This is a genomic window from Nocardia sp. NPDC019219 (assembly GCF_040632645.1).
Classification (GTDB): domain Bacteria; phylum Actinomycetota; class Actinomycetes; order Mycobacteriales; family Mycobacteriaceae; genus Nocardia; species Nocardia sputorum.
This window is the reverse complement of the sequence record NZ_JBEYCG010000003.1, coordinates 1-113,515: the sequence shown is the minus strand read 5'-3', so window position 1 is coordinate 113,515 and position 113,515 is coordinate 1. Positions and strand designations below refer to the sequence as shown.

Annotated in this window: 101 protein-coding genes, 4 tRNA genes and 2 pseudogenes (1 of these 107 cut by a window edge); 49 read left to right on the top strand and 58 right to left on the bottom strand. The window is 68.8% G+C overall.

What is annotated here, in order from left to right; all coding sequences use genetic code 11:
- The 4 genes in view from ABZ552_RS07995 to ABZ552_RS07980 are tightly spaced (at most 24 nt apart) and all read right to left on the bottom strand, a layout consistent with a single transcriptional unit that may run on beyond the window.
- Positions 1-197: the start of a hypothetical protein gene (locus ABZ552_RS07995; RefSeq protein WP_357436125.1), read on the bottom strand. Its footprint begins 244 nt before the window's first position; only the first 197 of its 441 coding nucleotides appear in the window; the start codon lies at positions 195-197; its stop codon lies beyond the left edge, outside the window.
- Positions 198-221: 24 nt separating this feature from the next.
- A complete protein-coding gene (locus ABZ552_RS07990) occupies positions 222-431 on the bottom strand; it encodes a hypothetical protein (protein WP_357436123.1) in 210 nt (69 codons plus the stop codon).
- Between the two features lie 5 nt (positions 432-436).
- Positions 437-928 carry a DNA-directed RNA polymerase subunit beta gene (locus ABZ552_RS07985; RefSeq protein WP_357436121.1) on the bottom strand — a complete coding sequence of 164 codons (492 nt, stop codon included), beginning with the start codon at positions 926-928 and terminating at the stop codon, positions 437-439.
- Entirely contained in the window at positions 921-1,220 is a 300-nt protein-coding gene (locus ABZ552_RS07980) for a hypothetical protein (RefSeq protein WP_357436119.1), read from the bottom strand. The genes ABZ552_RS07985 and ABZ552_RS07980 overlap by 8 nt, the downstream gene beginning before the upstream one ends.
- Positions 1,221-1,437: 217 nt before the next feature.
- Here ABZ552_RS07980 and ABZ552_RS07975 point away from each other — a divergent pair, with 217 nt between their 5' ends.
- Positions 1,438-2,643: a helix-turn-helix transcriptional regulator gene (locus tag ABZ552_RS07975; RefSeq protein ID WP_357436117.1), complete on the top strand. Its 1,206-nt coding sequence runs from the start codon at positions 1,438-1,440 to the stop codon at positions 2,641-2,643.
- Positions 2,644-2,648: 5 nt separating this feature from the next.
- On the opposite strand, the gene ABZ552_RS07970 is transcribed toward ABZ552_RS07975, so the two are convergent.
- A complete protein-coding gene (locus ABZ552_RS07970) occupies positions 2,649-2,963 on the bottom strand; it encodes an antibiotic biosynthesis monooxygenase (RefSeq protein WP_357436115.1) in 315 nt (104 codons plus the stop codon).
- Positions 2,964-3,212: 249 nt separating this feature from the next.
- Here ABZ552_RS07970 and ABZ552_RS07965 point away from each other — a divergent pair, with 249 nt between their 5' ends.
- Positions 3,213-4,085, top strand: coding sequence for a polysaccharide deacetylase family protein (locus ABZ552_RS07965; protein WP_357436113.1), 873 nt, complete (start codon positions 3,213-3,215; stop codon positions 4,083-4,085).
- Between the two features lie 17 nt (positions 4,086-4,102).
- On the opposite strand, the gene ABZ552_RS07960 is transcribed toward ABZ552_RS07965, so the two are convergent.
- Positions 4,103-4,741: a hypothetical protein gene (locus ABZ552_RS07960; RefSeq protein WP_281877315.1), complete on the bottom strand. Its 639-nt coding sequence runs from the start codon at positions 4,739-4,741 to the stop codon at positions 4,103-4,105.
- Between the two features lie 64 nt (positions 4,742-4,805).
- On the opposite strand from ABZ552_RS07960, the gene serC reads away from it, so the two are divergent.
- The 3 genes from serC (at position 4,806) to ABZ552_RS07945 (ending at position 8,199) form a co-directional block, all read left to right on the top strand.
- Positions 4,806-5,930, top strand: a complete 1,125-nt coding sequence (gene serC / locus ABZ552_RS07955; RefSeq protein ID WP_281917177.1) for a phosphoserine transaminase — start codon at positions 4,806-4,808, stop codon at positions 5,928-5,930.
- A gap of 212 nt (positions 5,931-6,142) precedes the next feature.
- Positions 6,143-7,174: a septation protein SepH gene (sepH, locus tag ABZ552_RS07950; RefSeq protein ID WP_357436111.1), complete on the top strand. Its 1,032-nt coding sequence runs from the start codon at positions 6,143-6,145 to the stop codon at positions 7,172-7,174.
- A gap of 281 nt (positions 7,175-7,455) precedes the next feature.
- The gene (locus ABZ552_RS07945; protein WP_281877311.1) at positions 7,456-8,199 is read left to right on the top strand and encodes a hypothetical protein; all 744 of its coding nucleotides are present in this window, start codon (positions 7,456-7,458) and stop codon (positions 8,197-8,199) included.
- A 16-nt stretch (positions 8,200-8,215) separates the two neighbouring features.
- Here ABZ552_RS07945 and ABZ552_RS07940 read toward each other — a convergent pair whose 3' ends face one another.
- Complete coding sequence (locus ABZ552_RS07940; protein ID WP_281877309.1) at positions 8,216-8,515, bottom strand: DUF2537 domain-containing protein; 300 nt, start codon at positions 8,513-8,515, stop codon at positions 8,216-8,218.
- Between the two features lie 144 nt (positions 8,516-8,659).
- Positions 8,660-9,463: an RNA methyltransferase gene (locus ABZ552_RS07935; RefSeq protein ID WP_281917175.1), complete on the bottom strand. Its 804-nt coding sequence runs from the start codon at positions 9,461-9,463 to the stop codon at positions 8,660-8,662.
- Positions 9,464-9,575: 112 nt separating this feature from the next.
- Here ABZ552_RS07935 and ABZ552_RS07930 point away from each other — a divergent pair, with 112 nt between their 5' ends.
- The 3 genes from ABZ552_RS07930 (at position 9,576) to ABZ552_RS07920 (ending at position 11,648) form a co-directional block, all read left to right on the top strand.
- A complete protein-coding gene (locus ABZ552_RS07930; RefSeq protein ID WP_281917174.1) occupies positions 9,576-10,781 on the top strand; it encodes a GNAT family N-acetyltransferase in 1,206 nt (401 codons plus the stop codon).
- Between the two features lie 39 nt (positions 10,782-10,820).
- Positions 10,821-11,222, top strand: coding sequence for a YccF domain-containing protein (locus ABZ552_RS07925; protein WP_281877305.1), 402 nt, complete (start codon positions 10,821-10,823; stop codon positions 11,220-11,222).
- A gap of 186 nt (positions 11,223-11,408) precedes the next feature.
- Positions 11,409-11,648 (top strand): hypothetical protein, encoded by a 240-nt coding sequence (locus ABZ552_RS07920; protein ID WP_281877304.1) that lies wholly within the window; start codon positions 11,409-11,411, stop codon positions 11,646-11,648.
- A 33-nt stretch (positions 11,649-11,681) separates the two neighbouring features.
- On the opposite strand, the gene ABZ552_RS07915 is transcribed toward ABZ552_RS07920, so the two are convergent.
- Entirely contained in the window at positions 11,682-12,119 is a 438-nt protein-coding gene (locus ABZ552_RS07915; protein WP_067795985.1) for a MarR family transcriptional regulator, read from the bottom strand.
- Positions 12,120-12,234: 115 nt separating this feature from the next.
- Between ABZ552_RS07915 and ABZ552_RS07910 the strand changes: the two genes are divergently transcribed.
- Positions 12,235-12,474, top strand: coding sequence for a DUF2530 domain-containing protein (locus tag ABZ552_RS07910; RefSeq protein WP_159843316.1), 240 nt, complete (start codon positions 12,235-12,237; stop codon positions 12,472-12,474).
- A gap of 10 nt (positions 12,475-12,484) precedes the next feature.
- On the opposite strand, the gene ABZ552_RS07905 is transcribed toward ABZ552_RS07910, so the two are convergent.
- Complete coding sequence (locus tag ABZ552_RS07905; RefSeq protein ID WP_357436107.1) at positions 12,485-14,545, bottom strand: neutral/alkaline ceramidase; 2,061 nt, start codon at positions 14,543-14,545, stop codon at positions 12,485-12,487.
- Between the two features lie 126 nt (positions 14,546-14,671).
- Here ABZ552_RS07905 and ABZ552_RS07900 point away from each other — a divergent pair, with 126 nt between their 5' ends.
- Positions 14,672-15,289, top strand: a complete 618-nt coding sequence (locus tag ABZ552_RS07900; protein ID WP_236566987.1) for a TetR/AcrR family transcriptional regulator — start codon at positions 14,672-14,674, stop codon at positions 15,287-15,289.
- A 6-nt stretch (positions 15,290-15,295) separates the two neighbouring features.
- Here the strand turns inward: ABZ552_RS07900 and ABZ552_RS07895 are convergent, their stop codons facing one another.
- Entirely contained in the window at positions 15,296-18,382 is a 3,087-nt protein-coding gene (locus ABZ552_RS07895; protein WP_357436357.1) for an ATP-binding protein, read from the bottom strand.
- Positions 18,383-19,533: 1,151 nt separating this feature from the next.
- A pseudogene (locus tag ABZ552_RS07890) lies at positions 19,534-20,268 on the bottom strand (DUF3027 domain-containing protein); the annotation flags it as partial.
- A gap of 17 nt (positions 20,269-20,285) precedes the next feature.
- On the opposite strand from ABZ552_RS07890, the gene ABZ552_RS07885 reads away from it, so the two are divergent.
- The 3 genes from ABZ552_RS07885 to ABZ552_RS07875 all read left to right on the top strand — a co-directional run bounded on the left by ABZ552_RS07885 (position 20,286) and on the right by ABZ552_RS07875 (position 23,642).
- Positions 20,286-21,059 carry a glutaminyl-peptide cyclotransferase gene (locus tag ABZ552_RS07885; RefSeq protein ID WP_357436104.1) on the top strand — a complete coding sequence of 258 codons (774 nt, stop codon included), beginning with the start codon at positions 20,286-20,288 and terminating at the stop codon, positions 21,057-21,059.
- Between the two features lie 91 nt (positions 21,060-21,150).
- Positions 21,151-23,064, top strand: a complete 1,914-nt coding sequence (locus ABZ552_RS07880) for an MFS transporter (protein WP_281877300.1) — start codon at positions 21,151-21,153, stop codon at positions 23,062-23,064.
- Entirely contained in the window at positions 23,061-23,642 is a 582-nt protein-coding gene (locus ABZ552_RS07875) for a DUF2771 domain-containing protein (RefSeq protein WP_281877299.1), read from the top strand. Before ABZ552_RS07880 ends, ABZ552_RS07875 begins: the two co-directional genes overlap by 4 nt.
- A 424-nt stretch (positions 23,643-24,066) precedes the next feature.
- Here the strand turns inward: ABZ552_RS07875 and ABZ552_RS07870 are convergent, their stop codons facing one another.
- Positions 24,067-24,486 carry a cold-shock protein gene (locus ABZ552_RS07870; RefSeq protein WP_063023190.1) on the bottom strand — a complete coding sequence of 140 codons (420 nt, stop codon included), beginning with the start codon at positions 24,484-24,486 and terminating at the stop codon, positions 24,067-24,069.
- Positions 24,487-24,674: 188 nt separating this feature from the next.
- Here ABZ552_RS07870 and ABZ552_RS07865 point away from each other — a divergent pair, with 188 nt between their 5' ends.
- Together ABZ552_RS07865 and ABZ552_RS07860 are read left to right on the top strand one after the other, a co-directional pair.
- Positions 24,675-24,917, top strand: a complete 243-nt coding sequence (locus tag ABZ552_RS07865) for a hypothetical protein (protein WP_281877298.1) — start codon at positions 24,675-24,677, stop codon at positions 24,915-24,917.
- A 408-nt stretch (positions 24,918-25,325) separates the two neighbouring features.
- Complete coding sequence (locus ABZ552_RS07860) at positions 25,326-25,952, top strand: resuscitation-promoting factor Rpf1 domain-containing protein (protein ID WP_281877297.1); 627 nt, start codon at positions 25,326-25,328, stop codon at positions 25,950-25,952.
- An 83-nt stretch (positions 25,953-26,035) separates the two neighbouring features.
- Here the strand turns inward: ABZ552_RS07860 and ABZ552_RS07855 are convergent, their stop codons facing one another.
- Positions 26,036-26,224 (bottom strand): hypothetical protein, encoded by a 189-nt coding sequence (locus ABZ552_RS07855; protein WP_039795086.1) that lies wholly within the window; start codon positions 26,222-26,224, stop codon positions 26,036-26,038.
- Between the two features lie 110 nt (positions 26,225-26,334).
- On the opposite strand from ABZ552_RS07855, the gene ABZ552_RS07850 reads away from it, so the two are divergent.
- The gene (locus tag ABZ552_RS07850; RefSeq protein WP_281877296.1) at positions 26,335-28,629 is read left to right on the top strand and encodes a helicase-associated domain-containing protein; all 2,295 of its coding nucleotides are present in this window, start codon (positions 26,335-26,337) and stop codon (positions 28,627-28,629) included.
- Here ABZ552_RS07850 and ABZ552_RS07845 read toward each other — a convergent pair whose 3' ends face one another.
- On the bottom strand, positions 28,630-29,160 hold the full coding sequence (locus ABZ552_RS07845; RefSeq protein ID WP_281877295.1) for a hypothetical protein: 531 nt from the start codon (positions 29,158-29,160) through the stop codon (positions 28,630-28,632). It abuts the gene before it with no gap.
- A 296-nt stretch (positions 29,161-29,456) separates the two neighbouring features.
- Here ABZ552_RS07845 and ABZ552_RS07840 point away from each other — a divergent pair, with 296 nt between their 5' ends.
- Positions 29,457-30,287 (top strand): hypothetical protein, encoded by an 831-nt coding sequence (locus ABZ552_RS07840; RefSeq protein WP_281877294.1) that lies wholly within the window; start codon positions 29,457-29,459, stop codon positions 30,285-30,287.
- A 4-nt stretch (positions 30,288-30,291) separates the two neighbouring features.
- Here ABZ552_RS07840 and ABZ552_RS07835 read toward each other — a convergent pair whose 3' ends face one another.
- From ABZ552_RS07835 to ABZ552_RS07815, 5 genes are all read right to left on the bottom strand, one after another.
- Positions 30,292-31,701 (bottom strand): M1 family metallopeptidase, encoded by a 1,410-nt coding sequence (locus tag ABZ552_RS07835; protein ID WP_281877293.1) that lies wholly within the window; start codon positions 31,699-31,701, stop codon positions 30,292-30,294.
- 73 nt (positions 31,702-31,774) lie between these two features.
- Positions 31,775-32,413: a LysE family translocator gene (locus ABZ552_RS07830; protein WP_281877292.1), complete on the bottom strand. Its 639-nt coding sequence runs from the start codon at positions 32,411-32,413 to the stop codon at positions 31,775-31,777.
- Positions 32,414-32,466: 53 nt separating this feature from the next.
- Positions 32,467-33,135, bottom strand: a complete 669-nt coding sequence (locus tag ABZ552_RS07825; RefSeq protein WP_281877291.1) for a DUF3239 domain-containing protein — start codon at positions 33,133-33,135, stop codon at positions 32,467-32,469.
- Between the two features lie 41 nt (positions 33,136-33,176).
- Positions 33,177-34,835 (bottom strand): DNA repair helicase XPB, encoded by a 1,659-nt coding sequence (locus ABZ552_RS07820; protein ID WP_281877290.1) that lies wholly within the window; start codon positions 34,833-34,835, stop codon positions 33,177-33,179.
- A 147-nt stretch (positions 34,836-34,982) separates the two neighbouring features.
- The gene (locus tag ABZ552_RS07815) at positions 34,983-37,097 is read right to left on the bottom strand and encodes an acyltransferase family protein (RefSeq protein WP_357436355.1); all 2,115 of its coding nucleotides are present in this window, start codon (positions 37,095-37,097) and stop codon (positions 34,983-34,985) included.
- Positions 37,098-37,452: 355 nt separating this feature from the next.
- Here ABZ552_RS07815 and ABZ552_RS07810 point away from each other — a divergent pair, with 355 nt between their 5' ends.
- The 4 genes from ABZ552_RS07810 (at position 37,453) to ABZ552_RS07795 (ending at position 40,203) form a co-directional block, all read left to right on the top strand.
- On the top strand, positions 37,453-37,713 hold the full coding sequence (locus tag ABZ552_RS07810; RefSeq protein ID WP_357436099.1) for a hypothetical protein: 261 nt from the start codon (positions 37,453-37,455) through the stop codon (positions 37,711-37,713).
- On the top strand, positions 37,710-38,921 hold the full coding sequence (locus ABZ552_RS07805; RefSeq protein WP_357436097.1) for a hypothetical protein: 1,212 nt from the start codon (positions 37,710-37,712) through the stop codon (positions 38,919-38,921). Before ABZ552_RS07810 ends, ABZ552_RS07805 begins: the two co-directional genes overlap by 4 nt.
- A 3-nt stretch (positions 38,922-38,924) precedes the next feature.
- Positions 38,925-39,461: a hypothetical protein gene (locus tag ABZ552_RS07800; RefSeq protein ID WP_357436095.1), complete on the top strand. Its 537-nt coding sequence runs from the start codon at positions 38,925-38,927 to the stop codon at positions 39,459-39,461.
- Positions 39,462-39,558: 97 nt separating this feature from the next.
- Positions 39,559-40,203 (top strand): LysE family translocator, encoded by a 645-nt coding sequence (locus ABZ552_RS07795; RefSeq protein WP_281877284.1) that lies wholly within the window; start codon positions 39,559-39,561, stop codon positions 40,201-40,203.
- An 11-nt stretch (positions 40,204-40,214) separates the two neighbouring features.
- Here the strand turns inward: ABZ552_RS07795 and ABZ552_RS07790 are convergent, their stop codons facing one another.
- The 3 genes from ABZ552_RS07790 to ABZ552_RS07780 form a co-directional block, all read right to left on the bottom strand.
- Entirely contained in the window at positions 40,215-40,769 is a 555-nt protein-coding gene (locus ABZ552_RS07790; protein ID WP_357436093.1) for a dihydrofolate reductase family protein, read from the bottom strand.
- Between the two features lie 50 nt (positions 40,770-40,819).
- Positions 40,820-41,986, bottom strand: coding sequence for a pyridoxal phosphate-dependent aminotransferase (locus tag ABZ552_RS07785; RefSeq protein ID WP_357436091.1), 1,167 nt, complete (start codon positions 41,984-41,986; stop codon positions 40,820-40,822).
- Positions 41,987-42,051: 65 nt separating this feature from the next.
- Positions 42,052-42,963, bottom strand: a complete 912-nt coding sequence (locus ABZ552_RS07780) for a sigma-70 family RNA polymerase sigma factor (RefSeq protein WP_357436089.1) — start codon at positions 42,961-42,963, stop codon at positions 42,052-42,054.
- Positions 42,964-43,063: 100 nt separating this feature from the next.
- Between ABZ552_RS07780 and ABZ552_RS07775 the strand changes: the two genes are divergently transcribed.
- Together ABZ552_RS07775 and ABZ552_RS07770 are read left to right on the top strand one after the other, a co-directional pair.
- Positions 43,064-43,684, top strand: a complete 621-nt coding sequence (locus ABZ552_RS07775) for a GNAT family N-acetyltransferase (RefSeq protein WP_281917162.1) — start codon at positions 43,064-43,066, stop codon at positions 43,682-43,684.
- Entirely contained in the window at positions 43,681-44,220 is a 540-nt protein-coding gene (locus ABZ552_RS07770) for a class I SAM-dependent methyltransferase (RefSeq protein WP_357436087.1), read from the top strand. Before ABZ552_RS07775 ends, ABZ552_RS07770 begins: the two co-directional genes overlap by 4 nt.
- Here the strand turns inward: ABZ552_RS07770 and ABZ552_RS07765 are convergent.
- From ABZ552_RS07765 to ABZ552_RS07755, 3 genes are all read right to left on the bottom strand, one after another.
- Complete coding sequence (locus ABZ552_RS07765; protein ID WP_357436085.1) at positions 44,197-45,309, bottom strand: 3-deoxy-7-phosphoheptulonate synthase; 1,113 nt, start codon at positions 45,307-45,309, stop codon at positions 44,197-44,199. The two genes, ABZ552_RS07770 and ABZ552_RS07765, sit on opposite strands and share 24 nt — an antisense overlap.
- 449 nt (positions 45,310-45,758) lie before the next feature.
- Complete coding sequence (locus ABZ552_RS07760) at positions 45,759-46,229, bottom strand: carboxymuconolactone decarboxylase family protein (protein ID WP_281877276.1); 471 nt, start codon at positions 46,227-46,229, stop codon at positions 45,759-45,761.
- A 95-nt stretch (positions 46,230-46,324) separates the two neighbouring features.
- A complete protein-coding gene (locus ABZ552_RS07755; RefSeq protein WP_357436083.1) occupies positions 46,325-47,203 on the bottom strand; it encodes an oxidoreductase in 879 nt (292 codons plus the stop codon).
- A gap of 134 nt (positions 47,204-47,337) precedes the next feature.
- Between ABZ552_RS07755 and ABZ552_RS07750 the strand changes: the two genes are divergently transcribed.
- Positions 47,338-48,957, top strand: a complete 1,620-nt coding sequence (locus tag ABZ552_RS07750; RefSeq protein WP_357436081.1) for an AMP-binding protein — start codon at positions 47,338-47,340, stop codon at positions 48,955-48,957.
- A 58-nt stretch (positions 48,958-49,015) separates the two neighbouring features.
- Here ABZ552_RS07750 and nbtS read toward each other — a convergent pair whose 3' ends face one another.
- Positions 49,016-50,326 (bottom strand): nocobactin biosynthesis salicylate synthase NbtS, encoded by a 1,311-nt coding sequence (gene nbtS, locus ABZ552_RS07745; protein WP_281877272.1) that lies wholly within the window; start codon positions 50,324-50,326, stop codon positions 49,016-49,018.
- A gap of 198 nt (positions 50,327-50,524) precedes the next feature.
- Here nbtS and ABZ552_RS07740 point away from each other — a divergent pair, with 198 nt between their 5' ends.
- Together ABZ552_RS07740 and ABZ552_RS07735 are read left to right on the top strand one after the other, a co-directional pair.
- On the top strand, positions 50,525-52,993 hold the full coding sequence (locus ABZ552_RS07740; RefSeq protein WP_281877271.1) for a glycerol-3-phosphate 1-O-acyltransferase: 2,469 nt from the start codon (positions 50,525-50,527) through the stop codon (positions 52,991-52,993).
- A gap of 39 nt (positions 52,994-53,032) precedes the next feature.
- Positions 53,033-54,445, top strand: coding sequence for a 1-acylglycerol-3-phosphate O-acyltransferase (locus tag ABZ552_RS07735; protein ID WP_357436079.1), 1,413 nt, complete (start codon positions 53,033-53,035; stop codon positions 54,443-54,445).
- Positions 54,446-54,750: 305 nt separating this feature from the next.
- Here ABZ552_RS07735 and ABZ552_RS07730 read toward each other — a convergent pair whose 3' ends face one another.
- From ABZ552_RS07730 to ABZ552_RS07695, 8 genes are all read right to left on the bottom strand, one after another.
- A complete protein-coding gene (locus tag ABZ552_RS07730; protein WP_357436077.1) occupies positions 54,751-55,470 on the bottom strand; it encodes a polyprenol monophosphomannose synthase in 720 nt (239 codons plus the stop codon).
- Between the two features lie 210 nt (positions 55,471-55,680).
- Positions 55,681-55,863, bottom strand: a complete 183-nt coding sequence (locus ABZ552_RS07725; protein WP_195085694.1) for a hypothetical protein — start codon at positions 55,861-55,863, stop codon at positions 55,681-55,683.
- Between the two features lie 82 nt (positions 55,864-55,945).
- A complete protein-coding gene (locus ABZ552_RS07720) occupies positions 55,946-56,626 on the bottom strand; it encodes a GAP family protein (protein WP_357436075.1) in 681 nt (226 codons plus the stop codon).
- A gap of 648 nt (positions 56,627-57,274) precedes the next feature.
- Positions 57,275-57,348 (bottom strand) — tRNA-Phe (locus ABZ552_RS07715).
- 58 nt (positions 57,349-57,406) lie between these two features.
- Positions 57,407-57,480 (bottom strand) — tRNA-Asp (locus tag ABZ552_RS07710).
- A gap of 29 nt (positions 57,481-57,509) precedes the next feature.
- Positions 57,510-57,582 (bottom strand) — tRNA-Glu (locus ABZ552_RS07705).
- A gap of 94 nt (positions 57,583-57,676) precedes the next feature.
- Positions 57,677-58,342, bottom strand: coding sequence for a TetR/AcrR family transcriptional regulator (locus ABZ552_RS07700; protein WP_159843254.1), 666 nt, complete (start codon positions 58,340-58,342; stop codon positions 57,677-57,679).
- Between the two features lie 33 nt (positions 58,343-58,375).
- Positions 58,376-58,639, bottom strand: a complete 264-nt coding sequence (locus ABZ552_RS07695) for a hypothetical protein (protein ID WP_281877267.1) — start codon at positions 58,637-58,639, stop codon at positions 58,376-58,378.
- Positions 58,640-59,196: 557 nt separating this feature from the next.
- Here ABZ552_RS07695 and ABZ552_RS07690 point away from each other — a divergent pair.
- The 9 genes from ABZ552_RS07690 (at position 59,197) to ABZ552_RS07650 (ending at position 70,688) form a co-directional block, all read left to right on the top strand.
- A tRNA-Lys gene (locus ABZ552_RS07690) sits at positions 59,197-59,269 on the top strand.
- Between the two features lie 504 nt (positions 59,270-59,773).
- Positions 59,774-60,253, top strand: coding sequence for a hypothetical protein (locus ABZ552_RS07685; RefSeq protein WP_281877236.1), 480 nt, complete (start codon positions 59,774-59,776; stop codon positions 60,251-60,253).
- Between the two features lie 71 nt (positions 60,254-60,324).
- Positions 60,325-62,706 carry an FxSxx-COOH system tetratricopeptide repeat protein gene (gene fxsT, locus ABZ552_RS07680; RefSeq protein ID WP_357436073.1) on the top strand — a complete coding sequence of 794 codons (2,382 nt, stop codon included), beginning with the start codon at positions 60,325-60,327 and terminating at the stop codon, positions 62,704-62,706.
- Between the two features lie 486 nt (positions 62,707-63,192).
- Positions 63,193-64,164 (top strand): acyl-ACP desaturase, encoded by a 972-nt coding sequence (locus ABZ552_RS07675; RefSeq protein WP_281877234.1) that lies wholly within the window; start codon positions 63,193-63,195, stop codon positions 64,162-64,164.
- 148 nt (positions 64,165-64,312) lie between these two features.
- Complete coding sequence (gene dusB, locus ABZ552_RS07670) at positions 64,313-65,455, top strand: tRNA dihydrouridine synthase DusB (RefSeq protein WP_357436353.1); 1,143 nt, start codon at positions 64,313-64,315, stop codon at positions 65,453-65,455.
- A 698-nt stretch (positions 65,456-66,153) separates the two neighbouring features.
- Positions 66,154-67,908, top strand: coding sequence for an LCP family protein (locus ABZ552_RS07665; protein WP_357436071.1), 1,755 nt, complete (start codon positions 66,154-66,156; stop codon positions 67,906-67,908).
- 190 nt (positions 67,909-68,098) lie between these two features.
- Complete coding sequence (gene phoU, locus ABZ552_RS07660) at positions 68,099-68,761, top strand: phosphate signaling complex protein PhoU (RefSeq protein WP_067795247.1); 663 nt, start codon at positions 68,099-68,101, stop codon at positions 68,759-68,761.
- 119 nt (positions 68,762-68,880) lie between these two features.
- Positions 68,881-69,174 (top strand): hypothetical protein, encoded by a 294-nt coding sequence (locus tag ABZ552_RS07655; protein ID WP_281877231.1) that lies wholly within the window; start codon positions 68,881-68,883, stop codon positions 69,172-69,174.
- Between the two features lie 32 nt (positions 69,175-69,206).
- Positions 69,207-70,688, top strand: a complete 1,482-nt coding sequence (locus ABZ552_RS07650; protein WP_357436069.1) for a hypothetical protein — start codon at positions 69,207-69,209, stop codon at positions 70,686-70,688.
- 99 nt (positions 70,689-70,787) lie between these two features.
- On the opposite strand, the gene pstB is transcribed toward ABZ552_RS07650, so the two are convergent.
- The 6 genes from pstB to ABZ552_RS07620 all read right to left on the bottom strand — a co-directional run bounded on the left by pstB (position 70,788) and on the right by ABZ552_RS07620 (position 76,715).
- Positions 70,788-71,564, bottom strand: coding sequence for a phosphate ABC transporter ATP-binding protein PstB (pstB, locus tag ABZ552_RS07645; protein ID WP_063023261.1), 777 nt, complete (start codon positions 71,562-71,564; stop codon positions 70,788-70,790).
- Between the two features lie 20 nt (positions 71,565-71,584).
- Positions 71,585-72,487, bottom strand: coding sequence for a phosphate ABC transporter permease PstA (gene pstA / locus ABZ552_RS07640; protein ID WP_281877225.1), 903 nt, complete (start codon positions 72,485-72,487; stop codon positions 71,585-71,587).
- Positions 72,487-73,458, bottom strand: a complete 972-nt coding sequence (pstC, locus tag ABZ552_RS07635; protein ID WP_281877224.1) for a phosphate ABC transporter permease subunit PstC — start codon at positions 73,456-73,458, stop codon at positions 72,487-72,489. Before pstC ends, pstA begins: the two co-directional genes overlap by 1 nt.
- 91 nt (positions 73,459-73,549) lie before the next feature.
- Positions 73,550-74,662, bottom strand: a complete 1,113-nt coding sequence (pstS, locus tag ABZ552_RS07630) for a phosphate ABC transporter substrate-binding protein PstS (protein WP_281877222.1) — start codon at positions 74,660-74,662, stop codon at positions 73,550-73,552.
- Positions 74,663-74,903: 241 nt separating this feature from the next.
- Positions 74,904-75,824, bottom strand: a complete 921-nt coding sequence (mshD, locus tag ABZ552_RS07625; protein WP_357436065.1) for a mycothiol synthase — start codon at positions 75,822-75,824, stop codon at positions 74,904-74,906.
- Between the two features lie 126 nt (positions 75,825-75,950).
- Positions 75,951-76,715 (bottom strand): response regulator transcription factor, encoded by a 765-nt coding sequence (locus ABZ552_RS07620; protein ID WP_281877219.1) that lies wholly within the window; start codon positions 76,713-76,715, stop codon positions 75,951-75,953.
- 294 nt (positions 76,716-77,009) lie between these two features.
- Between ABZ552_RS07620 and ABZ552_RS07615 the strand changes: the two genes are divergently transcribed.
- From ABZ552_RS07615 to ABZ552_RS07590, 6 genes are all read left to right on the top strand, one after another.
- Positions 77,010-77,810: an LmeA family phospholipid-binding protein gene (locus tag ABZ552_RS07615; RefSeq protein WP_281877218.1), complete on the top strand. Its 801-nt coding sequence runs from the start codon at positions 77,010-77,012 to the stop codon at positions 77,808-77,810.
- Positions 77,807-78,250: a thioredoxin family protein gene (locus ABZ552_RS07610; RefSeq protein WP_281917153.1), complete on the top strand. Its 444-nt coding sequence runs from the start codon at positions 77,807-77,809 to the stop codon at positions 78,248-78,250. Before ABZ552_RS07615 ends, ABZ552_RS07610 begins: the two co-directional genes overlap by 4 nt.
- A 287-nt stretch (positions 78,251-78,537) precedes the next feature.
- Positions 78,538-79,032 carry a DUF4395 domain-containing protein gene (locus tag ABZ552_RS07605; protein WP_281877215.1) on the top strand — a complete coding sequence of 165 codons (495 nt, stop codon included), beginning with the start codon at positions 78,538-78,540 and terminating at the stop codon, positions 79,030-79,032.
- A gap of 29 nt (positions 79,033-79,061) precedes the next feature.
- The gene (locus ABZ552_RS07600) at positions 79,062-79,895 is read left to right on the top strand and encodes a sulfurtransferase (protein ID WP_159842241.1); all 834 of its coding nucleotides are present in this window, start codon (positions 79,062-79,064) and stop codon (positions 79,893-79,895) included.
- 5 nt (positions 79,896-79,900) lie between these two features.
- The gene (locus tag ABZ552_RS07595; protein ID WP_159842239.1) at positions 79,901-80,206 is read left to right on the top strand and encodes a DUF1416 domain-containing protein; all 306 of its coding nucleotides are present in this window, start codon (positions 79,901-79,903) and stop codon (positions 80,204-80,206) included.
- Positions 80,207-80,395: 189 nt separating this feature from the next.
- Entirely contained in the window at positions 80,396-81,103 is a 708-nt protein-coding gene (locus ABZ552_RS07590) for an FABP family protein (protein ID WP_281877214.1), read from the top strand.
- Between the two features lie 531 nt (positions 81,104-81,634).
- Here the strand turns inward: ABZ552_RS07590 and cydC are convergent.
- From cydC to ABZ552_RS07565, 5 genes are all read right to left on the bottom strand, one after another.
- Entirely contained in the window at positions 81,635-83,320 is a 1,686-nt protein-coding gene (gene cydC / locus ABZ552_RS07585; RefSeq protein WP_357436351.1) for a thiol reductant ABC exporter subunit CydC, read from the bottom strand.
- 310 nt (positions 83,321-83,630) lie between these two features.
- Positions 83,631-85,697, bottom strand: a complete 2,067-nt coding sequence (locus ABZ552_RS07580; protein ID WP_357436061.1) for an ATP-binding cassette domain-containing protein — start codon at positions 85,695-85,697, stop codon at positions 83,631-83,633.
- Between the two features lie 4 nt (positions 85,698-85,701).
- Positions 85,702-86,733, bottom strand: coding sequence for a cytochrome d ubiquinol oxidase subunit II (gene cydB, locus ABZ552_RS07575; protein WP_357436059.1), 1,032 nt, complete (start codon positions 86,731-86,733; stop codon positions 85,702-85,704).
- Positions 86,734-86,742: 9 nt separating this feature from the next.
- Positions 86,743-88,236, bottom strand: coding sequence for a cytochrome ubiquinol oxidase subunit I (locus ABZ552_RS07570; protein ID WP_357436057.1), 1,494 nt, complete (start codon positions 88,234-88,236; stop codon positions 86,743-86,745).
- A gap of 194 nt (positions 88,237-88,430) precedes the next feature.
- Positions 88,431-89,351 (bottom strand): aminodeoxychorismate lyase, encoded by a 921-nt coding sequence (locus ABZ552_RS07565; RefSeq protein ID WP_281877207.1) that lies wholly within the window; start codon positions 89,349-89,351, stop codon positions 88,431-88,433.
- A 182-nt stretch (positions 89,352-89,533) separates the two neighbouring features.
- Here ABZ552_RS07565 and ABZ552_RS07560 point away from each other — a divergent pair, with 182 nt between their 5' ends.
- From ABZ552_RS07560 to ABZ552_RS07545, 4 genes are all read left to right on the top strand, one after another.
- A complete protein-coding gene (locus ABZ552_RS07560) occupies positions 89,534-90,649 on the top strand; it encodes a folate-binding protein (RefSeq protein WP_281917149.1) in 1,116 nt (371 codons plus the stop codon).
- Positions 90,650-90,750: 101 nt separating this feature from the next.
- The gene (locus tag ABZ552_RS07555; protein ID WP_281917148.1) at positions 90,751-91,458 is read left to right on the top strand and encodes an MOSC domain-containing protein; all 708 of its coding nucleotides are present in this window, start codon (positions 90,751-90,753) and stop codon (positions 91,456-91,458) included.
- Positions 91,455-92,402 (top strand): asparaginase, encoded by a 948-nt coding sequence (locus tag ABZ552_RS07550; RefSeq protein ID WP_281877204.1) that lies wholly within the window; start codon positions 91,455-91,457, stop codon positions 92,400-92,402. The genes ABZ552_RS07555 and ABZ552_RS07550 overlap by 4 nt, the downstream gene beginning before the upstream one ends.
- A 175-nt stretch (positions 92,403-92,577) precedes the next feature.
- Positions 92,578-92,787, top strand: coding sequence for a DUF3073 domain-containing protein (locus ABZ552_RS07545; RefSeq protein WP_063053670.1), 210 nt, complete (start codon positions 92,578-92,580; stop codon positions 92,785-92,787).
- Between the two features lie 148 nt (positions 92,788-92,935).
- Here ABZ552_RS07545 and purM read toward each other — a convergent pair whose 3' ends face one another.
- From purM to purF, 6 genes are all read right to left on the bottom strand, one after another.
- On the bottom strand, positions 92,936-94,012 hold the full coding sequence (purM, locus tag ABZ552_RS07540; RefSeq protein ID WP_159842220.1) for a phosphoribosylformylglycinamidine cyclo-ligase: 1,077 nt from the start codon (positions 94,010-94,012) through the stop codon (positions 92,936-92,938).
- A gap of 130 nt (positions 94,013-94,142) precedes the next feature.
- Positions 94,143-95,831: an ABC transporter ATP-binding protein gene (locus ABZ552_RS07535; RefSeq protein WP_281917147.1), complete on the bottom strand. Its 1,689-nt coding sequence runs from the start codon at positions 95,829-95,831 to the stop codon at positions 94,143-94,145.
- Positions 95,824-96,750, bottom strand: a complete 927-nt coding sequence (locus tag ABZ552_RS07530; RefSeq protein ID WP_357436350.1) for an ABC transporter permease — start codon at positions 96,748-96,750, stop codon at positions 95,824-95,826. Before ABZ552_RS07530 ends, ABZ552_RS07535 begins: the two co-directional genes overlap by 8 nt.
- A gap of 83 nt (positions 96,751-96,833) precedes the next feature.
- On the bottom strand, positions 96,834-97,844 hold the full coding sequence (locus ABZ552_RS07525) for an ABC transporter permease (protein WP_357436348.1): 1,011 nt from the start codon (positions 97,842-97,844) through the stop codon (positions 96,834-96,836).
- 116 nt (positions 97,845-97,960) lie between these two features.
- Entirely contained in the window at positions 97,961-99,571 is a 1,611-nt protein-coding gene (locus ABZ552_RS07520) for an ABC transporter substrate-binding protein (RefSeq protein WP_357436053.1), read from the bottom strand.
- Positions 99,572-99,945: 374 nt separating this feature from the next.
- Complete coding sequence (gene purF / locus ABZ552_RS07515) at positions 99,946-101,538, bottom strand: amidophosphoribosyltransferase (protein ID WP_281877200.1); 1,593 nt, start codon at positions 101,536-101,538, stop codon at positions 99,946-99,948.
- 216 nt (positions 101,539-101,754) lie between these two features.
- On the opposite strand from purF, the gene ABZ552_RS07510 reads away from it, so the two are divergent.
- Positions 101,755-103,023 carry an ABC transporter permease gene (locus tag ABZ552_RS07510; RefSeq protein WP_281880721.1) on the top strand — a complete coding sequence of 423 codons (1,269 nt, stop codon included), beginning with the start codon at positions 101,755-101,757 and terminating at the stop codon, positions 103,021-103,023.
- Positions 103,024-103,051: 28 nt separating this feature from the next.
- Here ABZ552_RS07510 and ABZ552_RS07505 read toward each other — a convergent pair whose 3' ends face one another.
- From ABZ552_RS07505 to ABZ552_RS07495, 3 genes and pseudogenes are all read right to left on the bottom strand, one after another.
- Positions 103,052-103,411 (bottom strand): sterol carrier family protein, encoded by a 360-nt coding sequence (locus ABZ552_RS07505; protein ID WP_281880720.1) that lies wholly within the window; start codon positions 103,409-103,411, stop codon positions 103,052-103,054.
- 132 nt (positions 103,412-103,543) lie between these two features.
- Positions 103,544-103,804 (bottom strand): annotated as a pseudogene (locus tag ABZ552_RS07500) (CPBP family intramembrane glutamic endopeptidase); the annotation flags it as partial.
- A 311-nt stretch (positions 103,805-104,115) separates the two neighbouring features.
- Positions 104,116-105,849: an alpha/beta hydrolase gene (locus tag ABZ552_RS07495; protein WP_281877199.1), complete on the bottom strand. Its 1,734-nt coding sequence runs from the start codon at positions 105,847-105,849 to the stop codon at positions 104,116-104,118.
- A 163-nt stretch (positions 105,850-106,012) separates the two neighbouring features.
- On the opposite strand from ABZ552_RS07495, the gene ABZ552_RS07490 reads away from it, so the two are divergent.
- Positions 106,013-106,303 (top strand): YiaA/YiaB family inner membrane protein, encoded by a 291-nt coding sequence (locus ABZ552_RS07490; RefSeq protein ID WP_281877198.1) that lies wholly within the window; start codon positions 106,013-106,015, stop codon positions 106,301-106,303.
- Between the two features lie 61 nt (positions 106,304-106,364).
- Here the strand turns inward: ABZ552_RS07490 and purL are convergent, their stop codons facing one another.
- Positions 106,365-108,659: a phosphoribosylformylglycinamidine synthase subunit PurL gene (purL, locus tag ABZ552_RS07485; RefSeq protein WP_281877196.1), complete on the bottom strand. Its 2,295-nt coding sequence runs from the start codon at positions 108,657-108,659 to the stop codon at positions 106,365-106,367.
- 129 nt (positions 108,660-108,788) lie between these two features.
- Here purL and ABZ552_RS07480 point away from each other — a divergent pair, with 129 nt between their 5' ends.
- Positions 108,789-110,102, top strand: a complete 1,314-nt coding sequence (locus tag ABZ552_RS07480; protein WP_357436050.1) for a glycosyltransferase 87 family protein — start codon at positions 108,789-108,791, stop codon at positions 110,100-110,102.
- Here the strand turns inward: ABZ552_RS07480 and ABZ552_RS07475 are convergent.
- Both ABZ552_RS07475 and ABZ552_RS07470 read right to left on the bottom strand, forming a co-directional pair.
- On the bottom strand, positions 110,051-111,349 hold the full coding sequence (locus tag ABZ552_RS07475) for a M18 family aminopeptidase (protein ID WP_357436048.1): 1,299 nt from the start codon (positions 111,347-111,349) through the stop codon (positions 110,051-110,053). The genes ABZ552_RS07480 and ABZ552_RS07475 overlap by 52 nt on opposite strands.
- 228 nt (positions 111,350-111,577) lie before the next feature.
- Complete coding sequence (locus ABZ552_RS07470) at positions 111,578-112,009, bottom strand: MarR family transcriptional regulator (protein WP_281917145.1); 432 nt, start codon at positions 112,007-112,009, stop codon at positions 111,578-111,580.
- A 50-nt stretch (positions 112,010-112,059) separates the two neighbouring features.
- On the opposite strand from ABZ552_RS07470, the gene ABZ552_RS07465 reads away from it, so the two are divergent.
- Positions 112,060-113,136 (top strand): substrate-binding domain-containing protein, encoded by a 1,077-nt coding sequence (locus tag ABZ552_RS07465; protein ID WP_281877193.1) that lies wholly within the window; start codon positions 112,060-112,062, stop codon positions 113,134-113,136.
- The last annotated feature ends 379 nt before the right edge of the window (positions 113,137-113,515 follow it).

Sequence of the window (113,515 nt, the reverse complement as noted above, 5' to 3'; positions counted from 1 at the left end):
CCGGTGCAGTGCACCTTGAACCCGAAATGGATCGGGGCCATCGAACCGTGGTCGGTCTTCCACGGCTCGATGGCGTGCGGGAAGCACACCACTTCGTCCTTCGCGGTGTGGTTCGGTTCGGCGTGGGCGATGGTGGCTGTGCCGACCACCAGGGCACTGGTGAGCAGGGCAGTGCGGATCGCGGTGGCGATGGTCATCGTTCCTCCCGTTGCGGCGGTGTATCACCAGTCATTTCTCGACTGTTCGTACTGGTAGCGGATCTGCACCCACAGTTCGCGCGGTATCAGATCGATGCACTCGGCGAGGGTCGGCGGGGACCGGAACGTGGTCGACCCGTGCGGGTGCCGGATGTGCAGCACACGCACCACACCCGCGTCGACCCACCACACCACCGTCACCCCATCCAATTCCGTTGTGCGCGGGCTCGTCACCGGCGCTACCGCCGCGGCCGGGTTCGCACGCAGTCGCGGATGGCGCCGATCACCGCCAGCGCTGATGGCCGATACGAATCACGCGGGGCCTGCGCCCACACTCGCAAGCGCGCCGGGCCGTCGTCGGCAGGGGACGGCAATGCGATCTGTGCCCCGGCCGACGTCATGGTGGCGTTGAGCCGGAACAGCTCCGAGAACAGCGGCGTATCGCACGGAATATCCGGCACCACCAAGAACGTCCACCGCTTCGAACGCGGGTGCGAGATTATCGGCCCAGCCGGTGTACCGCTGTTCTGCATGTGGATCTTCACGCGCGCACCGAGCTGAGCGGGCACGGTGATCGCCCCGACACTCCCCGATATCAGCGAGATCCGGCCCATCGACGGCTCGATACAGGCGGGCAGCCCGCACACGTGGCGGTAGAACCGACACCGCGCCATCGGAGTCTCCAAGACCATCGTCGCGTCGTTGGCGAGAACGCCTGAACGGTCAGTCATTGCGGTCACCACCGGGCCATCGCATCCGGTCGATGCCGGTGATGGGGCTGAGCGTGATCAGGTACTGCGACGGGATGTCGTGACGGTCATCCACGACTGCGGCCCCCACCCACGCGCACCGGCCGGGGATGTTGCGGTCGTGCGGTCCGATCCGCCCGTCCTCGTATGGGGCCAGGCGTAGGCAGTGCTCGACATCGGGGCAACGCACCCGCGACAACGGCCCGTACGGCGTGCCATCCGTCGTTTCCCACTGTCCCGTCTTCGACAGCCGGACCTTGTCACCCTCTCTCATCCCCGCGCCACTCCCCTCTAGTCGATGGAGGCGCCCGGCGCCAGGGGCTTTCGCTACCGTCTGGCGTCACAGACGCCGGTGGTGTGCCCGGGTCATGAACGGGCGTCACCTGGCGCCGGGGCCTGGCTACGACTGTGAGCCCAATTCAGCCCGCGAAGTATCAAACTTCTTAGTACGCAGGTGCGATTGGATGTCGTTGAATGGAAAGGTGAGCCAAATGGAAGACCGCGCCGCAATCGCAGCGCGAGTGGCCCAGGCCCGAAAGCTCGCAGGCCTGACGCAGAAGGCACTGGCCGAGAAAGCACACATCTCTCTTGGGATTGTTCGTGCCGTCGAGCAGCGGACGGCCCCCGCATCGCCGGCATTTCTCGGGGCCGTGTCCAAGGCTCTCCGACTCAGTGTCGCTGACCTGACTGGACAGCCGTATCCGCCTGCGCCTGGCCCCGACACCGAGGTGCACGCCGCAGTCGGGGTGTTACGAACCGAACTGGCCGCCTACGACTTCGACAACGACAACGTCTCCCACGTGCGCCCACTAGGAGAGATCGTGGCCGACGTCGAGCGCGTCTGCCGCTATCGCCGTGCCGCCTCTTTCCACAAGCTGGGCGACTCGCTGCCGCCGCTGCTCGGCGAAGTACGTGCTGCGGTGCATCGCAGCAACGGCCGCGAGCGGGATCAGGCGCTCGTACTGTTGTGTGAGCTGTACTACTCGGCGCACAGCCTCGCCCACAAACTCGGATATGGCGACCTTGCCGCGCATGCCATCGATCGGCTCGCGTGGGCAGCCACAGAGTCCGGAAACGAGCTGTGGATCGCCACGAGTCAGTTCCAGCGGGCCTCGCTGCTCACCTCCGGCGGTGACTGGACCGCCGCCCTCAGGTTCTTGGAACGCTGCCGGGCCGGTATCGAACCCCGCCTCAGCGCCGGACACCGCCACGATCTCATCGCTTGGGGCGGCTTGCACTTGCAATCCGGACTTGCCGCGTCACGCTCCGGTAAACGCGACCTCGCTGACGAGCACTTGGCTGAGGCCCGGAAGACAGCGCTGCGCCTCGGCGACGATCGGGACGTCATTCTCTCGTTCGGACCCACGAACGTCGAAATCTGGGCCGTCGCGCTCGCCGTGGAGGGCATGGACGGCACCGAGGCACTCAACCGCGCACGCTCGCTGGTAATCCCGGATGGCACACCGAAAGAACGCGCGGGTCACCACTACATCGACCTGTCCCGCGCCTATCTCCTGCATGGAGACCGCACACGCGCCTTGGACGCGCTACTGACTGCAAAAGCGATTGCTCCGGCGCAGACTCGCTGGAATCCCATGGTGCACGAAACAGTGCGGGCGCTGGCTCGTGCGGAAGCGCGCAGCGTCGACACCGTCCACGGTTTCGCCGTGTGGTGCGGAGTGGCTGCGCGCCTGTGATCCGGTCAGCCTGCCGCGGGTAAGCCTTTCGCTTCGGCCGGAGACAAGAATTCCACGCGGAACGAGGCGATGTACTTCTCACGCTGGCTCAGGAAGTGCCTCGTGTGGGGCTGCCGCTCATGCTCCTCGAATGCGTCGCGGTCGCGGTACACCTCGTAGAACACGCGCGACAACGGCTCGTTCTCAACGGCGTGGGTGGCGTAGACGAGGGTCCCGGGCTCCAGCTCCGTGATGGCTTCGACCGTTTCGGCCATCAGCTTGTCGAACTCGGCCGCCTTCTCTGCGTCCTGGAGATCGAACTTCACAACGAGCGCGAACATAGCCCCTCCTCGACACTGGTATCCGGTCACCGTACAGGCCACCACCAGCGGCCGGGCTGGTTCGACGGGCTCGATCCCCGCGTGTCGACGTCACCGCGGGCACGATTCGAGGACCTGATGGGCTTCGGCCACCGGATCTACCCGAGCCACAGCGCACGAGCGCGAGCCGAACGCGACGGCGGAAGATGTTGCCCCGCCGTCGATGTCCGGCTCGCGTAGCATCCGGGGGGAAGCTAGAGGACTCGAGGGATGCTGGACAAAACAATATCGAGGCGGCGGATGTTCGGCGTGGGCGTCGCGCTGGCCGCGGGATTCACCGCCACCGGGTGCGCCGCCACCCAGAACACGTCCGTCGCACCGGCGCGCGTCTCGGCCGCGCCTGGCACCACTACGGGGGCACGGGTCGCTCCGGTCTCGGCGGTCCCCGTCGCGGGCACGCCGTCCGCCGTGGCCGCCAGGCACGCCGGGATCCGGCCACAGCAGTGGGGCGTCGCGATGGCGGGGATCACGAGCACTTTCGCTGCCGCGGGCAAACAGATGGCGCTCACCTTCGACGCCTGCGGCGGCGCGGGCAACAACGACATCGACGAGTCGCTGGTGAATTTCCTGATCGCCGAGCGGATTCCCGCGACGCTGTTCCTGAACAAGCGCTGGATCGATGCCAACCGCGCGCGCACCGCCCAGCTGGCGGCGAATCCACTGTTCGAACTGGCCAATCACGGCGTGGCACACAAACCGCTGTCGGTGAACGGCCGGGAAGCCTATGGCATCGCCGGGACCGGATCGGCGCAGGAGGCCGCCGACGAAGTATGGGCGAACCATGAGCTGCTGACCACGCTGACGGGCAAGCCCCCGCGATTCTTTCGGGCGGGCACCGCGCATTACGACGACGTCGCGGTGTCCATCGTCAACGAATTGGGTGAAACCCCGGTCGGTTTCACGATCAACGCCGATTTCGGCGCGACCGCGTCGGCCGCCCAAGTGCAAACAGCGATGAATGCCGGCGCGCCCGGGGCCATTTCCCTGGCCCATATGCACCGGCCGCACTCCGGAACCGCGGCGGGCATGATCGCGGCGCTGCCGAAGCTGCGCGCGATGGGTTTCACCTTCGTGCACCTGTAGGAGCGTTCGCCGGTAGTTCACTCGTCGAGCGACGCGACCCAGTCGACGGCGACCGTATCGCCGCGGTCCACCTCGAAGAAAGCGACCTCCAGGTGCCGGCCCAAATCGACCAGGCGGAGGGCGTGCAGGGGCACCGGCTGGACCAGCCGCACCCGCCACGGTCGCGGTTCGTCCCAGGCGCGCAGTTCCAGGTCCAGACGCAGCACCGGGTCGTCGCGACCGGAGTACCCCGCCGCGACCGGCGCGGCGGCGAGCACGGTGGCGTCGGCGCGGCGGCCGTCGGCGAGGATCTTGGCGATGCTCGCCCGGCCGGATTCCGCGAGGTCGGGCACGTACAGCACGAGGCGATCGCGGTCGCGCGGATCCACCCGGCAGCACACGACGTCACCGGGCCGCATCCATTCCAGGTCGGCGTCCGGCACCCGCTGCCGCACCCGGCTCTCGTAGGGGAATTCTTCCGCGAGCTGCACCCGGACCCAGAACACGTGCCCCGGTTCGGTGCGCCGCGGACGGACCCCGAGGATCGTCGCGGTGCCCGCTTCGCCCCGGATCAGCAACTCGCGCCGCATCGCGTCCGAGACCGTCGCGCCGCGCAGCCGGAAATTCCGGGCTCGCTCGCGCAGTCGCCACCCTGAGTTAGCTGAGGGCATGCTCATGGGCGCTTACGTTAGCCGGAGTGTGGGCGTCGCCACAGCGACACCACCGACTACCCTGTTCGCCATGACCTCTGCGTTTCCGACCATTCCCGACGATCTCAAGCCCGCCGACGGACGGTTCGGTTGCGGCCCCTCCAAGGTGCGTCCGGAGCAGCTGCAGTCGCTGGTGAACGTCGGCGCCTCGGTGTTCGGAACCTCGCATCGGCAGAAACCGGTCAAGGACGTGGTGGCGCGCGTGCGCTCGGGCTTGCGCGAGCTGTTCGGCCTGCCGGACGGCTACGAGGTGGTGCTGGGCAACGGCGGCACCACCGCATTCTGGGACGCCGCGGCGTTCGGCCTGGTCCGGGAGCGTTCGCTGCACTTGACCAACGGTGAGTTCAGCTCGAAGTTCGCCGCGGTGACCAAGGGCAACCCGTTCATCGGCGACCCGATCGTGGTCTCGGCGGAGCCCGGCAGCGCGCCGGAGCCGGTGTCCGACCCGTCGGCGGACCTGATCGGCTGGGCGCACAACGAGACCTCGACCGGCGTCTCGATCCCGGTGCGGCGCCCCGCGGGCTCGGAGCACGCGCTCATCGCCATCGACGCCACCTCCGGCGCGGGCGGTCTCCCGGTGACCATCACCGACGCCGACGTCTACTACTTCGCGCCGCAGAAATGCTTCGCCTCCGACGGCGGCCTGTGGGTCGCGCTGATGAGCCCGGCCGCGCTGGCCCGGGTCGAGGAGATCAAGGCGTCGGGCCGCTGGACCCCCGACTTCCTGTCGCTGCCGATCGCGATCGACAACAGCACGAAGGACCAGACCTACAACACCCCGGCGCTGGGCACCCTGCTGCTGTTCGCCGACCAGATCGAGTGGCTCAACGGCAACGGCGGTCTGGACTGGGCGGTCAAGCGCACGCTGGACTCCTCCTCGCGGCTGTACTCCTGGGCCGAGTCGAGCGAGTACGCCACCCCGTACGTCACGGACCCCGCGCACCGCTCGCAGGTGGTCGGCACCATCGACTTCGCCGATTCGGTCGACGCGGCCGCGGTGGCGAAGATCCTGCGCGCCAACGGCATCGTGGACACCGAGCCGTACCGCAAGCTGGGCCGCAACCAGCTGCGCATCGGCATGTTCCCGGCGATCGATCCGGACGACGTCAGCCAGCTGACCCGCGCCATCGATTGGGTCGTGCAGAATCTCGGCTGACAGCCGCATTTTTCGGCCCCTGACGGCCGCAACACGCCCGGGATCGACACGCCGCGAAATTAGGCGTAGCCGAGCGAACAGAGCAGATTAGCGGGGCACGGACGTCTCCCGAGAGATTTCCGTGCCGCGTGTCCTGCCCCATGAATCTCAGATGTGCACTACTGTTTCGGAAAGTGGGCGGTGTCGCGAGTCGACGCGATAAGGAGGTAACGGTGCGTGAACTTCGAGTGATCGGGGTGACGCCCGACTCCACGCACATCGTGTGTATCGACACCGAGTCCGGTCAGAAGTTCCGGCTGCCCGCCGACGACAAACTGCGAGCCGCCGCGCGCGGAGACCTTGCCCGATTCGGCCAGATTGAGATCGAAATGGAAGCAACTATGCGTCCCCGCGATATCCAGGCCCGTATTCGCGCAGGGGCCTCCGTGGAACAGGTCACCGAAGAATCCGGAATGCCGGCCAGTCGCGTCGAGCGATTCGCCTATCCGGTGCTGCTGGAGCGGGCCCGCGCCGCCGAGCTCGCCCAGAAAGCGCACCCGGTGCGCCCCGACGGTCCCGCCGTGGACACTCTCATCGATGTGGTCACCGCCGCGTTCACCGCGCGCGGGCACAACATCGAGGGCGCTGAATGGGATGCCTGGAAGGACGAGAAGGGGTACTGGGTCGCCCAGTTGCAGTGGCAGAACGGACGATCCGAGATCGCCGCGCACTGGCGTTACCAGCCGGACGCGCACGGCGGCTCGGTCTCCCCGCTCGACGACCCGGCCTCCGATCTGATCGATCCGGATTTCGGGCGCGCCCTGCGCGGCCTGGCGACGATCGCGCCGCCCGAGCCCGAACCGGCCGCGCCGCAGCCGGAGCCGGTGGCCGAACCGCGTCCCGCCCCGGCCGCGCCGCCCGCGCGTACCGCCAGCCGCCAGAGCCAGCCGATGCTGGACGAGTACTACGAACAGCGGGCCGTCGCGGCCGGTGGCAGCGCCGCCGCGATCCCGGCGGGCAACGGCTCGACGCCCGCAGCGGCCGCCACCCCGGCCACTGCCGCTACCGCCGCGGCCGCCAGCGGCGCCGCGACAGCGGCGACGTCCACCCCCGCGGACACCGCCACGCCGGCGCCCGCCCCCAACGAGGAGCCTGCGAAGCCCGCGGCCAAGGCTCCGGCCAAGCCGAGTCGCAGCAAGCGCGGCAAGGCGCCGATGCCGTCGTGGGAGGACGTGCTGCTCGGGGTGCGCAGCTCCGGTCACTGAGCGCCGGCCTTCCGGGCCGTCGATCGGCCGCCGACGGAGGCGCGGGAGCCCCCGTGCGTCGGCCGCCCTCTGCCGATAGCGCTGCCTCGCGAAATCGATGATCACGAACCGGCGTTCGCGGTGCGAAGCCGCACCGGGGCCGGTCCGTGGCGAGTAAATTTTCGGTGTGGTCGACGACGCGCGTCGGCGCCAGGGGTCACCCCAGCGGTGGCCGTTCGGCGCGGCCGGGCGTTCGCTCGAGGTTCGCGGAGTCGATTCGTGCAACTATCGGGAGGTGCCGGATGCTTTCCAAGGCTTGGTCGCTCTGGTACGTCGACGCACCCGATGCCCTGACGATATTGCGCGCGAACCACGATCCGGATCCCGGAGCCGCACTGGCATTGGCGAAGCAATTGCACGAGGACCGCGATGTGCGACCGGTCATGCTCGGCACGCTGGCGGGTTGCGCGGGCCCCGGAACCGACGAGGTGTGCATCGGCTGCTTTCCCGGCGTGACGGTGTTGTGTTCGGCCCAAGCCGCGCGTATCCACCCGACCGAGATCCCCGAGTTGCTGGTGCGGCCGCTGGCCTCGGAACACACGTATCTGGTGTCGTTCGACCTCGAGCACGGCTGGGGCGCGTTCGCCCACTGGGAGCGCGGCGAATTCCGCAGATCGTTCAGCTCGACCCGGGTGCGCATCCTGGAGGACGAAGGACTTCCGCTGGTGTGGGAACGGCCGTACTGGGCCGGCGAGCATCCGGTGCGGTGGCGCGCGGGCGAACTGCCCGACCCCCAAGCGCTGCCCTTCGACCCACCCGATTTCGCCGACGCGGCCAACAATGAATGGCTCGGCTTCCATTACCGCGGGCCGGCTGCGCCTCGCGCGCTCGTGCCGGGTGACATTCCCGTCTGCAAGTTCGCGCTGTACCCGAAGGGCCAGATGCCCGGCCCGCCGGGTCGCGGCTCCACCGAAAGCGGGGCGCATACGCCCTCGCGCAAGCGCGGACTGCTCGGCTGGCTGCGCGGACACGACCCGGTCGGCTGAACGCCGCAGCCCGGCGCTAGGCGGCCGATCCGCCGACCAGCAGCACGATCCATCCGAGCAGCACGCCCACCGCGCCGCCGCCGATCACCCACCGCGTCACCGGGGCGAAACGCCAGCGCCACGCGGTGGGCGCGGCGCCGCCGACCGCCACCAAGTTGACCGCCACCGCGAGCAACGGGTGCACTTCGGCCAGCGCGGCCCCGAACGAATACACCGCGACCGCCGCCAGCAGCGCCACCATGACCGCCACGGTGAGGCCCGCGCCCCACGGCGTCGGGTCCTGGTAGGACGGATACGGTCGATACGGTCCGCTCATGCCGTGCCCTTTCCGGCATGAGCGGGGCCCTGCGTGGTCACGCTGCGCTGCCTCCTCCGGGCCTGACCGCTCATGCCGTGTCCTTTCCGGCATGAGCGGGGCCCTGCGTGGTCACGCTGCGCTGCCTCCTCCGGGCCTGACCGCTCATGCCGTGCGCACCCGCTCGTAGAACGCCATCGCGGCCGCGGTCGCGACATTGAGCGAATCGGTGCCGGGCGTCATGGGGATGCGCGCGCGGACGTCGGTGGCCCGCATGGCCGCCTCGGTCAGCCCCGGCCCTTCGGCCCCGAGCAACAACGCCACCCGCTCCCCCGTCATCGCCGCCGCCAGATTCGCCGCCGACCCGTCGGGAGTGAGGGCGATGATCTGGAATCCCTTGCGGCGCAGTATATCCAGTCCGCCCGGCCAGTCCGGCACGGACGCGAACGGAACCCGCAGCACATGTCCCATGGAGACCCGGACGGCCCGGCGGTACAAGGGGTCGGCGCAGCGGTCGCCGAACAGGATCGCGTCGGCTCCGAGCCCGGCCGCGTTGCGGAACATGGCGCCGAGATTCTCGTGGTCGTTGACGCCTTCGAGCACCGCGATGGTGCGCGCCCGCTCGAGCACCTCGTCCATGCCGAGTTCGGCGGGGCGGCGGGCGACGGCCAGCACGCCGCGGTTGAGGTGGAAACCGACCACCTCGGCCATCACCTCGGCCGTCGCCCGGTAGTACGGCACGTCGACAGCCACCAGATCATCGGCGAGTTCGGCACGCCTGCGCTCCACACCGAGCAGCGCGGCCGGCGCGAAGCGCGAGTCGAGCATCCGCTGGACCACCACGACGCCCTCGGCGATCACCAGCCCCTTGCGCCCGGGCAGATCGGGCCTGCGATCGGCCGACTTGAGGTCGCGGAAGTCGTCGACCCGAGGGTCGGCGGGGTCATCGATGTCGATCACTTCGGCCACCGCTCCATCCTGCCGAACCGTCGCGGCCGGGTCCGAATCGGCGTTCGCCGGGCGGTCGCGGAGCGCGGAAAACCTGATGCGGGCAGGTGCGCGGACGTGGGATGGTCGGAGCATGACGACCCTCCCGGGAATCACCATCCGGTCGGCTACCGAGGACGACGGACCGGCGATCACGACGCTGGTGGAGACCTCGTTCGGCACCCGCTACGACCCGGCCGAACTACAGCGGATCCCCGTGCTGTTCCCGCTGGAGAACACCATCGTGGCGGTCGAGCACGGGCAGGTCGTCGGGCACGTGCAGTCCACCACCATGACGGTCACGGTGCCCGGCGAACGGACTGTCCGGGTGTGCGGCATCGCGGGCGTCGGGGTGGCTCCGACCCACCGACGGCGCGGCCTTCTCCGCGCCATGTACACCGAACAGCACCGGCGCGTCGAGGCGGCCGGGCTGCCGCTGACCATGTTCACCGCGAGCGAGGGCGGCATCTACGGCCGTTTCGGCTACGGTCCCGCGACGCGGGAGAACGCCGTGGGCATCGACCGGCGGTTCGCGGGATTCCTGCCGTCGACGCCGGATCCGGGCGGTGTCACGCTGCGCCCGCCGAGCGAAGTGCGCGTGGCGGCGGAGGCGATCTACGACCGCTGGCGCAGGCTGACGCCCGGTGCGCAGGTACGCCCTGCGGCGGCCTGGGACATCGTTTTCGATGATCCGGAACGTTTCCGCGAAGGCGGCACCACGCTGTTCGGACTTCTGCACAGCGACGGCTACGCGCTGTATCGGGTCCACTCCGACGGCAGGGCGCGGACGGTCGAAGTGGTCGAAATGCGGACGGTCACCGCCGAAGCGCACGCGGCCCTGTGGCGTGCCCTGCTCGGGCTCGATCTGATGCGGCGGGTGGACGCGGTGCTCACCGATCACGACCCGCTGCCCTATCTGCTGACCGATCCTCGGCTCGTGCGTACCACCGCCCGCTACGACGGACTGTGGCTTCGCTTGATGGACGTGCCCGCGGCGCTCACCGCGCGCGCTTACCCGAGCGATCTGGACGTGACGCTCGAGGTGACCGACCCCTTCCGGAACGCGGGCGGCACGTTCGCACTGCGCGTACGGAACGGGCAGGCGGAATGCGAACCGACCGACCGCACACCCGATATCGACCTCGGCATCGACGTTCTCGGCAGCATGTATCTGGGCGCGTATCCCGCGCGCCTGTTCGCCGCGGCGAACCGTCTGCGAGCCAAGGACTCCGCGCACGTGCGCGCGCTCGACGACGCCTTCCGCGCGGAGCGCGACGCGGTGCTCGGCTGGTTCTTCTGACACCGGGCACCGCGCGCCGCGGGCTGGCATGCTGGTCTCATGAAGCCGATCCAGCTGGTCCTCAACATCCTGTGGCTGATCCTCGCCGGGTTCTGGCTGGCGCTGGGCTACATCGCGGCGGGGATCATCTGCTTCATCCTGATCATCACGATCCCGTTCGGCATCGCGTCGTTCCGGATCGCCGCCTACGTACTGTGGCCGTTCGGCCGGACCACCGTGGAGAAGCCCGGGGCGGGTGCCGGCTCGCTGATCGGCAACATCATCTGGTTCATCGTCGCGGGCTGGTGGCTGGCGCTGGGCCATCTGCTCACCAGCATTCCGTTGTTCGTATCGATCATCGGAATCCCGTTCGGCTGGGCCAACTTGAAGTTCATCCCGATCTCGCTGTTCCCGCTCGGACGGGAGATCGTGGACAGCGATCAGCCGTTCGGCGCGCGGTAGCCACCGGCATCCGGTCCATCGGGGCACGCCGGGCGGCCCCATTTCGCGATAAATTTGTGATCTGCATCACATGCTGTTAACGAAATCACATCGCCGTGCGAAAGTTAGCTAGAAGGTAACTGATCTTTTCCAGTGCCCACCGCGCCCCGAACGGGCGCCGAGCCGACCGCACGGGAGGGCTCCACCATGACCGACCGCACCGCCCGCAGGCCCGACTCGGACACCGCACCGCTCGCGCCGATCGCCGTGACGCTGGGGCTGCTGCTGCTCATCGGCGCCGCCACCCAGCTCACCCATCTGCCCCGCTGGGCCGACGACTACGGGGTCCTGGTCTATCCGGCCTTCCTCCTGTGCCTGACCATCGCGGGCGGCCTGCTGTGGTGGGGCGGCGGGATCGTCGTCCGGCTGGTGCGGGGGAACCGCTGAGCCGTGCCGCCGTCGGCGCCGAATCCCCACGCGTTATTCGGATTCCGCGACGATCTGCTTCATGATCGCCACCGCGCGGGTCAGCACGACGAGCTGCTCCTCGGTGAGCGTCGACAGCTGCTCGGTCATCCACGCCTCCCGAGCGCTGGCTTCGTCGGCGATCAGCGCGCGGCCCGCCGAGGACAGCGAGACGATGATCTGACGGCCATCGGTCGGATGCGGGTTGCGTTCCACCAGATCGAGGTCGGTGAGCGAGGCGATGACCCGGGTCATCGAGGGGGGCTGCACCCGTTCCTTCGCCGCGAGCGCCCCCGGCGTCATCGCGCCCTCGCGCGCCAGGGTGGCGAGCGCGGAGAGTTGCGTCAGCGAGATCTGCGAGTCGGCACGACGGCCGCGCAGGTGTCGCGTCAGTCGAACGACCGCCAGCGAGAGCTCACCAGCGAGGGCTCTGACATCCGATGGCGTTGTCACAGTGCCAAACGATACGGGACCACGGGCGGCCGGTCGCGGCTTCCCGCCAGGCCGCGACCACTCCGCTCGGGTCGGCCGGAGCGCCGCACCCGGGCGGGCGGATTAGGCTGGGCCCGTGACACAGAAAGTCCCGCAGCTGCCGCCGCGCCTGACCGATCCGCGCCCCGTGCTCGCGGTCGGCAGCGCGCTGTGGCTGATCGCCACCGTGGTGGTGTGGGCGGGCGGCGACCGCTGGGCGTCGGCCCGGCCGGTCTGCCTGATGGGACTGGTGGTCGGGCTGATCGCACTCGTGATCTATCTGGTTCAGCGGCGCGGCGCCCGGCGCGGGGACAAGGGCGCGCAGACGGGTCTGTGACCCACGCGGCTTACGGTCGGACCACCTCGAATTCGTCGGTCGTGCCGGTGAGCGGGTAGAACGCGCCATCGGGATCCAGGCGGGTCGCGTAGTGCTGGAAACGATAGCGTCCCGGCTCGGCGTCGAGCGGGACATCCCAGGTGAATCGGGCCACCGACTCGGCGAGCCCGCGCTTGCTCCAGTGGTATCTCACCGCCCACTCACCCTCGTTGGCCACCCGCGCCCATGCGCCCGACGCGGTCCTGCGCTGCACTTCCAGGAAGGTCCCGTTGCGGCGATTGTCGTGTTTCGGATGCGCCGAGACGAATTCGGCCAGGACTTGATCCCCGGGAGCGTAGGACGGGTGCGGCTGCACCAGCACGTCACCGAACCCGCGGCCCGGGGCGGACGCGTCCGGACCGGCGCCCGGCTGGAAGTTCGGCTGTAGCTGGGACACATCGCGCGGCGCAGGGCCGCGCGGCACCGCGCTGCGAGCGGCGAATGCCGCGGCCAGGCGGGTGAACTCCTGCTGGTAGGCGCACAGGGTGTAGCGGCCGAACAATGTCGAAGCGCCCTCGTACTGCTGGGAGTCGTATTCCTCGGGCGTGGTGACGTATTCGTGGTAGGCGTTCGCGTATCCCTGCATGAGCACCTGCTCGAGCGGAACGTTCAGCGCCGCCGCGACAGCTCGGCGGACGCGCAGGCCCGACGTGATGGTGAACTCGCCACCCGCGGCGGCCAGATAGAGCTCGCCGATGCGAACGAGCTGGATGGGCAGCACATTCGGCACCCACGCCACCGGCGGCAGCAGGCCGAGCGGCACCGCGATCGCTTTCGGCGCCTGCGCGTCCGCCAGCCAGGCCGGCGCGGGCTGGGCGGGGTCGCCCAGCGCCGCGAGGAACGGATTGCGCACACCCTCGGGGATCGGGCCGCCGGGCAGGCCGGGACCGTCCTCGACACTGCCCGCGATCAGCGAGACGCCCGCCGCGGCCGGTGCGGTGCGCCGCGGGAGGCCGTCCGGAGTGAAACGACCGTCCACGGCGATGTCCGCCAAGTCGATGTAGCAGAGCATCGCGTCGACCGAGCCGGAAATCGGTCGCGCTTGCGCCGCCGCGTCTTTCGACGCCGCGTACTGACGCTCGCCGAGGATGCGGGTGTTCTCGAACTCGTCCTCGGTGGGTCCCGAACCCGGGCGCAGGTTCAGGTTCGGGGACATGTCGCCGGCGTTGGTCTGCGCGAAGGCCGCGACGAACTCGGGCTTGCCGTCCAGGTAGCGCACGCCGTGCTCGATGTGCTCGGCGGAGAACGCGGCGTAGCCCTTGTTGTCCGAGCTGATCAGCCGGTTCGCGTTGGTCATGGACGTGTTGTGGGTGGCGAACCAGGTGATGGTCCCGGCCGTCCGACCGCCTTTGCGCAGGACGAGCGTGGTCACGGTGGGGTCGATGGCGTCCGGGAAATGTTGTTTGTCCGCGGGCGGATTGAGTTCCCACGCCACCCGCGAGCGGTTCACGCTCGCGTCGCGCAGCTCGGTGCGGCCGAGCGCGAGCGAGCCGGGGCCGAGATCGGCGTGCGCGGCGGCGATCGCCTCGACGATCCCCTGCACCTCGGCGTCGTACACCTGCTGCTGGAAGCCGAGGATGGACAGGTTGTAGGCGTAGTCGTTGCTGGAGCCGCCGCAGGTCGCGTGCGAATGGGTCGAGGTGAGCAGGACGTTCTGCTCGGTGTAGAGCCCGCCGAAGCGCCGGGCCAGTTCGGTCAGCACGCCGCGGTGCACGGATTGGAAGATCATTCCGTTCTCGGCGACCACGAAGACGACGCGCCGTCCCGCGCTCCCGATGATGAACGCCCGCGCGCGCGGGCGCAGGTGGATGCCCGCGGTCTGCTGCTCGAGCTGGGAGTAGCCCATCATCCCGCATTCGGCGGCCGGGCCGGTGATGTCGGAGATGCCGACGCCGATCTCGTAGTCGCCGGAATCCGGGGCGGCGGCCGCCGGAACGCCGAGCGCGTCACTCATCCCGGGCACCGTCGCGGTCGCGAGGGCGGCGGAACCGAGCGCGGTCCGGGCCAGAACAGTTCTGCGTGACACCGGCATACCCGTCTCCCTTCTGTCCCGATGCAGCGAACCACACAACTGGTCACTCGTCCAGTCCGAGTTTTTCCGGCCGGCGAATTGACTGCGGGGGCCGTGGGCGCTTAACTCCCTTGGGTGTCCTCCCGATTGAGCGTCGAAGAACGACGGGCCCACCTTATCGAGGCCGCGATCGGCCTTGCCGAGAAAAAGGGCGTCGCGGGCGTGACCACGCGCGATGTCGCTCAGGCGGCCGGTGTCTCGCTGGGTGTGGTGCATTACTGTTTCGAAAACAAGGACGCGCTGATGACCGAGCTGGTCAAAGCGTTGTCGATGGAATTGCGCGATTCCGTCGACGCAAACGAAACGGTATGGCAGGACGTCGGAAGTGGAAAAGAAGCCCTTCAAAAATTGATCCGCGCGGGACTGGAACTCATGTGGCTGAACATTGAAGCCACTCCGGAACGGCAGCTGCTCACTTACGAAACCACCACTTACGCGTTGCGTGAGGGCGAACAAACCCCGGCGAAACTGGCGATCGCGCGCGAACAGTACAACTTCAACGACTCCACCGTCGCCGACATCTTGGAGCACGCGCGCGACGCGACGGGCAATACGTGGTCGGTCCCGGTGCAGACGCTGAGCCGGTTCACGCTCAACGTCATCGACGGTGTGGTGCTGCGCTGGCTGGTGGACAACGACAGCGAGAGCGTGCGCGGCCAGCTCGATCTGCTGAGCGAGATGATCACCGGGTACGCGGCGCAGTAGCCGCGTTCAGGCGCGCAGGTGCGGTGCCTGGACGTGCACGGCCGAGCCGGTCTGCCACCAGGGCACCGCGACCATGGCCTCGATCGCGCCGCTCAGCCGCACCGTCAGGTCGTGGTGCACGACCAGCTCGCCTGCTTGCGCGGGCAAGGCGAACAGCTGCCGCAGCACGACGCCCAGCGGCTCCGCCGCCCACGTCGTGCGGCGGCCGGTATCGATCACCTCGGCGGTCACCGCTTCGGACGCCAGCGGCAGGTCGAGCAGAGCCGCCAGGGCCGAGGCTGTTTCGGTATCGCCGACTACCAGACGATCCGCAGGCACCACCAAGCCGAACCACGGCCGGTCGAGGACGAAGACGTCCGCCGGATCGGCCACGACACCGGACAGCGCGCGCACGCGATCCGGCGGCCGCAGATCGGCGAGATCGAGCCGGTCCGCGGCGACGGCGGCCGCCAAGCGGGCATGGGTCCGCGAAACCACCTCCGCCGAGGTGGTTCTCGACGAATCCCCGAGCGCCTCCAGCAGCGCCGCGGCCAGCTCCTCGGTGATCGTCTCGGGATCGGCCAGGACGGCGCGGCAGGCGTCCGGGTCGACACCCGCCACGGCGAACGCCGGTAACAGCCCGTCGAATTCGACGTCGGCGGGATGGCGGAACAGTCCCAGCGGCGTGCTGTCGATCCGCGCGTATCTGCGCAGCCACCACGCGGTGTAGCCGTCGGCGTCGGCGAGCAGGCGGCGGGTACGCGGCGTCGCGGCCAACTGCCGCAACGCTTCCGGCCACGCCGCATCGTCGATCAGATCCAGGTCGCGGACGGCGACCAGCTCCGGCGGATCGTCCGCCAGCGTGGACCACCAGTGTTCCTCGTCGTCCAGATCGTGGTCCGGTCCGGTTGGATCGGCCTCGACCACCACGCTGAAGTCCCAGCCGACGCCGACAGCGCGCAACGCGTCCGCACCGTAGCGGTCGACCAGCTCCGGATCGGCCGTGCCGAACGGCGCGTCGGGCACGAGTAACTCACGCAACGGCGCGCCGGGCAGCAACAGTTCGTCGGCGGGCCGGAGATCGCCCTCCACATCGGGCAATTCGAGCGAACTCAGCCACGGCGGCAGCGCCTCCCGGTCGGCGTGCGCGGCGAGACGCAGGACGGCGTCGGCGGTGTCGGGGTCGTCCGGGTGGTCCTCCAGGTCGGCGCGCAAGCCCGGGTCGATCAGGAGATCCTCGGCGGTGGCCGAGCGCGCGCCGAGCCGGGCCAGCAGGGGATGTACGGCCTCAGGATGCGCCAACCTGGCCCAGTGCACCGGGATCGCGACCTCGAGCTGATCGTCCAGGACCACGGTGCGCGGCCCCGTGACGAGCCTGCCGTCCGCCAGCGGCACCGCCAGCGCGCCGAGTTCCTCCGCCGCGAGCGGATCTCCGGCGAACGGTTCCAGCGCCGCGTAGAAGGACCGCCACCAACTCGGCGGCCGATCCAAGCCTCCGGACAATTCCGCGAGCCGTGCCAGACCGAGGCGGTGCACGTCGAGCACAGCCATGGCCTCGGTGTGCGGCCGCCCGGAGAGGTCCGGGATCACCAGAGGACCGACCACCTCGTCGAGCAGGTCGGCCAATTCCGTGGTCAGGCCGGCGAAGACATACGCGCGGGTGGGGACGGCGACGTCCCGGGGGTGCGGCGGTGCGGGGGTCGACGGTGGCTCGGGGATGCCGGACGCGCCCGGTTCGGCGGGTGCCGATATGCCGCTCGAAGCGTCGATCGGCTCGGCGGTCCGGATATCGCCCGGTTCGGCGCCGAATCCGGCACTCGACCCGTCGGACGCCTGGATCGCCGCTCGCGCCCGACCGCCGGACGCATCGGCAGGTTCGACGACCGGCACGTCCGGCGGTTCCGTGTGAGCCGCGGCTTCCGCATCTCGCTGCCGGGGTTCGTGGTCGGCGAGCGACGCCGATTCGGCATAGGCCGCGGTGAAGGGCTCGAGGTCAACAGCGAGGGGCGACGTGTCATACGAGCCTTCCCGATCAGTGCGCCGATGGGTGGCTGTCACCGGCAGCCATGGGTGCGTTCGCAATTCACGCAGCAATGCTTCGCGCAGTAGCCCATCGGCCTCGCTCCGAGCGAAACCGGGGGCAGGGACCAGTACGAGACGATCGCGCGGCGGAAGGGCGCGGGCGAACTCGGCGTAGCCGTCCGCCAGTTCGGCGAGCCGGGCGCCGGGCAACAGCCTGCGGCGGTCCGGCTGCATCGGGATGTCCGCGACGAGCAACGCGGGCAGGGATAGTTCCTCGTCGGATCTGGTCGGCGCCCGCAGCACGTCCGGGGCGGCCGCCACCGGCCTGCCGTCGCGCACCGGCAGCAGCCAGCGGGCGCGCGGCGTGCGGTACTGCCACCAGGTCCGCTGCACGTCGCCGGGGCCGTCGACGTAGACCTCGTGCATGCCGCCGCCCATGTCCTCGGCGCTGCTGACCAGTTCGTCCGCGCCGATGCGGATGCGGTGCAGCGCGGGCAGTTCGAGCAGCAGGTCGACGGCTTCGGCGCGCATCGCGGCCAGCAGCGCGCCGGCGTCGACGTCCGCGCGCAGCCGCAGCACCACCTCGGTGTCGAGACCGTCCGGCGGTCGCGCCTCGGTGGGCCAGGCCAGCCGCAACGCGGGCGGGACGAACTCGCCCGCAGCGCCCTCGGGTATCCGGATCCCGTTCCGGCGCAGCGCTTCGCGGGTCTCGGCGCGGGAGAAGCGCAGCGAACCGGAAACCGACCGCACCTCGATGTCTTCGCTCACCGCAAGCACCGCGGTGAATCCGACGCCGAACCGGCCGACGATCTCGCCCGCGGATTTCCCCGAGGCGCGCAGGGCGGTGAGCGCGTGCACACCGGAGACGTCCAGCGGCGCACCGGTATTGCCGATGTACAGGTCACGGCCGTCGAGCCGGACGACGACGGCACCGGCCACGCCCGCCTTGCGCGCGGCGTCGGCGGCGTTCTGCGCCAGCTCGGTCAGCAGTCGGTCGCGGTAACCGGCGCGCACCAAGTCGTTCTCGGTGGCCGCGTCCTCCCGCAACCGCGTCGGCGAATCACGCCATGCGGCGAGAACCGCAGCCCGCAGCGCCGAAGTGCCGAACGGATCGGCGGCCTCGCTCAGCTCCGCGGCGATGATTGGTACTCCGACCGTTCGCCGGGCCCGTTGTCGACAGTCGGTCCGGTGTCGCCCGGCTCGGCCACCGGCACGTCTGTAGCGCTGCCGGGAGCGTGCTCCTCGACATTCGTCACGTGCTCGGGCGATTCGGTGTCGCCCGTCTGGTCGGTAGCGGCTTCGACCGGACCCGTCCGCGCGCCGAACTCCACTGAATTGCTCGCGGAGACATCGGAGCTCTGCGTATCGAGCGGTGCGGTGCGATCCGCGATGCTCGAACCACTTTCTCCAGCAGCCGCGGGGGTGTCCGCCGCATCGCCGGAACCCAGCGCCGGGTCGATGCCGGTGTCTTCCTTCGCCACGCTCTGCTCGTCCACAGCGCCGATCGTGGCGCCCGCAGCGGCATCGGACGTGCTGTCGTGGACAGCGGGCGCGTCCGCGCTCGGTGCCGTCCGCGCAGCGGGTGGAACGCTCGATTCGGTGAACGCGGCGGAAGTGTCGATTTCGCCGACCTCGGCGGCGCTCACCGCATCGGTGTCGGTGGCCGTGCTGTCGGCGGGCTGGGCGTCGGTCGCGCTCGTGGATTCGACGGTGAGTTCGTCCGCGACGGCGCCGTTCTCCGTCGACCCGACACCTTCATCAGCGGCGACCCGCTCGGTGACGGCCGGTTCCTCGGTCGTGCGTTGCGCGCGGATGGCGTCCGGGGCAGCGACCGCCTCGGGCGCCACACCGGTGTCGGCCACCGCGGCATCCGCGGAGAACCCTGGGTGCTCGTCACCCGCAGCGGACGCGGCAGCCGTGGAAGTCTGGGCACCCGCGATGTTCTCGGGCACGGCAGAAGCCTCACCGATGCCGGGATCCCGGCGAACCGGGGCGTCCTGGTCGACTGCGGCGTCCACTCGTTCGCTTCCCTCGACGGCCGTAGCGTCTGCGATGTCCGCCGCAGCTTCGGCGACCACCGCACGTCCCTCGGCGTCCCCGACGATCTCGGCGCCCTCGGCCGCCACCGCGCCTACCTCAGCGGTCGCCGTGGCGCCCTCGGTCTGCGCGGCCGTATCGAACCGATCGCCCGCGGACGCCGGCGCACCGGCCACATCCTTCGGGGCCTGGTCGTTTTCGAGCGAGATCAGATCGATGGCCGCGTCGTCGTACGCCTCGTAGAGCGGCGAGCCGTTGCCGGTGGGGACCTCGGTATCCGAGTGCGCGCCGCAGCCGTAGGCCACGTGAACGACGCGCCCGTCGGCGCCCATGGCGTTGCCGCAGACACCGAACGCGGCGCGCAGCGATCCGGCAAGCGGAAGATAGAACCCGCAGCTCCCGCAGGTGGCGGGCGCGGCCTTGGCCATCTCCGCGTCGGGACCGCGCTCGGCGTACCAGCGTTCGGCGGCCTCTTCGCGGCCTTCTCTGCTCATCACCTTGGTGCGGCCGAGACCGACCTCGTAGGCCACTTCGTCGACCACCGGATCGCCGGTCGCGACGTATCCCGGCACCAGGCGCGGATCGTCGGCGGGCGGGGCGAGCAGGTCACCGGGCGCGAGGTCCCCCGGGCGAACGCGCTGCTCCCAGGGCACGAACTCGGGTGCGACCAAGGCGTCGGGCCCGGGCAGCAGCGCCGACTCGCTGACCGTCGCATAGCCGGCGCCGGGCGGGGCGGCCACCACGACCGCCCACTGCCACCCGCGGTAACCGGGCAGCGTGGCCTCGAAGCGGTGGGTCGCCGCGCTCTCGTCCTCGGCGATCACGCCTAGGTGCGCACCGACGCCCGACGGTTCCAACTCCAGGAGCGCACGGCGGGCCAGGTCGACGGCATCAGCCAGAATCGGCCGCACGCCGGACTCCGAAACAGAAACTGCGCTCACGGCCTACATTTTGCCGTATGGAGCGCAATCGCCGTGCGTTGGCCATCGGTGTGCTGGTCGGTCTGCTCGTCGTGGGTGGATGCGGCGGCGTCGCGGACCCGGCGCCGCGGATGAACATCGAGGTGCTCGGCACCCGGCCGCACGATCCGAAGGCGTTCACCCAGGGGCTGGAGGTCGATGGCGACGTCCTCTACGAGGGCACCGGTCTGGCGGGCGCGTCGAGCGTGCGCGCGTCCCGGCTGACGACCGGTGAGGAGCTGGCCAGGACCGAGTTGCCCGCCCCGTTCTTCGGCGAGGGCATCACCCTTGCGGGCGCCACGCTCTGGCAGCTGACCTGGCACGACGGCGTGGCCATCGCCCGGGACCCGGCCACCCTCGCCGAACGCGGCCGGGTGCGCTACGACGGCGAGGGCTGGGGTCTGTGCGCCGGGGATGGACGACTCGTCATGAGCGACGGCACCGACCGGCTCACCTTCCGCGATCCGGTCACCTTCGAGCCGACCGGCTCGGTCGAACTGACCAGCCGCAACGGCGCCCGCCTCAACGAACTCGAGTGCGCCGCGGACGGGTCGGTCTACGCCAACGACTGGCCCACGGACACGATCCTGCGCATCGACCCGGACTCCGGCGCTGTGCTGGCGACCGCCGACGCCGCCGGTCTGCTCCCCGCGACCGCGCGGGCCGACGCGGACGCCCTCAACGGCATCGCCCAACTGCCCGGCACCGACCGCTTCCTGATCACGGGCAAGAACTGGCCCACCATGTTCGAGGTCCGCTTCACGCCCGCCTGAGCGCGACCCGGCGGTCACGACGACGGGCCACTTTCCGCCGCCCCGGAGCGCGGATGAACGCCCAGCACGGGAGTGCGCCAGAATTGGAGTCGTGACTACTCCCCGCGAACCCTCCGGTCCCGACCGTGATCGGTGGGCAGGCGAGGAGGTCCCGCCGTTCGACCGGCATCCCGGCTTCGACCGATACCCGCCACCCAACGCGCCGCGACGCCGCGGGTCACTGCCACCGCTCGGACCGCGACCAGGACGCTCTCCGGAGCGTTACGAGCAACCGGGCCCGCGGCCCGAAGCGTCACCGGAACCTCCGCGGACGAAACCGTTCCCACGCGGAGGTGATGGCGAACAGCCGAAGTCCTCCGACCGCGCGCCTCGGCACGTCTTCCCGCACCGCGCGGAACCACCTCGTCCCACCGACCCGCCGGACCGCGCCGAACCCGGCTCTCCCGAGACCGCCGCCGAGGGTCAGGGCCGGCCTCCCGAAAGCGACGCGCCCTCCGGCGCGCGTCGGATGCCGCGCAAACTCACCGTCACCCGGGTGGCCGCCATGCGCGGCCGGGAGCTCACCGAGAAAGGCATCGCGACTTTCCAGCGCGCGGCCAAGGCCGACGGCGCGGACAAGTCGGGCCTCACGGCGCTCACCTACGCGACCATGGCGAACTTCGCCCTCGACGCCGCCATCGCGGTGGCGCTGGCCAACACCTTGTTCTTCGCCAGCGCCACCGCGGAAAGCAAGACAAAGGTCGCGCTCTACCTGCTGATCACGATCGCGCCGTTCGCGGTGATCGCCCCGCTGATCGGACCGATGCTCGATCGTCTGCAACGCGGTCGCCGCCTGGCGCTGGCGACGTCGTTCGCGGTGCGCACAGTGGTGGCTTTGGTGCTGATCTTCCAGTTCGACAGCTGGGCGCTGTATCCGCTCGCGCTGTGCATGATGATCGGCAGCAAATCGTTCTCGGTGCTCAAGAGCGCGGTGACGCCCCGGGTGCTGCCGCCCGACATCGATCTGGTCCGCACCAACTCCCGCCTGACAGTGTTCGGGCTGGTCGGCGGCACCATGGGCGCCGGAGCGCTGGCCGGTCTGGCCGCCGCGATCGCGGGCTCGAACGGCGCGCTGGTCTTCGCGGCGCTGATCGCCTGCGCCGGAACCTATCTGAGTCTGCGCATCCCCTCCTGGGTCGAAGTGACCGAGGGCGAGGTGCCCGCGACGTTGAGCTATCACGGCGCGGACGCGCGCACCGAGGTGCTCGCGTCCGGCAACGAGTCGTCGGTCCCGCCGCGCAAACGCAGGCAGCCGCTCGGCCGGGCCGTGGTGACGGGACTCTGGGGCAACAGCGCCATCCGGGTGCTGACCGGATTCCTCACTTTCTACGTCGCGTTCGTCGCCAAGGCGACCGAGCACCGGCCGGTGCAGCAGGCCCTGATGCTCGGCGCGGTCGGCGCGGCCGCCGCCATCGGCAATTTCACGGGCAATGCGACGGGCGCCCGGCTCAAGCTCGGCAGGCCCGCGCTGATCGTGCTCGGCTGCACGGCGGCGTGCGCGCTGGTGGCGCTGTTCGCCACGTTCGCGAACAATCTGCTCGGCGCGGCGGCCGCCGCCCTGGTCGCATCCGCGACGAGCGCGCTGGCCAAGGTCTCGCTGGACGCCTCGATCCAGGACGACCTGCCGCCGGAGTCGATCGCCTCCGGCTTCGGCCGGTCGGAGACCGTGCTGCAGCTGAGCTGGGTGGTCGGCGGCGCGGCCGGGGTGCTGCTGCCGACCGATTACTGGAAGGGCTTCGCGGTGGTCACCGCGATCCTCGTGCTGGGCTTGGTGCAGACTTTCCTCAGCTTCCGAGGTCATTCGCTGCTGCCCGGCCTCGGCGGCAACCGCCCCCAGCACGCGGACCAAGAGGTGCCGACGAGGCCGCACGGATATCCGGCGAGCGCGCCGCAGGCGCCGGACCCGAAGCCGCGCGGCGGCGACACCAAACGCTTTCGACGAGGGCAAGGAGACCCGATCTGGTGAGCAAGCTCAACGCACGCACGATCGCCGCGCTGGTCGCGGCCGCCCTGCTGGTGCTCACCGTCGCCTTCGCGGGCGTGCTGGCGGTGCTGATCCGCAACGCCGACGAACCCGACGTCACCCTCACCGCCTACGCGCACGGCAAGACGATCACCGTGCGGCCGTTCAGCTACTGCGCGGTGACCATGCAGCACTGCAGCGTCCTGCCCGAGGAGAACGTGCCGGGCACGGTGTTCTCGACGCTGACCTGCGCTCCCGACACGCCGGACTGCCATCGCGGCCGCACCGCCGAATTGGACGTTCCCGCCGGTTACCCCTTGCAGCTGTCGCTGCCGAAGCAGGTCGCCGACGCGCCGTGGCTCGCGCAATTGGTCTACCTCCTGCCGAACGGCGAGAAAGTCGACCAGGTGATCAGCCGCAACGACTATCCCGACCGCGCGCTGGCGTTGACCATCGACTCCAAGCCGGAGCCCGACTTGCGCCTCATCGGCGTCGAATTCCAGCTGCCGATCCTCGCCCGCGACGAAACCGGCCGGGAGTTCTACGTGCCGCACGCCACCTGGTCGATCAGTACCGCGTAGCGGCGAGCACAACTTCGCGAGCGCGGCGCGCACCCAAGCGAGCGACGGCATCGATGCGTTCCGAGGAACCGCTGCCGCCCACCTGCACCGCGGTGATCACGACCGCCGTGAAATGGCCTCCAGCGCGATCGCGGTGTCGCGTGGATCGAGATCCGCGGCGATGTCCCCGGACTGCCGCCCGGCGCGCAGCGATGCTTCCAGCACCTGCCGAATGCGATGGGGCACAACGCCGTCGCGTCCCCTTGATCATCGCCGATCGACGTAACGCGGCGACGCACGCAACGACCACGGCCGCACTCACTTCGCACATCGATCTGGTGCCCACCCTGGCCGCCTCCCCGGGATCGACGCCACGGCGCGCGCACCTCCGGACGGCCACCGTGCACGGCCGCGTGAACGCGCAGCGCCGCGAACGCCTCGGCGACTACCGGTCCAGTTCGCGCGCCACCGCGCGGACGACCTCCGAGATGCGTTGCGCCGTCTTGCGATCCGGGTACTTGCCCTTGCGCAGGTCGGGCTGCACCTTCGCCTCGAGCAAGGTGATCATGTCCTCGACCATGCCGTGCAACTCGTCCGGCGTGTGCCTGCGCGCGGCAGGTTCCTTGCGCGCGTTGCGTTCCTGGCCCTGCCGGACCGACGGCGGCGCCTCGAGCAACTTGAGGCTGAGCGCCTGGGGGCCGCGACGGCCTGCGGCCATGCCGAATTCGACACGCTGGCCGGGCTTGAGACCCTCGACACCCTGCGGGAGCGCGGACGAGCGGACGTAGACGTCCTCACCCTCGTCCTGGGAAAGGAAGCCGAAGCCCTTTTCGACGTCGTACCACTTCACCCTGCCGGTCGGCACTGCGCTCACCCGTTCATCATCGAAAACTCGGACCCCTACGGCCCGAGCACATCCGTCTACCGGGCCGATCCCGCGACCGGCCCTTTTCCTGTGCGAAAAGAACGCGCCCAGCAGGATTGCAGGACGCGATTGCTATCGAGTCTACCCCGGTGCGAATAACGCAAGCACATCAGTTTTACCGTCGAGCCGTGACGAACCCTTCCGCTCCGACCCCATCCGGCGGCGCCCCCAAGCGGCGCGGCGACTGGTTGCTGCAGCTCGCGCTCGCCCTGTTCGCGCTCGGATTGCTGGCCGTCGTCGTCATCTTCGCCATCCCCGTGCTGACCGACGGCGAGCCGGGGCTGTGGCTCTATTTCGGTGCGATGCTCGCGCCGCTCGGGTTCGTGCTCGCGCTCGTGTTCGCACTGCGCTCGGGCCGCCGGTCCCGATAGCACCGGAGTACGGGCCTCCGAAGCGGCGTCAACCGGTTACCCGACGCGACCGTTACCCACTCGGATGTGTGATCCTCATCACATTAGGGGAAGGTCACGGCGCGGTGACGGCACATACCGGGCCCCGCCGTAGCGTCTCTAGCTGCGCGAAGGCCTCTTGCCCAGTTGAGACCGCGTCGAGACCCGTTGGTACACGCCGGTTACCAAATAGTGATTTTTCCCGCGGTTCGACGTACGGTCTTATCCAGCCGGGACACCCGGCGAACCACCGGCCCGCCGCACCGAGCCTCGCCCCGCGGGTACCGGACCCCCGACGGAAACGTAGGGGCGAGGGCGGAACGGACGACCTCTCAGTCCGAACCAGAACCGAAGACGTCGCAGGTGCGTCGAGAGGAAGACGAACCCGATATGAGTGGACGCCATCGCAAGCCAAGCTCGACCGGCCGCACGGTAGCCAAGGTCGCCGTCACCGGCGCCATCATCGGCACCGCTGGTGTGGCTTTCGCAGGCAACGCCAGCGCGGCACCCGACTCCGACTGGGATCGACTCGCTCAGTGCGAGGCCGGCGGCAACTGGGGCATCAACACGGGCAACGGTTTCCAGGGCGGGCTGCAGTTCTCGCCCAGCACCTGGCGCGCCCACGGCGGCCAGGAGTACGCCGCCAGCGCCAACCAGGCCACCCGCGAACAGCAGATCGCGGTCGCAGAGAAGGTGCTCGCCTCGCAGGGCTGGGGCGCTTGGCCCTCCTGCTCGTCCAAGCTCGGCCTCAGCAGCGCGCCCACCCCGCGCTCCGCGCCCGCCCAGGCCGAAACCCCCCGCTGGAACCCCGCGCCGCAGGCCGCCCAGGCCGCGCCGGCGGACACCCAGCAGATCTTCTCGGCCGTCGACCGCGCCCTCGAGGTCGTGCAGAGCCAGGGCGTCCAGGTGCCCAAGGAAGCTCTCGACTTCTTCAATGCCGCCAAGTCCAGCGGAGTCACCCTCGACCCCGCGATCGTGAACTTCTACGAGGCGAACAAGGGCCTGCTGCCCTCCTGATCACCACGCGACGTCGAGAAGGGCCCCGCATCACTATGGATGCGGGGCCCTTCTCCGTAGCCGAGAACGTTCCGTTCGCGCGCTCAGCGGTTGATCACCGTGTTCGGGTGCATGTAGGGCAACTGCTCAGCGGGGACCGGAAACTCGGTGTCCTCGCCGTAGGGCGAGAGACCACCGGAGCGGGCCGAGGAGAGTTCGGTGACCGCGTGGTCACCGTCGGCGACCTTCGGCCAGCCGTTGTCGACGTAGGATTTCTTCGATTTGTTCACCACGACCTCATTGTGGCATGGGCCGTTCTCCCCGGACGCGCCGCAGCCCGCAGCGCGCGGCCCGCACCGCCGGACTCCGGCGGGCGACCGCCCAGCATCGTAGGCTGGATCGGATGACCGCGACCGACTCCCTCGCCGGATGGCTCGGTGCCCGCAGTGATGCCCAGCTCGTGACGCTGTTGCAGCTTCGGCCCGACCTGGCCGTGCCGCTGCCCTCCTCCATGGCCGTGCTCGCCGCCCGCATCGAACAGCGCGCGTCGGTGCTGCGCGCCACGGAAGACCTGAACACCCTCGAATTCGCCATCGTGGAAGCCCTTGCGATGCATGGGGTGACGCGCACCGACGGCGGTCCGCTCCGCCGCGCCGAACTGCATGTGCAATTGTGCGAACGGGTACCGGCCGCCGCGATCGACCACGCGCTGGAGCGACTGACCGCTCGCGCGCTGGTCTGGCTCGACGCCGACGAGGGGCTGCACCTGATTCCGGCGGCCGCCGAGGCGTTGCCGTGGCCGATCGGCACCGCGACCGAGATCCCTGACGCCCTCACCGAACCCGAGGTTGTCGCGGCACTGCCCGAGCTCGCCCCGGCCGAACGAGCCCTGCTGGACAAGCTGGCTACGACCGGACCGCGCGGGCGCACCAAAGACGCCGCACCGGGCACGCCGCCGGACCGGCCGATTCAGCGGCTGCTGGCGCGCAGGCTGCTGCACCGGATCGATGACGAGACCGTCGAGCTTCCCGTCACCGTCGGGCAGGTGCTGCGGCGGGAACCGGTCACCCACCCGCATGCGCTGACTCCGCCGCAACCGCGGACCGTCAAACAGACGCCCGCCGACGTGAACGCGGTCGCGGCGGGCGAGGTCGGCGAGCTGCTGCGGCACTGCGCCGCCGTGCTCGATGTGCTCGGCCAGGCCCCCGCTCCCGCGCTGCGGGCGGGCGGCTTGGGCGTGCGGGAGCTGCGCCGCATCGCCAAGCTGGCCGGTGTGGACGAGCCGCGCGCGGGTTTGCTGGTCGAGCTGCTGGCCGCCGCGAAACTGATCGAAAAGGGTTTGCCGGACCCGCCGCCGGACTTCGACACGACCGACGACTTCTGGGCGCCGACACCGCTGGTGGACTCCTGGCTGGAGTCACCGCCCGCCCGGCGCTGGGCCACGCTCGGATCGACCTGGCTGGACTTGGATCGGATGCCGTGGATGATCGGCATGCGCGATGCCAACGACAAGCCCCTGGCGGCGTTGTCACTCGAGCTGCGCAGCCCGAACGCGCCGCGCGATCGGCGCGCGATCCTCGCCCTGCTCGCCGAGTACCCGTCCGGCACGGCGTTGGAGCCCGCGGACATCGGCCGGATACTGGCCTGGCAGCAGCCCCGCAGGCGCAGGAATTTCCGGCCGGAGGTGGTCGAACAGACGCTGGCCGAGGCGGCCGCGCTCGGGTTCGTCGGCCGCGGCGCGGTCGGCTCGGCGGCGCGGGCGCTCCTGCACGCGGCGCCGACCAGCGTGGCCGACGCGGAGGCGCAGATGGAGGCGGCGCTGCCGGAGCCGGTGGATCACGTACTGGTGCAGGCGGATCTGACGGTGATCGCACCGGGCCCGTTGACCGCCGACCTCCAACGGCGCGTGGCTCTCGTCGCCGACGTCGAGTCCGCGGGCGCCGCGACGGTGTATCGGATCGGTGAGTCCTCGGTGCGTCGCGCGTTGGACGCCGGCTCGACGGCGGCCGAGCTGCACGCGCTGTTCGCCACGCATTCCCGCACACCGATCCCGCAGGCGCTGACCTATCTGATCGATGACGTGGCCCGGCGGCACGGTCAGTTGCGGGCGGGCATGGCGCAGTCCTTCATCCGCAGCGACGATCCGGCGCTGCTGGCCCAGGTGCTCTCGGCGCCGGTGGCGAGCGAGTTGGCCCTGCGGTCCATCGCGCCCACCGTCGCCATCGCCCAAGCGCCGCTGGGCGAACTACTGGAGCGGTTGCGCGCGGCGGGATTCGCGCCCGCGGGTGAGGACTCGGCCGGGGCGATCGTCGATCTGCGGCCGCGCGGCGCGCGCATCTCGGTGCGCCCCGCCGCACGGCAGCCGTACCGGCCCACTCCGCCCAGCACCGAACAGCTCGAACTGCTCGTCACCGAGCTGCGCGCCGGCGAACGCGCCGCCAGCGCCAGGTCCGGTCAGGCGGTGCGCCCGGACGGCACCCGGACCAACACCGCCGCCACCCTCGCCCTGCTCCAGCTCGCGGCGCGGGTGCGGCGGTCGGTGAACATCGGCTACGTCGACGCCCAAGGAGTCGCCACGCAGCGGGTGGTGGAACCGTTGAAGGTGGGCAACGGTCAGCTCGACGCGCTGGACCCGGTGACCGGCGCGGTCCGGCACTTCACGCTGCACCGGATCGCGTCGGTCGCCCTGCTGGAATGATCAGCCCTTCGGCTTGGCCGTGCAGAAGGTGGCCTTGGGGTCGGTTTCGATCAGCCGGAAACTGTCGGCGTCCTCGCCGCACAGCAACTCGTCCGCCTGGCCGTCGATCCGCTTCAGCACCTTGAAGGTGGCGTCCGGGGACGAGCAGTCCACGTGCTTGTATCCGGTCGTGCTGCTCTCGTTGTAGCAGCTGCCTTCCTTGAAGTTCGGCGCCAGGCACAGGAACGCGGTGGTACCGCCGGCCAGGGTCTCCTCGTAGGAGGTGTAGTCGGCGGCGCAGTCGGTCTTCTTGTCGTAGGACTGCGCGACCTTGTAGACGGCCTTGTCCGACGAGCAGTCCACCGGCTCGGTCTTGGAATCGGACGCCGAGCCCTCGATGACGTTGATGCAGTCGCCGACCTTGGCCTTGGCGGTGTCCGACTTGCCCGCGTCCTCGATCATCGAACAGCCGGCCACCGCGACCACCGCCGCGGCCACCGCGACGAGGGCGAGCACGATGCGTGCCAGCAGCCTCGCTCCTGGAAACTTCACCTGAAAACCTCTCTCACCGAACACGTTCACGGGCTCGTGAACGCGGTGAGGATACCCGTACGACCACGGCGGCCGCATCAGCTCGCCGGGTGACCGCGAACGGCGCGCGCTAGATGCCGTGCGTGCCGTACAGCCCCATGAGCGCGTAACCCAGGATGCTGGGGAGCAGACGGCCGAGCAGCAGGAACGCAGAGTAATTCACTAGCAACGCCTTTCGCATCTTCTATGCAACTGGACCGATGTCCGGTATGCGGAGTGTGTCGTCGCCCGAGACCGGGTCGTTACGCTTGGGCAGTATGACGGTCGAGGACGTGGCGCGCGACCTGTACGGCCTGGCGCCCACGGAGTTCGTCGCGGCGCGCACGGATCGGGCGGCCGCGGCGAAGCAGGCGGGCCACAAGCAGCTCGCGGCCGCCATCGGCAAGCTGCGCAAACCCACGCTGACCGCGTGGGCCGCGAATCTGCTGTCCCGCGCCGCGCCCGACGACGTCGACGCACTGCTGCGGCTCGGCGCCGCCCTGGCCGCCGCTCAGCGGAAACTCTCCGCCGAGCAGTTGCGCGACCTGACCGCGCAGCGGCAGCAACTGGTCAACGCCCTCGCCAAGAAGGCGGGGGCGCTCGCCGCCGAACAAGGGCATCCGGTCGGCGAGAGCGTCGTCCGGGAGCTCGGCCAGACGTTGACCGCGGCACTCGCCGACGCGGAGGTGGCCGACCGGCTGCGCGCGGGGACGCTCGTCACGGCCGCGAGCTACGAAGGCTTCGGACCGAGCGGCCCGAATCTGCTCGCGGTTCCCGAACCGGCCGCGCGGCGCGGACGGGCCGCATCCCGGCAGGAACCGGACGACAGTGCCCGCCGGGAGCTGGCGGAGGCCAGGGAGGCGCTCGAAACAGCTCGCGCCGAAGAGGATTCGGCACGCGCCGCGCTCGCGGAAGCGACCGGAGAACTGTCCTCGGCCGAGGAACGCGTGGCCGCGCTGCGGGACGAGCTCGCACACGCCGAACAGCAACGGCAGTTCCGAAAGTCGGCCGAGCGGTCGGCGAAAGACGAACTGCAGGCGGCGCGCCGTCAGGTGGAGCGAGCGGAACGCAGGGTGGCGAAGGCCGGGCAGCGCGTCGAGGACGACTGAGGTATCAGCTGCGCAACGCGCCCGGGAACAGGTACTCCTCCGGCGGCGTCGCGGTGGTGTTCAGCCACGCGTGGAAGAAACCCGTCAGATCCATGGGCGACCTGGACTGCACGAAGGCACGGAACTCCGGCATCGAGGCGTTGCCATAGGCGTGCACGGCCAGGAAGTCCCGGACGGCCCCGAAGAACACCTCGTCGCCGATCTGCTTGCGCAATGCGTGCAGGAACAGCGGGCCGCGGTAGTAGACGGAGGTGAACTCCTTCCCGGCACCGGGGTTCTCCAGCGGAATGTTCCAGAACTTCTGATTGTCGCGGTATTTCTGGATGGTCTCGCGGTAGTCGTCGTCGACGTTCTTGCCCTCCATCCGCTCCGGCCACAGATAGTCGGCGGTGTAGCTGGCGAAGCACTCGTTCAGGCAGATGTCCGACCACTGGCGCACCGACACCCAGTCGCCCCACCACTGATGCGCGATCTCGTGCACGACGGTCTGCAGGTCGATCGACGGCGCGTAGAGCGGGCGGGTCTGGGTCTCCAGCGAGAAGGAGATGTCGGCGTCCAGATGGACGCCGCCCGCCGCCTCGAACGGATAAGGGCCGTAGAGGTTTTCGGCGAAGTCGAGGATCTCCGGCAGGCGCTGTTCCAGCTCGCGCTGGCGTTCCTCGGCGTTCGGCGCGAACGCGCTGATCAACGGAATGCCGTTGGCCCTGCGCTGCTCGAGGTAGTCGAACTTGTCGATCGCCACGGTGGTCAGGTAGCCGAGCACCGGCTTGGCGTTGATCCAGCGGACCGTCCGCTTCGCATCGTGCACCACGTTCTCGACGCGCACGCCGTTGGAGACCACCTCCCACTCCGCGGGAACCGTCGCGTTCAGGCTGAACGTGGCCTTGTCCAGGGGGGTGTCGTTGAGCGGGTACCAGCTCGTCGCCGAGTGCGGCTCGCCCGCGACGAACGCGCCGCCGCTGGGAGCGAAGGTCCACCCCTCGCCGTTGGTGTTCACCGCGGGGCCCGCGTAATCGACGGTGACGGTGAACGGCAGCCCGGGCAGCAGGACGAGCGCGGGCGTCACGGTCAACTCGTGCTCGCCGTTGCGCTCGAAACCGGCGGGAAGCCCGTTCACCGATACCGCGCGCACCTCCGGTCCCGCGTAATCGAGGTTGAACACGCGCAGGGCCTGGGTGGCGTGAGCGGTGATCGTGGCGGTGCCGGCCAGCGCACGGCTCGGCGGGTCGTAGTCGATCCCGACGTCGTAGTGGTGGACGTCGTAGCCGCCGTTGCCGTCGAGCGGGTAGTACGGGTCGCCCAGTCCCGGCGCGCCGACCAGCGGGTCCGGTGGCGGGTCGGCGTGCGCGGGCACCCACGACCCCGCGACGACCACGCACGCGACCGCGGCGCACATCCGGCCGGACAACCTCATACGAACGACCACCCCTTTCCACCCCGCCTGTTTGCCGGTGCCGGCGCACCGACTTCGCTGGATGGTAACGGCTTCAGTCGCCGCTTCCGGTGAGCGCCACCGACGCGCCGACGCCGAAGATCATCACTCCGCCCGCGCCGCCGACCGCCTCCAGCCTGCGCGGCGACTTGGCGAACCAGGACCTCGCCGAGGCGGCCAGCAGCGCCCATGCGCTGTCGGAGACCAGCGCGATGGCCAGGAAGACGGTGCCGAGCAGCAGGAACTGCCACGACAGCGAACCCGCCGCCGGGTCGGCGAAGTGCGGGAGCACCGCGGAGAAGAAGACGATCGCCTTGGGATTGGTCAACCCGACGATCGCGCTCTGGCGCAGCACCCGCGTGTGCGGCTCCCGTTCGATCGAGGCGCCCAGCGCTTCGCGCAACGCCGAACGATGACGAATCGCCTGGATCCCCAGATACATCAGATACAGCGCGCCCGCGAACTTGACCACGGTGAGCGCCAGAGCTGACGCGGTGAGCAGCGTCCCGAGACCGAAGGCGACCAGCACCAGAGCCGCGTAGACGCCCGCCGCGTGCCCGAGCACCGAGAGCAGCGCCGCGCGGCGGCCGAGCGTGAGCGCCCGACCGATGGTGAACAGCACCCCGGGACCGGGCACGACGATGATGACGACCGCGGCGGCGACGAAAGCCAGCAGATCGGACGCTGGGACCATCTTTCGAGTCTAAGCGCCGTCGCAACCGGTAAAGCGCGCGAACGCAGCCGGATTCAGGAACCGAGGTCGCCGGGCAGGTGGTGCGGGTCGAGCAGCAACCGTTTCGTCGCGGTGCGCCGCACCTTCTCGGCGAGGGCCAGGTTGTCGGTGAGCAGTCGCCACTCGGCCTCGCTGATCGCCGCGCGGGCGCGGGCGATGACCGAGCCGTCGGTGGTGCCCCAGGCGATCGGCATGGCGCTCACCGATTGCCAGCGCTGACCCACTTGCCGCGGCGCGCGGTCGGTGCGCACGGCGACCGACGGCACGCGCTCCCCGGCCCTGGCCTTGTGACCGGGGAGGTCGCGGACTTTCCTGGTCACCAAGGCGTAGCGCGGATCGCTCGTGTCCGGCGTCGACACATCGACCAAGGCGAGCAGCACCACACCGGAGGGGCGCGCCTCCGAGACCACTGCGGGAACCAGCTCACCGTCGGCGTACAGCTTGTCGATGCTGGAATGCCACGGCGTCCACAGGGCCACCCACAACGCCGTCACCGCCCCGAGCGCGAACGCGACCGCGAGCAGATACGCCCAGGGATGATCCAGCCAGATGAGCAACGCCGTCCCGGTCGCCGCGACGACCGCGGCGGCGATCGCCAGGAGACGCAGCCGGCGAAGGTCGGCGAAGACTTCGTTGACCGCGTGGGCGTGCTTGCGGTCCACCGCGAATTCGAAGCGTCGCACGCCCTCATTCCTAGCACAGCTTGCGGAGGAATTGCCTCCGCTTATCCGATGGCGGGGCCGAGCAAGTCGTCGGCATCCGTGATGCGGTAGGCATACCCCTGTTCGGCGAGAAAACGCTGACGATGCGCGGCGTATTCGGCGTCGAGGGTGTCCCGCGCGACGACCGAGTAGAAATGCGCCTGGCCGCCGTCGTGTTTCGGACGCAGCAGCCGGCCGAGACGCTGCGCCTCCTCCTGCCGCGAGCCGAAGGTACCCGAAACCTGCACGGCCACCGACGCTTCCGGCAAATCGATGGAGAAGTTCGCCACCTTGCTCACCACGAGCACCGGAATCTCGCCGCGCCGGAACGCGTCGAACAGTTCCTCGCGCTCCTTGGTCTTCGTCGAGCCCTGGATCACGGGGGCGTCGAGAGCGGCGCCGAGTTCGTCCAGCTGATCCAGGTAGGCCCCGATGACCAGGCTCGGCGCGTCCTGATGCTGAGCCAGGATCGATTCGACCACGGCGATCTTGGTGTGCGCGGTGGAGCACAGCTTGTACCGCGCCTCCGGCTCGGCGGTCGCGTAGGCCATCCGCTCGGCATCGGTCAGGGTGACCCGGACCTCGATGCAGTCGGCGGGCGCGATCCACCCCTGGGCCTCGATGTCCTTCCACGGCGCGTCGTAGCGCTTCGGGCCGATCAGCGAGAACACGTCGCCCTCGCGCCCGTCCTCACGCACCAGCGTCGCGGTCAGGCCCAGCCGCCGACGGGACTGGAGATCGGCGGTCATCCGGAAGACCGGGGCGGGCAGCAGGTGCACCTCGTCGTAGATGACCAGGCCCCAGTCGCGGCTGTCGAACAGTTCCAGGTGCTTGTACTCACCTTTGGTGCGACGCGTGATCACCTGGTAGGTGGCGATGGTGACCGGGCGGATCTCCTTGCGCTCGCCGGAGTACTCGCCGATCTCGTCCTCGGTGAGCGAGGTGCGCGCGAGCAGTTCGCGCCGCCACTGCCTGCCCGCCACCGTGTTGGTGACCAGGATCAGCGTGGTCGCCTTGGCCTTGGCCATCGCCGCAGCGCCGACCATCGTCTTGCCCGCGCCGCAGGGCAGCACCACCACGCCGGAGCCGCCCGCCCAGAACGAGTCGGCGGCCATCTGCTGGTAGTCGCGCAGGTGCCAGCCATCGGTCGCGTAGTCGAGTTCGATCGGGTGCGCCTCGCCGTCGACGTAGCCCGCGAGGTCCTCGGCGGGCCAGCCGATCTTCAGCAGCATCTGCTTGATCCGGCCGCGCTCGGACGGGTGCACCACCACCGTGTCGTCATCGATGCGCGCGCCGAGCATGGGCGCGATCTTCTTGTGCCGGAGCACCTCCTCCAGCACCGCGCGATCGAGGCTGACCAGCGTCAACCCGTGCGCGGGATGCTTCACCAGCTGCAACCTGCCGTAACGGGCCATGGTGTCCACCACGTCGACCAGCAACGGCTGCGGCACCGCGTACCGGGAGAAGCTGACCAGCGCGTCCACCACCTGCTCGGCGTCGTGACCCGCCGCGCGCGCGTTCCACAGCGCCAGCGGCGTCACCCGATAGGTGTGCACGTGCTCCGGCGCCCGCTCCAACTCGGCGAACGGCGCGATCGCCTGCCGCGCCGAATCGGCCAGCTCGTGGTCGACCTCCAACAGCAGCGTCTTGTCGCTCTGCACGATCAGCGGACCGTCGTTCACAGTCCCTCCTCAGCTAGATTCCCCGCCATTCTCCCCGACCCCTCCGACAACCTCGCAGGTTACCGGCCCTTCCCGCGAAACGCGGTCGGCAGCGACCGGGTGTAACGCCGGAGACGTGCGATGTCTTCCCGCGACCGCGCGCACGCCTCAGCCGTGCGCGAGCGCGCGTTCGGCGAGCGTGCCGATGACCGGCGCCAGCGTCGTGGCGTAACCGATCGTGAGGTGATTGTCGTCGCGGTAGACCAAGGCGTTCCCGACTATCACCGGACAGCGGGCCGCCGTGCAGAACAGCGCGGTCAGGTCGGCGTACTGCCCGCCTCCCGCGGTGGCAGCCGCGCGCTCGGCCGCGATGCCCGCGTCGTCGACCGCGACCGTCCGGGCGGGCGCGCAGGCCGACGCGTCGTCGAGATGCTCGGCCACGCACGCAGGCACGGTGGCATGCGGATCGGGTATCCCGCCGAGCACCAGCACCGCCGCGCCCATCGCGCGCAGCTCGGCGGCCAGGCGGCGCACGGCGTCGATCCATGCCGGGTCGTAGGAGACGAAGCCGAAGTCGCCGCCGTAGCGCCGGGACATGCTCACCACGACCAGCCGGGGACGATCCTGCCGCAGCCGGGTCATGATCTGCCCGCGCCACTGCTCGCATTCGGTGTACTCGCGGCCCAGATAGGGGCTGGTGATGGGCAGATCGAGCAGTGGGCAGGTGACCTTCGCCATCGTCTCCAACCGCCAATGGCGCGATGCGGCGATCTCCTCGAACGCCGGTTGCCACATCGCCGCGTGCGAATCACCGACCAAGGCGACGGTGGTCGCCGAACCGGTGTCACCGGAGGCGCACTCGCCCTGGCCCACGTCGTGCCAGGAACGGAAACAACCGTTGTCGAACACCTCGGCCCGGTCGCCGCGCGCGTTCGACAGCGCGGGCGTGAGGTTCGACGGGACCGCACGGACCTCTGCCGACGCCGCGACCGCCGCTTGGGTCTGCGCCGTCAACTGCTCGATCGCCGCATCGTAGGGATCGGTGGGAGTGGCCGGCGCGACCGGTGTCGTCAGCGTGAGGCTCTGCGCCGCCGTGCCGCGCCCGACCGGCGCAGGCACGAGCACCAGCAGCCCGAGCCCAACACCGACGGCCAGCGCGGTGCTCACACCACCGCAGGCGAGGCTGAGCCCGCCCGAACCGCGCAGACGGGCGGCGAAGCGAACCGGATTCTCGATCACCCGCTGGGTGAGCGCGGCCAGCCCACCGGCCATGGCGACCGCGCCCAGCGCACCGACCAGCCCGAGGGGCCGGCCGAGCGCATGCGGGGCCAGCACCAGCACCGGCCAGTGCCACAGATACCAGGAGTAGGACAGCCTGCCGACGGCCTGCATCTGGGACACCGCGAGGACGCGACCGACGCCGGACCGCGTCGCGGCACAGCCACTCCCGATGACCAGGACCGCGCCGAGCACGGGCAGCAGCGCCGCGATGCCCGGATACGGAGTCTTCTCGTCGAGCCGAACGCAGGCCATGACGATCAACCCGGCTCCCGTCCACCCCACGCAGGTGGACACCGATTTCGGCAGCCGGGACCAGAAGACGGCCGACAGCGCCACCACGCCGCCCGCCGCCAGCTCCCAGGCCCGCGCGGGCAGTGCGAAGAACGCCCACGGCGGCATGGTGCGGGTCCAGGTCAGCGCGATCGCGAAGGAGAGCGCGGCGACCACAGCGAGGACGATCAGGTACGGCAGCGCGGTGGCCGAACCGCTGCGGCGCCGTCGCACGAGCCGAGCCGTCACGAGCACCAGCGCCGGCCAGATCAGGTAGAACTGCTCCTCCACACCGAGGGACCAGAAGTGCTGGAACGGCGACGGTGGCGCGTCCGCGGCGAGATAGTCGGTACCCTGCCAGGCGAACCGGTAGTTCCCGGCGTACAGCGCGCTCGCGATCCCGTCGCCGAGCGCTTGGCGGGCCTGCAGCGGCGACAGCAGCACGGCCGCGCCGATCGCCGTGGCGACGAGCACGACACCCGCGGCGGGCAGCAGCCTGCGCGCCCGCGCGCCGTAGAAACGGACGAGCCCGACAGTGCCACCGGCCGCCGCTTCTCGATACAGCATTCCCGTGATCAGAAAACCGGAAATCACGAAAAATACGTCCACCCCGACAAATCCACCACCGATCCCCGGCACACCGGCATGGAAAAGCACCACGGCCAGCACCGCGACCGCCCGCATTCCCTCGATATCCCGCCGAAATGCCGCCCCCGGCGACACCCCTTCCATCGGCTCCGCCCGCCGATTTCCCAACCCGCTGACCGTGGCCGCCATGCGCAGCATTGTCATCGGTCCGGCCGGGCAAGTCCCGCCGACTCGCCGCCCTATCCGCCTCCGTCGTGGTGTCCGCGCGCGGCGCCTATTCCCGCCAACTCATTGCACGCTACACCGGGCCAATCCCGAGCTTGCGGTAAGACAACGCTTTTCGAACAGATCGTCCGGTTTGTCGACGCACACAAATGACGAGACATCAGGCTCCCCGCGCGACCACGATGTCCTCCTTCCGCCGGTACGCTTGTCCGGAATACGACCTCGAGGGGGTACGGTGAGCGAGCTCGAACTTGATCCAGTCCAGACACGAGAGATGGCGGGGACAGTACGCGGCCACGCCGACGCGATACGGCAGGCGGTGCCCCTGGCGAGGGATGTCGTCGCCGTCGAAACCATGCGCGACTCCCAGGTCGCAGACGCTGTGGATCAGATCGCGACCGCGCTCGACCGAGTTGTGCACTACCACGCGCAGCAATTGATCGGATTCGCGGACGTCACGGACGCCGCGGTTGTCGAGTTCGTCAGTCGGGACCAGTCCTGGGCTACCGCACTCCGGGAGGCAGGCCAGCGATGAGCGGCGGAAGCTACACGACGCCTCTCACGGTATCGACGGTGCTGTCCTGGGATCCACGTGCCACGGTCACCATTGCCAACGCGTTCAAAGACGCCGCGCTGCGAATCGATGAGCAGACGCGCCAGGCGGCATCACGGATCGACATGTCGTACACGTACTTCAAGGGATCGGTCGCTGATTCCGCCCGCGACAGAGCGGCTCACGACCGGGACCATGCGCGGCGAACGAAGCAGGTTCTCATCGAAATCCAGCAGCAGATCTACCTTCAGATCGATACGATCGTCGGCTACATCGACGTGATCAAAAACAAGAAGGCCGAAGCCGAGTCCGCCGAGTTCGATTTCTTCGTCAGGGACGACGGCGGTGTGGACTCCAGGATGTCCAACACCGAGGTCCTGATCAAATACGGAGCATCGGGCCTCGCCGAGAAGGAAGGGCTCGAATTCTTTCTGACCACGCAGATTCGCGCCGCGCTGACGGCGATCCAGCAAACCGACCTCGAGGGTGCTGAGAAGATCAAGCGACTAGTGGAGGATCTCTCACCGGAGACCCGGCGCGGAGTCACCGCTACGCCTCGAGACCCGAGCCTGGTCGAGGTTCTCACCAAATTCCAAACCGGCCCGTCGAGTGCGCCCGCCACGCTGTGGCCCTCCGGCTTGGTGCTCGATCGCATCCGTGCCGTCCGTCCGGATTTCCAACCCATCCTGATGACCCCCGAAGAGATAGCACTCCTCTCATCACGAGTCGCACGTCCGGGAACCATCGGAATAGGTGAAATCACGGATTTCTTCGAGATAAAAGCGCAGGCTGAGGAGGCTGCCAAGAAGACGTACAACAATCCGGACCAGAATGCGCTCAACGACGGCCACGGTGATGCATTCCGGCATATGTACTGGAACGCACTTATGACACAGCGATACGGTGCGGAATGGACCGAAAACTACGGTGCCGCGCATGAAGGACTCGGCGCGAATCCTCCGACGCGAGAAGCGATGGATCTACACAACAACGCGATCGGTCGGCAGATCGCCATTGACCATCCGAATGCCTCGCCGGATGAACTCCAGCGATTGATCTATCAGCGAATCAAGGAGGGCGGCGCGATCGTGCTCGACCCGAGTGGCCAGGTCGCATGGAGCAACCAGGTCGAAGTGGACAAGAACGGGCACCCGGCGCGGGCTGACATCCCGCTTCCGGCAGGTCGGTGATCTATGCGTGCCCTTCTCCGGATAACGGCTGTAACTCTGTGCCTGCTGGCCGGTGCGGCATGCTCCACGTCGAACGACCATGGTGAGACCGCTTCGCAGTGCTCGGCGAACTTCGATCTGGAGTCGCGGGCCGAGCCGCTGGGTTCCGCGACCGAATTGCGGCGCTCCATCAGAGAGCGGGCTGCGCAGCCGGGCACCTATTCGCTGCGGACGCTGACCGAAGCCGCGGGGTGGCATGATCAGTGGGATCGCGTCGTCATAGCGGAATCCGGTCTTCCAGCGGAAAACTTGAATTCGGCAGCGAATCTTCCCGGATACTGTTGGTCCAATCTTCCGGAGTCCGGGTTCGACCGTCCGACCGACAATTTCTACATCTTCATCACGGGGTCCGCTCCAACGCAGGTGATTCGCTCCGCGCAAGGCTCCGAACTTTTTCGAGGCGTGCGTAGCGGTGAGGTGCTCGGGCCGGAGTCCCGTTTCCAGTCGGTTCAGCCGCCAGCCCATCTGCAAAAGCCGTATCTCGAATTGACGCGGGGCTGATCGAGAGCTCGGTTGCGCCACCGCAGGCGTTGCTTCACGTCCAGCGGGTGGCGAGTGGACCGCGACAAAGGGGATTGGGGTGGGCGACGATCGGGTCATGATCGAGATGGCGGCGGTAGTCGGGGTGGCGGTGGCGGCGTTGGGGATGGTGCTCACGCCCGGGCCGAACATGATGTACCTGGTATCGCGGACGGTGTCGCAGGGGCGGCGGGCCGGCTTGGTGTCGCTGGCCGGGGTGGCGGCGGGGTTCGGGGTCTATCTGACGGCGGCGACGGCGGGTATCACGGCGGTGTTCGCGGTGGTTCCGGGCCTGTATCTGGCAGTGAAGCTGGCGGGAGCCGCGTATCTGGGGTGGCTGGCCTGGCAGGCGGTGCGGCCGGGCGGCGTCTCGGTGTTCACGCCCACGACGCTGTCCGCGGATCCCGCCCGGCGGCTGTTCACCATGGGACTGGTCACCAACCTGCTGAACCCGAAGATCGCGATCATGTACATGGCGCTGATCCCGCAGTTCGTCACGCCGGAGCACGGGAAGGTGTGGTTGCAGAGCCTGTGCCTGGGCGCGGTGCAGATCGCGGTGGCGCTCACCGTGAACGGCCTGATCGTCCTGGGTGCGGGCGGTCTGGCGAGTTTCCTCACCGGCCGCCCCCTGTGGCTGCGCACCCAGCGCTACGTCACCGGCACCATGCTCGGCGCCGTCGCCGCGCTCCTCGCCACCGACCGCGCCCGGCCGATACCGGCCTGACGCCGGACCGCTCAGCTCGGGCCGGAAGTCAGGCGATAGTGCAGTTCGGCGAACTGACCGGCCTGCTCGACGCCGACGAGCCGCATCCGGGTGGACAGGATGCGGCGCGGCAGCAGCGGAGCGCCCGCGCCCAGCGTCACCGGGACGACGCTCACCATGATGTCGTCGAGCAGTCCCGCGTCGGCGAATTGCCCGGCCAGATCGCCGCCACCGACGATCCAGATATTGCGCGCACCGGCCGCCTCGGCCATCTCTCGGTGCACCGCCTCCACCGCACCGGAGACGAACCGGAGATTCGCGCCGGGTATGGCGGGCAGCTCCCGGTGGGTGAACACCCAGCAGGGGAGATCGCCGTAGTTCTTGTGCCAGCTTTCGGGCGGCTCGTTGGCCGCCATCCACGCATAGGTGGTCGCGCCCATGCACATGGCGCCGACCTGCCCGAAGAAGCCCGCGATGCCCGCCTGCGCTTCCTCCGCTCCGTCCACCTCGAAAAGCCAGGTGAGCGAGTTCTCCGTGTCGGCGAGGTATCCGTCGAGACTGGTCGCCGTGTAGTACTGGGTAGCCATGGCACGCACGATGCCAGCGAAACCTGACAGATCACGGCAAGGTTCTGCGATCAGCCGAGACGCAACCGCCGCACCCCTTCCTCCAGCGTCTCGTCCCGCTTGCAGAAGGTGAAACGCACCAGGTGACTCCACGCGGCGGTGTCGTCGGCGAACGCGATGACCGGCACCGCCGCCACACCGAGCCGCTCGGGCAGTGCACGGCAGAACGCCAGGCCGTCGCCCGCGCCGAGCGGAGTGATATCGGCGACGACGAAGTAGCCGCCCGCGCTCCGGTACACCCGCATCCCGGTGTCGGCGAGCGCGGCGGAGAGCCGGAGACGCTTCTCCGACAAGCTTTCCCGCAGCTTGGCGACCCAGCCCAGTTCATGAGCTATCGCGTGTGCCACTGCGGGCTGGAACGGCCCGCCCGCTACGAAGGTCAGGAACTGCTTGGCCGCGAGCACCCCCTCGATCAGCTCGGCGGGCCCGCATGCCCACCCGGTCTTCCACCCGGTGACACTGAAGGTCTTCGCCGCGCTCGACACCACGACCGTCCGCTCGGCCATGCCCGGCAGGGTGGCCAAACTGACATGTTCGGCGCCGTCGTAGACCAAGTGCTCGTACACCTCATCGGTGAGCACCAGCAGGTCATGTTCGCAGGCGATGTCGGCGATCGCCTGCAAGTCCGCGCGCCCGAGCACCGTGCCGGTCGGATTGTGCGGCGAGTTGACGATGAGCATCCGGGTCGCCGGGGTTATCGCGGCGCGCAGGCTGTCCAGGTCGAGGACGAACCGATCCCCGTCGGCCACCAGGCGTGCGGTGCGCCGCCGAGCTCCGGCCAGCGCGACGGCCGCGGCGTACGAGTCGTAATACGGCTCGATCAGCACCACCTCTTCGCCGGGTTCGACCAAGCCGAGCACCGCCGCGCTGATCGCCTCGGTCGCGCCCACCGTCACCAGCACTTGCGAATCGGGGTCGTAGTCGGTCCCGTAGCGCCGTGCCCGGTCGTCCGCCACGGCTCGGCGCAGCACCGGCATGCCGCGCCCCGGCGGGTACTGGTTGAGCCCGTCGGCGATGGCGCGACGCGCTGCTTCCAGCATGCTCGCGGGCCCGTCGGTGTCCGGAAACCCCTGGCCCAGGTTGACCGCGTCGTGCCGGACGGCGAGCTCGGTCATCTCGGCGAAGATGGTGGACGCGAAGGGACGCAGGCGGGCAACGGTCTGGTGTCGCGAGGGCATAACCGGAGAGTAGCCCCCCGTCCGCCCGAGCCGTTCGGTGAGCGTGCGGGTGGTCACCGCCGGACTCAACCCAGCCGGATGCCGCCCAGCTTGGCTGGGTTCGCCACATCGTACGTGCCCCAGACCAACCCGTCCCGCACGGTGAAGCCGACCACCCGCGCGGGATAACCGCTGCGGCCCTCCTCAGCCGGACGCGCCGCGACTTTCAGGCCCAATTGGCCGTTCACCGAGACGAATTCGTACACCGGCGACGCCTCCGCCAGCCCGTACTTGCGCACCAGACCCAGGTAGAAGCGGGCAATGCGATCCGCACCGTGCAGGACGTTGATCGCGGTGGCGGTGGTGCCGTTGGCATCGCCGATCATCACCGCGTCCGGGTGCAGCGCCGCGGCGACGGCGGCCACGTCACCGGAACTCAGCGCGACGAGGAAGCGCTGCACAGCGGCCTCGTGCTCGGCATCGGGCACCGGTTGCGGCGCCTGCGTCACCGCCTTGCGAGCGCGCACCGCCAGCTGCCGCGCGGCATCGGCGGAAATGCCGAGGATGTCGGCGATCTCGTCGAACGGCACCGACAACCCGTCGTGCAGCACGAAAGCCACGCGCTGCGGCGGCGTCAGGGTGTCCAGCACGACCAGCGCCGCGAACCTGCACTCCTGCTTGCGCACCACGGCTTCCAACGGATCTGGCGTGCTCGACGGAGTGCGTGCGGTGACCACCGGTTCCGGCAGCCACTGGCCCACGTAACTCTCTCGCCGCGCCGCCGCACTCCGCAGACGGTCCAGGCAGATCCGGCTTACCACGGTGGTCAGCCAAGCCCGCAGATCATCGATCTCGGACTGGTGCGCGCCCGCCAAGCGCAACCAGCTTTCCTGAACCGCGTCCTCGGCATCGCCGACGCTGCCCGTCAGCCGATAGGCGACCGAGAGCAGATGCGCCCGATGTGACTCGAACAGGTCGGAAAGCAGCGCGGCAACCATCGAGGGGAAGTCTACGGTCCGGTCGGTAGCCGCCCCGCGCCGCATCGGCGGCAGGCAATTCCGGATGATCCGCCGGACCGTTCCGTGACAGCATGGCGCGATGGAGCACCACGCGCTGTCGAACGGAACGATCTGGCTGTCGGCTCCGACGGCGGCCGATGTCGACGCGATCACCGAGTGCTGTCAGGACCCGGCCATCGCGGAGTGGGTGACCATCCCGGTGCCGTACGTCCGCGACAGCGCCGTGACCTTCATCGACGAGATGGTCGTCCCGGGTTGGGCGGCGCGCAGCCCCACCTGGGCGCTCCGGCTGCGCGCCGACGGACCGGTGGTCGGCATGATCGGTCTGAGCGAACGTGACGAGAGCGCGGCCGAGATCGGTTTCTGGCTCGCCCCGGCGCAGCGGTCGCGCGGCCTGATGACGCAGGCGGTCGATCTGGTGTGCGAATTCGGGTTCCGCGCCGACGGCTTGGCCCTGGAGCGGATCGCCTGGCGCGCGTTCGTGGGCAACTACGCGTCGGCCGCGGTCGCGCGGCGCACCGGGTTCCACTACGAGGGCCTGTCCCGGCTCGGCAGCGTTCAGCGCGGTCGACGCCGCGATCACTGGCTCGCCGCCCGCCTGCGCACCGACCCGCCCGGTCCGGCGGACGACTGGCCCGTCGAATTCCGCCATGGCCGGGCGTCGAGCGCCCAGGCGTCCGGCGAAGCTCGCGCACGATGACGACCGACCCACGATTCGCGTGGATCGTGCGAACCATGGCGGTGCGGCCCGCCGACCGGGTGCTGGAAATCGGTCCCGGTGCCAGCGCTTCGATCGCCTACCTCGCCGAGCAGGCGGTCGACGGCATGGTCGTCGGCGTAGAGCGCTCCGCTACGGCCGTCTCCCGCGCAGGCAGACGACATGCCGCGCACCTGGAGTCGGGCCGGGTCCGGTTGGTGCACGCCGACCTCGCGGACCTGGACCCGGATCAGCTGCTGCGCGCGACCGGGGCCGGCGCGGCGGGTTTCGACAAAATACTGGCGGTCAATGTCAACCTGTTCTGGACCAAGCGCCCCACCGCGGAACTCGCGCTGATCCGGCGACTGCTGGCGCCGGGCGCGACGCTGGGCCTGTTCTACGGATACGGCACACCGGACGCCGCGGATCCGGCCGGTCCGAAGCCGCCGCTCGCCCGGCTGACCGGACACCTGACCGAGGCAGGCTTCGCTGTCCGGACCGTCTCCTCCGGCGACTTACTGGGTGTGCTCGGCTCCTGATGATTCGCGCCGCCGCCCAACCGCGTCGGCCAGGTGGTCCAGTTGCGCGGCGGTGGTCTCCCAGTCCAGGCACGCGTCGGTGATCGACTGCCCGTAGGTGAGTTCGTCGGCGTGGCCGAGGGTGAGGTCCTGGCGTCCGGCGACCAAGAAGCTCTCCAGCATGACGCCGACGACACCTGGCTCGCCCGCCGCCAGCCGCCGCGCGATGTCGGTGACCACGTCGACCTGCTTGTTGTGGTCCTTGTTGCTGTTGCCGTGGCTGGCGTCCACCACGATTCGCTGCGGCAGCGAGGCCTTCTCCAGCCGCAGGCACGCCTCGGCGACCGACGCCGCGTCGTAGTTCGGCCCGGTGCTGCCGCCGCGCAGGATCACGTGGCAGTCCGGATTGCCGGTGGTGCGGATGAGCGCGGAGCGACCGTCGAGGTCGGTGCCGGGGAACACGTGACTGGCCGCCGCGGCGCGCACGCCGTCCACGGCCACCTGGACGTCGCCGTCGGTGCCGTTCTTGATGCCGACCGGCATCGACAGCGCGCTGCTGAGCTGGCGGTGCACCTGACTGGCCGCGGTGCGCGCCCCGATCGCGCCGTAGGACACCAGATCCGCGATGTACTGGGGAGTGATCGGATCCAGGAACTCACAGGCCACCGGAAGACCGAGGGCGGTGATGTCGACCAGCAGTTTGCGGCCGAAGCCCAACCCGGTGTTGACGTCGAACGAGCCGTCCAGGTGCGGGTCGTTGATCAGGCCCTTCCAGCCCAGGCTGGTGCGCGGCTTCTCGAAGTAGACCCGCATCACCACGTGCAGCCGGTCGCCGAGTTCGGCGGCCTTCGCCGCGAGACGGCGCGCGTAGTCCAGCGCCGCGGCGGGGTCGTGCACGGAGCACGGACCGACGATCACCATCAGGCGATCATCCGCGCCGTTCAGCACGTCGACGGTGGCTTTGCGTCCCGCACGGACGGTGTCGGCGAGCGCGTCGGTGATCGGATGCACGCGACGCACCTCCGCCGGTGAGCGCAGCGGGCTCACGTTGAGGGTGCGTTGATCATCCAGATCGGAATGCCGCGCGTCGACGTCGGCTGCGGTTGTCATGTCGTGGGTTCCTATTCTCGAGGCCGACCCACGGATGCGAATCCCGTCGAGCCGGTCCATCGTCCGGCTCGGGGTGGAAGTTTCGTCAGCGCACGTGGTAGCCGCAGACCAGCCCACCCTGGGCCGGCTTGCTAAACCAGAAATACACGTGCTGCACGTCAGGGACAGTACCAGCCTGCAACCGATCGGTGAACTGTGTCATCGGCCACGGTATCGGCACGGCGTGTTGGCCGAAGTGGTCGACCGCCCGTGTCCGGTACGCCACCGACAGCCGCCGAGCGCGTACCGGCGGTCTTCGCCGCCGTCGGCATGCATATCGAGCCGCGAACGAAAGTCTCGTGGCGGTCGTGCGCCCGGAAACAGTTGATCGGCCAGTGCGGTTGCGCGCGAGCGCCGTTCGCGGTCGAGCCGGAAGGGCCGCGAACGGCGCGGCCCGTGCCCGAGCCGGCTCACCCCCACTGACCGGGCACGTAATCACCGGCGGGCGTACGGGCGATGACGTTCATCCGGTTCCAGGCGTTGATCATCGCGATGGCGGCGATCAGGGCGGCGATCTGGTCGTCGTCGTAGTGCTTGCGGACCTCCTGCCACACCGTGTCGCTGACCGCGCGGCCGTCGCCGATCCGGGTGGCCTCCTCGGTGAGCGCCAGTGCGGCGCGCTCGGCCTCGGTGAAGACGGTGGCCTCGTGCCAGGCGGCGATCAGGTTGAGCCGCACGGAGGTCTCACCAGCGTGCGCGGCGTCTTTGGTGTGCATATCGGTGCAGTAGCCGCAGCCGTTGATCTGGCTGGCGCGGATCTTCACCAGTTCGTAGGTCGCGGCGTCCAGCGTGGAGTCGTTGATCACCTTGGATGCCATCGTGAGCCGCTTGATGAAGCTGCCGCCGACCGGGTTGGCGAAGAGGTTGAAGCGCTGTTCCATGATTTCCGTCCTTTGCCGTTCCTTGTGGTTCATCAAGAGGACGACGCGGAAAGACGGAGTGTGACACCGGGTTATGAGACGTGGGTCACAGCTTTTCAGTTCGTGAAGTCGTAGGTGACTCCGGTCAGTTTCTCGGACAGCTGCCACAGGTCGGCGGCGACCTTCTCGTCCCGGGACGCCCTCGACGAGCCGGACGGCCCCGGATATCCGCGCATGCCCGCGAGTCCGGTGGGTCCGTAGTAGGCGCCCGGCTGGACGTCGGCGGTCGCGGCGTACAACGTCGGCAGCGCGCCCATCGCGGCGTTCTGCGCGAACACCCGGTTGCCTACCCACATCACCCGGTCGAGGAACGACTCGGTGTGCGACTGCAACTCGGTGGAGGCGTAGCCGGGATGCGCTGCGACCGAGATCTTCGCGGATCCCGCCGCGGTCAACCTGCGCTGCAGCTCGCGAGCGAACATCAGGTTGGCCAGCTTGGCCTGCCCGTAGGCGGCCCAGCGCTGATACTTGCGCCGCTCCCAGTTCAAGTCGTCCAGGTCGATCTTGCCGATCTGGTGCGCACCGCTGGATACGGTGACGATCCGGTCGGAAATCTTGCCCAGCAGCAGCCCGGTGAGCGCGAAATGGCCGAGATGGTTTGTGCCGATCTGCTTTTCGAATCCGTCGGCGGTGCGCCCTTCGGGCAGAGCCATCACGCCCGCGTTGTTGATCAGTACATCGGCCCCGTCGACGCCCTCGGCGAACGCGCGCACCGAAGCGAGATCGGCCAGATCCAGTTCGCGTACCTGCGCCCGGTCGCCGAGCCCGGCGGCCACCCGCTCCCCTTTGGCGACGTTCCGGCAGGCGAGCACCACCTCACCCCCCGCAGCGGCGAGCGCGCGCACCGTTTCGGCCCCCAGGCCGCTATTGGCCCCTGTCACGATGAACTTCCGACCGCTCTGATCGGGGATGTTCGAGGTGTCCCACCTGGTCATGACGAAAAGTCTAGTGCTCGGCGGCCCGGCGCGGCAGCTTCGAACACGCCGCGGTCTACTCCGGGCGAGGGCATTCCAAGTAGGGTTGCCTAACCTATATAAGGGAACCCTTTGCTCGAACTGTGAGGCTGACCGTGACTTCCACTCCGACCGAGTCCGCGCATCGCGACGGCTACGTACCTTTTCCCGCGGACAAGGCCGCGGAGTATCGAGCGGCCGGCTACTGGGCCGGACGCCCGCTGGGAGACCTTCTGCGCTCGACCGCACAGCGGCATCCCGAGCGCCCCGCACTGGTCGACGCGACGGGCACGCGCAGCTACGCCGACATCGATGCCGCCGCCGACCGGATGGCCCACGGACTGCTCGCGCTCGGCATCGCGCCCGGCGACCGCGTGGTGGTCCAGCTGCCGAACGTGCCCGAGTTCCTGACCGTGCTGTTCGGCCTGCTGCGCGCCGGGATCATTCCCGTGTTGAGCCTGCCCGCGCATCGACGGGCCGAAATCGAGCATCTGGCACGGCTTTCCGACGCGGTCGGTTACATCGTCGCCGACCGGACGGGCGAGTTCGACTACCGGGAACTGGCCTCGACCGTGCGGGACGCGGTGCCGTCGCTGCGCCATGTCCTCGTCCTCGGCGATCCCGGTCCGTTCACCGACCTCGCCTCGATCCCGCGCGACGGCGGCGAGCTGCCCGAGATCGATCCGGGCGATATCGCCCTGATGCTGGTCTCCGGCGGCACCACCGGCCTGCCGAAGCTGATCGCGCGCACGCACGACGACTACGCCTACAACGCCACCGCCAGCGCGGCGGTGTGCGAATTGACCGAGCGGGACGTGTATCTGGCGACGCTGCCCGCCGCGCACAACTTCCCGCTGGCCTGCCCCGGGATCCTCGGCACCGTCGCGGTCGGCGGTGCGGTGGCCTTCGTCGGCGACCCGAGCCCGGAGAACGCGTTCGCCGCGATCGAGCGGCACCGGGTCACGGTCACGGCCGTCGTGCCGCCGCTGGCCCAGCTCTGGTGCGCGGCCACCGAATGGGAAGCGGCCGATTTGAGTTCGCTGCGGCTGCTGCAGGTGGGCGGCGCGCGACTGGCGGAGGTCAACGCGAAGGAAGTGACCCCGGCGCTGGGCGCGACCTTGCAGCAGGTGTTCGGCATGGCCGAGGGTCTGCTCAACTACACCCGGCTCGACGATCCGGCCGAATTGCTGCACACCAGTCAGGGCCGTCCGCTCTCCCCCGCCGACGAGATCCGCGTGGTGGACGGCGACGGCAACGAGGTGGCCCCCGGCGCGGAGGGCGAGCTGCTGACCCGGGGTCCGTACACGATTCGCGGCTACTACCGAGCGCCCGAGCACAACGCGCGCGCGTTCACCCCGGACGGCTTCTATCGCAGCGGTGATCTGGTCCGCCGCCTGCCCAGCGGGCATCTGGTGGTGTCCGGCCGGATCAAAGATGTGATCAACCGCGGCGGCGAGAACGTCTCCTGCGACGAGCTCGAGGAACATCTGCTCGCCCATCCCGCCGTCCGGCATGCCGCCGCCGTCGGGCTGCCCGACGCGGCCCTGGGCGAGAAGGTCTGCGCCGTGCTGGTCGTCGACGGCGAGATGCCGACGCTGGCCGAGATCAAGACCTTCCTCGCCGCACGCGGATTGGCCACCTACAAATTGCCCGACGTGCTGCGCCGCAGCGACGAACTGCCGGTCACCGCGGTCGGCAAGATCGACAAGAAGGCGCTGCTGCGCGCCGACCTGTAAGTGCGGCTGGAAGACCGACGGGCAGCGCACCGATCGCGCGCTGCCCGTACGCCTTCCGTTACGCCTTGACGACGTAGGGCGCGATGCTGCCCAGCTTCTCGCAGGTCTCCTCGAACTCGCGCTCCGGCCGGGACTGGCCCACGATGCCCGCACCCGCGCGCAGCCAGGCTCCCTCGGCGTTCTGGTACACCGCGCGCAACACCAGGGTCGCCTCCAGCGCGCCGGTCGGCGAAACGGTCACCACCGCACCGGAGTACAACCCGCGCGGGTCGTGATCGAGGCGGAACACCGAGTCGACGCCTTCGCGCTTCGGAATCCCGGAGGCGGTCACCGACGGGAACAGCACCTCCAGCGCGTCCCAGCTGGACCGGCCCGCCGCCAGCCGGCCGCGCACCGTGGAGGCCAGATGCTGCACGCTGCCCCGCTCGCGCACGGCCATGAAATCCGACACCGCGGGCGTGCCGGGGTCGGCGACGGCCGCGATCTCCGCGAACGAGGTCTGCACCGAGATGGCGTGTTCCACGATCTCTTTCGGGTCGGTGATCAGGTCGGCCCTGGCGGCCGAGTCGGCCGCGGCGCCGCGGCCGAACGCGCGCGTGCCCGCCAGCGGCTCGGTGGTCACCACTCGGTCGTCGTCCACGGACGCGACCAGTTCGGGGCTGAAGCCCGCCGCCTCCAGACCGCCGAGCCGCAGCAGGAACGACCGCGCCGGAGTGTTGTGCGCGCGTCCGAGCCGATAGGTGGCCGGAATGTCCACGGCGAACGGCAGATCGACCTTCCTCGACAGGATGACCTTCTGGTATCGCCCGGCCCGGATCTCGCCGACCGCCTCGGCCACCCGGTCGCGGTAGCCGGTGGGGTCGATGCGGATGTCGGCCGGATGCGCTCGCGGCAGTTCGGTGTTCTGCGACTGCGCGATCAGGTCGTGGATGTCTCCGGTCTCCGTCGGCGTCGCGCCCGATATCCGCACGCCGAATTCGCCCATCCGCACTTCGATCCGGGGAACCATCAGGTGCGCAAGCGTGGTGCGCGGGTCCAGGTGCTCGGTGGCGTCCAGCGCCCAGGCGCAGAACTCGAATCCGATCCAGCCGTAGGCGTTCCGCCCGTCGAGGGGCAACCTGCCGAGCGCGCGGTCGATCACTCCCGCGGGATTGCCTTCCCACGGGCTGGTGGTGGTCTGCCCTTCCCAGGCGATGCGCAGTTCGCGGACGTCCAGTTCGACACTGCCGATCGGATCGGCGGCGAACACCCACTCCCCGGGGCGCTCGTACATCACGTACTCGCCGAACCGATCCGCCCCCGCCAGCCGGGACATCGCTGCCGCCGGATCGGTCACATACTCAACCCGCAGGCGTTCCGTGGTCGACAACGATCCTCCAAAGGTTACCCTGGCCTAACTAATGCAGGTAAGGTTAGCATTACCTGCATCACCGTGCGGGTGTGCTCGCGGCCACAGCGGCAAGCACTTTCGCCAACCCACTTCGCGAGGACAGGCCATTCGCGTCCGCAACGAACTCGCCGCGCCGACTGCCTGCGCGGAATAGACCCTCCGGGATTGAATAGTGGGATGATCGATCACCGCGGCGATTCACCCGCGACAGCCCGGCCCGGGACCGCACCACGATCGGTGGTGGCCCTGATCGACGCCGCCTCGGGGGTGGAACGCGAACTCGTCGGCAAGTGGCTTGCCGACGGCGGGATCAGCGCGGAGTTCGGCACCGACGCGCCGGTCACGCAGCTGGACCTGGACGCGGGCGCCGTCGCCGCCCGGCTGGTCGGCAGGCGCGACGATCCGCTGGTGGTGCCGATCCGCGTGCTGTGGCTGCCGCCCGAACGCGACGGCGTGCGCCGCGTCACCTTCGCCGATCTGGCTCTGCTCACCAACCCGCGCAAGCCGAATCGGCTGGCGCAGCGCAGACTGCTGGCCAAGTCACCGGACCGGTACGTCGTGCTGACCGGTGCGCCGGCTTGTCTCAGCGAGTTGCGAGCGAACAACCCGGAAGCTTCGGCCCTGTTCGACAAGGGCACCGCCGAGCCGTTCGCCCGCGCGGTCGTGCGCGCGGCGGTGGTGGCGCTCGAACGCGCCGAGCGCACCATCATCGGCGACCGGTACAAGGTGCCCAAGCTGGTCGCGGAGGAGATCCTCGACTCCCCCGACTTCCTGCGCAGGCTGGAACTCATCGCCGACCAGATCGGGGCGAGCCCGCACGAGGTGTACCGCCGCGCGGAGAAAGCGCTCAACGAGCTCGTGGCCGCGCAGAGCAGGCTGATCTCCGACCTGTTCACCCAAGCCATGCGCCCGGTGCACGCCTCGACCTGGAAGGTGGACTCCGACGATTCCGGCCTGGCCGGGTTGCGCGATCTCAACCGACGCTTCCCGCTGGTATTCCTGCCCTCGCACCGCTCCTACGTCGACGCGTTCGTGCTCGGAGACGTGCTGGCCCGCAACGACTTCCCGCCGAACCACGTGATCGGCGGCGCGAACCTCAGCTTCTGGCCGATGGGCCCGGTCGCCCGGCGCACCGGAACTGTGTTCATCCGGCGCAGTTTCGGCGACGACGAGGTCTACAAGGCCGTCGTCGAGGAGTACTTCGCCTATCTGCTGGCCAAGCGCTTCAACCTGGAGTGGTACTTCGAGGGCGGCCGCACCCGCACCGGCAAACTGCGGCCGCCGCGCTACGGCTTGCTGAACTACCTTTCCGCGGCGGTCCGTTCCAACCGCATCGATGACGTCATGCTGGTGCCGGTCTCGATCACCTACGAGCGGCTCAACGAACTCGGCGCCATCGCCACCGAGCAGGAGGGCGGCAAGAAGAAACCGGAGGGCCTGACCTGGCTGGCGCGCTACATCCGTAGCCAGCAGCATTCCGCCGGGCACGTGTACGTCCGTTTCGGCGAGCCGCTGTCGGCCCGCGACCGGCTCTCCGCACACGGCGATCCGCTCACGGCCCCGCCGCTGACCATCCCGCTACACCACACCGAGCCGATTCCGCCGCCGCGCACCGAAGCCGGGGTCGTCGACAACGAACCACCCGAGATCGCGGAACTGGAGCGAAGGGCCGTGCAGCGGTTGGCATTCGAAGTCGCGGTCGGTATCAACGCGGTCACCCCGGTGACGGTCAACGCGTTGGTCACCCTGGCGCTGCTGGGGGTGGACGGGCGCGCCCTGACCCTCGGCGAGGTGCGCACGGTGCTCAACCCCGTCCTCGGTTACATCGACAAGCGCGAACTGCCGCGCGGCGAACTCGAGGCCCTCCGCGACGAACAGGGCCTGGCCGTGGTGCTGGAACAGCTTTCGCTGACGAAGGTGGTCACGGTGTATCGCGGCGGGATCGAGCCGGTGTACTCGATCGAGTCGGGCGCGCACCTGGAGGCCGCCTTCTACCGCAACAGTGCCGTGCACTGGTTCGTCAATCGCGCCATCCTCGAGCTGTCCATCCTGGCCGCGGTCGACAGCGACGACGCCGATGCCCTGCGAACCGGCTGGGACGAGGCATTCCGGCTGCGCGATCTGCTGAAGTTCGAGTTCTTCTTCCCGGATCGCGGCGAGTTCGCCGATCAGATGGTCGCGGAGATGCTGCTGGTGGATCCGGACTGGTACAGCCATTCCCGCCGGGACACCGACGGCTCGGACATCCTGGCGAAGCTCACCGCCTCCGGCTTCACCATGGCCCATCGCGTGCTGCGCTCGTTCGTCGACGCGCAGCTGGTGGTGGCCGAGCGGCTGGCCGATCGCGACGCGAGCGACGAGATCGACCGTAAGGGGCTCATCACCGAATGCGTGGCGGTCGGCAAACAGATGATGCTGCAGCAACGGCTGCACAGCCCCGAGTCGGTTTCCACCGAGTTGTTCACCAGCGCCCTGAAGCTCGCCGACAACTACGGCCTGCTGGAGACGGTGTCCGAGGACGATCCGGAGTCGGCTCGGAAGGAATTGATCGCACGACGAAGGGAATTCGCCGAACGCCTGCGCGTGATCGGCGCCCGCATCGCGCAGGCCGCCGCACTGGACCCGTCCAATCGGGAGGCGCGGTGAACGATCGCCCGGAAAACATCGCGGTACTCAGGAGGATCGATGACCGACGCGCGCGCTGACCTCGACGCCGCGCTCGCCGCCATCCGCTCCGGGCCGCAGGGCCCCGCGGTCGCCGCGGTCTTCGACTTCGGCGGCGCGGTCGTCGACGGTCCCGGCTCCCGGCGCCGGCCCCGCCGCAAGCCCGCCGACGTGCTACTCGGCGGACTCCACAACCACATGACCGACGGCGAATACAGCCGGTTCCTCCGCGAGCTGTCCGCGACGCTGGCCGGTCGCTCCGAACAGGAATTGGACGAGCTGGGCAGGCGCCAGTTCAAGCGCACCGGGTACGGATACCTGTATCCCGAAGCGTGGGAGCTGATCCGCACCCACCGAGCGGCCGGGCACACGATCGTGCTGGCCACCTCGCTGACCAGATTCCACGTCGCGCCCGCCGCGGCGCAGCTGGGTATCGAACACGTGCTGTACACGCCCATGGCCACCACCGACGGTGTGCTCACCGGGTATCCCGACGGCAGAACTCTGTGGCGCAACGGCAAAGCCGAGGCGGTCACGGAGTTCGCCGCCGCGCACGGGGTGGATCTCGGACGCAGCTACGCCTACGCAGGCGCGATCGCCGACGCGCCCATGCTGTCGCTGGTGGGGCATCCGGTGGCGGTGAACCCCGACGACGAGCTGGCCGACACCGCCGACCGGCGGCAGTGGGCCCGGCTGACGTTCCGGCCGCGCCGCTCGCCGCGCGCAGGCGATTACGCCCGCACCGCCGCGGGCTTCGCCGGATTGCTCGGGGGCGCGCTGTTCGGCGTCGCGTCGAAAGCGCCCACGAAGGACCGGCAGCAAATGGCCGACGCGTTGATGGCGCACGCCGCGCGCAACACACTGCGCATCGCGGGCGTGCACGTGCGCGTCACCGGCGCGGAGCACGCGAAATCGCCGCGGCCCGCGGTTTTCCTGTTCAACCACCAGAGCCAGTTCGACATCATCATCGTGCCCGAGGTGCTCGGCGGCGGCGTCACCGCGATCGGCAAGAAGGAGCTGACCAAGAATCCGGTCTTCGGCCCGCTCATGCGCTTCGTCGGAGTGACGTTCATCGACCGCGCGGACACCGCGCAGGCGAAGGCGGCGTTGCTGCCGGTGGTCGAGACCCTGCGCGGCGGATTGTCGGTCGCGGTGGCTCCCGAAGGGACCCGCTCCTACACCCCCGAGATCGGACCGTTCAAGAAAGGCGCGTTCCACATCGCGATACAGGCCGGAGTGCCCGTCATCCCGGTCGTGATCCGGAACGCGGGCGAGATCTGCTGGCGCAACGCGATGGTCGCCCGGCCCGGAACGGTCGACGTGGCGATCCTCGACCCGATCGACGTCAGCGCATGGGATCCGGGTGATCTGGACCACAACGTGGCGCGGGTGCGCCAGCTGTTCGTCGATACGCTCCTGGATTGGCCGCGCTGACCGGCCGATCGCACGTCGGCAGCGCCGCCGATTCGGTGGGGTCGACCTGCGGCAGGGTTTGTCCGGCCTGGCGACGGCTCACCCACGCGTCGTCGCCGCTTCCACCGCACCGCCGGTGATCGGCATGACGCCGCGCGCGCTGCTGTCCGTCCGGTGAGCAGGGTGCAGCGGGCGGCCCAGGTGTAAGTCGCCGTGACGGCGGCGGCGCCCTCCCCTGGCCGCGGTGCTCGTTTCGGTCGCGGGGCACAACCGGCGTCGTCAGCCGCTGGGCGCCGGGCCCCGTTCCCGTGGCTCGTGGGGCGCGCTCAGACCGCCCGGCCGAACAGCAGCTTCCACGGCATGAGCGCCGATTCGAGCTGCACTTTGAGGCTCATCTTGGACGCCCCGAGCGTCCGCTCCTCGAACCGGATCGGCACCTCGGCGATCGCGATCCCCTTCTTGATGGTGCGGTAATTCATCTCGACCTGGAAGGAGTAGCCGTTGCTGCGGATCGAGGCCACGTCGATGGCGCGCAGGGTGTCGGCCTTCCATGCCTTGAAGCCCGCGGTGGCGTCCTTGACCCCCAGGCGCAGGATCAGGTTCACATAGAAGTTGGCCCAGGCCGACAACGCCTTGCGGTACCACTTCCACTCGGCGGCCGTCGAGCCGCCGGGCACGTAGCGGGACCCGAGCACCACGCCCGCGTCGGTGGTGGTGAGCTTCTCCAGCATGGCCGGGATGACTTCGGCGGGATGCGACAGGTCGGCATCCATCTGGATGACCACGTCCGCGCCCTCGTCCAGAGCGCGCGTGATACCAGCCACGTAAGCGCGGCCCAACCCGTCCTTCTCGGTCCGGTGCAGCACACCGACCACGTTCGGCAGTTCGGCGGCGAGCTTGTCGGCCACTTCGCCGGTGCCGTCCGGCGAGCTGTCGTCCACCACGAGTACGTGCAGGTCGGGCACCGGCAGCGCGGTCAGCCGCTCCACCGCAACCGGCAGATTCTCCCGCTCGTTGTAGGTCGGCACAACAACGGTAACCCTCAAGGGTCGCCCTCCCTGCTGATCCTGGTTTCCGCTCGCAGCCCACGCCAGGACCTCCGAGCATTCGTCGAGTTCTGGAGAACCGTACTCGATACACCTGATCGCGGGCTGAGCGGCCGCACCCGGTGTGACCCCGCCCGAGCCTCCGACCTGCGGCTCAAGATCAACTTCACCGGCCCGGGGAAGGATTGCCCGGGCCGAGTTCGGGCGGGCTCAGTCCCCGTCCCGCCAGGCCCGGTCGCGCGCGTCTTCCCGCGCGTTGCGCGCGTGTGCGATCTCGAGGGCCCGCTCCGCCGTCGCCTTGTCCGGGTACGGGCCCATCCGGTCGCGGAACCAGCACTGCCGTCCTTGCTCGGCCCGATTGTGCTTCAAGCAGTAATACCAGCGCTCAGCCATACCTCCAGCATCCCACCGAACACCGCCCCGCAAACCGCGTTTCCCGTTCGCCCACCATTGCCGGACTTACGGCGGCCGCAATTCACCACCAGAGGCTGCGGTAATGGACGAGCGCGTCACACAGGAGAGCCACACCGAAGATCGCGAAAAGCACGCGCACCGAGATCGGCCCGTAAGTAGTGATAATGCGAACAACTTTTCGATACATCCGCCGCGCCCCGGTCGTTCGCCGCATCGCCAGGCCGAGTATCACCAACGGCGGCAGCAATGCGAGCGCGCAATACGCGATGATGATCAGCGGCCACAACGTCGGCAGTGGATTCCGGGCGGAGATCATCGCGAGTCCGGCGAGATACGGCACCGCGGTCGGCGCCTGGGCGATGCCGATCGCCACGCCGATGCCCGCCAATACCCACGGTCGGCGGCGCAATGCGGTCACCCGCTCCGGGGCCGTCGTTCCGGTCATCCGAATGCATGCGAGAGCGAGCAACACCACGCCCGCCGAAAGCTCGCCCCAGTACCGCACCGCCGGTGTGATCTGGAAGTCGATCAGATCGGTCAGGAATCCGATTCCCAGCACGGTGCAGATCCCGAACGCCGTGGTGACCGCGAAGACGCCCGCCAGCAGGCTCAGACCGCCCACCAGCGGCGACCGGCGGCTCAGCCTGCTGTCGTACACGACGGCCGTGGTGACGCCGATGAGCAGCAGGTCGAGCGAGTCGAGAAAGGCGAACGCCGCGAGCGCGAGAAGAAGGGTCGGCATGGCCGCGCCAGCCTACCCGCACCCCACCGACCACCACCCGAGCCCGAACTCGGATGCGCCACTGTGTGATTCACCACACGTAGACGCTCGACCGACTCCAGAGAACACCCGCCGTGGAAGGCGAAGGGGCTGTTCCACGCCCCGCGGGCAGCTGAGGGAGGGAATCAGGACGGCGATTCCCGCCGCAAGCGAAGAACCGACCCTATGGCCCCGACCGACGGCCCCGGGAGACCGACCCGCCGGGAACCCGGGCCACCAATTCGAACGACAGCGACCGAGCGGGCACTCACTCGACCAACGCCCCTACGAATGAAGGCCACCCTGAATAAACCACACCAACCACACCCGCCGACTACTGAAGGACCCCCAGCAGCCCTCGACTCTGGCATCAAGCGGGGCCGACTCAGCCCGAACGAGAGGCGACATGGACCCAGGAGCGCGAAGAAACGATACGAACCGATGACCGGGAGCAGAGAAAACCCGGACCACACCGCGAATCCAATCCGGACGGTCCCCCCGAACGCAACCACCACCGAGGGGGTCCGGGGCGAAGCCCTCCGGGCGGGGCGTGGGGGTTGCACCCCACAAGAAATGACGAAACGAGCCCGGTTCACGCTCTCCCTGAACCGGGCTCGCCTACGAGTGGAGTGGCCAGGGCCGGGATCGAACCGGCGACCTTCCGCTTTTCAGGCGGACGCTCGTACCAACTGAGCTACCTGGCCGCAGGCACCCGAAGTGAATGCCATACGCGAAACGCCGGATATCTCCGGCGCTTTCTTGCGACCCTGACGGGACTCGAACCCGCGACCTCCGCCGTGACAGGGCGGCGCGCTAACCAACTGCGCCACAGGGCCATGCACTGCTACCAACGATCCGTAGACCGTACCCCCTACGGGATTCGAACCCGCGCTACCGCCTTGAAAGGGCGGCGTCCTAGGCCGCTAGACGAAGGGGGCTCGTCCCGGATTTCTCCGGACCGGCTTTCAACGGCTGTCCGTTGGGAGCTGGGATAGCTTATGACAGACCGGACTCGAATCCCAAACCGGCTGGTCAGAGGCTCAAACCGAGCTCCTCCAAGCGGGCTTGCGCCCGCCAGCCGTCGCTGCGGAACTTCTCCAGCCATTCCATGGTGGCCATGGCCTCGATCACGACCTCGAGCGCCTCCTCGAATCGCGCCCGCAGGTCCACCTGTCCGCCGAGCAGGGCCACCATGTACCGCTGGCCGGCCAGCGCGGCGGCGAGCGTGCGGGTGAACCGGTCGGGATCGGCATCCGCGCGCAGCTGCCCGTGGTCGATGGCGCGGACGGTGAGCACCCTGGTGGTGCGACCCAGGATGCGGCCGCCACCGGCCTGCACGTCACGGTAGAAGTCGGGTTCGATGATCAGGCGGTACTCGGCCTGCACGATGATGTCGTGCTCCAACCGCAGCGCGATCTCATCGACCACCCCGTGCAGGACGTCCAGCGGACTGAGATCCGTTCGGGCCAGCCAGCGCTCGGCGGACGCGCGGTAGCGTTCCACCGCGGTCTCCAGCACCGCGCGTGCCAGATCTTCCTTCGAATCGAAATGGAAGTACATCGCGCCCTTGGTGGCGCGCGACCCTTCCAATATGCGGTTGAGCGATGCAGCGGCATAGCCGCTCTTCCCGAACTCAACGGCGGCGGACCTGATAATCGCCGCCCGTGTCCGGCGCGCCCGCTCTTGCTGCCGTGCCATGCTCGAAACGCCTCCGAAGCCTACTCGCCGCCATCAGCCACCCCCGAAGGAACGGACCCTCGGCGCGAATTCCTGAGTTTTATCAATACGTGAAACCCGGTTTTCGACCGATTTCAAACCTTCGGTACGAAAACTCGCGAAAAACCTGAACAACACCAGCTGGTATAGTTTGCCTGCCCGGGTGCGCCGCAGGGGGTGCGCATCCGGGCATTTCTTCGTCTCGAACGTGCCTCCTCCTGCGGCATCGAGTTCCGTCGAACCGTGGCCGGCCGGACCGACCGCGGCGCTCTCGGACACAGCAACGACAATCCGAATTCCAAGGCGCCGAACGAGTCGGCGAATCTTTCGGAATTCACCAAGGCGTCACCGTACCCGGAATCTCGATCCGACACGCGGCAAACCGACGAGTCAGGTAGCCATCCGATTCCGATTTCTGTTACGGCAAATATTCGGCAACCGCACCGTCCCGTCCGGAGGGTGCGCGAATTCGACAGCGGCCCAGGATTGTTCACGCGAGTGAACCAGCAGTCCGGACGACCGGCCACCGCCAACGTTTCGCCCGCCAACCCGTCCCACGCGCCCGCCCCGGCCAGAGCCGTTCACCCCCTGCAAATCCAAAGACATTGCCAGCCAACATGATTGAATGATATCCAGATACAGCTGAGATGAACAAAGCTGGGTGGCAAGTGTTTACCGCCTGCATCGCAGCCCGCGCACGCCGCGTTACCCAACTCCCCCTCACCGCCCGCCACACCCGGCCCCGCCGCGCCGGCCCCACCCGTCCACTCCGCCCGCCGACACGAACTCCCCCGATTGGGGCATCCGCCCCCGATCCCACTACACTGTTCCTCCGCGCCCCTATAGCTCAGTTGGTAGAGCTACGGACTTTTAATCCGCAGGTCGTAGGTTCGAGCCCTACTGGGGGCACAGGCGCCGGGCGCCCGGGTCACTCCGGGCGCCCGCGTTGTTTCCGGGAGTTCTCCGCAGGCAGGCACTTGTTATGCCGACGTGAAGGGCCACGCCGGAGCCGCACCCTTCCAGTCGCGTGCAATCCACTCGAGTACCCCAAGCAACGCCCGGCACCGCGATCCGAGCTCGAGGGCCTCGATCGACGGTCATTCGCAGATTCCTTCGTCGCCATCCCCGCCACCGCCGACCGACAGGGCGAGCCACCGATATGCGAGCCGTGGATCGACGAAATGGCCTGGTCGCAGTGACGGCACTATCCGCCCCAGATGTTTGGCCAGGGCAAATTGAGAGCGGCCAAGATGTGATGAAGGGCACAATTGTCGGTGAACTCCTCGACGAGGTCCGGCCGGAGGCGTCCACTTCTGTCGTCGATATGAATGACCCTGCGAGAATGTGTCTTCCGCTAGTTTGTGCGGGTCCGCCGCTGGTTCGCGGTGGTGAGTCGAGTGGGAGGTTCGACGGATGGATCCGGTGACGTTGATCGCGGCCGCGGTGGCGGCTGGTGCGGCGACGGGACTGACCGATGTGGCCACTCGGGTGGTGGCCGATTCCTATCAGGCGCTGAAGGACTTGCTGTCTCGCCGGTATGGGGTGATCGAGGCCGAGATCATCGGGGTGGAGCGGGACCCGCAGGAGCCGCTGCGGCGTCAACTCCTGGCGAAAGAACTCGGCAAGGCCGGCGCCGGGGAGGACCTGGAAGTGCGGGCAGCGGCGGAGGAACTGCTGCGAGTGATCGAGGAGCAGGCCCCCGCGGCGGCCGCGGCGGTGGGTGTGCAGCTGACCCGGGTCGAGGCCGGCGGGGAGATCGAGATCCGCGACGTCACCGCGGCCGCAGGCAGCGGAGTGGAGGCCACCGACGTCAAAGCGGGTGGCTCGATCAGGGTCAGCGGGGTGCGGGCCGGAAGGCCCGATGATGAGGACCCTTCGGTGGCGCGCGGGTAATCCCCGGCCCGGACGCGTCACACACCCAGCAGGGGGCCTCCGCGGGTCTACCGGCATTCGACCTCGACCAGGTGCGAGTCGGTCGAGACCTGCGGATCGACATCCATTCGCCCACGAAGCAGCCCGCTGTTCCGGGTCGGGCGGTGGTCGGTTCGGTGCCACGGGAACCGGATCATTTCGTGCGCCGTGAGCAGCTCACCGATCTGGAAGAGGGACTGGCACAGGGGCGTGTGGCCGTGGTGGTGACCGGGATGCGCGGGGCGGGCAAGACGCAGCTGGCCGCCGCCTATGCCCGCCACGTCCTCGACCACGAGGAGGGGTCGGTCGGGTGGGTGAACGCCGAAACCGCCGACACCCTGCATGCCGGTTTGTCCGAGATCGCCGATTATTTGGGTCTTTCCGCGCCTGGCGAGGACACGCTGCGATCGGCCCGGCGGCTGTGCAACCACCTCAACAACAGCTCCGATCGATACCTGCTGGTACTCGATAACGCCACCGACCCCGAACAGCTCCGCGCGGTGTTGCCCACCCGCGGCGGCACCCGGGTCCTGATCACCACCACCAACACCGCCATTACGTGGCTCGCCGACGTCACTGTAGATGCAGGCACCGGCTACACCCGCGAACAGGCTTTGGCCTACCTTCGTGAGGCCACCGGCCTCGTCGATGATCCCGACGGGGAGCAAAAATTGGCCAAAGAACTCGGCTACCTGCCACTGGCGCTGTCCGCGGCCGCAGCCGTAATCACCGCCGCGCGGCCACCCCTGAGCTACGAGACCTACCTGCAGCGGCTTCGGGCACAATCCCTACCACGAGTATTACGCCGCAGGGACGGTGCCGATCACCCGCTGCGGGTCGACCAGGCGATCCTGCTGTCGATTCAGGCCGCTGAGGCTTCCCGCGGCGACGCGGATCTCGACAGTGTGGTGCGTTGGCTGTTGAGATTGTTCGCTGTGCTCGCCCCGTCCGGGATACGCCGGGAATTGCTGCACCATCCCGACCCGAAACTGGACGAACTGGTCGACGAGGCGATCGACCGCGGCACCCAGCACTCACTGCTGAACTGGTCCACTGCAAAAGACCGCCTACTCGCGCATCGACTTACCGCCCGTGTGCTGCTCGAACGCGACCGAGACGCCGACGACTGCGACGATCTCCTCACCAGCGCACTCGCCGTACTGCGACCACGGCTTGTCCAGCACGAACAGGCATGGGTGTATCGCGCCGTAGGTGCTGATCTGGTCGACCAGATCGAAGCGCTCTGGGCAAGTGGCGTACCTACCCACGCCTCACCTGATGTCCGCGACGACGCCGTTGCTTGCCGCTTCTGGGCGATACGCCACTTGATCGAAACTGTGAGCCTAGATCGAGCGATCACTATCGCCGAGCCGTTTCTCGCTCAATGCGCGCGAGCCCATGGCCCCAATCATCCCAACACCCTGACGTGCCGCAACCATCTCGCCAATGCCTACCGGGAGGCGGGTCGGCTGGCGGAGGCGATACCGCTGTACGAGAACAACCTCACCGAAGTCGAACACATCCTGGGCACCGACCACCCCGCCACCCTGACTTCCCGCAACAACCTTGCCGACGCCTACCGGGACGCCGGGCGTGCGGCGAAGGCGATACCGCTGTACGAGAAAACCCTCATCGATCGCGAGCGGGTCCTCGGTGTCGACCACCCCGCCACCCTGACTTCCCGCAACAACCTCGCCAGCGTATACCAATTGACGGGTCGTGTGATCGAGGCCATTTCGCTGTTGGAGCGCAATGTCGTCGATCGAGAGCGGGTCCTCGGTCCCGACCACCCCGCCACCCTGGCCTCCCGTAACCACCTTGCCTATGCCTACAGGTTGGCGGGGCGACTGACTGAGGCGATACCGCTGTACGAGAAAACCCTCATCGATCGTGAACGGATCCTCGGTGTCGACCACCCCGCCACCCTGCGCACCCGCAACAACCTCGCTAGCGCATACCAATTGACGGGTCGGGTGATCGAGGCGATTCCGCTGGCAGAGCGCAATGTCATCGATCGCGAGCGGGTCCTCAGTCCCGACCACCCCGCCACCTTGACCTCCCGCAACAACCTCGCCAACGCCTACCATTCGGCGGGTCGGAAGGTTGACGCAATCCCACTACTCGAGCGCAACCTCGCCGACTCGGAGCGGATCCTGGGACCCGACCACCCCACCACCCTGCTTTTCCGCAACAATCTCGCCGCTGGATACCAGTCAGCCGGTCGGACAGCCGAGGCGATTCCCCTCCTAGGGCGCAACCTCACCGACGCCGAGCGGATTCTCGGTCCCGACCACTCCACCACTCTCACCACACGCAACAACCTCGCCGCTGCATACCAGTCAGCGGGTCAGACAGCCAAGGCGATACCGCTGCCCGAGAAGACCCCCGTCGATCGCGAGCGGCCTCTTGGTCCCGACCACCCTGACACCCGGTAGCCGTGCAACAGTCTCGCTCGTCTGCGAACCCGTTCCGCCGCTGACTGAACACGTCCGGTTGAGACAAGCCCGACATGGCGTCGAAACGCCGAGACGAATCAACCTTCCGGCAAGGATGTCCGCCTGACGTCGTTGGCAGACAATTCACAGTAACGTCGCAGCTAGGTGCGCCGCGGTGGCCGACACGCGCGGGTACCAGGGCGTTTCATCGTGTACCTCGCGCCGTGAATGCGGCGGTGCGATCCGTCACGTGCGGCTAACGCTCCGTGGGCCGCGTCGATAGTCCCATTGCTGCGGGAATAACCCATACACTCGTGTAGATCACCGAACGGCGAAGGCGTCGTATGAGGTGGATCACCAGGGCATCGATCGTCTAACGGATGCGTTTCGCATCACACCTACGGTGCCGTAAGGTATGGCCGCATCGGTATCGGTCTACCTTGGGATGACCTGCACGACCGGAAGCACACACTGAAGGGTTCATACATGGCAAGGGATCTGACTCAACTCGAGCTTCTGACGGAGTTGGAGCCGGTTGCCGAAGAAAACGTCAACCGGCACCTCTCCCTGGCAAAGGAATGGCATCCGCACGACTACGTCCCGTGGGACGACGGCCGCAACTTCGCGGCACTCGGCGGCGTGGATTGGGATCCGGAGCAGTCCCGGCTCAGTGAGGTCGCGAAGGCGGCCATGATCACCAACTTGCTCACCGAGGACAACCTGCCCTCCTATCACCGGGAGATCGCCGAGAACTTCTCGCAGGACGGCGCCTGGGGCACCTGGGTGGGCCGCTGGACCGCCGAGGAGAATCGCCACGGCATCGTGATGCGGGACTACCTGGTCGTCACCCGCGGCGTCGATCCGGTCGCCCTCGAAGAGGCCCGCATGGTCCACATGACGAACGGTTTCGCCTCCCCTGCCGAAGCCGACGCGGGATTCCTGCATTCCGTCGCGTATGTCACCTTCCAGGAACTCGCCACCCGGGTCAGCCACCGCAACACCGGCAAGGTCTGTGACGATCCGATCGCCGACCGCATGCTGCAGCGCGTCGCCGCCGACGAGAACCTGCACATGATCTTCTACCGCAACATGTGCGGCGCCGCCCTCGACCTTGCCCCCGACCAGGCCATCGAGGCGATCACCCTGATCCTGGAGAACTTCCAGATGCCCGGCGCCGGCATGCCCAACTTCCGCCGCAACGGCGTGCTGATGGCCAAGCACGGCATCTACGACCTGCGCCAGCACCTGGAGGAAGTCGTCCAGCCGGTGCTGAAGAAGTGGAACATCTTCGAGCGCACGGACTTCACCGCCCGCGGCGAGGCGGTCCGCGAGCGCCTCGGCCTGTTCCTGGACAAGCTGAGCAAGGACGTCGTCAAGTTCGAGGAGCAGCGCGACCGCATGCTCGCCCGCGAAGCCGCGAAGCGCGACCGCCAGATGGCGGGCAGCTCCGTAGGCTGACCGCAGCGACAGCACGCCGCCGTCCGGGACCGGACGGCGGCGCGGTATGAACGGACCGGTGTAGCGCCCGCATCGCGGCATGCGTACTGGGCGGGCGACCCGCTCCGGCCGACTTACGTGCGGAAATGAGACACTGGTCGGCGTGACGATGACTACCGAGGCGACGGCGAAACTGCGGATCGGGCCGTATCCGGTCGATCCGCCGGTCGTGCTCGCGCCGATGGCGGGCATCACGAATCTGGCCTTCCGTAAGTTGTGCCGGGAATTCGGCAGCCCGACCTCTATCTACGTGTGCGAGATGATCACCGCGCGGGCGGTGGTCGAGCGCAACGAGAAAACGCTGCACATGATGTCCTTCGACGCCGACGAGCACCCCCGCTCGATGCAGCTCTACGGCGTGGACCCCGCCACGCTCGGCGAAGCCGTGCGCATCATCGTCGGCGAGGGGTGGGCCGACCACATCGACCTCAACCTCGGCTGCCCCGTACCCAAGGTCACCCGGCTCGGCGGCGGCGCAGCCCTGCCCTACAAGCGGACGTTGTTCCGGCACATCGTGCGCGCCATGGTGAGCGCGGCCGAACCGGCGGGGGTCCCGGTCACTCTGAAGTTTCGCATCGGGATCGACGACGAGCACCACACCTATCTGGACGCGGGACGCATCGCGGAAGCCGAGGGTGCGCGGGCGGTCGCGTTGCACGCGCGCACGGCCGCGCAACGCTACTCCGGCGAAGCCGACTGGACCGCGATCGCCCGCCTCAAGGAGGCGGTCACCTCCATCCCGGTACTCGGCAACGGTGACATCTTCTCCGCCGCCGACGCCGTGCGCATGATGGACGAGACCGGGTGCGACGGCGTGGTCGTCGGTCGCGGCTGCCTCGGCAGGCCATGGCTGTTCGCCGAGTTGCAGGCGGCGCTGCGCGGTGAGCCGCTGCCGGAGCCGCCCGATCTGGGCCGGGTGGGTGCGGTGCTGTACCGGCACGGCGCGCTGCTGTCCGAGCATCTCGGCGAGGAGAAGGCCATGCGCGATCTGCGCAAGCACATGGCCTGGTATCTGATGGGCTTCCCGGTCGGATCCGATCTTCGTCGCGCGTTCGCCACGGTGGGCAGTCTCACGCAATTGGAAGATCTCGTCGGCCAGCTCGACCCGGCCGTTCCGTTCCCGAAGGACGCGGAGGGTCCGCGCGGCAGGCAGGGTTCGCCGGGCAAGGTCGCGCTGCCACACGGCTGGCTCGACGATCCGGATGATCCCGCGGTGCCGAGCGCGGCGGATGTGATGCACAGCGGAGGGTAATCCGGCAACCGCACAGCGAATCCCAAGCGCAACACCACTGTGACCTCTTCGATTTCACACTGGGGTGGCTCGCCGTGGCGGAATCGTTATCATTGCGGAATCGGTGCCGCCGGTCGAGTGTGACCTGAGCGGAAAAGCAGGACGAAAAGCGAGGTTCGTTGGTGGGTGACGATCGGCACGGGCGTTCGCCACGTCCCGGAGGTCGCGCCCCGTGGGAGCGGTACCCCGCGGCGGACAACCCTGAACAGGACGCCACACGCACATCTCGTCGTTCCCGCCATACCGACGCCGCTCCCGACCAGAGCTCCGCGCCCCTGACCGTGCAGGATCTCGTCCAGCGGGTCGACAACGAACGCACCGGACGCCGCGGCCGCCGCGCGGAGCCTGCCTCATCGGACCCGGCCGCTGCGCCGAGCCGAGGCCGCCGTACGGAACCCGGTCCGCCGGACCCCGCCGCCAACGGACGAGGGCGCCGCGTCGAGCCGCCACCGGTTCCGGGGCCCCCGGCGAACCGAGGCCGCCGCCCTGAGCCACTACCGCCGCAGGCAGGCCCTCCATCGGCACGAATCAACCGTGCCGACGCACGGCAGGAAGCTCCGCGCAGGCCCGCCGACCCGGCCGCCGCCAACGGCCGCGGCGCCGCAGCCGGTCCCCGGCGCGCGCCGGACTCGCCGCCACGCCAGACCGGCAGTTCACCCGTGGTCCAGGACATCACGGGCGCCACACCGGCCGCCCGCCCCCCGAGCCGCCGCCCCGCCGAGCGCCCGGCGCCCGCCGCTCCTCCGGAGCCGGAGCAGGCCGAAGAGGTCACCGACGTACTTCCTCCGCTCGAGGAGCCCACGCGCGCCAAGCGCAAGGGCGTGGGATGGCCCACCAAAGACGGCAAGGACGCCAAGCCGAAGGCCGTCGGTACCGCCCAGACCCGCCTGCAGGCCTCCAAGGAGCGCCGCAACAAGCGGCTGCGGACCGCGGGAAGGGCGGGGGGTGCAGTGTGCGCAGTGCTCGCTCTGCTGGTCACCGGCGGCGGCTGGAGCTATCTGCGGTCGACCACGGACGGCTTCACCCAGGTCTCCGCTCTCGACGAGAACTCCGAAGACATCATCGATTCCAATGCCCAGCTCGGCGACGAGAATTACCTGCTCGTCGGCACCGACACACGCGCAGGGGCCAACGGCCAGCTCGGTGCGGGCACTTTGGACGACGCCGAGGGTGCCCGCGCAGACACCACCATGCTGGTCCACATCCCGAAGGACCGGAGTCGGGTCGTCGTAGTGTCCTTCCCGCGCGACCTGGACGTGACCAGGCCCCAGTGCAATGGGTGGGACAACGAAAAAGGCTCATACACCGATGAGAAGTTCCCATCCGCCATAGGCGACAAGCTCAACGCCGTCTACAACCTCGGCGGCCCGATGTGCCTCGTCTCCACGATTCAGCGCCTCACCGGCGCGTCGATCAATCACTTCATCGGTATCGACTTCGCCGGTTTCGAGTCGATGGTCAACCAGATCGATGGCGTCGAGGTCTGCGCGTCCAAGCCGCTCGTCGACGACGTGCTCGGCACCATCCTCGAGCACCCGGGCAAGCAGCGCATCGACGGCCAGACCGCGCTGAAGTATGTGCGTGCCAGGCACGTCTACGGCGAGGAGCGCAGCGACTACGACCGCATCAACCGACAGCAACGCTTCCTCGCTTCGCTGCTGCGCAGCACGCTGTCCAGCAGGGTGCTGTTCAATCCGGGCAAGCTGAACGGCTTCATCACTGCGCTTCGCGAGCACACCTGGGTCAACAAGGTCGAAACGACCGACCTACTGATGCTGGGACGTTCACTGCAGAAGATTGATGCCGGCGTGGTCACCTTCATCACCGTTCCAACCGCGGGCACCACCACTTACGGCAACGAGATCCCCCGCGAATCCGACATCAAGGCGATCTTCAAGGCGATCCGCGACGATCAGCCTCTGCCAGGCGAGAAGCCGACCGTTCAGGCGAACGCACCCGCTCCGACACCGGCCGCTCCGACACCGACCAAGTACAAGGCGGTGGATCCTTCGACTGTCTCGCTGCTGGTGTCCAACGGCTCCGGAGTCGAAGGGCTGGCGCGCACGGCGGCCACCAAACTCGGCAACCAGGGCTTCGCGATCTACAACACCGGAAACTACGCCAACGGCACCTCTACCACGACGAAGGTCCGTTACGCCCCCGGCCTGGAGGCCGAGGCCGCGACCGTGGCGACCTCGATCCCCGGCGCGACCATCGAGGCCGCGGACGATCTCGGCGGCATCGTCGAGGTCGTCATCGGAGGCGACTCGAAGTCCGGCGTCACCGTGAAGGCGCCGACGCCGGTCGGTGACGAGATCGGCAACGTCGCGACGAGCACCTCGACGGACTCGACGCCCGCCGTGCTGCCGTCGGACTTGGAACACGTCAACGCGGCCGAGGACATCTGCAAGTAGCGCGCTGTGACCACCGGGCACAGGTGCGACGCAGATCACAAATCCACACGATCCCGCCGTTTCAGGCCCGGCGACGGCATGGGCGCGCGGTCGTTGAATCGTCAACGGCAACCGGCGCGCTAATGATGCACACCGGTCATTCACTCCGCGTTCGTGACTTGGTCAGCGCGGCGAACTAGTGTCAGTTTCCATGCGTGTCATCTACAACGAGCAAATGGCCGAACTCGCCCACCTGCTGGGTGAGATGGCCGGCCTGGCCGGCTCGGCCATGGAGCGGGCGACTCAGGCCCTGCTCCAGGCGGACCTCGCGCTGGCGGAGCAGGTGATCAGCGAGTCCGACCGGATCGCGGAACTGATTCAGGACGCCGAGGAGAAGGCCTTCGCCCTGCTCGCGCTGCAGGCACCGGTCGCCGGTGATCTGCGGCAGGTGGTGAGCACGATCCAGATCGTCGCCGACGTGAACCGGATGGGCGCGCTCGCGCTGCACGTGGCCAAGGTCGCGCGCAGGCGTCATCCCAACCACGCGCTACCGGAGTCCGTCAACGGCTACTTCGCCGAGATGGGCCGCATCGCGGTGAATATGGGTGCCGGCGCGCGGGAGGTGCTGGAAACACGCGACCCGGAGCGCGCGGCGCAGCTCAACGAGGACGACGAGGCGATGGACGATCTGCACCGCCACCTCTTCACATTACTGATGGACCGGGACTGGAAATACGGCGTCGCCGCCGCCGTCGATGTCACGCTGCTCGGTCGCTACTACGAACGCTTCGCCGACCACGCGGTCGAGATCGGCCGCCGGGTCATCTTCCTGGTCACCGGCGTCCTCCCGCCGGACCCGGATGCGGAAGGGTAGCCGAAAGGCTTGCCGGTCTTGACCTTTCGCGGGCGGCGAATGATAGATTTGGCCGCACGGGGCGGGATTGCTCTGGTATAGCGTTACGCCGGAGGGGATCCGGTATGAAGGGGGGCGTTATGAACGTCGATCCAGCGGAGCTACGTGCGTTGGCCGCGTCGATGGACAAAATCGGCGGTGCGATCGGGGTTTTGACCGTACGGGCCACCACCGATGCGCTCGGCGGTGTGCTACCGGGTTCGACGCTGAGCGAGGTCTGCTCGGCGGCGGGTTCGAATATCGAGGACGCATGGCAGCGAATGGCCATGCGCTGCAAACGCGTTTCGAACATCGCGAAAGGTGGCGCCGCGAACTACGAGGTGTCCGACCAGGAGTTCCGTGACGGCCTCGACGCGATGGGCGCGCATCTGTGAGGACGACGAGCACGACACCAACCCTCAGCCAGGTGCGGTCGGAATGGCAGCCGTGGAAATTGGGCGAAGCCGGAGCCGAGATACGGACGCGCAACAGCGAATTCGTTACGCTGATCGATGAAACGGTCACGCAGATCCGGGCGGCGGGAGCGCATTGGAGCGGCGATGCCTATTACGCAGCGTACGACCGGATCGCAGGCGATCGCGACGCGGCGAACAAAGTGGCGCTGGATACCGACGACCTCGCGCAGACGTTGATCGACAGCGGCACCAGCCTGGCCGGGTTCCGGCAAGCTCTGCTGGACAAGGTCGACGAAGCCGTCGCGGCCGGATTCACCGTCTCCGAGGACTGGCAGGTCACTCCCGGCCCGGACGTCTCGGATGACGATGGCGACACCCAATACACCCACCAGACCGCCATCACGACCGCGCTGAACGAATTGCTCGGCACCCAATCGGACGTCGCGACCAAGATCGAGCAGGCCGGCGCGAACGTGCGTACCCGCAGCGACCAACTCGGGGAGGGCGACCCGCTCGACGGGACACCGCAGACGGATCCGATGCTCGCGGTGTACAGCCCGCAGTCCGACACCGGAGATACCGAACAGGACCCCACCGACCCTTCCACCACGCCTGCGGGCACGCCGCAGGCGAGCCCGATCGCCGAGGAACAGCCCACCGGCGAAGACGAGACCGACAAGTCGAAGTCGGGTGAGGACGAGACAGGCGACCAAACCGGCGACAGCGGCGACAAAACCGGCGACAAGACCGACGAGAGCGGCAAGAAGACAGACGACAGCGGCGACGGGAAAGACGAATCCAAGTCCTCCGGCTCCACCGGCCCCGCCAGCGACCCGAATTCTTGGACGCCCTCGGACGTCACGAATCTCATCACCGCCGTGGGCGGTATCACCGGAGATATGCCGACGTTGATCGAATCGGTCGGGAAGCTCGATGACGATCTCGACGACATCATCAAAGCGGGTGGCGACGCAGGAAAGAATCTGATCGACTCCGCCGGCACGGCTGCGGAGAAATTCGCGAACGCCGCCGACACGGTGATCACCAGCGTCGATCAGGCGGCCGACGGCACGGCCGCCGATTCCCCGTCCACCGGGGAGCCCGCCAAAGACAGCACATCCGCACCGGACAAAGCCTCCACCGATTCCCCGACGGGCCAACCCTCCGAAGCCGATCCGAACGCGAAAGCCACCGATCAAAAGGCGGATGACTCCGCGTCGAAGACCGACGACAGCAAGACCGGCGATCCTGATTCGGACAAAGCCGCAGAATCGAAGACGGAGCAACCGACGTCGGTCCGGCAAGCGAGTTACACCGGTACCGAACCCACCGCATCCAGTAATCCTTCCACGCCCAGCGCACCGTCGACCGCGCCCGCGAGTACCGGGTTGCTGGGAGCACACACGGCGAACCGGCAATCGGATTCGGAACACACCCGTCGGGTAGAGGCGACGCCGTCGCCGTTGTTCGAGACCCCACCTCAGAACGAGTAGCCGACCCGAACACCCGAAAGGCCCTGAGTAGCCGATGCGCTACCCAGGGCCTTTCCGTTGCCTATGCCGCGTCGATCGATGTTCGCGCGGCGGAGCGGATCAGCCGAAGCGGCCGGAGATGTAGTCCTCCGTGGCCTTCTGCGACGGATTGGAGAAGATCTTCTCGGTGTCGTCGATCTCGATCAGTTTGCCCGGCTTGCCCTGGGCTTCCAGGTTGAAGAAGCCGGTCTGGTCACTCACGCGCGCGGCCTGCTGCATGTTGTGGGTGACGATGACGATGGTGAATTCCTTCTTCAGTTCGGTGATCAGATCCTCGATCGCAAGGGTGGAGATCGGGTCGAGCGCCGAACACGGCTCGTCCATCAGCAGCACGTCGGGCGACACGGCGATGGCGCGCGCGATGCACAGACGCTGCTGCTGGCCGCCGGACAGGCCGCCGCCCGGCTTGTCCAAGCGGTCCTTGACCTCGTTCCACAGGTTGGCGCCGCGCAGCGAGCGCTCGGCGACCTCGTCGAGTTCCTTCTTGTTGCGCACGCCCTGCAGCTTCAGACCCGCGACGACGTTGTCCCTGATGGACATGGTGGGGAACGGGTTGGGCCGCTGGAAGACCATGCCGATCGTGCGGCGCACGCCCACCGGGTCGACCTGGTTGCCGTAGATGTCCTCGCCGTCCAGCATCACCGCGCCCTCGACCCTGGCGTTCGGGGTTACCTCGTGCATGCGGTTGAGCGAACGCAGCACGGTGGACTTGCCACAGCCCGAGGGACCGATGAAGGCGGTCACGCTGCGCGGCAGCACGGTCAGCGAGACATCGGACACGGCATGGAACTTGCCGTAGTAGATGTTCAGATCTTTGACGTCGATCCGCTTGGCCATTTCGGTAATCCGTTCCGCTTCTATCGGTTCCGGGTGAGCAGGCGGTTGAGGACCGCAGCCGCCAGGTACAGGAGGGCGATGATGATGATGAGGGTCAAAGCCGCGCCCCACACCCGCTCGCGTCCGGCAGCTTCGGGGTTGGCCAGCTCCTGGTAGATCAACAGCGGCAGCGACGCCATGTTGCCGTCGAAGATGTTCATGTTGATCGACTTGCTATAGCCGACGAGCACCAGCACGGGAGCGGTCTCGCCCATCACCCTGGCGATGGCGAGCAGGATGCCGCTGATCATGCCGGGCAGCGCGGTCGGCACCACGATCCGCACGATGGTCTTCCACTTCGGGATACCGAGCGCGTAGGACGCCTCGCGCAGTTCGTCGGGCACCAGTTTGAGCATTTCCTCGGTGCTCCGGACGACCACCGGCAGCATCAGCAGCACCAGCGCCAGCGACACCGCGAACGAGCTCTGCGGAAAGCCGAGCGTCGCGATCCACAGCGCGAAGATGAACAGCGCCGCGACGATCGACGGCACGCCGGCCAGGATGTCGACCATGAAGGTCGTGGTCTTGGCCAGCACGCCGCGACCGTACTCGACCAGGTACACCGCGGCCATGATGCCGAGCGGGACGGCGATCACCGTCGCGACCAACGACTGCACGATGGTGCCGTAGATCGCGTGGTAGACGCCGCCCGCGACCTGATTGGGCAGCACGCCCTTCAGCGAGTTCTGCCACCAGTCCGCCCGGACCACCGCGCTGAAGCCCTTGCTGATCACCATGATCAGGACCCAGGCCAGCGGCACGAGCGCGATGCCGAACGCCAGCCAGACCAGGCCGGTCGCGACGTTGTTGCGCACCTTGCGAGACAGGCTCACATCACGGAAAGTGGGCGGCTTGATCGGCCGGTCCAGAGTCGAGGAGGTCATCACCCGTTCACCCTTCCGCCCGCGGCGAGTCGAGCCAGCGCGTTCACGACGAAGGTCAGCGCGAACAGCACGAAGCCCGCCGCGATGTAGGCGCCGGTCGGCAGCGGGGCGCTGAACTCCGCCGCGGCCGAGGCGATCTTGGAGGCGAAGGTGTAGCCGCCGTCGAACACCGACCACTGCCCCGGCTGCGCGGCCGTCTTCAGCACGATGAGCACGGCGATCGTCTCGCCGAGCGCGCGACCGAGGCCGAGCATGGCGCCGGCGATCATGCCGCTGCGGCCGTACGGCAGCACCGTCATCCGCACGACTTCCCACTTCGTGGCGCCGAGTGCCTGTGCCGCCTCGATGTGGGCGCGCGGGGTGAGGTTGAACACCTCACGGCTGACCGATGTGATGATCGGCAGGATCATCACAGCGAGCACGACGCCCGCGGTGAAGATCGTGCCGCCGCTGGCCAGCGGGATGTTGCCGTCCGAGAAGAGGAACAGCCATCCCAGGTTGTCGTTCAGGAAGGTCTGGATCGGCTCCAACTGCGGAGCGAGCACCAGGATTCCCCACAGACCGAACACGATCGAGGGCACCGCCGCGAGCAGATCGACGATCACCGAGAACGGCCGCGCCAGCGTCTTCGGCGCGTAGTGCGTCAGAAACAGCGCGATGCCGATGCCGATCGGAACGGCTAGCACCAGTGCGAAGATCGAACTCAGCACCGTGACCATGAACAGATCCCGGATGCCGAACCGGAGGTGGTTGGCGTCCGAGGTGTTGAAGTCGGTGCTGGTGAAGAAGTTCGACTCGTTCGCCAGCACCGACGGCACCGCCCGGATGAGCAGGAACAGCGCGATCAATGCGATGGCGGCGACGATGATCGCACCCGCTGTGGTCGCCAGCGAGCGGAAGACGATCTCCGCTCGCGTGCTGTGCGGGCGGCGACTCTTCGTGCCCGGGTCGGTGCTCGGCTTGCTCGGCATGAGCGCAGTATCTCCGCCTGCTCGCAGGCCGGTCGAATCCGACTGGCCTGTGGCGGCAACCTCGTCGTGGACGGTCATGTGGGGGCTGCTATCAGGAGATGGCGTTGATGGCGGTGGTCAGCTTGGTCTTGAACTGCTCCGGGATCGGGATGTACCCGGCCTCGTCCAAGCCCTGCTGGCCGTTGGTGACCGCCGAGGTGAGGAAGGCCTTGACCGCCGTCGCCGTGTCGGCGTCGGAGTACTTCGAGCACACGATCTCGTAGGTCGGCATCACGATCGGGTACGCGCCCGCGACCGACGGCTTGTAGAACGAGGAGGTGTCGATGACCAGGTCGTTGCCCTGGCCGGAGATCTTCGCGGACTCGATCGCCTTGCCCGCCGACGCGACGCTCAGCGTGACCGGGTCCTTGCTCGCCGAGGTGATGATGCGAGCGATCGACAGGTTCTGCGCCTTCGCGAAGGACCACTCGTTGTAGGTGATCGAGTTCTTGGTGGTCTTCACCGCGGCCGAGGTGCCCTCGTTGCCCTTCGAGCCCGCGCCGACGCCGCCGTTGAAGGCCTTGCCCGCGCCCTTGCCCCAGGCGCCGTCGGAGGCGGAATCCAGGTAGAGCTGGAAGTTGTCGGTGGTGCCCGACTCGTCGCTGCGGAAGATCACCGCGATCGGCTCGGACGGCAGCTTGGCGTTCGGGTTCAGCGCCTTGATCTCCGGGGCGTCCCAGGTGGTGACGGTGCCGTTGAAGATCTTGGCGGCGGTCGGGCCGTCCAGCGCGAGATCGGTTACGCCGTCGATGTTGTAGGTGATCGCGACCGGGCCGAACACGGTCGGCAGGTTCCACGCGGGCGAGGCGCAGCGGTCGGCGGCCTTCTTCGGCTCGTCCTTCTTCGCGCTCAGCGGCGAGTCGGAGCCACCGAAATCGGTCTGGGCGCCGATGAATTCGCTCACGCCCGCGCCCGAGCCGCTGGAGGTGTAGTTGAGCGTGGCGCCGTCGCAGTTCTTCTCGTACGCGGCGATGAAGCGCTCCATCGCGTTCTTCTGCGCGGAGGAACCGCTGGCCTTGAGGGCCTTCTTGCCGCCGCAGGCGACGTCGACCTTCGCCACATTGCCCGTGTCGGTCGAGGTGTTGTCGTCGCTGCCACAGGCGGCCAGCGTCATGGCGCCGACGGCCAGCACACCAACGAGGGCGCTGCTGCGCTTGAGATTCACTATTCCTCCGGAATGGCGTCCTACTCGTCCGGTCCCTCACCGGCCCGGACGGGTGCTGTGGTGCTGTTCGCGGGGAACTTGCGCACCAGGCAGCAGTGTGCTGCCCTCACACAACCTAAGGTCACGTGGTTGACAGTTGGACCGACCTGAGTGAACGGAGAGTGAACAGCCCGGCGCGATTGCAGCCGGTGGATGTGACGTTTGCCGCAGTTTTACTCGCGCGCATCCGTTCTGCCGCCTGCTATTCAGCCTCCGCCGCGGCATAGGCCACGTCGACGTGCGCCGGAGCGAATCCGAGACGGGTATAAGTGCGCACCGCGGCGACATTGTCGGCCTCGGTGTAGAGCAACACCTCGGCCAATCCGCGGTCACGCAGGTGCCGCAATCCCGCGAGGGTGAGCAGCCGACCGAGTCCCCGGCCCTGCGCGGCCGGATCGATGCCGACCACGTAGACCTCGCCGACGGGCGGATTCTCCGCGTGATGCACCTTGGTCCAGTGGAATCCGAGCAGACGATCGGGAGCGGCCGGGTCGAACGCCAGGAACAGCCCCGCCGGATCGAACCACGACTCGCCGCGACGGACTTCGATGTCGCGCTCGGTCCACCCGCCCTGCTCGGGATGCCAAGCGAAGGCGGCGCCGTTCACCCGCAGCAATTCCGCGTCGTCGGCGGGACCGGCGTAGGTGCGCAACACGAGGTCGTCCGGAACCACAAGCTCCGGTAGCTCTGGAGTTGCCAGAGAGCGCCGCATCTGCCACAACTCACGCGCGGTCCGCAGCCCGAGCCGGGCGGCGACAGCCTTGGCCGCCGGCCGGTCGCCGTGCGCCCAGACCCGCGCCCCCGGCCCTCCCTCGGCCAACACCGCCGTGACCAGATCGGTACCCACGCCGTGCCCGCGCTGGGCCGGATCGACGGCGACCTCGGCCATCGCGGGATGTTCGCCATGCCGCGGAACGAGATTGGCGTAACCGGCGATCGCTCCGGCCCGCCAGGCGAGCAGGTGGCGCGCTGCGGTGTGGTCGCCCGACGTGAGCGACAGCACGGCCTGTTCCGAGACGGGGGCGACGCCGTCGGCCGCGGTGGCGCGCGTCAGCAGAGCGGTGATCGCCTGCGCCGTGTCCGCGTCGGGACGGTCGGTCCACTGTGTCGTCGCGCCGCTCATCGGCCTCCGTTCCTCGAGCCGGTGGACCCCGCGCGGGGTCCACTGTCGGCAACGTCGTGGCGGCGGTGAGAATTTCGGCCGGGAACGGTGCGGGCACCGCCGGAATCGGCCACCGTCCGCCGGGGATTACTGGGCGGAGCCGTTGACCGGCGTGAGCGGCGAATCGTCGGTGCCCTCGTTGTCGTCTTCCGGAAAGCTCACCGGCTCACCCTTGGCCGACGCCCGGGACGGGCGCACGGCTTTGTAACCGACATTGCGCACGGTGCCGATCAGCGACTCGTATTCAGTGCCGAGCTTGGCGCGCAACCGCCGCACGTGCACGTCCACGGTGCGGGTCCCGCCGAAGAAGTCGTAGCCCCATACCTCCTGCAGCAGTTGCGCGCGGGTGAACACGCGGCCCGCGTGCTGCGCGAGATACTTCAGCAGCTCGAATTCTTTGTAGGTGAGATCGAGCGGGCGCCCACGCAACCGCGCGGTGTAGGTGCCCTCGTCGATCACCAGCTCGCCGAGCGTGATCTTGCCGGTGTTCTCCGGGCTCGCCACACCGCCGTTGCGCCCGACCAGCAGCCGCAGCCTGGCGTCGAGCTCGGCGGGGCCGGTACCGGGCAGCAGGATGTCGTCGAGTCCCCAGTCCGCGTTCACCGCGACCAGGCCGCCTTCGGTGAGCACCGCGACTACCGGCACCGAGGATCCGGTGCTGCCGAGCAGGCGGCACAGGCCGCGGGCCGCGGCCAGGTCGGTCCTCGCGTCCACCAGCGCGACGTCCGCGCTGCCTGCCTCGAGCAGCGAAGCCACTTCGGTGGGCGCCGGGCGCACGTTGTGCGCGAGCAAGGCGAGCGAGGGCAACACCGACTCGGGGTTGGGGTCGGAGGTAAGCAGGAGCAGCTCCACGGGCCCTCCTCCCATCTCGTAGCCACGCGGATGCGGCAGCACCGCCGCGCCCGCGTCGCTAATCACAGGTAATCGGATGCAAGATTAGCGCGTAACAAGGCATGACCACGCATTCCGGGGTCCACAGTCGCACCGGTGGACACTCCGGTGCCCGGCTCGGGCCAACCGATATGGTGCCTACATGGGTTACGTATCGGGCATGCCCGCCACCGGCGGCGCGCCCGGCACGGCAGCCGAACGCGCGCCGCGCGGCTTCCGGCCGCCGCGGCCCGAGACCCGGAGAGACGGGGGAGCATGCGCAAGCTGATCATCGGCCTGCTGTGTCTGGCGGGGTTCGCCGTGGTCGTCGACTTCAGTACCGCGGCCTATTCGGAGTATCGCGTGTCCCGGGCGCTGCGCGACGGCGCCGATCTCACCGCGGATCCCGAGGTGACCATCCACGGCTTCCCCTTTCTCGGCCAGGCGTGGGACAGCCGCTACGACCACGTGGAGATCCGGGCGCGCGCGAAGCGTCTGGACATCCCCGGTGAGATCGCGCTGGAGGCCACGCTGACCGGGGTGCGGCTGCCGGTCGGCGAATTGGTCGACGGCAGTCTGCGCGGGGTTCCCGTGGAGCGGGTCGACAGCCGGTTGCGCGTGGAGCCGACCGAACTCGGCAGGCTGTTCGCCATCCCCGATCTGCAGGTGCATTCGCGTCCCGCCGACAAGTCCGACGGGACCGGCGGCTCGGGCGGTTCGGGGATGACCACCACCGGCGCGCTGGTGCTCACCGGCACCCTGCCGGAGACGCCGGGCGCGCAGTACGGCGGCGAGAAGGTCAGTGTGCAGGCCGACCTTTCGCTCGACGGCGACCAGGTGAAAATCGTGGCGACCGGCTTCTATCGCGGCCCGCCCGGCACCGAGACCATGCCTGTGGCGGTGATCACCGAGGCCGATCGGCCCGCGGTGCTCGCCCGGTTCACCCGTACCATCGACACCAAGGAGTTGCCGTTCGGTGTCCGGCCCACCAAGGTCTCCGCCCAGGGCGGTCAGATCGTCGTGGAGGGCAAGGGCGTGAACGTCACGATCGACCTAGACCGATTGCAGCGACCATGATCCAACTCACCATCCTCGCAGTGGTCCTGCTCGCCGCGCTGGCGGTGGGCGTCCTGCTGCGTCGGCGCGACGGCAAGATCCGCGCGGCCGACGGCATCGACCTGTCCGACTCCGCTCGCGCGCAACTGCTGGCGTCCGTCGGCGTGACCGGCGCCGGGCCCGCGGTCCTGCATTTCTCCGCCGACTGGTGCGGACCGTGTGACGCCGTTCGCCGGGTGGTTGCCAACGTCACAGATCAGCTCGCGGGATCGCCGCAGCCGCCGCAGGACATCGAGGTGGACATCGACGCCGAGCCCGCGCTCGCGCGCGAGCTGAACGTCCTCTCACTGCCCACCACGTTCGTCTTCGACATCGAGGGCAGGGAGCGGTTCCGCATCTCCGGCGTCCCGAAGGCCACGGATCTGCACTCCGCGCTCGAGCCACTGACCGCAGCGGCCTGAGCTGCGATGACAACTCCCCTGGACGGGTGTAATCCACCCCGGGTCCAATTTCCCCGCCGAATTGGGTAAACTGCTGACGTGCTTTCCAACCACGAGCTGATGCTCACCCGACGCCGCACAGTGGATCTGTGTCGGCTCGGTGGTTGTTGCTGCCTGTGCCGCTGATCGGTCGGCTCGTCCAGATTTCCTGACGCCGACCCTTGCCCGCCGCGCGAGTGATCTCACGATCCCCCGGCGAATTGGCAAATCTCCAGTCATCGGACTTATTCAGCGCAGGAGTACGCACAATGTCCACCGAGATCCGTAACAGTTCCGAAGCCACGCCCGTCTCCGCCGATCAGGTCGACGTGCGCGGACCGCGGTTCGCCGCCTGGGTGACCACCGGGGTCCTCGTCGTCGTCGTGCTCGCCGCCGCGGTCTCGCCGGTGGCCGCGGCGGTGCTGATCGCCCTGCAGGCGATCGTCTTCGCGGTCGGCGCCGCCCTCGGTCCGCGCCGCCACCCGTACGGCCGGATCTACGCCGCCTTCGTCGCGCCGCGCCTCGCGCCGACGAGTGAGACCGAGCCGACGGCTCCGCTGCGGTTCGCGCAGCTGCTCGGTTTCGTTTTCGCGGCCGTCAGCCTGCTGGGCTTCGCGCTCGGCTCCACAGTCGTCGGCGCGGTGTTCGCCGGCTTCGCCCTGTTCGCGGCGTTCCTGAACGCGGCGTTCGGGATCTGCTTGGGTTGCCGGATCTATCCGCTGGTAGCCCGCCTCCGCCGGAGCCCGTTACCGGCATCGAACTGACCCTGCACGTCATCTCTGAAAGGAAAACAATGGCTCGCTCCGATGTCCTGGTCTCCGTTGACTGGGCCGAAGAGAACCTCAACGCCCCCGGCGTGGTCTTCGTCGAGGTCGACGAGGACACCTCCGCCTACGACGGTGGTCACATCGAGGGTGCCGTCCGGCTCGACTGGAAGAAGGACCTGCAGGATCAGGTTCGTCGTGACTTCGTGAACCAGGAGCAGTTCTCCGACCTGCTCTCGGCGCGCGGCATCTCGAACGACGACGAGGTCATCCTGTACGGCGGCAACAACAACTGGTTCGCCGCGTACGCCTACTGGTACTTCAAGCTGTACGGCCACAACAACGTCAAGCTGCTCGACGGTGGCCGCAAGAAGTGGGAGCTCGACGGCCGTCCGCTGTCCACCGAGCCGGTGAACCGGCCCGCCACCCAGTACAAGGCGTCGGCGCCCGACCTGAGCATCCGCGCCTTCCGCGACGAGGTCATCGCGGCCATCGGCACCAAGAACCTGGTCGACGTGCGTTCGCCCGACGAGTTCACCGGCAAGATCCTGGCGCCCGCCCACCTGCCGCAGGAGCAGAGCCAGCGTCCGGGCCACATCCCCGGCGCCATCAACGTGCCGTGGAGCAAGGCCGCGAACGAGGACGGCACCTTCAAGTCCGACGCCGAGCTGACCGAGATCTACAAGGAAGCGGGCCTGGACGGCGAGAAGGAGACCATCGCGTACTGCCGGATCGGCGAGCGTTCCTCGCACACCTGGTTCGTGCTGCAGGAACTGCTGGGCCACCAGAACGTCAAGAACTACGACGGGAGCTGGACCGAGTACGGCTCCCTCGTCGGCGCTCCGATCGAGTTGGGAGAGTAATCGACATGTGTGCAGCACCTACCCAGGGTCAGGCCATCCCGGCCGGCGTCGACGTGGAGAAGGAGACGGTCATCACCGGCCGCGTCCTCAGCGCCGACGGCCAGCCGGTGGGCGGGGCGTTCGTACGCCTGCTCGACGGCAACGGTGATTTCACCGCCGAGGTCGTCGCGTCGGGTACCGGCGACTTCCGGTTCTTCGCGGCTCCCGGCTCGTGGACCGTTCGCGCGCTCTCCTCGGCGGGCAACGGCTCCGCCGAGGTCCGCCCCGAAGGCGCGGGCATCCACGCGGTCGACGTCGCGGTCGCCAAGTAAGACCGCGCACTCGTCGAACGGCCCCGGTCGCTTTCCGCTCCGCGGAAGCACCGGGGCCGTTTGCGTGCCGCCACAAGGGGGTCGTTAGACTCGGAACGTGGTCCTCTTCTTCGAGATTCTGCTGGTGGCCGTGGCCGTTTTGATCGGCTGGTTCGGCCTCTACGTCTTCTACCGGCTGTTCACCGAATCATGAGCGAACTCGCGAGCGAAGGTTCCAACCCGGCCGAGCGAGCGAGTGAACAACTGAACGGCAACGCTCCGGTCGATGCCGCCGGTCGCCGCAGCGGTGACCAGGCCGTGGCAGAAGCTGCCGAACGGGCGAAATCGACCGGCGCCCGGAACATCCCGGTGCTACCGGATCTCCCGCTGCCCGAGGACACCGCAAACCTGCGCCTCGGTCCGGATCTGAGCGCCTCCATGCTCGCGCTGCTCCCGCTGGTGGGCGTGTGGCGCGGTGAGGGCGAGGGCAACGATCCCGAGCGCGGGGACTACCGGTTCGGTCAGCAGATCGTCGTCTCACACGACGGCGGTGACTACCTCGCCTGGGAATCCCGGTCCTGGATCATCGAGGCCGACGGCGACTACGGCGGCCCCGACCTGCGCGAGAGCGGCTTCTGGCGAGTCGGCATCGACGGCAACGACGAGGTCATCGAACTGCTGCTGTCGCACAGCAGCGGCATCGTGGAGCTGTTCTACGGGCAAGCGCTGACCCAGTCGTCCTGGGAACTGGCCACCGACGTGGTGATCCGCAGCCAGTCCGGCGTCGTCGTGGGCGGCGCCAAGCGCCTCTACGGCATCGTCGAGGGCGGCGACCTGGCCTACGTCGAGGAACGGGTGGTGGCCGACGGCCCCCTCGAACCCCGCCTCTCGGCCCGCCTCCAGCGCTACATCGGCTGATCCCCTCTCCGGACCGTGCAGGTCAAGGTGACGCGGCAGCTGCGTCCAGGCCGTCTGTGCTGTGCTGCTCAGCCCGGAACATTCGCGCTGATTTCCCCATGTGCCAACGAGCTCAGATGATTGCGCTGACCAACGCAACGCTGGGATGCCGACCGACCTCGCACCTACAGCCAAAAGCGACAATTGATCTCGCAAGTACATGGGTAACTCGTCGGGCACGCCCAAAACGCACCTACGCCCTGACGCAGGACCTGTGACCAACCTGCGCCGCACCCAACTGGTACGGCCTGAAGACCCGGAGAGGCGGAACAGAACAGCCCCCGAGCCATACCGGTACGAGTTTCCTCGCACGGGTCCGGTCGGACCGACCGGGGCTCGGGGGCCGGGTGACTGCCTGGAATTCGCTCAGCGCTCGCGCGGGCGAAATCCACCTGCAGCGGTGGCGCTAGCGGACAGCCACCTCACGTGTCCTATGAATATCCATTCTTCGAACCACCTCCTTCCTCGTGTACGAACGAATCTAGCGATGCGTCAGCAGCTCGGCAACGGAATTTCTCGGTCGGCGGAATCCACGGCGCCGAGGGGTGCCGCAGGCGCTGCGAAATCCAGTCCGACCTGGCCTGATGCTGTGATCCGCAGCACCACGTCGGCCCGCTGGTCGTCCGGCAGTTGATGGGTGACGACGACCACGGTGCGGTCGGATTCGACGAGGCCGCTGTCGATGTCCAGCAAGTCGCGCAGCAGCTTCGCCCCCGCCTCGGCTTCCAGGTGTTCTGTCGGTTCGTCCAGCAGCAATACCCGCGCCGGGGACACCAGCGCCCGCGCGAGCAGGATCCGCCGGCGCTGGCCTCCCGAAACGGCTGCCGCTCCCCCGACCAGGTCGGTGTGCACGCCCTTCGGAAGCCTGTCCAGCCAGTCTCCGAGGCCGACGGTCCGCAACGCTTGCTCGGCTGTTTCGGCGGTCAGATCGCCACGCGCGACGCGCAGGTTCTCCAGCACGGAGGTACCGAACAGGTGCGCGTCCTCGGCGAAGAAGGTGACGCCGGGGCGAGGCGTGCCGAACAACCCCGCCCACTTCATCAGTAGGGTCGTCTTGCCCGCGCCGCTGGGGCCGACCACTGCGATCCGTCGTGCTCGGGGCAGTTCTGGCACCGCCGCGTCGGTCGAACGGGCCGAGTCCGCGGCGCTTCTCCGCGGTGCCCGGGAGTCCTCCGCCGTGCTGGTGGGGGTGCCGGGTGCGAAGTCGTCCAGGCGATGCAGAGCCGCACGGGCGGTCGTCAAGGTCTGCGCCGCCGCGGGCAGCGGGCCGACCGCTTCGAAAGCCGAGAGCGGCAAGAGGACGAGCACGACGAGCGCCATAGGTGTCATCGCGCCCGCCGTGCCCCCATCCGGGCCGTAAAGGGTGATGCCGATCAGGAGGGCGCCGAACACGGCGGCGCCGATCGAGAGCGGCGTGGCGGCGGCCGACCAGGCGCTGCGCGCGGCCGCGTGGTCCTCGGCGGCGACCGCCCGGCGCGACGCCGCTCCGGCGGCGGCCAGCGCGGCGTCCAGGCGACCGGCGACGCGCAGTTCGGCGGCGTGGTCTAGGACGGTCATGGCCTGCGCGGTGAACTCCGCACGGTCGGCGCGGACGGCGCGTTCCGCATCGGACGCCGCCTTGGCCGACAACCACGGCGCGACGACACCCGACAGCGCCAGCGCCCCCGCCAGGATGGCAGCCGCCGGGAGCGAGATCGTGGCCAGGAGTGCGACGGCCGCGACCGAGAGGACGAGGGCGACCGCGATCGGCACGAACACGCGGACCACCACGGCGCCCAAGTCATCGATGTCGCTGCCGATGCGGACCAGGAGATCACCGCGGCGCGGCGGCTTCGTGCCCGGCTTGTCGTCCGCGCCCCGCGAGATCTCGGGTCGGCGCAGCCAGAAATCCGAGCGCGCCAGTGTGCGGTAGACCGTGGTTCGCGCGGTGGTCATGGCGCGCAACGCGACGTCGTGCGTGGCAAGACGCTCCAGGTACCGGCACAGGCCCCGGGAGATGCCGAGCGCGCGCACCGCGACGACGGCGATGCTCAGGTCGAGCACCGGCGGCATCTGCCAGGCTCGTGCGATCAGCCAGGCCGCCAGCGCCGCGAGCCCGAGCCCGCTGCCCAAGGCCAGCACGCCCCACCCGATCGCCACCGCGACTCGCGTGCGGGACAATTCGAGCAGCGCCCACATCCGGCGCAGATCGCCGAACACCGTGGCGCCGGTGCCGTGCGAAACGTCCCGCGTCATCGCAACCGCTCCTCTTGCGTGGGCCCCGCGTCGATTCGCCGGCGCGGACGAGCCCGATATGGCCACGGTGAATCGAGGCTGTGCGCCGACTTGCGCGCCCTCCCGCGCATACGACTCAGCAACGCATGGCCTCCCCCGTGACGCCCACCCGCGGAAGATGACCGGAGTGAGCCTAGACCTGCGGGGCGAAACCTCGCGAGGCACCGGCACGACGTCCAGCGGACGGAATCCGCACGAAGCGTCGGCTCTCGGCTCATCGCAACACTCCCGCCGGCTCGGCGCGTACCTGGACGACCTGGTCGGCGGCGGCCAGTACGGTCGGGCGGTGGCCGATGACGACGACCGTCGCGCCCGCGCGGGCTCGCACTTGGAGGGCCGCCAGCACGGTGGCTTCGGCGGCGGCGTCGAGGTGTGCGGTCGGCTCGTCGAGCAGCAGGACAGGACGATCGGTGGCCAGTACCCGGGTCAGCGCGAGGCGCTGGCGCTGGCCGAGCGACAGTCCGATGCCGCCGGGGCCGACCACGGTGTCCCAGCGGCCGGGTAGATCATCGAGTACGGCATCGAAACCCGTGGCCAGACAGGCGGCTTCGAGATCGTCGAGCACGCGCGCCGGGCCGCGGGCGACGTGGCCGACCGTTCGCGCGCCGAGCAGTTCGAGGTTGTCCCGCAGCGTGCCGGGCACCAGCACCGGCCGCTGCGGCAGCCAGGCCACCCGCGCCCACCATCGGTCCGGGTCCAGGTCACGGACGTCTACGCCGTCGACGGTCACGGCGCCCCGGTCGGGCGTGAGCAAGCCCAGGATCGCCTGTATGACGGTCGATTTGCCGCTTCCGTTGGGACCGGCGAGCACGGTGAGGGACCCGGGCCGCAAGATCGACGACAAACCAGCGGGGGCGAACCCGTCCCGCGCCTGGATCGAGAGATCGCGCAGTTCGATCACACCGGGGTCTGCCGAGTTGCCCGGACGAACCGTCCCCCTGGTTTCCTTCGGCACGATGCGACGATCGCTCGGATCAACGCCCGGCGGCGTCTCCATGCCCTCGACACCGACGCCGGGCCGCCACCCGAACGACTCGCCGTCCGTCGCCACCGCGCCCTCGACACCGACGCTAGGCCGCCACCCGAACGACTCATCGTCAGGGGCCGTCGCCGCCCCCTCCACGTCGTTGTCCAGCCGCCGCTCGAAGAAGTCGACGCCCCTATTCGTCGCCGCACCCTCCACGCGGTCGCCGGACCCCCGCTCGATCGACTCGTCATGCGGGCCCATCGCCGTGCCGGTCTCGCCACCGACGCGCTCGGCCGGCGTGTGCTCGAGAATCGCGAAGGCCTTGTCGGCCGCCGCCATGCCGTCCTGGGCGGCGTGGAATCGTTCGCCCACCATGCGCAGCGGCAGGTACACCTCGGGGGCGAGTATCAGCGCCACCAAGCCCGCGTAGAGACTCATCTCGCCGAACACCAGCCGCAGGCCGATGGAGACCGCGATCAGGGCCACGCTCAGGGTCGCGAGCAGCTCCAGCACCATCGAGGACAGGAACGCCATGCGCAGCGCGCGCATCGTGCGCTGCCGTAAGGCGTCACCGAGATCGCGGACGCGGTGCTGCATGGTGCGCGGGTGCCCGGCCTGGCCCCGCCCTACCCACGCAGCCGGTTCCGCGTCGCCGGTCTCGCGGCCGAGCGCTCGCAACGTCGGCATGCCCGCGAACAGGTCGAGCAACTGGTCGGACAACCGCGTCGTGGCGGCGAGCGTGGCTTCGGCCCGCCCCTGGGTCAGCAGTCCGATGAGGACCATGAAGATCGGGATGAGCGGCAAGGTGATTACCGCGATCACCCCGGACGTCGGATCGTGTGCGGCGATGACCGCGAGCACGACCGGCGGCACCAGCACCGCCAGCAGCAGCGCGGGCAGGTAGCCGACGAGATAGCCGCGCAGCCCGGACAGCCCCGAGCCGACGACCACCGCCAACTCCGTCCGGCGTGTGTCGAGTTCGCGCGGCGACAGCCGTGCGCCTGCCGCGAGCACCGCTCCCTCCAGCTCCGCCACCACGCTCGCGCCCGCCCGATGCGCCAGCCGGGACTGCGACCAGGTGGCGAGCACCCGCACCGCGACGACGAGCGCGAGCACGATCAGTTCGCCCGTCCACGCGCCGAGCGTGCGCGCGTCCGGATCGGTGACCACACCGGCCAGCACCCGTCCGATCAGCAGCGCGGCCGCCACGATCGCTCCGGTGACGGCCAATGACAGCGCCACGGTCAGCGCGAGGTAGGTGCGCGCGGAGCGGGCGTACCGCCACAGGCGCGGATCGATCGGCGGGCGGGCCATGGCGTCAATCCTGCACGGGCCGCAAGGGCAGGCCGACCGGGGGCGGGATCTGCTCGACGGTGATCCGCTGGCGGAACACCCAGTACGTCCAGCCCTGGTACACCAGCACGACCGGCGTGACGAGCAGCGCCGCCCAGCTCATCACCTTCAGTGTGTACGGCGTCGAGGACGCGTTGTGGATCGTCAGGTCGAACGCCGCGTCGATGGTCGAGGGAAGCACATTCGGGAACAGCGACCCGAACAGCAGCGCGGTCGCCGCCGCGACCGTCACCGTGGTGCCGGTGAACGCCCACCCGTCACGTTGCGCGAGATCGGCGGTCACCGCGACGACCAGGCCGAGTACCGCCAGGCCCAACAGGATCCACGTCCAGCCCGCACCGTAGGACAGCTGGGTCCACAATCCGAATCCGCCGACCACGACCACCGTCGGGGCCGACAGCAGCCGGGCGGCGCGCCGTGCGTCGTCGCGGACCTCGCCCGCGGTCTTGAGCACCAGGAACATCGCTCCGTGCAGCGCGAACAGCAGCCCGGTCGCCAGCGCGCCGAGCAGGGCGTAGGGCCCGAACAGATCCGCCACCGAGCCCGCGAACTGCTTCTTCTCGTTCAGCGGAACGCCGTGCACCACATTGGCGAACACCCATCCCCAGGCCAGCGCAGGAACCCAGGAACCGATGCCGATGCCGATGTCGCAGCGGGCCCGCCAGCGCGGGTCGTCGATCTTGCCTCGGTATTCGATGGCGCAGATCCGCAGGATCAGCGCGACGAGCACCAGCAGCAACGCCAGATAGAAGCCGGAGAACAGGCTGGCGTACCACTCCGGGAACGCGGCGAACATCGCCGCGCCCGCCGTGATCAGCCACACCTCGTTGGCGTCCCACACCGGCCCGATCGTGTTGAGCACCGCGCGCCTGCGGCGGTCGGACCCCTTGCCGAGGACCGGCATGAGCATGCCGACGCCGAAATCGAAGCCCTCCAGCACGAAGTAGCCGGTGAACAGCACGCCGATCAGGACGAACCAGAACTCTTGCAAACTCATCGCCGGCTCCTAGTAGGCGAACGAAAGTTGTTCGACGGCAGTTTCTTCGGCACGGGCGCCGCCCGAAGACGCGTCCGTGTCCTTCGGCTCCGTCGCGGCGCGCACGGCCGGGTCGGGTCCGTGGATCACATACCGGCGCATCAGGTAGAACCACACGATCGCGAGCGCGCCGTACAGCAGCGTGAAGGTGATCAGCGAGAAGAGCACGACGCCGGGCGAGTGGTTCGACACGCCTTCCTGCACGGTGAGGCGCAGGTTCGGATCGCCGGTGGGATTGGGCGCGACCACCCAGGGCTGGCGGCCCATCTCGGTGAACACCCATCCGGTGCTGTTGGCCAGAAAGGGCGTCGGGATGGCCAGCAGACTCAGCCAGGAGAACCAGCGCTGGTCGGGTACCCGCCCGCGACGGGTGAGCCACAGCCCGGCGAGCGCGAGCAGCGCCGAGCCCGCCGACAAGCCGATCATGGCGCGGAACGACCAGTAGGTGACGAACAGGTTGGGCCGGTAGTCGCCGACGCCGAACTTCTCGTTGTAGGCCTTCTGCAGGTCGACGACGCCGTCCAGCGTCACGCCGGTGAACTCGCCCTTCGCCAGCCACGGCAGCACGTACGGCACTTCGAGTACGTGCGTCACGCTGTCACAATTGTTGTGCGTACCGACGGTGAGCACGGAGAAGTCGGGGTCGGGTGCGGTGTGGCACAAGGATTCCGCCGAAGCCATCTTCATCGGCTGCTGCTCGAACATCAGCTTGCCTTGCACGTCACCGGTGTAGACCAGCGCGGCCATGGACACGATCACCACCGCGATGCCCGCCCGTGCCGCGGGCCGCCACATCGCCCGCGCCTCGGCCATTTTCGCCGGGTCGCCGCTGCGCGCGTTACGCACCATCCACCAGCCCGCGATGCCGGTGACGAACGTGCCCGCTGTGAGGAAGGACCCGGCCACGACGTGCGGGAAGGCCGCCAGCAATGTGTTGTTGGTGAGCACCTCCACGATGCTCGCCAGTTCCGCTCGGCCGGTTTCCGGGTTATAGCGGGCGCCGACCGGATGCTGCATGAACGAGTTGGCCGCGACGATGAAGTACGCCGAAGCGTTCACGCCGATCGCGACCATCCAGATCGCGCCGAGATGCAGCAGTTTCGGCAATCGGGTCCAGCCGAAGATCCACAGGCCGAGGAAGGTCGACTCCATGAAGAAGGCGATCAGGCCTTCCAGCGCCAGCGGTGCGCCGAAGACGTCGCCGACGAACCGGGAGTACTCGCTCCAGTTCATGCCGAACTGGAACTCCTGCACGATGCCGGTCGCGACGCCGAGCGCGAAGTTGATCAGGAACAGCTTGCCGAAGAATTTGGTCAGCCGCAGCCAGTGCTGCTTGCCGGTGACGACCCACGCCGTCTGCATGGCGGCCACCAGCGGCGCGAGACCGATGGTCAGGGGCACCAGGAGGAAGTGATAGACGGTCGTGATGCCGAACTGCCATCGGGAGATGTCCAAGGCGTTCAAGCCGGCCTCCTGCGTGTCTACGACGTGTCGTAGTAAGCCTACGTCGGAGGCGATTCCGGACAATGAGTCCTAGACCACGCACCAGGGCTGATTCCGCCCGTTTCGGCCCGTTTCCCGTGCTCATCGCCGCCCCGCGCCCGTCCGGGTAGGACGGAGATCACGGAGCGACGCTGATCACCACCAGGCGCAGGCCGTCACCAGTCGCCGATGGCTCCCGCCCGCTCGATGCCGCGATCGACCAGCCCGATGATCTCTTCGGCGTTGTCCGGAGCGGACATCCGCAGCCCGTCGAGCGAATTGACCCGCGCCGCAAGGGAGATGCTCGAGAGCATCCAGATGCTGTCGCAGGTGAGCAGGTCGGCGGTGAACAGCGAGTCGTAGCGGCATTGCCAGCCCGCCTTCTCGGCTTCGGCGAACAGCGCGCGCTGGGTGACGCCGGGCAGCACGCCGTTCTTCGCGGGCGGGGTGATCAACTGCTTGTCGCGGGCGATCACCACGGAGGAGCGCGGGCCCTCCAGCACTCGGTTCTCGGTGCTGGTGAAGATCACGTCGTCCGCGCCCATTCGCGCGGCGAATCGCAGGGCGGCCATGTTGGTGGCGTAGGACAACGTCTTGGCTCCGAGCAACTGCCACGGCGCGGCCTGCGCGAGGTCGATCGAGATGCCGCGCGACAAGGTCACCACGGCGACGCCTTCGGTGCGGGCCTTCGCCACGCGCTCGGGCACCGGCGCCACGAGCACGAAGGCGGTCGGCACCGGCACGGCGGCTGCGAGGTCGCCGGTCTTGACCTTGTCGGGGGTGCCGGCCAGCTCGGAGTCGCGGCCGCGAGTCAGCACCAGCCGCATCACGCCTTCGCGTTCGCTACCCCACTCCTTGGCGGCGGTCTCCACCGCCTCACGCCATTTGCCCAGTTCCGGCTCGGGCAGATCGAGCGCCTGTGCGGAGCGACGCAGTCTGCCTAGATGAAATTCGACCGCGCACGCGACTCCCGCGCGCACGAGCACCGTTTCGAAAACACCATCGCCACGCAATACGCCGATATCGTCCGCGAACAGCAACGGCGCGTCCGCATCTCGGACCGCGCCATCGAGAGTTACCAGAACTCGATCCACCATGCGACGAGCGTAGGCGGTGTGAGCGGACAATGCCTATGTCACGGCCGCTTTTGCCAGACCTTTTGTGGAGCCGCACCACAGCGCCCGCCGTAATGCTCGGACAATGCCGATCGGCTATGCCGGACTCCGGCCCCGTAGCCCGGTTCGCGCACCGCTGGACGACGCCGCCTAAAGTGGGAGGGGTGTCCGTGGTCGTTGCGCCCAGCCCCCTGCTCAGTGTGTCGGGAGCCGTCGCGGGAGCGGCGGGTTCGCCCGATGCCGCCGTCGCCTGGCATTACGGCGATCCGTTCGGTGAACAGCGCGCCGCGGCGCAGCGCGCCGCGATCGTCGACCGTTCGCACCGATTCGTCCTGCGCATCACCGGCGCGGAGCGGTTGACCTGGTTGCACACGATCTCCAGTCAGCATGTCGCCGCCTTGGGCGACGGGCAGTCCGCCGAGAATCTCGATCTCGATCTGAACGGCAGGGTCCAGCACCATTTCGTGCTCACCGAACTGGACGGCACCGTCTGGATCGATACGGAGGCCGAGCGCGGACCCGACCTGCTCGCGTTCCTGCAAAGGATGGTGTTCTGGGCCGACGCCAAGCCGGTCGAAGCCGCCGACCACGCCGTGCTGAGCCTGCTCGGACCGGAGGTCGCCGGGCTGACCGAGACGCTCGGCATCGCCGCCCTTCCCGGTGTCTACGAGGCGACACCGCTGCCCGGCGGCGGTTTCCTGCGCCGAATGCCGTGGCCGACGGCCGACGCCTTCGACCTGGTCATCCCGCGCGACCGGTTGACCGACTTGTGGACCGGGCTCACCGCGGCCGGCGCCACCCCGGCGGGGATGTGGGCGTTCGAGGCGCTGCGCGTCGCCGCCGTTCGCCCGCGGATCGGGCTGGACACCGACGAGCGGACCATCCCCCACGAGGCCCGCTGGATCGGCGGCGTGGCCGAACATGGAGCGGTCCACCTGGACAAGGGCTGCTATCGCGGCCAGGAGACCGTGGCCCGAGTGCACAACCTCGGTAAGCCGCCGCGGCACTTGCTGCTGCTGCACCTGGACGGCTCGGCGGACGAGCGCCCGGCCACCGGCGACGACGTCACCGCGGGTGGCCGCGCGGTCGGCAGGCTCGGCACGGTCATCGATCACTACGAGTTCGGCCCGATCGCCCTCGCCTTGGTCAAGCGCACGGTTCCGGCGGACACCGCGCTGGTCGCGGGGCCGGTCGCGGCGTCCATCGACCCCGATTCGGTCCCCACCGACGACGAGCCGCAGGCGGGCCGCCTCGCGGTCGACCGGCTGCGCGGGCGCTGATCCGTTGGCGAAACACCGGTCGGCGTGGGGCTTCTCCCCGCCGACAGCCCCACCCCTGCTCAGTGCCGAGCTCCCCATCCGTGACGAGAGGAGCGCCGCCCGTGCGCGTCGGTGATATCGGAGAAGTGCTCGCGGCGTGCGTCGTGCACGCCGAGATCGAGGTGCCGGGACGGGTCGGTCGCAGCGCGATCGATAAGCGACCGGTGGCGGGGCGCGTCGCGGTGCGCGCACTCGGCTTGGCCGGCGATCACGTCTGCAACACCAAGGACCACGGTGGCGTGGACCAGGCCGTCTACGCCTACGCCGACGAGGACGCCCGCCGCTGGGGCACGGAACTGGGGCGGGAACTGCCCGCGGGATGGTTCGGCGAAAACCTCCGTGTCCGTGGCCTTCCGGTCAGCGACTCGGTGATCGGCGCACGCTGGTCGGTCGGCGACACCTTGCTGGAGGTCAGCGCCCCGCGCGTGCCGTGCGCCTCGTTCCAGCACTGGAGCGGCGAGCAGCAGTGGGTCAAGCGGTTCACCCTGCGCGGCGACACCGGCGCCTACCTGCGGGTGCTCACGGAGGGCACGATCGCGGCGGGCGACCGGATCTCGGTGGTGCACGTCCCCGAGCACGGCGTCACCGTCCGCGACCTGTTCACCGGCGCCGATCCCGACCTGCTGGCGATCCTGCTCGCCGACGAGCCGACCATCTCCGACGACGTGCGCATGCAGGTGGAACGGCACGCGCGCAGGCATGGCCGCGCCGCCACCCACCGGCACACGACGACGAGCACCGATGACATCGCTGCGGGGGTGCAGCCATGAGTGTCGAGCTGGTCGAAGTCGTCCGCTCCGGCTTCCGCGAATGCGTGCACCGCGGCTCGGTGGTGGTGCTCGACGCCGCGGGTGAGCCCGCCCTCGAACTCGGCGAAGTGCACCTGCCGATCTTCCCGCGCTCGACGAACAAGCCGATGCAGGCGATCACCCTGCTGCGCAACGGCTTCGAGCCGCTCGACGACGCCGAACTGGCCATCGCGACCGCCTCGCACTACGGCGAACCGGACCACATCGCGCTGGTGCGCAGGTTGCTGGACCGCTTCGGTCTGCCCGATACCGCGCTGGCGTGCCCGGCCGACCTGCCGTACGACGAGCGAGCCCGCGTCGCGGCGCTGCCGGGCGGACCTCATCCCCTCTACATGAACTGCTCGGGCAAGCACGCGGCAATGCTCGCGACCTGCACGGTCAACGGCTGGCCTACCGCCGGCTACCAGGATCGGGCACATCCGCTACAGCGCGCGGTGATCGCGACGGTCGCCGACCTGACCGGCGAGCCGGAAACCGATCTGGGCATCGACGGCTGCGGGCTGCCGATCATCCCGGTCTCGCTGGTCAACCTCGCCCGGGTGTTCTCGACCATGGCGACGGCCGAACCCGGCACCCCGGAACGCCGGGTCGCCGACGCGGTGCGCGCGCATCCACGAGTGATTTCCGGCACGAACGCGCCCGACCTACTGGCCATGCAGGCCACTCCCGGACTGGTCTGCAAGATCGGCGCGGACGGTGTGCACGCCGGCGCGCTGCCGGACGGATCGGCGTTCGCCTACAAGATCGAAGACGGCCACGATCGCGCTCGAATGCCGCTGACGCTGGCGATTCTGCATCGGATGGGGATCGAGTGGACCGCCGCGCACGCGGAACTGGCGGCCCCGGCGGTGCTCGGCGGAGGCGCACGCGTCGGTGTGATTCGCGCCATACCTGGAGTCGTCTAGCTATTACACGCCGGGGCGACAAGCGGGCAAACGGCACCAGTTCGGGAGTTCTTCACCCACTCCTGGAAGCGAGACCGCCGGACACACGCTAAAGTGTCTGTCAGGAAGAGTATTAATTCGAACGGGGCCGCCACCAAACCCCAGGCCGCCCCGCTGTGACGCGAGGGGGTCAGCCATGGGCCGTGGCCGGGCTAAGGCAAAGCAGACCAAGGTCGCACGCGAGCTGAAGTACAGCTCGACGCCGACCGACTTCGCGAGCCTTCAGCGCGAGCTTTCGGGAAGCCCCAACTCCCAGCGGAGTGGTGGTGTGCTGTCCGATGAGCACGACGCGGACGACTCTTTGTCCCGCTGGGACGAGGACGACTACGACGACTGGCGCCGCTGACTCCGATCTACGTCTGAAGGGGGAGGCCGACGGGCCTCCCCCTTCGAGCGTTGTCGCGGGTTGACGTCACAGGCGCCGAAAAGGCTTGCAACACAACAGAGTCCCGCATCGAACGAGGATGCGGGACTCTGACGTGTCTTCGCCGCGGTCAGAACCGCGGATGCTCCCCGACCAGGACGGCGCGCAGGGCGTCGGCATCCTTGGCCTTCTTGACCGTGCCCAGGGTCCAGCACTCGATGTGCCGCGCGGTCAGCACCGCCAGCGCCCGGTCCACGTCCTCCGGGGCGACCACGGCGACCATGCCGACCCCCATGTTGAAGGTCTTCTCCATCTCGGCCCGCTCGACCCGGCCACGCTGGGCGATCATCTTGAACACCGGCGCCGGATTCCAGGTGCCGCGATCCAGTTCGGCCACCAGCCCCGCGGGCAGCACCCGGGCCAGGTTCGCGGCCAGGCCACCGCCGGTGACATGGGCGAAGGTGCGCACGTCGGTCTCGGCGATCAGCGCGAGGCAGTCCTTGGCGTAGATCCGGGTCGGCTCGAGCAGTTCCTCACCCAGGGTGCGGCCGAATTCCTCGACGTGGCCGGTCAGCGACATGCGGTCGATGTCGAGCAGCACCTTGCGGGCCAAACTGTAGCCGTTGGAGTGCAGGCCCGAGGACCCCATGGCGATCACCACGTCGCCGGGCCGGACCCGGTCCGGGCCGAGCACAGCGTCGGCCTCGACCACGCCGATGCCGGTGGCGGACAGGTCGTAGTCGTCGGGGTCCATCAGCCCGGGGTGCTCGGCGGTCTCGCCGCCGAGCAGCGCGCAACCGGCGCGCACACAACCCTCCGCGATACCGGAGACGAGTTCGGCGACCTTCTCCGGGACGACCTTGCCGATGGCGATGTAGTCCTGCAGGAACAGCGGCTCCGCGCCGCAGACCACGAGATCGTCCACCACCATGGCGACGAGATCCAGGCCGACCGTGTCGTGCTTGTCCATCGCCTGCGCCACCGCGATCTTGGTGCCGACGCCGTCGGTGGACGCCGCCAGCAGCGGTTCCCGGTAGCCGCCCTTCAGCGCGAACAGCCCGGCGAAGCCGCCGAGGCCGCCTTGGACCTCGGGCCGGGTCGCCTTCTTCGCCAATGGCCCGAACAACTCGACTGCGCGGTCACCTGCCTCGATGTCCACGCCTGCCGCGGCGTACGAGGCACCACCACTGGGGGTCTGTTCAGTCATTTTCGGGGAGAGCTCCAAACCGAATCGGCGGATAGATGCCTGCTCACGCTACCGGAGGCGGATAACGAGCCCGCACCGGTGTTGGCTCGCCCTCTTGACAATAGGGCACGGCGAACCGTAAAGCGGACGATCAGTCGGTCTCCGTCCCGTCGAACCGTTCGGCCTGCTCCCGTCGCCCGCGTTGGCGCACCGGGTCGGGTACCGGCACCGCGGCGACCAGCCGTCGGGTGTACTCCTCCCGCGGCGCTCGCAGGATCCGATCGCGATCACCCTGCTCGACCACCGCTCCGTCGCGCAGCACCGCGATCCGGTCGGCGAGCTGGTCGACCACTGCCAGGTCGTGGCTGATGAACAGACATGCCCAGCCGCATTCGCGCTGCAGTTGCCCGAACAGCTCCAGTACCGCCGCCTGCACCGAGACGTCCAGCGCGCTGGTCGGCTCGTCGGCGACCAGCAGGTCCGGGTCGAGCACCAGGGCGCGGGCCAGGCTGGCGCGCTGCCGCTGCCCGCCGGACAGTTCGTGCGGGTAGCGGTGTTCGGCGCCCGCGGGCAACCGCACGTCGTCGAGCAGTGCGCGCACTCTGGCGCGGATCTGCGCCGAACTTCCGGCGTTGTGCACGATCAGCGGCTCGGCGACGCACTCCCCCACGGTGAGCCGGGGGTTCAGTGAACTGGCCGGGTCCTGGAAGACGAATCCGAAGCGCCGGCGGATCGGCCGCAATTTGCGCGGCGACAGCCGCGCGATGTCCTGCCCTCGCACCCGCACCGTCCCGGACGTCGGCCGTTGCAGGGCGGCGACGCAGCGGCCGATGGTCGACTTGCCCGATCCGGATTCACCGACCAGGCCGAGCGTCTCGCCGGGGCCGATGCGCAGGCTCACCCCGTCCACGGCGCGGAAACGCGGCCGTCCGAATGGGCCGGGAAACTCGACCACCAGATCGCTGACCTCGAGCACCGGATCGCCCTGGCCGTCGGGGCTGTCCGTCGGGCCGTGCTCGATCTGCTCGGCGCCCAGATGCGGCACCGCGGCCAGCAGGGCGCGTGTGTAGGCCGCGGTGGGACGGGCGAACAACTCGTCCACCGGCGCCTGCTCGACCACCGCGCCGTCGCGCATCACCACTACGCGGTCGGCGATGTCGGCGACGACGCCCATGTTGTGGGTGATCAGCACGATCGCACTGCCGATCCGGTCGCGCAGGTCCCGCAGCAGGTCGAGGATCTCCGCCTGCACCGTGACATCCAACGCCGTGGTGGGTTCGTCGGCGATGATGACCTTTGGTTCGCAGGCGATCGCGATGGCGATCACAACGCGTTGTTTCTGTCCGCCGGAGAGCTGGTGCGGGTAGTAGTCCACCCGCTGCTCCGGGTCGGGCAACCCGACCAGGCGCAGCAGTTCCACCGCGCGCGCCTTCGCAGCTTTTCTGGTCAGCCGCGTGTGGGCTCGCAGCGCCTCGCCGATCTGGAAGCCGACGGTGAACAGCGGGTCCAGCGCCGAGCCGGGTTCCTGGAACACCATCGAGACAGCGCCACCGCGCAACGCGGTGAGCTGCTTCTCGCTCATCGCGGTGACCTGCTCGGTGCCCAGGGTGACCAGGCCGCGCACGGTCGCCGTCTCGGGAAGCAACCCCATCGCCGTGCGCGAGCTCACCGACTTGCCCGAACCGGATTCCCCGACGATGGCCAGCACTTCGCCCGGATAGACCTCGTAGGAGACGTCGGTGACCGCGTGGACGGGTCCCGCGTCGGTGGCGAAGGTGACCGACAGCGATTCGATGGACAGAGCGGGACGGCCCCGGTCTTCCGCGACCGACTCAGTCATCGGCCGCTTCCCTTCCACCGTTCAGCGCGAGAACGGGCGCGCTCGCCACCGCCGCGGCACGACGAGTGCGCAGGATCGGGTTGAGGACCTCGTTCAGGCTCTCGCCGACCAAGGTCATGCCGAGCACGACGAGCACGATGGCGACGCCGGGGAAGACGCCCGTCCACCAGATGCCGTTGGACACGTCCGACAGCGCTTTGTTCAGATCGAAGCCCCACTCCGCGGCCTGTGTCGGCTCGATGCCGAAACCGAGGAAGCCCAGTCCGGCCAGTGTGAGAATGGCCTCCGACCCGTTGAGCGTGACGATCACCGGCAGCGACTGGGTGACGTTGGCCAGGATGTGCCGGAACAGGATTCGCGCCGTCGACGCACCGGTCACCCGCGCCGCGTCGACGTACGGCTCTTGTTTCACGGCCACGGTGGCGTTGCGCACCACCCGGAAGTACTGCGGCACGAAGACCGCCGTGATGGCCACCGCCGCGGACAGCACACCGCCCAGGCTGGTCGATCGGCCGCCCGCGACCACGATGGACACCACGATCGCCAGCAGCAGCGTGGGGAACGCGTACATGGCGTCCATGAACAACACGAGCAGCCGGTCCGGCCACCGGCCGACATAGCCGGACAGCAGCCCGAGCGGCACACCGATCAGCAGCGAGAGCACCAGCGATATCGCGATCACCCACAGGGCCGTCCGCGCGCCGTAGACGACCCGGGAGAACACGTCTTCGCCGCGCACCGAGGTGCCGAACCAGTGCTCCGCCGATGGGGCTTGCTGGCGGGCGAAATCGACGCCGTCGGCGGCGCTCTGCGCGAATCCGTACGGCGCGATCAGCGGAGCGAAGACGGCGGCGACCACGAAGACGCCGACCAAGACGAGTCCGAGGATCAGCGTCGCGCGCTGCAACCCCGCGGTCATCGAGAACAACCGCAGGCCCGGCACGCCCCGGCGCGCCACGGGCGGCAGGATCGGAGGTTCGTTCAGCAATTCCGGAGCGGTCATCAGAACCTCACTCTCGGATCGATCAGCGCCACCACGACGTCCACCAGGAAACTCATCACCGCCACGATGAGCGCGATGAACGCGACGATGCCCTGCACGGCGATGAAGTCGCGCGCGGACAGGTACTGCGCGAACTGGTAGCCGAGCCCCTTCCACTCGAACGTGGTCTCGGTGAGCACCGACGCGCCGAGCATCATGGCGATCTGCATGCCCATCACCGTGACGATCGGGATCATCGCGTTGCGGAACGCGTGCCGGCCGGTCACCACGCGGCGGGAAAGACCGCGCGCCCGTGCGGCGTCCACGTAGTCGGCGCGAAGGGTCTGGATCAGATTGATCCGGACCAGGCGCAGGAAGATGCCCGCGGTGAGCAGGCCCAGCGCGATGGCGGGCAGTACCGCGTGTTTCAGCACGTCGATCAGGTATCCGGTGTCGCCGTAGAGGATCGCGTCGATCACCATGATGTTGGTTTTCGGTGAGACGTGTTGCAGCCGCAGCTCTACGTTCGTGCTGGCCCGGCCCGCCACCGGCAACCAGCCCAGGCGCACCGCGAACACCAGTTTCAACAGCAGGCCGACGAAGAACACCGGCGCGGCGTAGAACAGGATGGCCAGCAACCGCAGCGTCGTGTCCGCGGCCGAATCCCGGTGGGTCGCGGCGTATCTGCCCAGCGGGACGCCGATCGCGAACGCGACGACCAGCGCCCAGCACACCAGCTCCAGCGAGGCCGCGCCGTAGGTGACCACCACCTCGCTGATCTCCCGATTGTCCTGGGAGCGACCGAGATCACCGTGCAGGAGCCCGGACAGGTAGTCCCCGTACTGGGTCAGGATCGGCCGGTTCAGCCCGGCCGCCTCCTTGCGTGCCTCGATCTGCTCCTGGGTCATGCGCCCGCCCATGGCCGCGCTGATCGGATCGCCGACCACCCGCATCAGGAAGAACACGACCGTGACCAGGATCCACGCGGTCACCGGGATCAGCAGCAGGCGGACGCTCAGGTAGCGCAGCAGCGCGCGATGGCGCGAGTCGTCGCCACGTCGCCGCAGGCCGGAGGGCCGGGCCAGGATCGGTGTCGGCGCGCTGTCCGCCGATATCGTCGTCCCGGGCCCGGCTGTGTCGCCGGAACTCACTTGCTCAGCACCGTGTAGCGGAACTTGAACGACGCGTCGAGCGTCTGTTCCACGCCGTGCACTCCGGCGGCCGACACCGCGATCTGCTTGCCGGACAGCAGCGGGACGATCGGCAGGAAGTTCTGCGCGAGATCACGCTGCACCCGCTGGATCTGCGCGAGCCGCTGGTCCTTGTCGGGCTGGGTAGCCTGGGCGATCAACTGCGCGGAGATGCCCGGGTCCTCGAAATGCGATTGCAGGAAGTTGTTCGGGCCGAAGAACGGGGACAGGTAATTGTCGGGGTCCGGGAAGTCCGGGAACCAGCCGAATTGGAAGAGCGGGTACCCGTCGCGGGCGCGTTCCCGTTGATAGGTCACCCACTCGGTGGATTGCAGGTTCACCCGGAACAAGCCGGTGGCCTCCAGCTGCGACTTGATCGCCGCGTACTCCTCCGAGCTGCTGGAACCGTAGTGGTCCGGGTTGTACTGGAGATTCAGCTCGACCGGCGTCGGCACCCCGGCGTCGGCCAGGATCTTCGCCGCCTGGTCCTTGTTCGGCTGGGCGCCGTAGATGTCCTTGAACGGCTCCGCCGCACCCGGCACGCCCTGCGGCACGGACGAATACGCGGGCAGATACGTCTTCTTGTAGACGCCGTCGGCCAGCGCGGCCCGGTCGACGGTGGACGCGACGGCCTTGCGCACGGCCAGTTTCTGCGCGGGCGTGCCGCCCGGCATGGTGTTCAGGTTGAACACGATGTAGCGCAGTTCGCCACCGGGGCCCTCGTGCACGGTGACCTTGCCGTCGCCGCGCAGCGACTCGATGTCGGTGGGCGTGAACGACCGGTACCCGACGTCGAGCGAACCGTTCTGCAGGTCCAGCTTCATGTTGTCGGTGGTCGCGTAGTACTTCGTGGACACCGTCTCGGTCTTCGGCTTGCCGAGGATGCCGTTGTAGTCGGCGAACGCCCGATACTCGACCAGTTTGTTCTTGTCGTAACCGGCGATGGTGTACGGGCCGGAGTAGCCCTTGCCCTGCACCACGTCCTGGTCCGGCAGAACCCGGTCCGGCGGGTACACCTTCTCGTCGACGATCGGCCCCGCCTGAGTGGGCAGGATCGCGGGGAAGGTCTGATCGTTGGCCACCTTCAACGTGAACGCGACGGTGCGGGCGTCCACCACGTCGGTCTTCTCCAGGTTGCCCAGCAGTGACGCGGGGCCGTTCGGGTCGTTGATCCGCAGCATCCGGTCGAAGGAGAACTTGACGCTGGTCGCGGTGAGCGGGTTGCCGTTGGCGAACTTCAGGCCGTCCTTCAACGTGCAGGTGTACACCGTGGGCGCGGTGAACTCGCACTTCTGGGCGGCGTCCGGCTGCGGCGTCGCGTCGCCGGGCGCGAAGTTGAGCAGGTACTGGTAGATCTGCGTCTCGGCGACCAGTGAGCCGTTGTCGTAGGCGGCCGCCGGATCGAGCGAGAAGATCTTGTCGGTGGTGCCCGCCACCAAGCCGCCGCCGTCGTCCTCACCGGTTCGCCCGGAACCGCAGCCGGCCAGTACCGACGCCGCCAGCGCCAGCAACCCGAGGGCCGCGATGGTTCGCGTCCCGCTCCGTCGCCTCAACCTCGAATTCCTCATCACGGCCCCACTTCTCGAGCGCCGCACCGCGTTCCGCTGGGATCGCAGGCCCGGTGCGGACACGGGTGAACTTCCGATCTGATCGGCACCGTACCTACGAAGCATTTTCGGCACGTTACGTTTTCGAAGAAAATTCGCGAGCCCGTCAGCAGGCATTATGCGCGGCGCCTACGACCGCGGGGAAATACCGGTCGTACGTCCAGAATTGCCGCGGAGCGCTGGGCGTGGTGTCTCGAGTACGCCAGACCACACTGCGCGACAGTGCATGACGGTACCCATGAACGCTTGCGACGAAACCAGCACGCGCCGCGGTGCAGAGTGATCCGGCGGTCGCCCGGAGCGGGCAAACCACCGGATCGGTGATCAGAAGCCGCTCACGGGCGGCTGAGCGCGCTCGCGTTCGCGTTCTCGCCCAGCAGCACGGCCTCGGACTGGCCGGTGAGCATGCCCTCGAGCACGTTCTTCCCGATGGCGGCCTCGGTGGGCAGCGGGATCGGGTAGTTGCCGTCGAAGCACGCGGCGCACAGCCGCGAGCGCGGCTGTTCGGTCGCGGCGACCATGCCGTCGAGCGAGATGTAGCCGAGGGTGTCGGCGCCGATCGAGCGGCGCACGCCCTCGACCATGTCCGCGACGTCACCCTCGGTTCCCGCCCCGTTGGCGATCAACTCCGCGCGGGAGGCGAAGTCGATGCCGTAGAAGCACGGCCACTTCACCGGCGGCGAGGCGATCCGCACGTGGATCTCCACCGCGCCCGCCTCGCGCAGCATCCGGATCAGCGCGCGCTGGGTGTTGCCGCGCACGATCGAGTCGTCCACGACGATCAGGCGCTTGCCCCGGATGACCTCGCGCAGCGGATTGAGCTTGAGCCGGATGCCCAGCTGCCGGATGGTCTGGCTGGGCTGGATGAACGTGCGACCGACGTAGGCGTTCTTCATCAGACCCTGGCCGTAGGGCACGCCCGACCCCTGCGCGTAGCCGACGGCGGCCGGGGTCCCGGATTCGGGGACCGGGATCACCAGGTCGGCGTCGACCGGGTGCTCCTTCGCCAGGCGCCGGCCGATCTCCACCCGGGTGGCGTGCACCGAACGGCCCGCGATGGTGCTGTCCGGCCGGGCCAGGTACACGTACTCGAAGACGCAGCCCTTGGGCTCGGGGTTGGCGAAGCGCATCGAGCGCACGCCGTCGGCGTCGATCGCCAGCAGTTCGCCGGGTTCGATCTCGCGGACGAATGCGGCGCCGACGATGTCCAACGCGGCGGTCTCACTGGCAACGACCCAGCCACGCTCCAGCCTGCCCAGGCACAGCGGGCGCACGCCGTGCGGGTCGCGCGCGGCGTAAAGGGTGTGCTCGTCCATGAACGTCAGGCAGAACGCGCCCTTCAAGGTGGGCAGCAGTTCCATCGCGGCCTGCTCGATGCTGGAGTCGGCGGAGGCGTGCGCGAGCAGCGCGGTGACCACGTCGGAGTCGGAGGTCGCCGCGGCGGGCTGCGGGCGGCCGCCCCGCACGGAGGCGCCGAGCAGTCCGAGTTCGCGTGCGCGACCGGCCAATTCGGCGGTGTTGACCAGATTGCCGTTGTGGCCCAGGGCAACTCCGGAACCGACCGCGGTGGTGCGGAAGATGGGCTGGGCGTTCTCCCAGGTCACTCCACCCGTGGTGGAGTAGCGGCAGTGGCCGACGGCGATGTGGCCCGGCATGGCTGCCAAGGTCTGCTCGTCGAACACCTGGCTGACCAGACCCAGATCCTTGAAGACGAGAATCTGCGAGCCGTCCGACACCGCGATGCCCGCCGCCTCCTGCCCACGGTGTTGCAGAGCATAGAGCCCGTAGTACGTGAGTTTCGCCACTTCTTCGCTCGGCGCCCAGACTCCGAAGACTCCGCACTCCTCGCGCGGCTCGTTCTCGTCGACGTCCGGGGCGGGACAGGAGGTGGCGGAAATGCTCTGGACCGGCAGTTCGGCGTTGGTCACCGTTTGCTCCCTGTTCGGGCGGGCTGGGGGCAGATTTCATTCTACGGGTGGACAGCCGTGCTTTCGCACCGCCGCCGCATCCGAGCAGCAATCCGGCGCGACCGAAGCGGGGCCGACGCGGGCCGCACAGCTGTTACGGTGCGCACCGTGACGACTACGGACGACGCGGGCACGACGGAGTCGGGTGCGACTCCCGCGCGCAGGCCATGGCCTCGGATGGTGCTCTTTCCCCTCGCCGTGTTGAGCTTGCTCACCGCGCTGCTGGGCATCATGTACCTCGACTATGTCGTCGATCCGGAGAAGAACCTGCACGACTTCCCGATCGCCCTCGTCAACCAGGACGTGGGCGACACCATCGGCAGCGGGGACAGCGCGCAGCAGGTGAACTTCGGCGACCAGATCACTCGCGCGCTGGCCGACGGGGTGCCCTCGGACAAGGTCGACCTGCGTGTGATCAGCATCAACGAGGCCGAGCGACAGATGCAGTCCGGGCAGGTCTACGGCGCGATCGTCATCCCGAGCGATTTCAGCAAGCGGCTCGGCAATCTGGGTGTGGGCAGTGTCATACCGGGCGACATCCCGCGACCGATCATCACCGTGCAGACGAACCCGCGCACCGGCGCGTTCGGCACCCAGATCGTGCTGCGGGTCGGGAACGAGGCGCTGGCCGAAGTGAACAAGCAGGTCGGCAAGCAGCTGCTCGACCAGGTCACCGCGCAGCTCGCCCCGCGGCCCGGCGGTCCGCCCGCGCCGCAGCTGACCGGCGCCACCAAGGTGGCGCTGGCGTCGCCGATCGAAGTGGTCACCCAGCAGTACCACCCGCTGCCGCACGGCAGCGGCCAAGGGCTGACCGCGTTCTTCTACTCCTTGTTGCTGCTGCTGGCCGGGGTGGTCGGCGCGATGGTGATCCACACCATGATCGACGCGCAGCTCGGCTTCGTGCCCACCGAGTACGGCCCGTGGTACGTGCACTACCCGCCGACGCCGATCTCGCGGTTCAAGACGCTGCTGATCAAGTGGGGCGTGTTCGTGCTGGCGGCGAACATCGTCGCGGCGGTGTTCCTGGTCGTCGGTGAGCTGCTGGACATGCCGATCGGCAATCCGCTCGCCCTGTACCTCTACAGCGCGCTCGCCATGATCGCCGTCGGCGTGACCGGGCTGTCCATGCTGGCGGCGATCGGCTCGGCGGGCCTGCTGGTGAACCTGATCCTGTTCGTCATCCTCGGGTTGCCGTCCTCCGGCGGCACCGTGCCGATCGAGGCGACGCCGCGGTACTTCGGCTGGCTCGCCTCCTTCGAGCCCATGCACCAGGTGTTCCTCGGGGTGCGATCGATCCTGTACTTCGACGCGAATTTCGAGGCGGGACTCACCCGCGGCGTATGGATGGCCGTCCTCGGGCTGGTGATCGGGCTGGTCTTCGGCGCGGCGGTCACCCGCTTCTACGACCGCAAGGGGCTGGAGCGCCGCAACATCATCCAGGCGTGACGCCCGCAGGCGCCGCGTACGCGCGGCGTCAGGCGGCGGCCCGGACGATCGGGAGCCAGTGGGCGATCTCGGCCGCGCGGGTGCCGGATGCGCTCACCGCGCCGGAGTCGAGGGCGTCGTCGAATTCGAGCAGGCCGGTGGCCAAGAGCAGCCACGTGCGCGGGTCGGTCTCGACGACGTTCGGCGGGGTGCCTCTGGTGTGCCGCGGCCCCTCGACGCACTGCACCGCGACGAACGGCGGCACCCGCAGCTCCACGGAGTGCCCGGGCGCGGAGACCGCCAGCGAGCGCGCCGTTGTCCGCACGGCCGCCCCGAGGTCGGCGCGGGCGGGCGGATCGACCGATTCATCGCGCAACCACTCGCTCACCGCCGCCACCGCTGCCCGCATCTGAGCGGGGTCGACCGTCCCTCGTCCTGCCACCTTCCCGACCCTACTTCCCCGCGCCGTCCTGGACTCGCGCACCGAACCCTCGAGGCGGCGGGCCAGGCGGGGAGCGATCGCACCACCCGCGTTCATGGCCAGGTGCAGCAGCGCCGGAGCGACGACGCCCGCGGTGTGGCGGCGCAGCCAACCGAACACGAGACCGCCCGCCGTGGTGACGGCCACGGTGGCGGGAACACTGTCACCTACGGCCCGCGCGGGTGCGATGTGCCAGAGCCCGAAGACGGCCGCGCCGAGCAACGCGCCTGCTCGCGGACCGAAGACGTTGTCGAGCAGCGGATCCAGCGTGCCGCGGAAAACGAGTTCCTCGCTGTAGACGGTCCCGAGGGGAATGTGCACCGCCGCCCACTCGGTGGTCGACACGTCAGGGCCGCGTTCGGCGAGTTCGGCCAATTGCCATCGCAACGACGGAACGGCAAGGGCCGAAGCGTAACCGGCTGTCACCGCCGAGGCGGCGACCAGCCCATGGCGAACGCCACGCACCGACCACCGGCCCGGGTCGGCGCGCAGCGCGAGCGCGTACAGGGTGGCGAAACCGGCATTGGCCGCCGTTCGCGCGCGTATACCGAGACCGAGGCGAGGCAGGACCGCGTTGCTCCAAGCGAGCGGAACAGCCACCGCCACAAGCGCTCTCGCGGCCACGCCGGAACTCACTTGGTCTCTCGCTCGTAGTCCTCCGCGGCCTCGACCACGGCCCGGATCCGTTCGGCGCGCTCGGCGGTCCAGTCCGGCGGCGCGGCGATGGCCGCCCAGCCGTCCAGCACCAGGCTGCCGTAACGGTGTCCGTGCCCGTCGGTGACGCCTTGCGCGTTGGTGAGATCCGCGGCCACCTGCCAGAACGTGACGAACGGCCACCAGCGCATCTGGGAGGAGACGTCCGAGCCGCGCGGCTCCGACAGCCAATCCGGCCGGGAGAAGATCAGATCCGGCGACCACCAGACGATCGGGTCGGACGCGTGCTGCAGATACGCGATGCGCGGAGGCCGCCACTCCGACGAAGGCCGCGCCAGGTCGGCGCTGTCGGTGGCGAATCGCACCACGAGCCCGTCCGCGTACAGCGGCTCGACTTCCCTGGACCCCGGATCGCGGCGGGCGACGAACTGCTGCCACAACCGGTTGGAGTTGGGCGGGCCCACCCACAGCGCGCCGTCGACCTTGGCCCGCAGGTCGGCGAGGCCGTCGAACGCCGCTTCGGATCCCTGCGAGCCCAGACTCTCCCCGTACACCAGCAGTTTGGGCCGAACCTCCGGCGGCCGCGCGGTCCAGTGCTGGTACACCGCGTCGAACACGTCCCGGCCCGCCGCGGCGGCTTTGTTGCGGTCGGCCAGGAACGACAGCACGCTCGGCAGGTACGAGTACTGCGTGGCGACGATCGCGGTGTCGCCGTCGTACATGTACTCGATCGCCCCCGCCGCCAGCGAGTTCACCCATCCGGTGCCGGTGGTGGTGACCACCACGAGCGCCTTCCGATCGAACGCTCCGGTCCGCTCCAGTTCCGCCACCGCCAGCTCGGCCGGTTGCTGGTCGCCTTCGACCGATTCCAGGCCGACGTAGGCTCGGATGGGTTCCTTGGCCGGACGGCCGGTGACCGAGGTGATGCGGCTCGCCGTGGGGCCGTGCGAGACGAACCAGCGCCCCTCGAACCCCAAGGTCTCCCATTTCGCGAGCGAGGTCGGGCTGCCGGAGCGCTCCGGTTGCTGCGGCTGGACCGCGTTCGCCGAGGTGTGGTCGTTGCGCACGCTGAAAGCCGAGTTGGCTACCGCGAAGAACGCCTGGGTGGCGACACCGTTGAAGATCGTCACCGCCAGCACCACCAGCACCAGGAACCCGGCGGCCGGCGCGAGCTCCCGTGGCACTCGCACCCACCGGTTGAGCACGCGAGCCAGGAACAGGATGATCTCCCGCAGCGTGCGGTAGACCGCGACCGCCGCGGCGCCGACGGCCAGGCTGAGCAGACCGGTGCGCAGATAGGCGGGCGTGGTGGTGCCTTCCATGCCCATCAACGCGGTGATCTCGCGCTGCCACCGCGCCGACTGCACCAGCATCAGCGCGGCGCTCAGCGCGGCGGTGAGCAGCACCGCGGACTTGACCGCGTATCGCGCCCACGTCGGCGGCGGCGAAATCTTCAACCGCGGCCGCACCCACAGCCGGAACAGCCATTCCAGCAAACAGCCCGCGCCGTACCCGATCGCGGCATTGATCCCGCTGATCAACCCTTGGAACAACCAGTCGCGCGGCAGCAGCGACGGCGTCACCGACAACGCGAAGAACACCGTCGCCACCACCAAGCCGACGTAATTCAGATCGATGACGTCCTCGGCGCGCCGGGTCATCGCGACCGCGCGCGTGCGCAGCTTCCGCATGGTCCCGGCGGTCTCCAGCATTCGATCAGTATGGCGGTCGCCACCGACCGTCCGGCGCGTCGCCCGCCGCGACGCGGTCGCACCGGGACGCGGATCACACCGGCCGCGGCCTAGGCAACTACCCACGCCGCTCGAGTAGTTGTACACAGGTGCCTACGCCGCGTCGTCCGGAAACTTTCTGTCCATGAGCACCACGACCGCGCGGCAGAAGGCCAGCGCCGCTTACGTCGCCCAGGCCGCGATCGCGTTCGGCATCAGCTTCGTCGGAGCCGGTATCGGAATCTACGCGCTGCCCTTGGACGTCTGGCAGCGCGGGTTCCTCGGGATGTCCATGCTCTTCCTGGTCACGAGCACCTTCACGCTCGCGAAGGTGGTCCGCGACCAGCACGAGGCGGCGACCATCCACGGTCGCATCGATCAGGCGCGGATGGAGAAGCTGCTCTCCGAGCACGATCCGTTCAATTCCGTCGCCTGAACCCGCGCACCTGGGCGGGCCCGGCAACGAGGGGTCCAGGCCCGCCCAGGTGGGCGGTTCGTCAGACGGCGCCCGCGCCGAACAGTTTCGGAAGGGTGCCTTCGTGCGCGGCCCGCAATTCGTCCATGGTGATCGAGAACTGGCCCTGCACCTCGACCGAATCCGAGCCCTGGTCGACCACGCCGATGCGCACCCACGGCAGTTCGCGGGCGGTGCACATGCGGGTGAACCTGGTCTCCTCCGAGCGCGGAACGGCGACAAGTACGCGGCCCGCCGACTCGGAGAACAGGGTGACGAACGGGTCCGCGCCCTCGGGCAGCAGGATTCGGCAGCCGGTCTCCCCGGCGAGCGCGGCTTCGACGACAGCCTGGGCGAGACCGCCCTCCGAGAGGTCGTGCGCGGCGCTGATCATGCCGTCGCGCGAACCGGCGGTGAGCACCTCGGCGAGCAACTGCTCGCGGGCGAAGTCGACCTTTGGGGGGACGCCGCCGAGATGGTCGTGCGCCACCTGGGACCAGATGGACCCGCCGAACTCGTCGCGAGTCTCGCCGAGCAGGATCAGCGTCTCGCCCGGTTCCAGGCCGACCCCGGTCGGAATGCGGCGGTGCACGTCGTCGATCACGCCCAGCACGCCGACCACCGGGGTCGGCAGGATCGCGGTCTGACCGGTCTGGTTGTAGAAGCTGACGTTGCCGCCGGTGACCGGGATGCCCAGCGCCACGCAGCCGTCCGCCAGTCCGCGCACCGCCTGCTGGAACTGCCACATCACCCCGGGATCCTCCGGCGAGCCGAAGTTCAGGCAGTTGGTGACCGCCTTCGGCGTCGCGCCGGTGGTGGCCACGTTGCGGTAGGCCTCGGCCAGCGCCAGCTGCGCACCGGCGTAGGGGTCCAGCTTGGTGTAGCGGCCGGACGCGTCGGTGGCCAGCGCGATGCCGCGTCCGGTCTGCTCGTCGATCCGGATGACGCCCGCGTCGGCCTGGTCGGCGAGCACGGTGTTGCCGCGCACGTAGCGGTCGTACTGCTCGGTGATCCACTTGCGGCTGCACAGCTGCGGGCTGGAGATCATTTGGAGCAACGTGGCGCGCAGTTCGTCGGCGGTCTGCGGCCGGGCCAGCCGGTCCGGGGTGTCGGCGATCAGCGCGTCCTGCTCGTCGGGGCGGGCGACCGGACGCTCGTAGACCGGGCCCTCGTGCGCGACGGTGCGCGGCGGCACGTCGACCACGGTCTCCCCGTGCCAGGTGACCACCAGCCGGTCACCGTCGGTGACCTCGCCGATCACCGTGGCCAGCACGTCCCACTTGCGGCACACGGCCATGAACGCGTCCACGTTCTCGGGCGTGACGACCGCGCACATGCGCTCCTGCGATTCGCTGGAGAGCACTTCGGCGGGCGTCATGCCTGCCGCGCGCAGCGGCACCTTGTCCAGCTCGATGTGCATGCCGCCGTCCCCGGCCGCCGCGAGCTCGGAAGTCGCGCAGGACAATCCGGCGCCGCCGAGGTCCTGGATGCCCACCACCAGTTTCGCCGCGTACAGCTCGAGACAGCACTCGATGAGCACCTTCTCGGTGAACGGGTCGCCGACCTGCACCGAGGGCAGCTTCTTGCGGCCGGAACCGGACTCGTCACCGGAGAAGGTGTCCGAGGCCAGCACCGAGACGCCGCCGATGCCGTCCAGGCCGGTGCGCGCGCCGAACAGCACGATCTTGTTGCCGGTGCCGGACGCGAACGCCAGGTGCAGGTCCTCGACCCGCATCACGCCCGCGCACAGCGCGTTCACCAGCGGGTTGCCCTGGTAGGAAGCGTCGAACACGGTCTCGCCGCCGACATTCGGCAGGCCAAGCGAGTTGCCGTAACCGCCGACGCCGCGCACCACGCCGTCCACCACGCGCCGGGTGTCGGCCGCGTCGGCCGCGCCGAAGCGCAGCTGGTCCATCACCGCGATCGGGCGCGCGCCCATCGCCATGATGTCGCGCACGATGCCGCCGACGCCGGTGGCCGCGCCCTGGTACGGCTCGACATAGGAGGGGTGGTTGTGACTTTCCACCTTGAAGGTGACCGCCCAGCCGTCGCCCACGTCGACGACGCCCGCGTTCTCACCGATGCCGGCGAGCATGGACGCGCGCATCTCGTCGGTGGTGGTCTGGCCGAAGTAGCGCAGGTGCACCTTCGAGGACTTGTAGGAGCAGTGTTCGCTCCACATCACGGAGTACATCGCCAGCTCGGCGTCGGTGGGCCTGCGACCGAGGATCTCCTTGATGCGGGCGTACTCGTCGTCTTTGAGGCCGAGTTCTTTGTAGGGTTGCGCCACATCGGGGTTTGCTGCGGCTGCGCTGACGGTGTCGACCTGCGGAGTCACGGAGTACCAGGGTCCTTTCGGCCGGGCATAGTGAAAGCGACGATCCTTGTCACTGGGCGGCGGCGAGATGCCTAGGTGTAAGTCTAGAGGCAGTGGGTACGGGCTATCCGCACCGGCTACTCTGAGCCCGTGAACGAAGGATCGGGGGTCGCGAATCCGGGTGAGAGATCGGTCACCTCGGACGGCGCACCGACCCGGAGCGGGGGATCGGGAACCGCGCCAGGCGACGCGTCGCCGAACCTCCGGTCACCGCAAGTACGCTGGCTGATTGCCGCTATCGCGTTGTTCGCGGTGTCGGCGCTGGTCTCGCTGCTGGCCCACTGGTGGCACGGCTACATCGACCTGCAGGTCTACCGCAACGGAGCCCGGGTCTGGTTGGACGGCGGCGACCTCTACGGCCCGATGCCGCCGGTGGAGGGGATCGGGCTGCCGTTCACCTATCCGCCCTTGGCCGCGTTGTTCTTCGCGCCGCTGGCCCTGATGCCGCTGGTTACCGCCGAGGTGCTGGTGGTGGCCACCTCCGTGGTGAGCCTGAGCATCTCGCTGTGGCTGGTGCTGGCGCGCCTGCGTCCCGAGTTGTCCCGGCCGGCCGTGCTCACCCTGGTCATCGGCGCGGTGGCGGTGGCGCAGTTCTTCGAACCGATCCGCCAGACCTTCGGCTTCGGTCAGATCAACCTGGTGCTGATGGCCGCGATCACATTGGACTGCCTGGTGCGCAAGCCGTTCTGGCCGCGCGGCATGCTGATCGGCATCGCGGTGTCGGTGAAGCTGATCCCGGCCGGTTACCTGCTGTACTTCGTGCTGCGCAAGGACTGGAAGGCCGCGGGCACGCTGGTGGTCTCCGCGATCGCGGCGGTCGGTCTCGGATTCCTGTTGTTCCCCGGCGATTCCGTGGACTACTGGTTCCACACTCTCGCCGACACCGGCCGGATCGGGCCGCCGTACTTCGCGGGCAATCAGTCCATCAAAGGCATGGCATTCCGTCTTGGCATCGACGACACGGCGGCCACCCTGGTGTGGGTCACGCTGTCGGTGCTGGCCGTCGCGCTCGCCGCGGTGTGGATGCGCAGGTTGATCGAGGCGGGCGCGACCGTGGCGGCGCTGCTGGTGAACGCCGCGGCGGTGCTGCTGGTATCGCCGGTCTCCTGGTCGCATCACTGGGTGTGGATCGCGCCCGCACTGGTGGTCACCGCCGATCTCATGGTGCGCGGCAAGCGCGGTCCGCGAGTGATCGGCCTGGTCACGGCGGCCGCCGTGGTGTTCCTGATCGGCCCGCACTGGCTGCTGCCGCACTCGCGCGACCGCGAGCTGGAGTGGGCCTGGTGGCAGCAGATCATCGGAAGCACCTACGTACTGGCCACTTTCGCCGTGTTCGCCGTCGCGGTTTTCACCTACCGCCCGTCGATCTCGGGCGTGAGGAAGGCGGCCAGCGCCGCGGCGTAGGCCGGGACGTCGAACGCGCCCATCAGCTCGCGCGCCGAATGCATCGCCAGCTGCGGCGCGCCCACGTCGACGGTCGGCATGCCGGTGCGCGCCGCGGTCATCGGCCCGATCGTGGAGCCACACGGCAGGTCGGCCCGGTGCACATAGCGCTGCAACGGGACCCCGGCCTGGGCACAGGCCAGCGCGAACGCGCCCGCGCCGGTGGCGTCGGTGGCGTATCGCAGGTTCTGGTTGACCTTCAGCACCGGCCCGCCGTTGACCTCGATCCGGTGCGCGGGCTCGTGCCGCTCCGGATAGTTCGGGTGCGTCGCGTGCGCCATGTCTCCGGACGCGCACACCGAACCGGCCAGCGCGGCAAGGTAATCGGCACGGCCGCCGCCGCGCGCGAGCACGATGCGTTCCAGCACGGCAGGCAGCAGGTCGGACTGGGCGCCGCGGTCGGACTGACTGCCGACCTCCTCGTGGTCGAACATGGCCAGCACCGGGATCGCCGCGCCCGGCTCGTCGATCGCGGCGAGGAACGCCCGCAGACCCGCGAAGCAGGTGCCCTGGTTGTCCAGGCGCGGCGCGCTGACCAGATCCTGGTCCCGGCCGATCAGCCTGCTCGGCGTCAGATCGTGGGTCATCAGCTCCCAGCCGAGCACGTCGCCGGGATCGACCTCGACCCGATCGGCCACGAAATCGATGAACGCCGCCGCCTCGTATCCCGCGCCCCACACCGCGTTGACGTGCCGCTGCGGGTCCAGCGTGACGCCCTTACGGTCCTCGGACAGGTGGATGGCCAGCTGCGGCACCCGCAGGATCGGCTCATCGATGCGAACCAGGTGCTCCCGCACGGTGTTTCCGTCGCGCACGCTGAGCCGCCCCGAGACGCCGAGCTCGCGGTCCAGCCACGAGTTCAGCCACGCGCCGCCGTACGGCTCCAGCCCGACCAGCTGCCAGCCCGCCGAGATCAGGTCGGGATGCTGCTTGACGCGCAGATTCGGACTGTCGGTGTGCGCACCGACCACGCGGAACGGAGTCGCGCCCGCGCCGTCCCCGGCCGCCCAGGCGACCAGCGACCCACCGCGAACCACGTAATGCCTGCCCGAGCCGTCCGCGGGCCAGGGCTGCGACTCGGCGAGCCGGGTGAACCCCCGCTCCGCCAATTCCGCGGCGACCGTGCGACAGACGTGGAACGGCGACGGAGACGCGTCGATGAACGCGCACAACCCGGCGGCCGTGGCGGCGGTGGTGGAGACGGGCATGCCTGCGATCCTAGGCACGCGGTCGGTGACCGGCGCGCCCCGGTCGATCACCAGGCGTGGCGAATACCGGTGGAAACGGTATGGCCGATCCCGTAATCACGGCATCCGGATCGCCACTCGGCACCGCGTGTTTCGTGCTGACGCATAAGGGGCCGGAATGGTCTGGCGACAGATCACGAATCGGACGTTCGCGGCATTCATCGGATGAATGTCCAGTACTTCGGCGTATTACTCCGAGGCGATGGAAACCAGATCGAGCAATCGCATGAGTTCGGTATATCGACGCGCACCGATTCGCCCGCGCAACTGCTGTTCGGCGCGCGCCTCCTCCGCGCGCACCTCGGCGACCAGGTCGGCGCCGAGCCTGCTGAGGCCGATCAGGATGCGGCGGCGATCGTCCTGCGCGGCGAGCCGGAAGATCAGGCCGCGCTCGGCCAGATAGTCGGCGTGCCTGGTCGCCGAGGAGGGCGCCAGCTGCGATCTGGCCGCCAGCTCGGTCATCGTGATCCCCGCGTCGCCGCACAGATTCGACAGCATCGACCACTGATCCGGCGAGAGCTGCCTGGCGCACAGCGCCGCGTCCAAGTGGCGCACCCAACCGCGCTCCGCGGCACGCAGCGCGCCATGCAGCGTCGAATTTCCGCTTACAATGGACGTCATTATTTCCCCGCCTGCCGTCGATTTCGCTCGAATGAGAAGAAGAGTACCCAATGTCTACGTTGAGCGAGAGCCCCGACGGCACAATCGAGGTTCTCAACATCGTTCCGCGGCAGGGGCCGGGCGGTATCATCGCGCCGTCCTGCGATGCGGCGATATCGCTCGCGGTCGAGGAAATCAACAGTTCGGCGGGAATTCTGGGCCGGGAAATTCGTACCACGAATATCGACGGCGGACGGGCGCCGTCGGAGGTCGCAGCCGAGATCTCCGCGCTGCTGTCCACCGGCATGGTGCACGCCATCACCGGGTGGCACACCTCCGCGGTCCGGCGGGCCGTGGCGCGGGCGAGCGCGGGCCGCGTGCCGTACCTGTACGCCACCAGCCACGAGGGCCTGACCGACGAGCTACCCGGCGTGCTCATGCTCGGCGAGCACCCGGCCGGGCAGACCGTGCCCGCCGTGCACTGGCTCGAACGCGAGTACGGCGTGCGGCGCTGGGCCGTCATCGGCAACGACTACATCTGGCCGCGCCGGTCCGCCGCGGCGATTCGCGCGAGCCTGTCCGATCCGTCCGCGATCGTGCTGGAACAGTACGTCCCGCTGGGGTGCCCGGATTTCTCCGGCTTCCTCACCCATCCGGCACTCGACCTGGCCGACGGGGTGATCATCCTGATGGTCGGCGCCGACGTCGCCCGCTTCAACCAGCAGTACGCGGCCACCGGCCGCGCCGCGACCCAGCCGCGGGTCAGTCCGGCCGCCGACGAGAACGTCCTGCTGGCGGCGGGCCCGGAGGCCAACCACGGCTTCTTCGTGGCGTCCAGCTTCTTCCTCGACGACCGCACACCCGATGGGCGCGACCGGATCACCCGCTACCACCGGCGGCACGGCGCGTTCGCCCCCGCGCTGACCAGCTTCAGCAACGCCACTTACGAAGCCATCCACACGCTGGGCGCGCTCGCGCGGACAGTCGGATCACTCGAAGTACCTGAGATCCTGAACGCGCTCGACCACGGCCTGTTTCTCGAAACTCCCACCGGCGTAAGAGCTTTCCGAGGCAACCAGGCGATCCAGCGCGGATACATCGCCCGGGTGCGGGGAGTCGACTTCGAGATCATCGACCGCATCAGCTGACGGAAGGACGCGGACACCACGCGCGACCACAGCCCAGACAGGTTGTGCCACAGCTTAATTCACCGACTGCGTGCCCGAGCTGACGGAGCGGGCACGCAGTCATCTCGGGCCGAGGCTTCGATCTACACAGAACGACGGGCCGCATTTGGCTACGCGATGACATTGGCAGCACCCGGAACGAGGCCCGGGTCAGGGCGGTGAGCACCGCCCCCACCGACAACAGCTAACCCCAGGTTTTGCGCCGAGCACCTAGCGCGTCCAGCGCACCGCAACCCCGGTTTCGAGCGAAGCGAGACCGAGCATCCGCCGTTCGCGGCCCGGCTCGCGTTTGCGCGGCCGCCGCGTACGCGACGAAGGAGCAAGCGGCGGTCGCGCAAAC

Excerpts from the sequence above, each read along its gene's own strand:
- ABZ552_RS07985 (WP_357436121.1), bottom strand. The coding sequence starts at position 928 with ATGACTGACCGTTCAGGCGTTCTCGCCAACGACGCGACGATGGTCTTG.
- ABZ552_RS07980 (WP_357436119.1), bottom strand. The coding sequence starts at position 1,220 with ATGAGAGAGGGTGACAAGGTCCGGCTGTCGAAGACGGGACAGTGGGAA.
- ABZ552_RS07975 (WP_357436117.1), top strand. The coding sequence starts at position 1,438 with ATGGAAGACCGCGCCGCAATCGCAGCGCGAGTGGCCCAGGCCCGAAAG.
- ABZ552_RS07970 (WP_357436115.1), bottom strand. The coding sequence starts at position 2,963 with ATGTTCGCGCTCGTTGTGAAGTTCGATCTCCAGGACGCAGAGAAGGCG.
- ABZ552_RS07965 (WP_357436113.1), top strand. The coding sequence starts at position 3,213 with ATGCTGGACAAAACAATATCGAGGCGGCGGATGTTCGGCGTGGGCGTC.
- ABZ552_RS07960 (WP_281877315.1), bottom strand. The coding sequence starts at position 4,741 with ATGAGCATGCCCTCAGCTAACTCAGGGTGGCGACTGCGCGAGCGAGCC.
- serC (WP_281917177.1), top strand. The coding sequence starts at position 4,806 with ATGACCTCTGCGTTTCCGACCATTCCCGACGATCTCAAGCCCGCCGAC.
- ABZ552_RS07945 (WP_281877311.1), top strand. The coding sequence starts at position 7,456 with ATGCTTTCCAAGGCTTGGTCGCTCTGGTACGTCGACGCACCCGATGCC.
- ABZ552_RS07940 (WP_281877309.1), bottom strand. The coding sequence starts at position 8,515 with ATGAGCGGACCGTATCGACCGTATCCGTCCTACCAGGACCCGACGCCG.
- ABZ552_RS07930 (WP_281917174.1), top strand. The coding sequence starts at position 9,576 with ATGACGACCCTCCCGGGAATCACCATCCGGTCGGCTACCGAGGACGAC.
- ABZ552_RS07925 (WP_281877305.1), top strand. The coding sequence starts at position 10,821 with ATGAAGCCGATCCAGCTGGTCCTCAACATCCTGTGGCTGATCCTCGCC.
- ABZ552_RS07920 (WP_281877304.1), top strand. The coding sequence starts at position 11,409 with ATGACCGACCGCACCGCCCGCAGGCCCGACTCGGACACCGCACCGCTC.
- ABZ552_RS07905 (WP_357436107.1), bottom strand. The coding sequence starts at position 14,545 with ATGCCGGTGTCACGCAGAACTGTTCTGGCCCGGACCGCGCTCGGTTCC.
- ABZ552_RS07885 (WP_357436104.1), top strand. The coding sequence starts at position 20,286 with ATGGAGCGCAATCGCCGTGCGTTGGCCATCGGTGTGCTGGTCGGTCTG.
- ABZ552_RS07860 (WP_281877297.1), top strand. The coding sequence starts at position 25,326 with ATGAGTGGACGCCATCGCAAGCCAAGCTCGACCGGCCGCACGGTAGCC.
- ABZ552_RS07850 (WP_281877296.1), top strand. The coding sequence starts at position 26,335 with ATGACCGCGACCGACTCCCTCGCCGGATGGCTCGGTGCCCGCAGTGAT.
- ABZ552_RS07840 (WP_281877294.1), top strand. The coding sequence starts at position 29,457 with ATGACGGTCGAGGACGTGGCGCGCGACCTGTACGGCCTGGCGCCCACG.
- ABZ552_RS07835 (WP_281877293.1), bottom strand. The coding sequence starts at position 31,701 with ATGAGGTTGTCCGGCCGGATGTGCGCCGCGGTCGCGTGCGTGGTCGTC.
- ABZ552_RS07830 (WP_281877292.1), bottom strand. The coding sequence starts at position 32,413 with ATGGTCCCAGCGTCCGATCTGCTGGCTTTCGTCGCCGCCGCGGTCGTC.
- ABZ552_RS07815 (WP_357436355.1), bottom strand. The coding sequence starts at position 37,097 with ATGGAAGGGGTGTCGCCGGGGGCGGCATTTCGGCGGGATATCGAGGGA.
- ABZ552_RS07810 (WP_357436099.1), top strand. The coding sequence starts at position 37,453 with ATGGCGGGGACAGTACGCGGCCACGCCGACGCGATACGGCAGGCGGTG.
- ABZ552_RS07805 (WP_357436097.1), top strand. The coding sequence starts at position 37,710 with ATGAGCGGCGGAAGCTACACGACGCCTCTCACGGTATCGACGGTGCTG.
- ABZ552_RS07800 (WP_357436095.1), top strand. The coding sequence starts at position 38,925 with ATGCGTGCCCTTCTCCGGATAACGGCTGTAACTCTGTGCCTGCTGGCC.
- ABZ552_RS07795 (WP_281877284.1), top strand. The coding sequence starts at position 39,559 with ATGATCGAGATGGCGGCGGTAGTCGGGGTGGCGGTGGCGGCGTTGGGG.
- ABZ552_RS07790 (WP_357436093.1), bottom strand. The coding sequence starts at position 40,769 with ATGGCTACCCAGTACTACACGGCGACCAGTCTCGACGGATACCTCGCC.
- ABZ552_RS07785 (WP_357436091.1), bottom strand. The coding sequence starts at position 41,986 with ATGCCCTCGCGACACCAGACCGTTGCCCGCCTGCGTCCCTTCGCGTCC.
- ABZ552_RS07780 (WP_357436089.1), bottom strand. The coding sequence starts at position 42,963 with ATGGTTGCCGCGCTGCTTTCCGACCTGTTCGAGTCACATCGGGCGCAT.
- ABZ552_RS07775 (WP_281917162.1), top strand. The coding sequence starts at position 43,064 with ATGGAGCACCACGCGCTGTCGAACGGAACGATCTGGCTGTCGGCTCCG.
- ABZ552_RS07770 (WP_357436087.1), top strand. The coding sequence starts at position 43,681 with ATGACGACCGACCCACGATTCGCGTGGATCGTGCGAACCATGGCGGTG.
- ABZ552_RS07765 (WP_357436085.1), bottom strand. The coding sequence starts at position 45,309 with ATGACAACCGCAGCCGACGTCGACGCGCGGCATTCCGATCTGGATGAT.
- ABZ552_RS07760 (WP_281877276.1), bottom strand. The coding sequence starts at position 46,229 with ATGGAACAGCGCTTCAACCTCTTCGCCAACCCGGTCGGCGGCAGCTTC.
- ABZ552_RS07755 (WP_357436083.1), bottom strand. The coding sequence starts at position 47,203 with ATGACCAGGTGGGACACCTCGAACATCCCCGATCAGAGCGGTCGGAAG.
- ABZ552_RS07740 (WP_281877271.1), top strand. The coding sequence starts at position 50,525 with ATGATCGATCACCGCGGCGATTCACCCGCGACAGCCCGGCCCGGGACC.
- ABZ552_RS07735 (WP_357436079.1), top strand. The coding sequence starts at position 53,033 with ATGACCGACGCGCGCGCTGACCTCGACGCCGCGCTCGCCGCCATCCGC.
- ABZ552_RS07725 (WP_195085694.1), bottom strand. The coding sequence starts at position 55,863 with ATGGCTGAGCGCTGGTATTACTGCTTGAAGCACAATCGGGCCGAGCAA.
- ABZ552_RS07720 (WP_357436075.1), bottom strand. The coding sequence starts at position 56,626 with ATGCCGACCCTTCTTCTCGCGCTCGCGGCGTTCGCCTTTCTCGACTCG.
- ABZ552_RS07700 (WP_159843254.1), bottom strand. The coding sequence starts at position 58,342 with ATGGCACGGCAGCAAGAGCGGGCGCGCCGGACACGGGCGGCGATTATC.
- ABZ552_RS07685 (WP_281877236.1), top strand. The coding sequence starts at position 59,774 with ATGGATCCGGTGACGTTGATCGCGGCCGCGGTGGCGGCTGGTGCGGCG.
- ABZ552_RS07675 (WP_281877234.1), top strand. The coding sequence starts at position 63,193 with ATGGCAAGGGATCTGACTCAACTCGAGCTTCTGACGGAGTTGGAGCCG.
- dusB (WP_357436353.1), top strand. The coding sequence starts at position 64,313 with ATGACTACCGAGGCGACGGCGAAACTGCGGATCGGGCCGTATCCGGTC.
- phoU (WP_067795247.1), top strand. The coding sequence starts at position 68,099 with ATGCGTGTCATCTACAACGAGCAAATGGCCGAACTCGCCCACCTGCTG.
- ABZ552_RS07655 (WP_281877231.1), top strand. The coding sequence starts at position 68,881 with ATGAACGTCGATCCAGCGGAGCTACGTGCGTTGGCCGCGTCGATGGAC.
- pstB (WP_063023261.1), bottom strand. The coding sequence starts at position 71,564 with ATGGCCAAGCGGATCGACGTCAAAGATCTGAACATCTACTACGGCAAG.
- pstA (WP_281877225.1), bottom strand. The coding sequence starts at position 72,487 with ATGACCTCCTCGACTCTGGACCGGCCGATCAAGCCGCCCACTTTCCGT.
- pstC (WP_281877224.1), bottom strand. The coding sequence starts at position 73,458 with ATGCCGAGCAAGCCGAGCACCGACCCGGGCACGAAGAGTCGCCGCCCG.
- mshD (WP_357436065.1), bottom strand. The coding sequence starts at position 75,824 with ATGAGCGGCGCGACGACACAGTGGACCGACCGTCCCGACGCGGACACG.
- ABZ552_RS07615 (WP_281877218.1), top strand. The coding sequence starts at position 77,010 with ATGCGCAAGCTGATCATCGGCCTGCTGTGTCTGGCGGGGTTCGCCGTG.
- ABZ552_RS07610 (WP_281917153.1), top strand. The coding sequence starts at position 77,807 with ATGATCCAACTCACCATCCTCGCAGTGGTCCTGCTCGCCGCGCTGGCG.
- ABZ552_RS07605 (WP_281877215.1), top strand. The coding sequence starts at position 78,538 with ATGTCCACCGAGATCCGTAACAGTTCCGAAGCCACGCCCGTCTCCGCC.
- ABZ552_RS07600 (WP_159842241.1), top strand. The coding sequence starts at position 79,062 with ATGGCTCGCTCCGATGTCCTGGTCTCCGTTGACTGGGCCGAAGAGAAC.
- ABZ552_RS07595 (WP_159842239.1), top strand. The coding sequence starts at position 79,901 with ATGTGTGCAGCACCTACCCAGGGTCAGGCCATCCCGGCCGGCGTCGAC.
- ABZ552_RS07590 (WP_281877214.1), top strand. The coding sequence starts at position 80,396 with ATGAGCGAACTCGCGAGCGAAGGTTCCAACCCGGCCGAGCGAGCGAGT.
- cydC (WP_357436351.1), bottom strand. The coding sequence starts at position 83,320 with ATGTGGGCGCTGCTCGAATTGTCCCGCACGCGAGTCGCGGTGGCGATC.
- ABZ552_RS07580 (WP_357436061.1), bottom strand. The coding sequence starts at position 85,697 with ATGGCCCGCCCGCCGATCGATCCGCGCCTGTGGCGGTACGCCCGCTCC.
- cydB (WP_357436059.1), bottom strand. The coding sequence starts at position 86,733 with ATGAGTTTGCAAGAGTTCTGGTTCGTCCTGATCGGCGTGCTGTTCACC.
- ABZ552_RS07565 (WP_281877207.1), bottom strand. The coding sequence starts at position 89,351 with ATGGTGGATCGAGTTCTGGTAACTCTCGATGGCGCGGTCCGAGATGCG.
- ABZ552_RS07550 (WP_281877204.1), top strand. The coding sequence starts at position 91,455 with ATGAGTGTCGAGCTGGTCGAAGTCGTCCGCTCCGGCTTCCGCGAATGC.
- ABZ552_RS07545 (WP_063053670.1), top strand. The coding sequence starts at position 92,578 with ATGGGCCGTGGCCGGGCTAAGGCAAAGCAGACCAAGGTCGCACGCGAG.
- purM (WP_159842220.1), bottom strand. The coding sequence starts at position 94,012 with ATGACTGAACAGACCCCCAGTGGTGGTGCCTCGTACGCCGCGGCAGGC.
- ABZ552_RS07535 (WP_281917147.1), bottom strand. The coding sequence starts at position 95,831 with ATGACTGAGTCGGTCGCGGAAGACCGGGGCCGTCCCGCTCTGTCCATC.
- ABZ552_RS07530 (WP_357436350.1), bottom strand. The coding sequence starts at position 96,750 with ATGACCGCGGGGTTGCAGCGCGCGACGCTGATCCTCGGACTCGTCTTG.
- ABZ552_RS07520 (WP_357436053.1), bottom strand. The coding sequence starts at position 99,571 with ATGAGGAATTCGAGGTTGAGGCGACGGAGCGGGACGCGAACCATCGCG.
- ABZ552_RS07510 (WP_281880721.1), top strand. The coding sequence starts at position 101,755 with ATGGTGCTCTTTCCCCTCGCCGTGTTGAGCTTGCTCACCGCGCTGCTG.
- ABZ552_RS07505 (WP_281880720.1), bottom strand. The coding sequence starts at position 103,411 with ATGCGGGCAGCGGTGGCGGCGGTGAGCGAGTGGTTGCGCGATGAATCG.
- ABZ552_RS07495 (WP_281877199.1), bottom strand. The coding sequence starts at position 105,849 with ATGCTGGAGACCGCCGGGACCATGCGGAAGCTGCGCACGCGCGCGGTC.
- ABZ552_RS07490 (WP_281877198.1), top strand. The coding sequence starts at position 106,013 with ATGAGCACCACGACCGCGCGGCAGAAGGCCAGCGCCGCTTACGTCGCC.
- ABZ552_RS07475 (WP_357436048.1), bottom strand. The coding sequence starts at position 111,349 with ATGCCCGTCTCCACCACCGCCGCCACGGCCGCCGGGTTGTGCGCGTTC.
- ABZ552_RS07470 (WP_281917145.1), bottom strand. The coding sequence starts at position 112,009 with ATGACGTCCATTGTAAGCGGAAATTCGACGCTGCATGGCGCGCTGCGT.
- ABZ552_RS07465 (WP_281877193.1), top strand. The coding sequence starts at position 112,060 with ATGTCTACGTTGAGCGAGAGCCCCGACGGCACAATCGAGGTTCTCAAC.